A 115343-nucleotide genomic window follows, 5' to 3' on the forward strand; every position below is an offset into this window, starting at 1 on the left:
GTGGCGTCCCTGGCCTGCCAGTCTAGGCGGCCGTACAGTCATCCGAATCAGCACACGGAGGCCGAACGGAAGCTCATCCGCGACATGCGCCGCAGGAACCCGACCCTGGGCATGATCGAACTTTGGCACCGCCTGCGGCAGCGCGGCTATACACGCTGTCCGGAAAGTCTGTTCCGTGTCATGCGAAAAATGGGCCTGTTTCCCGCCGAAAAGCCCAAAAAGACATACAAGCCCAAGCCGTATGAGCAGATGACCTATCCCGGTGAGCGCGTTCAGGTCGGCGTGAAGGTCGTTCCGCGCAGCTGTATCGCAGATCCGAACCTTCGGCTGTTCCAGTACACCGCCATTGACGAGTTCACGCGCCTGCATTTCCTCGCAGCCTATCCGGAGCAGTCTACCTATTCCTCGGCGGATTTCCTGCGCAGACTGAAAGTGTGGTATATGCGCGCCGCGGCATCAAGGTGGAGTGTGTCCAGACAGACAACGGCTTTGAGTTTACGAACCGCTTTTCTGGCAGTAATCGCGACTTACCGACGCTGTTTGAAAAGACTGCTGCTGAGCTGGGCGTTCGCCACAAGCGCATTCGCCCGTATACCCCGCGCCACAACGGCAAGGTCGAGCGCAGCCACCGCGAGGATCAGAAACGTTTTTACTCCTGCCACGCTTTCTATTCTCTGGATGATTTCGCAAAGCAGCTTGCCGTTCACAATCGTCGCTCTAACAACTTACCCATAAGACCCCTCCGCTGGCTCTCTCCCTCCGAGTTCGCTGTCTAATTTGTTTGACAAATCTACATATTCCGCAAAAGCGCCGGGAAAAGGTCCCGGACAGAAATGCAGCCTTAAATGGAAACGCGCTTTTCCGCACCGTGACCGCCGAAAATATGCCATTCTCCTTCTGACAGGAGCGTATACAGAAATCGCCGTTCTTCGGCGCAGAGTTTTGGGTCGGTGTCGACAGAGGTCATCAAAATCGGTGCATAGCGGTTATACTGTGCCTGCGCAGGCGTCATGTCTTTGATATTGATCAAAATATCACCGCTGAAAACAAGATGATGGATTTCGTCAATCAATACGGTTTCGCCCTTCAGATGGCCGCCTTTTCCTTCGTAGATTTTGAAAAAAAGGTCGCCAAATGAAAAGGTGCCGGTGCAGGAAAGCGGTGCTCTGAAATCCGAATCACCGCCGATGGGTTCAATCCGGTCGCTCGGTGTGGCACGATACATCGTCAGTTCCTTGCAGATGGTGATGTAAGGTTTGTGAAGGTCATTTTGTTCCCGGAATCCATCCTGGTGTTCGAATTCCAGCCGCAGGCATTCCGCGCTCCGTTTTGACGCATAGACTTTATCAAAATTCGGAGCAAGACCGCAGTGATCCACATCGGCGTGGGTCAGGAAGAGCTTCTTTTCAGTGGTATCAAAGTCGGGAATCAGCTTTCTGAAAATTTCGTACATTTCCTGCGCATAACAGGCGTAGCCCGAATCGACAAAGAGGTATTCGTTTCCGCTTTTGATGATCGCCGTATTACTTCCGCATGGAGGTTCAAGGAGGGTGATTTCTGTTTTCTCGGTGATGCGGGTTTTCGAGATTCTCGGCGAAAAATGGCTTCCCTTTGCCTGCGCAAGAAGCCCCGTAAATCGGCTGATACTGTCGAAGGTGTAGTAGGGGGAAACACCGGATTCGTCCAGCCGCTGCATCGCGAGATTGACATTGATCAGCAGCGTTTCCTCGCTTTGCTTTGGAAGCTTCATCAGACTGGAAAGTTCCGAGACAAAATTGTTGTAAAAAATACTGTTGTCATAGACTTTATCGGCGCGGTTGTATTCGATTGCACGGACCTCGCAAAGCGTCCGGGCTTTCTCGATAAACCGACTGATTGCTTCGGCATCGTCGGTAATCAGACCCATTTTAAAAAGCTGGTACGCGGTGCCGTTTTCCTGAGAACTGATATAGGAAATATTCAGATGAAACGAAGCGATCAATTCCAGAAGCGGGGTCACGCTGCCCGGAATGTCCCGCAACCGAAACTCAAGGAGAATGACGCTCTTTTCATCAGAGCCGTTTTGCAGGTAACCGATTTTTTCCAAAAGAGTTTGGGCTTTTGCAAGCTGCTCCTTGGAGCCCTCTGCGTCAATAAACAGGCAGTGGGAGTCAACCGCTTTGTTGTAACTGACGCGGGTAATGTTGACGCCGAGATCCGAAAAACACCGGCTGGCTTTTAAAAATGCGCCAATATGGTTTGGCATCACCGTAACAAAGGTTCGTTTCATAGAGTTTTCCTCAGATAAAAAAATTTTTGTGTGCAGAACATGACGGATGTGGACGAAGTGACCCTTTCGCAAAAAAAGGCTCCAAATGTCGGAATATCTCTGCTTTGCGCAAACAGGAAGGAAAACGACGTGGCGCCGATTTACAAAAGCTGCCATACAGGACTTGAGCGGGCAGCGGAGCCTTTGCCTTAGGGTGCCCTGGAAGGCGCCTTTCTTCCTGGATGCTTTTATCATACATCCTGAAAAGCCGGTTCGCAAGAGTGGTGCTGTAAGGTGTGCGGTGTTTTTGTGCGGCAAAATGTTTGGTACACAAAAACACCGCCGCGCATTCCGGGCTCAAAGGAACACGCAGCGGGAATTCTTGTTTGTTATGGATTGACGGATCATATCAGAATTCGGCTTAGTAGTGGAAGTGTTTCCTTTTTACAATCAGGAAAACCGTGCCGAGTATGACGGCCATAAATTCTGCCACGACAATGGAAATCCAAACACCGTTGATGCCCAGAAGTTTCGGCAGAAGCAAAACGGCGGCGCTCTGAAATACCAGGGTGCGCAGGAAGGAAATAATCGCAGAGGTAACGCCGTCGTTCAGCGCAGTGAAGAAGCCGGAAGCAAAGATTGCAAATCCCATAAACGCAAAAGATAATGCGAAAATTCGGAATCCGGCGACCGTCAGCTCCATCAGTTCTGCGTCATATCCGACGAAGATTTTGGCGAGCGGAACAGCTAGTAGTTCGGCCAGTACGATCATGCCGGCGCCGAACAGGCCGATCAAAATCAGGCTTTTGCGGAGCAGACCTTTGAGTTCGGTGTGGTTTTGCGCGCCGTCGTGATACCCGATAATCGGCGCAGTTCCAATAGAATATCCGATAAAGGCGGCTGCGAAAATGAAGCTTACGTACATCATGACGCCGTAAGCGGCGACGCCGTTTTCTCCAGCATATGCCAAAAGCTGAATGTTATAAAGCATGCCGACGAGACTCATGGATACATTGCTCATGAATTCAGAAGACCCGTTGGTGCAGGCTTTAAAAATGGCTTTTCCATCCATTCTGGCTTTTCTGAGCCGGAGAAGGCTGCTGTTTTTTCGAAGAAAGTAGAACAGGGGAAATCCGCCGCCGACAACCTGGCTTGCGGCAGTGGCGATGGCGGCGCCGGCAAGCTTCCATTCCTCCGGAAGCAGAATAACCAGAACCGCGTCCAAAATCATATTGGTAACGCCGGCTGCAATCGTTGCGATAAGTCCCAAGTGCGGTTTTTCTGCGGTTACAAAAAAGCTTTGAAAGAGCAGCTGCAAAATATAAAACGGCAGTGCGGCAAGAATGATTCGTGCATAAACAACGCAATTTTCAAGCAGCGCACCCTCTGCGCCCAGTAAAGAAGCGATCGGACGAATCCACAAAATGCCGAGTACAGCCAATAAAATTCCAATTCCGGCAGCGACGTAAACAAACAGAGAGAAATATTCGTTTGCCTTTTCTTTGTCCCCTTCCCCGAACTTTTTTGCGACAATCGCAGTGCCGCCGGTTCCAAACATAAAGCCGACGGTGGCAACAATCATTAAGAACGGCATAATCAGATTGACCGCCGCAAAAGGTGTTTTTCCGGCAAAATTTGAGACGAAAAATCCATCTACAACGCCGTAGATCGATGTAAAAATCATCATGGCGATGGAGGGAAAAGTAAATTTGATCAGTTTTCGGTAGCTGAAGTGATCGGAGAGTTGAATGCGCATACTGTCCTCCCAAACCAGCAGTTTGCAAACTGGGCAACTGCCGGTATGATATCTTTGATATTCCAGTTACTGGTGTTGATGGTGATGTGATATGCATCGCGCTGACCCCATGGGGAGCCGGAAAGAATGGCTCTGGTTTGCGCGCGCATTTTGTCAATTTGCCGCATCTTATGGATCAGTTCTCGTTCGGTCAGCTTTTCCTCTGCAGAAGCGCGTTCCAGACAGCGCTTGATCTTTGCTTCCGGTTCTGCACAGACAAAAAGATTGAACGGATGTTCCTGCTGCAAAATAACATCAGCGTTTCTGCCGATAATGACGCAGTCTTTGCCCATAGCCGCAATTTTTTCGATGGCTTCTTTCTGTTTGAGCAAAAGTTCTACCCGGCTCGATTGCAGATATCCGGTGGAACCGATGGTTCCGTGAAAAGTAAGGGGGAATGCCTGCCATCCGTGGTCGCTCAGCTGATCTTCCACATAATGCTGATCCAGACCGCTGTTTTGGGCAACAGCGGTCAGAATTTCGCTGTCATAATAATCAAATTTCAAATAATCGGCGAGACGCTTCCCGAGTTCACGTCCGCCGGAGCCGAATTCCCGGCTTACGGTAATGATTTTCATAGTTCCTCCTTTATAGCTGTTCGATCTGCCGGCGAAGGCAGTCGTGATATTTTTTCATGAGATGGATATAGCTGCTGATTTCATCTTCAGACCATGTATCGAAGGCCTGGATTTCCGCCTGGTAAATTTTTGCGGCGGTTTTCTGAACAAACGCATTGCCCTTTTCCGTCAGAATAATCTTTTTTGTCCGGCCGATATGCTGTTCCAAATGAAGAATTCCGGCAGCCTCCAAAGAACGGATGGCGGAGTTAATGGTCTGTTTTCGGACACCGCTTTTTTTGTAAATGTCGCGAAGTAAACAGCCGTCTCCGATATCGTAGATTGTATAGAGTACGCGGGAAACGCTGTCGGTGATGCCGAGCTTGAGGGATGCCTGATGATAGATTGCGTCCATTTCCGAGGCAAGATAGTTAATTTGATGCACGCTGTTTTTTCGCGTCTGATCCATTTCATTCCTCCAAAGTACGAAATCATACTTGCGTATTATAGGATGATTTTGCGCGATTGTCAACGAGGTTTGCAATTTTTTCAGAAAAACCCCGCAGGAAAACGCCTGCGGGGTTTGGATAGAGACAGCTTGTTTTTTAGGAAAGAAAGGCATTTGAGAGGTATTATGTGGAAAAACCATCCGCTTTCGACAGCAATACGACGCACTCGACATGATGTGTGAACGGAAACATATCCACCGGCTGGATGGCCGTTACGCGGTACGGATCCTTTGCCAGAACGGCGAGGTCACGCGCAAGGGTTTCGGGATTGCAGGAAATATAGACGATCCGGTTCGGCAGAAGCGTTCGCAGCGCATTTAGAAATGCGTTGCTGCTGCCGGCACGGGGTGGGTCTAGAAATACGACGTCGGCCCGTTCTCCGGCTTCGGCCATTGCACAGAGAAATTCTCCGGCGTCTCCCGGATAAAATCGGGCGTTGCGGATATTCATGCGCCTTGCGTTGGAGATGGCATCCCGGACGGCGTCGCGGTTGAGCTCTACGCCGATGACCGATTTTGCGTGACGGGAGGCGATCAGACCGATCGTCCCGATGCCGCAGTAGGCATCGACAACCGTTTCTTTGCCGGTGAGTCCGGCGAAGGAGACCGCGGTGCGGTAGAGAACCTCTGTTTGAACGGGATTGATCTGATAAAAAGACTTTGCGGAAATCCGGAAGGTGCAGCCGCAGAGGGTGTCTTCGATATAACCGGGTCCGTAAAGAATTTTTTCCTGTTCGCCGAGAACGAGACTGGTGTGGCCGGGATTGATGTTCTGCAGAATGGTCGTGATTTCCGGGTGCGCATTGCGCAGCGCTTTCACAAAGTTGTTTCGCGAAGGAAAAACGGGGGAGGCGGTTACCAGCACGACCATCACTTCACCGCTGGTAAATCCGCGTTTGACCAGAACGTGACGCAGCAGGCCGTAGCCGCTGTCTTCCTGGTAGGGAAGAATTTTGAACGATGGCAGCATCGAACGGATGGTGACGATAATGGCGTCCGCGCAGGCGTCTTCAATCATGCAATGATCGATCGGCACAATCCGATGGGAACTGGATTGATAGACGCCGGAAATAATCTGTTTTTTATGATTGACGCCGAACGCCGCCTGCACTTTGTTGCGGTAATGAAGTGGATTTTCCATGCCGAGGATGGGCATGGGTTTCCCATATGGACGCAGGAGACGGTCGCAAAGCCGCTGTTTCCAGAGAAGCTGTTCTGCATAAGGAAGATTTTGCATCTGACAGCCGCCGCATTTGCGGTAATGCGGACAAGCGGGCTGAAAGGTTGTTGCCATCAGTGATCGATCCTTTCGTTTTGGAAAGTGGAAAAGCAATTTGCTTTATGATACAATGATACAATAAATAAAATGCAAAGTTTTTTGAGTGTGCCTCTGCAAACGAACCGATAGACCAGACTGCTTTTTTCAGGTGTTGCGCACAGACGAAAAGGGAGGGAATATATGGAAGTTTTTTGGAATATGGCGCTTTCCATACTCATCCTGGGCTTTGGCGGTGTGCTGATAGTTCGCGTCCTGACCGAGAGCGGCCTATCCATCCGAAAGACGGCAGAACATGCAGTTTCGGCAGGTGCGCTCAGGGAGATTCCCTCTCGAAAAGAGCTGTGGTGCGTTTTTGGCGCCGCTTTGGCGTTTCGGCTGTTGGTGTTTTTTGCAGCCGGTTTTATTTTGCAAAAGGCAAACCCGGAGGCCGCCGCGACGCTGTGCGATCCCTGGATTCGGTGGGATGCAAGGCATTATATCGGGCTTTCCCGGCATGGCTATGCCGGCTATCTGGAGGAAGGCACGCCGCTGTTTCTGGTGTTTTTTCCGCTCTATGTCTGGCTGATGCGCGCGGTCAGTTTTTTGGGGCTTTCTTCGGCGGAAGCGGGGCTTATCGTTTCGTTTCTGTGCTTTGCCTTCGGGTGCCGCAGATTTTATGCGCTGGCGTCGGCGGAATATGGAAGAAAAACGGCAAAATGGAGCGTAGTGTTCCTCTCGGTGTTTCCGTTTTCGTTTTTTTTCGGCGGTGTGATGACGGAAAGCCTGTTCTTTTTGACCACAGTTTTTGCGCTGGATGAGATCCGGCGCCATCGGTTTTATGCCGCGGGAATTTGGGGCTTTCTTGCTGCTTTGACGCGGATGCAGGGCGTTTTGCTGATCGTTGCCGCAGGCGTGGAGTTGTTTGCTGCGGAAAAGCCGTTCTCCCGGGAACTCAAAAATGAAAAACCGCAAACGATGCGGTGGAAAATGCTTTTTAAGCAATTGCCCGCAATCCTTTTGCCGCTATTGGGCACGGGGGGCTATTGCCTGCTTAATTGGTGGGTGGCGGGAGACGCGCTGGCGTTTTTGAATATGCAGTCCCACTGGAACCAGGGAATGTACCCGACCTCCGGTACGCTTTGGTATGTTTTGCAGAATGCGATCCAGACAGCAGGAGAAGCTATTTCAGCGGAAATCTGGTGGCCGCAATTTGTGCTGTTTTTTGCGTTTTTTGCAATTCTGCTGCTGAGCGTTCGGCGCGGCAGGACGTCGTTTCTGTGCTATGGCTATGGATATCTTCTCACCAGCTATTCGCTTTCCTGGCTGCTCAGCGGCGGACGGTATCTTTCCTGTGACGTGCCGGTGTTCCTCTTTTTAGGAATGCTGACCCGGAAGCGCCCGGCTGCAGCAATCCTGTTGGCGGCCGGCATGGCGGCGCTGTTTTCGGGATATCTTTCCGCCTATTTAACCGGCGGAGCCGTCATGTAGCGGGCGGGGCGCATCTGTCCGGCCCAAAGTCCGAATTTGCAGATAATAGGAGACAATCAGAAGGACTGTCGCACCGGCCCAAGCGGCGGGCTCCGCGTAGAAAATGCCGGTTTCCCCCAGATAGAGCGGAAGCAGCGCGGCACAGAGCAACCGGAAAAACAATTCCGCAAAACCGGATATCAGCGGAATTACCATGTTGCCGAGCCCCTGCAGGGCAGAACGGTAGACGTGCAAAAGATACAGCACGGAGAGCGGGACACACAGCACAGTCAGGTAGGTATATGCGGTTTGCAATACCATATCATATTGCGGTTCTGTTTTAGATACGAAAAGCCCGATGAGACTGTGCCCGAAAAACAGCGTAACCGCGGAAACAACCAGGGAAGTACAGAAGGCCATCAGACAGGCAACCCGAACCCCGCGCCGAATGCGCGCATACTGGCGTGCACCGAGATTTTGTCCGACATAGGTGGCGGCGGCAAATCCGAAGGAAACGGCCGCAAGTTCCACTAGGCCGTAAAGCTTGTTGGCTGCGGTGAAGCCAGCGATGAAGAGATACCCGAACCCGTTGATGATTGACTGGACACCTAATCCGCCGACCGAGATAATGATATTTTGCAGCGCAAGCGGCATGCCGAGGCGGAGCAGCTTCTTGAGATAGGCGCCGTCTGGTTTCCAACTTTCTGCATCCATTTGCAGAAGGGAAATCCGCCGGACTGCCCGCAGACAGACGCCGGCAGAGCAGCACTGTGCGATGACGGTGGCAACCGCCGCGCCTGCAATGCCCCAGTGAAATCCGACAACAAACAGAAAGTCAAGACCGATATTGAGCACAGCAGCAATCACCATGGCGTAGAGCGGCGTTTTGCCGTCTCCGAGTGCACGCAGAATGGCGGCAAGAAGGTTGTATGCCATGATGATGACGATGCCGCCGTAACAGATGTGCAGATACATCGCGGCGTCTGCAAAAATGTTGTCCGGCGTCTGAATCAGCCGCAAGGCAGGACGCAGAGCAAGCTGGCTGATGCCGGAGAGAAGAATCGCGATCCCGGCGCAGAGCCAGACCGACATGGTGACGGACTTCCAAAGCCCGGGGATATCATTGGCGCCGAAGCGCTGGGCGATCAAAATGGAAAACCCCTGCGTCAGACCCTGAATCAGGCTTAAAACAAGCCAGCTGAGCCAATCGACTGCCCCCAGAGCGGCAAGCGCCTCAACACCGACATAGCGTCCGACGACGGCGGTGTCCACAACGGTATAAAGCTGCTGAAAAATGCTGCCGAGCATCAGCGGCAGTGCGAAGGAGAGAATCAGCCGAACCGGATTTCCGGCGGTCATATCCCGAACCCGTTGTTCCATAGACGCAGTCCTTTCGTATTCCAAAATCGGAAAGCCTTTAAAAAGCTTTTTCGTCAAATGCAAAGTCCGGCGGTTTGCAGCTGGAAGTCAATTCGCCGGAGAGGTGCTTTCTGGCGCCCAAAGTCCTTGCGCACCGATTCAGAGGAAATCGCTGTCCGCTTGCAATTCTTCAAAGAACGGTGTAGGAAAGCGTAGAAAAGTCGTAAAGCAGACGGATTCCCTCATCGGTTTCTTCGGGCAGAAGCGCACGGGCGACCAGAATCGTGTCAGAGGTTCCTTCGCGAAGCAGGACGGCATAGTCGCCGTCAATTTTGGAGACAAGGTAGGAAATCGGTTCCATAGTCGGACCTCCTGTTCAAGATATCGATTACAGAAAATTGGAAAAGACAGAAGCGAAAATGACGGTCAGCAATCCGGAGATGGCGACGGACAGGCTGCTCATGGCGCCCTCGATTTCGCCGAGCTCCAGCGCTTTGGCGGTGCCGAGCGCATGAGAGGCGGTTCCGATCGCCAGCCCGACCGCAATGGGATCCCGGATGCGCAAGAGGCGGCAGAACCCTTTTGCAGTTACATTTCCGAGAATTCCGGTTAAAATAATCACGGCGGAGGCAATGGCCGGAATGCCGCCGAGTTCCTCTGTGATGCCGATGCCGATTGCGGTTGTGACGGATTTCGGCAGCAGCGTGACATAGTGCTCATGGGACAATCCAAAAAGAAATGCAAAGAGCAGGACGCTTCCAACGCTTGCAAGCACGCCGGAGACAATTCCGAGGAGAACCGCCTTCCAATGTTTTCGCAGCAGAGAAAGCTGCTGGTAAAGCGGAACAGCAAGGCAAACCGTCGCGGGTGTAAGCAGATAGCTCAGATACTGTGCACCGGCGTTATAATCTTCATAGGAAATTCCGGTAAGCAGAAGGAAGGCAATCACAAAAAGAACGGCGATGAGCAGCGGATTGCACAGATCGCTTTTTACCTTTTTGCGAAGAAACATGCCGAGAAAATACCCTGCCAAGCTCAGAACAACGCCGAAATAGACCGAGTGGATAAAAAAGTCACGCATCTCTTTTCCTCCGTTCCAAACGCAGTGCGGCTTCTGTGGTTTTTCCGGTAACCGCCATGACGATATAGGTCGTTGCAGCCAGAATAACGAGAAGCGGGATCAGGATGTCGAGCAATTGCGCGCGAACCGCAAGCAGGCCGACAATGGCCGGAAGAAAGAGAACCGGCATAATTTTGAGCAAAAAGGAGGCGGTTTCCGCAATTTGATGCAGCTTTAAAACTCCGGTGCACAGGCATAGGAGCATCAGCAGCAGGCCGTAGATACTGGCCGGAACCGGAAGCGGGATCAGTGTATGCAAGGCTTCTCCGAGAAACGACAGCAGCAAAATGATGGCGGCTTGAAGCAGGTATTTCATGGAATGGCGGCGCACCTCTCTTTTCGTTTGTCTAATTTTTAAGTATAGCATAGGATGCAGGGAAAAGGAAGACGGGAAATCGTGCCGCGCTTGCTTTTCAGAAAGTTTTATAGTATGCTAGGGGCAGTGTTTGAATTACGGAGGTCTTTCGGATATGACGCAAAAAACAAAATCGCTTGTCCTGGGCGCGGCAATTGCAGCGCTGTATACGCTATTAACCTACCTAGCGTCGCTTCTCAATCTGGCATATGGGCCGGTGCAGTTTCGAATTTCTGAAGCGATGACGCTGCTTCCGGTTTTGACGCCTGCAGCTGTGCCGGGACTGATAATCGGCTGTTTCCTTTCCAATTTGTGGAGTCCGCTGGGGGTTGTGGACCTGTTGTTCGGGACACTAGCAACCGGACTTTCGGCCATTTGGAGCCGTTCGCTCCGGCGCTATCGTCTGAAGGGCCTTCCGGTGCTGTCTGCGCTTCCGCCGGTCGTCTGTAATGCTGTGATTGTCGGACTGGAGATTGCGTGCCTGTCGGATGCCGGGTTTTCTCTGCAGTCGTTTTCCTGGGTCGCATTTTTCTCTTCGGCGGCAAGTGTCGGACTCGGGGAACTTGTAATTTGTCTGGTGCTTGGCGTGCCGCTGGTGACGGTATTGGAACGCTCCGGTGCAGCAAAGCGAATTTTTGAAGGATAAAAGGAGGATCTGAAAAATGTTACGGCATGTTGTGATGTTTCAGTTCAAAGAGGAAGCAGGCGGCAGAACCAAGGCGGAGAATGTCGCGATTACCAAAGCTATGCTGGAAGCGCTTCCGCAGAAAATTGACTGGATCCGCGCGTCCACGGTGGCAGTAAATGCGCCGGATGCCGACGGAAAAAATTATGATCTCATTTTAATTTCGGACTTTGATTCTATGGAAGATTATCTGCGCTATAAGGTGCATCCGGATCATGTGGCGGTCGGAACCTTTATGCGCCCGGTTCGGATTTCCCGCGCTAGCGTGGATTTTTATTTCGAGTAAAGCTTGATTTTGAAAGGAGACGCCGAGTGGAATGGAACACAGTAAAAAATTTGCATGGACATGGACGGTCAAGAAAGAGTGTCTGGAAGAATATGTGAACATGCATCTGAATCCGTGGCCGGAAATTCTGGAGGAACACCGCAAAGCCGGATATCGGAACTATTCCATTTTCCAAAACGGCAACCAGTTCTTCTACTGCTTCGAGTGCGACGATATTGATGCGGCGAATGCCTATATTGCCGCAAGCGAGGCCTGCGGACGCTGGAATGCCATTACCTCCAAGATGGTGGAAGGTTCTTTTGATTTTCACGAGGAAGAGCCGATTCACTTTATGCCGGAGGTCTTTTACCTGAAATAATCCTCATAAAGAACCATGATTTGAAAAGCCGCACAGAACTGTGCGGCTTTTCGCTGCTTTTGTGCAAGAGTTCCGGAACCGCTGGAACAGCCGGCCCTTCTTCGGCATATAGTATGGTAGACCGCAGTTTTAAAACTATATTCAGATATGGGAAGGGAACAGCTATGCCTACAAATCTCAATAATCAAGCGAACATTACCTATTCCTTTGCGGGCAGCGGAACAGGAGCGGCAAACTCCAATATGACCACGACGACGCTTCTGGACGAGTACAGCCTGACCGCAACCAAAACAAGCCTGACAGAAACATTCCGTCCGGGGCAGAATCTGACGTATATTTTCCGTCTGGAAAATAACGGAACCGGGCCTCTGTACACGGTCACGGTGGCGGACGATCTGGGCGCGGCAGAGGGCGCGGATCCGCTTTCTTATGTGAGCGGAAGCGCACGGGTTATTTTGGATAACGTGTACTATACGATTACGCCGACCGTCAATGCGGATTCCATTACCTTTGTGCTGCCGGTTCCGCTGCAGCCGCAGTCGGTTGCGTTTGTGCTCTATATGGCGGCGGTAAGCGGCGCACTGGGCGCAGAGGTGGAGACCATTACCAATACGGCCGCTGTAACCGCGCGGGAAGGCTCTGCCGAGGGTGCGGTTTTGCTTGTAACACCGGATCCGGCTGAAACGGTAACGGCAGAATCCTATGCGGAGGTTTCTATTTATAAAGAAGCCAGCAAAGCGACCATCAGCAGCGGGGAAACCTTGATCTACACATTTACACTGACCAACACCGGAAACGAACCGGCAGAGAGTGTTGTCCTGCGCGATGTCTTGCCGGAGGGCTTTACCGTCAGCAGTATTCAGTCTATCACGAACGGTGTCACGACCACTTATTCGGCGTCCGATTACGATCTGGATGCCGCAACGAATACGCTGACACTGCCCGGTGCGGCAAGCGCGGCTACAATTCGTGTCCCGGCGGCGACAAGTGCCGGAGCGGGTGTCACCACGATCCTTGTGGCTGGAACCGTATAACAGGGAACCAGTTTTTGCGGCGCATGTGCTTCGGGAAGATCCGGCGCGCATGCGCCGCTGTTGCGTGAAAATCAAAATACAATTTCACAAATTTTTTACAAATTATACGTGGAGATACTACCATATCAAACGAAAATATGGTATGATAACAATAGAAAAGAGAAAAGGAAAAATTCCTTTTTCCGTGCTAAAAATAACCGATAAGGGGGATATCGCGGTGATGGTCTCCAAAACACCGTGTGTGCTGGTTTGTGTAACCGGCCAGAAAGATTGCGTACGCCTGATCGAAACAGGCGTTCAGATTGCTGGACAGCTCCAGAAAATTCCGGTTCGGGTGCTCAATGTCCAGCCTGCATGCGCAGGATATGAAACAGATGGGGAAGAGCTCGAATACCTTAGGCAAAAGGCACGGTCCGTCTCTGCGGATATGACCGTATTCTTCAACGACGATCCGGCGCTGATTACCGCTGGTTTTGTCAAACAGACCGGTGCGGTTCAGATCGTCACCGGAATGGCGGGAACGCCGACAAACGGGTTCATCGACCTTTTGCATAAGCTGGTTCCGGAAATTACGATTTCCATGGTTTCAAAAGAAGGAAATATTTACCACATCTATCCGGAAAGCGTTCCGAATGGGGTAAGACTTCTTCAGAAAACCGCAGCGGAAGCGACCTGAAGTTCTTTTGGCCGGGGTTTGCAGCCCCGGCTTTTTTGCGGAATTTGGGAAATGCAGTTTGTAGTTTTTGAAAACTTGTGGTACTATGAAGTATCGGGTGCGGCGATGTTCGCCGATCCTGTTTGGAAGTTTTAAAATCCGCATGCAACGGTATGCTGCGGATGTGGATTTACGGAGGGATCCATTGTGTCAGATGTTTTGCTTTTTGACGGTGCGTTCGGAACCTATTATCATGCGCTGCACGGCTCCGCCATGGCGCCGGAGCTCGCCAACCTTCACCGGAAAAATGCGGTCTATGAAATTCATCGGGAATATCTGGCTGCCGGTGCACAGGCCATCAAAACCAATACATTTGCGGCAAACAGCGCACTCAGCACAGATTCTTCCCTTTTAGGGGAGATTATCAAAAACGGCTATGAAACCGCTGTGCTTGCTGCTGGGGGGAGCGAACGGGTCTTTGCAGATGTCGGCCCGATCCGTTCGGAAAACGCTGCATATGAATACGGACGGATTACAGAGCAGTTTTTATCGCTCGGCGCATCGAATTTTCTGTTTGAAACGCAGCAGGAACTGGAACCGCTCAAGGCATCAATCCGTCGGATTCAAGCCGTCCGGCGCAATGCCAGAATCTTTGTTTCGTTTGCCGTGTCGCTGGATGGATACACCAAGGCGGGCGGCTTTTACAAAACGCTGATTGCAGAGGCTCTTGCTGCCGGTGCAGATTATGCGGGAATGAACTGCATTTGCGGGCCGGCACATATGCTGGAGCTAATCCAGGATTTGGATGCGGAAGATCAGCCGCTGCTCGCAATGCCGAATTCCAGCTATCCGTCCATGGTGAACGGACGTACGGCCTATATCGATAATCCGGACTATTTTTCAGACTATCTGGTGAGGCTGTATCAGTGCGGTGTGAATGTGCTTGGCGGATGCTGTGGAACCACGCCGAATCACATTCGTGCTGCGGCGGAAAAGCTGCGCGCCGCGTCCGGAATCAAACGGCTGCCGGTCAGAAAAAAGGCAGAGCCGCTCAAAACGGCAGAGCCGAAAGGCTTTTTGATAGAAGACCGAAAAATGATTGCCGCAGAGCTTTCCCCGCCGATCGATACAGATATGACCTATCTTCTGGGTGCCGCGGAGCGTCTGAAGGCCTGCGGCGCAGATTATATCACCGTGCCGGATTCTCCGCTTGCCAAACCGCGTGCGTCCAGCGTGATGACGGCGGCGCGGATCCAGCGGGAAATCGGCATCGAAACCATTCCGCATGTAGCCTGCCGGGACCGAAACCGTATTGCGCTTCAGGGAGAGTTGCTTTCCGGAAATATGGAAGGTCTTCGGAATATTTTGGCTTTGACCGGCGATCCGATCCCCGATACCGCGCGCGATGGAAACCCGAGCGTGTTCGGATTTAATTCCTTCCGTCTGATGGAGTTTGTCCGGGCGCTCAACAGTGATTTGTTTGCGGACTCGCCTTATCGAATCTGCGGCGTTCTGAATCTGAATGCGCGAAATTTTGATGTGGAACTCCGGCGTGCGGAGGAAAAAATTCGGAACGGTGCGACGGTTCTGTTTACCCAGCCGGTTTTTACCCGCCAAAATGCCGAGAATTTGACTGCCGCACGGCAATCACTTTCCTGCATGCTAATGGCAGGCATTATGCCGGTTGCCAGCTACCGGAACGCGCTTTTTCTAAACAATGAGGTCGCAGGCATTGAGGTGCCCGCACGGATTCTTACGTTGCTGAAGGATAAAAACGCGGAAGAGACAAAAGAAATTTCGGTCGGTTTCTGCAGACAGCTGATCGATCGAGTTTACGATTCCTGCGACGGATTTTATCTCATTACGCCGCTGAAGAAATTAGAATTTACAGAAATGCTCATAGAGTATATCAGGGGGAAAGAACAATGATTACCATTGGTGAAAAGTTAAACAGTTCCATTCCGAAGACGCTGGAAGCGATTTCCGCGCACGATGAAGCGTATCTGATCGAGATGATCCGTCTGCAGGCACAGTGCGGCGCGGATTATCTGGACTTGAATACCGCGGTGGCCGGAAATGAAGCGGCGGACATGGAGTGGTTAATCGGACTTGTGAAAGACCACTGTGAATGCGGAATTATGATTGACAGCCAGAATCCGGAAGTCGTGCGCACGGCGCTTCCGCTGTGTACAGGACGTCCGGTGATTTTGAATTCTGTCACGCCGAGTCCGGTGTTTGAGCCGCTTTTTTCATATTTGGCTGAGTGTGGTACCGGGGTTGTCTGTATGCCGGCCGGAGAATTCGGCCTTACCCAGAGCGCGGAGGAGCGGACAAAAACGGCGCAGGCGCTCTGTGAAAACTTAGTGCTTGCCGGAGTCCGGCGGGAAAATCTGTATGTCGATGTGATGGTAGAGGCGCTTGCAACAGCGGATCAGGCAGCGGTTACGGCGCTTGCCACGCTGCGGGCGGTTCGCGCACGGATTTCCGGTGTCCATACGGTTTGCGGACTTTCCAACATTTCCTTCGGGCTGCCCCGGCGCGGACTGCTGAACCGGGCGTTCCTTGCGATGGCGATGGCGGAAGGGCTGGACAGCGCAATTCTGGACGTCACATCGCCTTCGATCCGGGAAACGCTGGCAGCTTGCAAGTCTCTGTTCGGACAGGATGAATTTTGCATGGACTATATCGGATTTGTCCGGGAAACAGCCCAATAAAGCTGTCTGTATTCGGTAGGGTTTCCTAAAATGAGCACGTGTAAAATTTTAGGCTCCGGATTCATTGACAAAGAAAATTTGCTGTGCTATCATGAAGCAGAACCATAACAGGAAAGGGATGTTTCGCATGGCAGAAGTTTGGATTATGGGAGAAATGCTCGTCGAAATCATGCGCCCCGAAGCGGATATGCAGCTTTATGAAGCGGGTGTGTTCCGCGGTCCGTTCCCGAGTGGCGCGCCGGCTATTTGTATTGATACGGTTGCCCGTCTGGGACACTCTGCCGGCATCATCGGCGGCGTCGGAAAAGACGATTTCGGAAAATGTTTGCTCGATCGCCTGAAAAGAGACGGCGTGGACTGTTCCCATGTGCTCGAGAGCGACGAGAATTCGACCGGCTGCGCATTTGTCACGTATTTTAAGGACGGTTCCCGGAAGTTTATCTACCATATCGGCAATACGCCTGCCGCACAGGCGAAAGCGCCGAAGATGGACGGCATGCAGGATGCAAAATATTTCCATATCATGGGATGTTCCCTCATGGCACAGGATGCATTCGGCAAGGAAATCGTCAAAACCATGAAAGCGTTTTACAAACAGGGAACCAAGATTTCGTTCGATCCGAATATCCGTCCGGAGCTTTTAAAAAGCAAGGAAAGCCTCAAGCTCGTACAGGAAGTCCTGGAGCATACCAGCGTGTTCCTGCCGGGTGTTCCGGAAATCTTACAACTGACCGGAAAAGATACGGTAGAGGATGCGGTGAAAGCCTGCTTTGAAAATCCGAACATGGAGATTATCGCGCTGAAAAACGGCTCCAAGGGCTGCATCATCTATACGCGCGAGGAGTCCTTCTCCATGGGTGTATATCCGGTGCAGGTTGCAGATTCGACCGGCGCAGGCGATAGCTTTGACGGTGCGTTCCTCTGCGGTTTGATTGAAGGCCGGAGCCTGAAAGATACGACCTGTCTGGCAACGGCTGCTGCTTCCCTCAATACGGCGGCATTCGGCCCGATGGAAGGAAAGATTTCCAAGGAGACCGTTGCAGAAATGATTGCAAACGGTAATCTGTAAAAGAATTTGTAAAAAATGGATTTCGCGCACCCTCTATACAGGGTGCGCGATTTGTTTTATAATAGAGATATTCCGGTTGAAACCGCAGACAGGTTTTGCCGGATCCGGATTTCCAAAACAGTCTGTAACGGAGAAATGGGGGACGGCATTGAAACAGGGATATCGGCTGATCTGCATGGCTTTGGGACTTTTTCTGCTGCTGGCAGGGACAGGCTGTTCGGCTGCACCGGAAGCGGTGGAGGCCGGCGGTATTTTATGGTTTTGCCAGCCTGCTTCCGGCGGGACGCTCTGTGTGGAACCCGCGTATGATTCATTGGGAGATACCGGGCGGATTTTTCGTTCAGATTTAAGCGGAAAAGTCATTGTGCCGGAGGAAATCGATGGAAAGCCGGTCACGGAACTTGCCGACCGCGCCTTTTTCGAGAGCGAGGAGACAACCGAAATTGTGCTCGGTGAGGAAATCCGTACCATCGGAAAAGAGTGTTTTTATGGCTGCACGGCGCTCCGAACGGCGGAACTGCCGGCGTCTGTGCGCGAACTGGGAGAAAATGCCTTTTCGAAAAGCGGAATTGAGCGGCTCTCTTTTCCGGAAAGTTTGCGTACGATCGGCCGGGAGGATTCCCTGCCGTTTTATGGATGTCAGTCGCTTAAGGAAATTCTGGTAGATCCGGAAAATCTGTATTATTTTTCAGAGGGCGGCGTATTGTTTTCCAAAAAGAAAAAGACGCTTTTGTGTTATCCTGCGGCAAAGCAGGGGAGCTCCTATGTGATTCCGGATACGGTGGAAAAATTGGCGCCGGGATCCTTTTGGATGTGTACGAATTTGGAGACGCTGACGATTCCTGCAAGCGTTCGAAAGATGGAATGCCGGTTTGCGGATTGCCATGCGCTAAAGATGCTCATGGTTCCGGAGGATCGGCTGGAGGATGACCAGGAGCATCCAGCGTTGGAAGGTTTTACCGGAAAGCTGGAGGGGTACACCCGTTAGGAAAACAGGCGGCTTGGTAGTGGAGATGGAGTAGGTGGAAATCATGCAGGAAGAACAGCGCGCAGAGACCGAGGCCAGTGTGGCCGATGAACGCTCTGTGTCGGTTGCACCGGTCGGGATTTGGACGCCGGTATTGGAAGCAGGAAGTCTGCGCGGAGAGGCGGCGCAGACAAAGGGTGTCTGGAGATTGGCGGCTCCGACCGGCATGTCTGCGCCGGAAGCAGCTGCTGCGGTTTTGTCGGAGGCGATTGCTTCCGGGAAACAGGTGTTGTTCCTTCCGCAGCAGGAAGAAACAGCAGCTGCAGTAAAACAATGTTTGCGGGAGGAAGAGCTCAATCTGTTTTGTGTTTGCCTGGGTTCCGATTCGGCGCAGACCGTTTTGGAAAAGCAGGAAACACTGAAAAAAGAGATCGATCAGGCGCTTCCGGGTCTGCAAAAAACCTGCGCAGAGGAACGGGCAAAGCAGGCCGATTGGATTCGGATTTTATATGGAAAGCGGAACGGCGGGTGGCCGCTGTGGGAGCTTGCCATACGATATGAGACTTACCGGGATGCACCAGGCGGTATGGCATTTTCCCTCAAAGAAATTTCAGGCGTGAGCGCAAAGACGGTGAATGACTGGAACGGGCTGCTGCTCCGGCTGGTTTCAGCAGCACAGGCAGTCGGCCATCCTTGCGGCCATGTGCTCTCCGGAATCGGACAGACACAGGATTCCCGTCAGCTGCGGGTATATGCGCCGCAGTCCCTGGTGCTTTACCGGGAAGCGCTGGAACAGGTCAAGCAGCGTGCGGCTGCGCTGTGTGATTCGCTGCAGGAACCGGCGCCCACGACCAAAGAGGCGTTGCTGCAGCTCTATACCTTCAGCACGATTCTTTCGGAGATGAAGAGCCTGCCGGCGTCCTGGATGGGGATGACCGATTTCACAGGTTTTTTACGGAAGCTGCGCGAAATGACCGTACACGGGAAACGCGAGCGGGCGCTTTTCTCTGAACTTTCCAAGGACTGGCTGCAGGATTTACTGCGTCAGGACGGCACGATGCTTTTGGAGGATTGGGAAAAATCCTGTGGAAAATGGTCTGTTTCGCGAAATATGGAGCAAAAACGGATTTTAAAGCACTTGGCGCCGTATGCCCGGCACCCGATTGGCAAGGAGACCATCGGACCGGCCATGGAAAAGCTGCGTTCTTATCAGAAAGAAAATGATGCGGTTGCAAAGCTGCTCTCCGGATGCAGAGGCGCGCTTTCCGGGCTGTATCAGGAACAATATACGGATTGGAATGCAATCGAACGCCTGTGTGCGATTGCAGAGTCCTGCGACCAAAAACTCCGCAATACGGGCTGTATGGCGCTCTTTCAAAAAAGTGCGCGTGTGGACTGGAAGGCGGCGCAGGCATTCGCCGGAACCTGGCGGACTTTTTCAGAGATGCAGGCGGGTGTGTACCGGCTCTTCCGGATTACGGACCAGCCTGCGCGGGAAGGCGAAACGTATCTCGAAGCGCAGCAGCGCGCCTGCGAGATTTGGCGGACAGGACTGCCGATGCTTTCGGCGTGGGTGCAGTGGCAGGCAGTTCGGGAAGAGGCAATCGCGGCGGGGCTTCAAACCGTCGTGACCGCTTATGAAGCAGGGATGGCGCATGAAGAGATTGTGCCTGCGTATGAAAAGGCGCTTTTTGGCGCGCTTATGGAAGAGGCGGTTTCCGGAGAACCGGCAGCGGGTTCTCTTTCCGAAAAACCGGCGGATGTCCTTGCTGCAGAACTGCGGAAAAAAGATCTTGCATGCAGAGCGCTTACCCGAAAAGAATGGCGTTCCCGTGCGCTTTGCCGGGCGTCGGAGATTTTCCGAAAGGCTTCTGCAGGCAAACAAACGGAGCCCACGCCGGATGCAGAAAGTTCAGAGCAGGCAAATCCTGTTCAAGGCGCGCAAATGCCGGTCTGCGTGCTGGCGCAGCCGGGAAAGCTGCCCGATATCCGCGATGTTGCGCAGAGCAGGTTTTCCTGTGTGCTTGCAGAGTGCGATGCATCGGAGACGCCGAAATCGAGCCTTTCTGCATGGGCAGATACCGTGCTGTTGCTTTGATTTAAAAAGGAAGATAGACGAAAAAATCGGCATTCTGGCGATAGCGTCAGGATGCCGATTGCGTTTTGTTTTTTTATTTTATAAAGATGCTTTCTGTTCCGGGTTGCTGATCCGGTAGCATAGGGTCATCAGGCTGTCGTTGAGATGGACGTTTTCTACAATGGCATCGCTGTATTCCATGGCAATGTCATAGTGCGTAAAATTCCAGAAGCTTCTGACGCCGCAGGAATAGAGCGTGTCGGCAATCCTGCCCGCAGCGCTTAGCGGGACACAGATTGCTGCCATGACCGGTTTTTCCCGCTTGCAGAACGCTTCCAGTTCTGCGACATCAAAGACCGGGACATCGTGGATAAACGTCCCGATTTTTTGCGGGGAATTATCGAAAATTCCAGCGAGAAAAAATCCGTGCCGTTCAAAGGAAATATGCGAGGTGATTGCCCGGCCGAGGTTTCCGGCGCCGACGACGACCGCTTTATAAGCGTTGTGAAGGCCCAGGATTTCACCGGTTGTTTCCCGGAGACGGCTGACCATATACCCGTATCCCTGTTGCCCGAATTCGCCGAAGCAGTTAAAGTCCTGCCGGATCTGAGAGGCATTTACGCCCATGCGTGCGGCAAGATCTTTGGAAGAGATCCGAACGATCCCGTGGGATTCCAGCAACCCTAAAAACCGATAATAACGCGGAAGCCGCCGAATAACGGACATGGAAATTTTTTCGCGTTTTGCCATATACTGCGGCGCACAACACTGTTTGTGCTGCCGGTTCCCTCCTCTTTGCAAGATAAGCCCGGACAAACAGGCAAAATTATGAGAAAAAAATAACAGTTCTATTATCGGCGAAAATGAAGAAAAAGTCAATGCTTCTGCAAAATGTGACGGCGGATGTTGCGGCGTGCAGAAGAATCGGATTTTTTGCGAACGTTTGTACCGGATTTTCCTTGATGAAATGGAAAATGAATGCTATAATAAAATGGATTTCCGTTCATGTATGAAAGCGGCCGATTCCGGAACACTATGTTTCAGGAGGTGGCTTTGAGAATGGATACGAAGAATCAATATGAAGAAGAACAGACCGGCACAGAGGACGCGAAAAATGAGGGCAGTCCTGCTGATCGGATCAAAGAATCCGGTATGGTCGTTACCGACAACGGCGGACACCGGATTCAGTGTCTGACCATTATCGGGCAGATTGAAGGGCATTATATCCTGCCTTCTCAGAACAAAACGACAAAGTATGAACATGTCATTCCGCAGCTTGTGGCCATTGAGGAGGATCCTGAGACCGAGGGCCTTCTGATGATCCTCAATACTGTTGGCGGCGATGTGGAGGCAGGACTTGCGCTGGCAGAGCTGATTTCCGGAATGCGGAAGCCGACGGTGTCGCTTGTTCTGGGCGGCGGACACTCGATCGGCGTGCCGCTTGCCGTTGCGGCAAAACGTTCGTTTATTGCGCCTTCTGCGACGATGACCATTCATCCGGTTCGGATGAATGGAATGATGATCGGTGTGCCGCAGACGTTCGAATATTTTCAGCGGATGCAGGATCGAATTACACAGTTTGTGACGCAGAATTCCCGAATTTCCCCCAGACGGTTTTATGAGCTTTCGATGAATACAGAGGAACTCGTGATGGATGTTGGGTCGGTTCTGGATGGGGAAAATGCCGTGCGGGAAGGGCTGATTGACGAATTGGGAAGCCTTTCCGATGCGATCAGTTGCCTTTACGGTATGATTGAAAAACGGCGGCAGCCCAAAAATGCGCAGGTGCGTCCGGAGCGGCGGTCCTTCCGGAAAAACGGATCGCAATAAAAAGGTTCTACCCAGGCGGGAATTTTCCCGCCAATTACATAATCGGAGGCAGATAACAGTGACGGTAGTAGAAGCGATTATTGAAGGAATTATTCAGGGAGCGACGGAGTTTTTGCCGGTTTCCAGCAGCGGCCATCTTTCCTTGAGCAAACATTTTTTGGGAATTTCCGTAGACGGCCTGCTGTTTGACGTCATGCTGCATGTCGGTACGCTGGTTGCGGTACTGGCGGTTTATTATAAGGTGGTTCTGCGCCTGATTGTGGCGTTTGGACTTTTGGTAAAAGATTTGGTGACCGGGCAATTTCGGTGGAGCCGGATGAACGAAGACCGCCGGCTGCTGATCATGCTGATCATTGCGCTTGTTCCACTGTTCTTGCTGTTTTTGCCGGTGCCCGGAACCGGTATGAAAGTCAAAGATTTTGCGGATGTCTTTGCCACGGATAACGACATCGTTCTGGAAGGCTGCGCGTTGATTGTAACCAGCATTCTGCTGACGCTTGGAATCCTTGCCAGCCGCAGATCCCAGGGAGCGCATCTTGTCATGCGGAAAAAATATGAACATAATGGCCGAGAAGCGTTTCGGGTCAGCGATGCGATTGCAGTCGGCGTGACACAGTGTATTGCAGCGGTATTTCCTGGCGTTTCCCGTTCCGGTTCGACGCTTTCTGTTGGACTGATGCGCGGCGTCGACCGGCAGGCAGCGCTGGATTTCTCCTTTGTTTTGGGAATTCCCTCTATTCTGGCGGCTTCTGTTTTGACCGTGAAAGATGCAATTCACGAAAATGTTGCAGTCGAAGCTGCGCCGCTGATTGCCGGAATGGTTACGGCGGCAGTGGTTGGGTTCCTCGCGATCAAACTGCTTCGCTGGATGGTAACCACCAATAAGCTGCATGTATTCGCATGGTATACGCTGATCCTCGGTATTGTATCGGTTGTGGTCGGCGTGATTGAGCATACGACCGGCGTCAATGTATTTACCGGTGCGGCAATTACGTTTTCATGAGGAAAACGCGTAACAAAAAGCGCGTTTAGAAGGGAGGCCCCGGAGAGGTATGGCCGAAAAGAAAAAATCGGCAGCAGGAAAAAAGACGGCAGAAAAAAAGAAATCTGCACCCCGAAAAAATGCGTCGGCCAAACAGCGGAAACGCCAGCCTGCGGCAGAAACGCGCAAGACTGCGGCCAAAAACCAGGCTGTGCGGGAAAAGCCGCAGCGGACCCCGGAGCAGATTCGCCAGAGAGAGCAGCGAATGGCAATCGTGCTGTTTGCGTGCGCGCTGCTGACAGGATTTTTGGTGTTCGTAGAGGGCGAGTCTGTATGGCGCTTTTTACATAACCTGATTCTCGGATTGTTTGGCGCCTGCGCAATTCTGTGGCCGATCTTCCTTTTGTATATTGCGGTTGTCACGACGCTGGAGCGCCGCGGAAGCCGGTTGCGTACCAAAATGTGGCTGACCGTGGCTGTGATTTTGATGTTTTGCTCGGCGCTTTATATTTTCCGTTCCGGACAGATGCCGCAGAATGTTTCCTACTGGGAAATGTTGGGGCTTCTCTATCAAAAAGGCGTGGATCATGAAAGTGTCGGACTTGTCAGCGGGATCATCGGATTCCATATGGTTGCAGCTTTTGGGGATATCGGTTCGAAAATCGTTGTGGTTTTGCTCCTGTTTGTGGCGGTGATGTTCCTGACGGGAACCAGTTTGATTCAGCTGTTTCGAACGGTGACGAAACCGGTCAATAAAGTGGCGGAAAATATTACCACGACGGTCCGGCACCATAACAGGAGCCGGGACCCGCTTGCTTCGGATATTGATATTCCGCTTGGTCCGGATCCTGAGACGGATTCGGAACCGCCGCGTACAGCCGAAGCGCTTTTGCGTCCGGCGCGGAACGAAAAGCTGGAGCGTCTGCAAAAGGTGTTTGGAATCCCGGATCCGGAATTTGAGGAAGAACCAGAGCCGGAGGAGCCGCTTGCCGCGATGCCGAAGCCGGCAGCGCCGCCACCGATTGTTTCCGATACAACCGTTGAGGATATTCAGGCGGCCCTGCACGGCCGTGCAGCAGGCAAAAAGCAACCGGAGCATTCTGTAAAACCGGAACCGCCTCCCAAAGCGGTCATGCTTTCCAAGCCGGAGCTGCCCCCAAAAAAGGACATCCCCGAGCCGCCGGTCAGCGTGCCGGTGCAGACGACGATTTTTCCGGATCATCCGCCGCAGGATGGTCAGTATCATTTTCCGCCGCTTTCCATGCTGGAGGTCAGCAAAAAGCAGGATGCTGCGCTGGAGACCGAAGAATTGCAAACCAATGCAAAGCTTTTGGTCGATACCTTGAAAAGCTTTGGCGTACAGACCAAAATTCTGGATATCTGCCGCGGCCCGTCGGTTACCCGCTATGAGCTGCAGCCTGCGGCTGGAGTGAAAATCAGTAAAATTACCAATCTTGCGGACGATCTGGCTATGAACCTGGCAGCTTCCGGCATCCGGATTGAAGCGCCGATTCCAGGGAAAGCGGCTGTTGGAATTGAGGTTCCGAATAAACACCGGAGTGTTGTACGGATGCGGGATTTGATTGTATCCAACAGCTTTGCCTCTGCAAAAAGCCGGCTGACCGTAGTACTCGGGCGTGATATTGCCGGGCAGGTGGTTGTGGCGGATCTTGCCAAAATGCCGCATCTTCTGATTGCCGGAACGACCGGCTCCGGAAAATCGGTGTGCGTCAATTCTTTTATCATCAGCATTTTGTATAAGGCAACGCCCGATGAGGTCAAATTCGTTATGATTGACCCCAAAATGGTAGAACTTCCGGTTTATAACGGCATTCCGCACTTGCTCATCCCGGTTGTGACGGATCCGCGAAAAGCAGCCGGCGCTTTGAATTGGGCGGTCGGCGAAATGATGAAACGGTATCAGCTTTTTGCGCAAAACAATGTCCGCGATTTGACCGGATATAATAAACTGGCCGCAACGGGACAGATTCACGATGAAAACGGGAACCCCGCGGAAAAAATGACGCAGATCGTGATTATTATCGACGAGCTTGCGGATTTGATGATGGTTGCGCCGAACGAGGTCGAGGATGCAATCTGCCGGCTGGCACAGCTTGCACGTGCAGCGGGCATCCATCTGGTTGTGGCAACACAGCGGCCTTCGGTTGACGTCATCACGGGTCTGATTAAGGCAAATATCCCGAGCCGTATTGCGCTGACGGTGGCGTCGCCGGTGGACTCCCGAACCATTTTGGATGTCGGCGGCGCAGAAAAGCTTTTGGGCTACGGTGATATGCTTTTCGCACCGGTCGGATCGATGAAACCGCTCCGTGTGCAGGGGTGTTTTGTCAGCGACGAGGAGCGGGAGTCCGTGATCAATTTCATCAAAGAAGTGCAGACACACGAGTATGATGAAACAATCATGGAGGAAATCGAAAAAGGCGCAGTGGCAGATCCGGAACAATCGGCGTCTGACGGCGAAGACAGCTTTGAGGATCCGATGATGCCGGAAGCCATTAAATGTGTGGTTGAGGCCGGGCAGGCTTCTACCTCGCTTTTGCAGCGCAGGCTGCGTTTGGGATATGCACGCGCTGGAAGACTGATCGATCAAATGGAACAGGTCGGCATTGTCGGGCCGCATGAAGGTTCCAAACCGCGTCAGGTGCTGATCACATATCAGCAGTGGCTGGAAATGAATATGCAGAAGGCGGATCAGTCGGAATAAAAACGAGACTTCGATTACGGATTATGGATCAGACGGAAGGTTGGAAAAAATGAGAACATTAACGGTGGAGCGTTTGGACAGCGTCTATGTGTTCTGCTCAGATGCGGAAAAGAAACTCTATGCGATTGAGCAGAGCGAACTTCCTGCCGGCGTTGCGGTCGGAAACCTGCTGACAATTGACGATGAGGGAACCATTACCATTAGTAAGGATAAGCCGGCAGTTCGCCGAAAAGAACGATAGGGAGGAATCTGTTGTGTTAAAAGGGATCCCCAGCATTTTGTCGCCGGAGCTACTGAAGATTTTGATGGAAATGGGTCATGGCGACGAATTGGTAATTGCAGATGGGAATTTTCCCAGCGCCTCACATGCTCAACGCCTGATTCGGTTGGACGGCCATGGCGTACCGGAGATTCTGGAGGCGGTTTTGCAGCTGTTTCCCTTGGACACCTATGTGGAACAGCCTGTGGCGCTCATGGAAGTTGTCCCGGGAGACGCAGTCGGAACACCGGTTGTGTGGAGCGAATATGAGAAGATCATTCGCGCTGCCAAGGAGCCGATGGAAAACGGGTTTGCCTTCTTGCCGCGGTTTGATTTTTATGATCGTGCAAAGACTGCATACGCGGTAATCGCTACCGGGGAAACGGTACTGTACGCAAATATCATTTTGAAAAAAGGCGTTGTGGCAGACTGATTTTCAGCCTTTGAATCCAAACAAAAAAGAGAGCCCTTGACCTGCATCGAACCGAGCAGGCCAAGGGCTTTTTTGCGGAATCTTATATAAAGAAATTACTGATCTTCTTCCGGAAGGGCGATTTTTTGACTGACAGAGACTTTTTCGCTGTAGCAGGAGAAAACTTTCTCGATGCGTTCCGAATCCGGCTTTTTACTCAAAAGGCTGACGACCGGCACTAGAACCAGTCCGGCAAGCATGGCAAACGCACCGGCATTGATCGGAGACTGCAGCAGCGGCGGGAAGGCTCCGCGGAACAGCATATTGGCCAGCATAATCACAGAACCGCAGAGGAAGCTGACCCAAACGGCTGCTTTTGAGGTCCGTTTCCAGTAGAGCCCATAGAGGAACGGCGCCAGAAACGCACCGGCAAGCGCCCCCCAGGAAATGCCCATCAGCTGGGCGATGAAGGTGACAGAGGAGTGATACTGAACAAGTGCGATTACAACGGAAATCGCAATGAAAAAGACAATGAGAATCCGCATGATGAGCAGCTGCTTTTTCTCGCTGAGGTTTTTGACCAGAAATCCGCGGATAAAATCGAGCGTCAACGTAGAACTGGAAGTCAGAACCAGAGAGGACAGCGTGGACATGGAGGCGGAGAGCACCAAAATTACGACAATGCCGATTAAGATGTCAGAAAGGCCGGAAAGCATGGTGGGAATAATGGCGTCGTAGCCGTCAGCGGCAATATCAATTCGGTCGGAGAAGAGACGGCCGAATCCACCGAGGAAATAGCAGCCGCCCGCAACAATGATGGCGAAAACCGTGGAAACCACCGCACCGGTGTTGATGGCTTTTTCGCTCTTGATGGCGTAAAATTTGTGAACCATCTGCGGAAGCCCCCAGGTCCCCAGAGAGGTCAGCACAACGACGCCGAAAAGTCCAAGTGGATCGGGTCCGAAAAAGGAAGCGAAAGCGCCCGGCTGCGTGGTAACGGAGGAATCCTCAATTTCCGCAAGGCCCTGCAGTGCTGCCAGAAAGCCGCCATGGCCCTTTAAAACGGCGGCAATCACCGCAACAATGCCAAACAGCATGACGATTCCCTGAATGAAATCGTTGATTGCCGTCGCCATATAGCCGCCTGCGATAACATAGATGCCGGTTAATACAGCCATGACGATGACGCAGACAGAATAGTCAATATGAAATGCCATCCCGAACAGGCGGGAAAGACCGTTATAAAGCGAAGCGGTATAAGGAATCAGGAAAAGGAAGACAATCACAGAGGCAGCAATTTTGAGCGCTTTGCTGTCATAGCGCTTTCCGAAAAATTCCGGCATAGTGGAGCTGTCGAGATGATGGGTCATGATCCGTGTCCGGCGGCCAAGAACGACCCAGGCCAGCAAAGACCCGATCAGCGCGTTCCCGATGCCGATCCAGGTGGAGGCGATTCCGTATTTCCAGCCAAATTGCCCGGCATAACCGACGAAAATAACAGCCGAAAAATAAGAGGTTCCATACGCAAACGCGGTCAGCCACGGCCCGACGGAACGGCCGCCCAGGACGAATCCGTTGACATCCGTTGCGTGTTTGCGCGTGTAGAATCCGACGCCGATCATGACGCCGAAAAAGACCGCCAACAGAAGAAGTTTGATCCACATAATCCGAAGCCCCTTTGTTTTGCTTGTTTTATCGCATTTATGTATTGATGGTTTTTGTCATCGATGCTTTAAAGCGATAAACAATGGTATTATAGCGCGGTTTGCGTGTTCTGTCAAGCCATGCGAAAGGCCCCGGCAAAAAATTGCCGGGGCCCGAGAGGGGTCATGCTTGAGCAAAAGGATCAGTGGCGGGGCTTGCGTGTTTTCCGATCGCAAACGTGTGGGATTTATAAAAGATTGCTCAGAAAACCGTGGAGATCTGTTTGGGGCAACCGTCCGGGGAATAGCGGAACGCATCCATGTGCCGCCCCTCGAAATAGTATTTTGGCGGAATCGGCTTGTAATGATAGCTGAAGGTGTCAATAATGACAAGTTTGATTTTCATGCGCGCCGGCAGGATGCTTTTGATATAGACGCTTGCCTGCTGCCCGGGAAAAACGCCGGGACGGGCTTCAGCTAGCCCCGCAAGATTCGGCGTCAGCTCAATAAAAATTCCATAAGGCTCTACGGATCGGACGATGCCTGCAACGGTTGCACCGACGGAAAACAAGGCGGCGTTTTCTTCCCAGGTGCCCAAAAGTTCTTTGTGGGACAGGGTGATTTTTCTGTTTTCTTTGCTTTTGATGATGGCACGGATGTCCATGTCCGGAAAAAACCGTTCACGCGGATGTTCAATTCTGGAGATTGAAATGCCGTCAATGGGAAGCAGAGAAATCAGGCCGCAGCCGATGTCCGCAAACGCGCCGAAGGGTTCGAGGTGGGTAATTCTTGCATCCACAACATCTCCGGGGATCAGGGATTCGATGAAATCGTGCAGACAGCGCTCCTGCGCTTTCCGGCGGGAGAGGGTTGCGCAAATTTGACCGCCGCTTTTTTCAATATCTGTAATCACGAAACAGACCGGACGGTTGACGCGGGAAATCAGTGCAATATCCCGTACCGTTCCCTCACGGATGCCGATTGCGCCCTCTTCACGCGGAATGATGCCCCGGATGCCGTTTAAATCGACAAGCAGGTTGTGCGCACTGTCACAGACCAGTGCGCGTCCTTCTAAAATACGGCCCTCACGCATGGCGTCCGAGAGCGCGGAAACGTTTGCCGTTGCAGCGCGGTTTTGAAAGGTATTGATAAGCCATCCTTCGGGATAATATGCCATTGTGTTTTCCTCCTTATCCGTCCACAATGCCATCTATATGCGCATAGAAGGGCGCTTAACACACGAGGAAGGAAACTTTTTCTTGCGCATGGGGCGAGAATGCGTTAGAATAGAGGCATTACAGAAATAGAGAGGAATATACCATGAAAAAATGGATCGCCGGCTTGTTCGGCATACTGACAGTGTTCTCGATTTGTACCGCCTGTTCCGGCAGCGGGGAAGACAATGTGACGTCTGCCGCATCGGATGGTTTTACGACCATCGTTGCACAGGAAGATGTCAAGGCAGGAAAAAGTGACAAGAAAAAAGCGGTTGGATATCAGCTGGATCTGCCCGAAGCAGGTGAGGAGATTGCGGTGATGACTACAAATATGGGCGTCATCAAGATGCGTTTTTTCCCAAATGCCGCGCCGAAAACCGTTTATAATTTTAAAGCGCTGGCCGCTTCCGGTTACTATGATGGGCTGACTTTTCACCGTGTGATTAACGATTTTATGATTCAGGGCGGAGATCCCAAGGGGAACGGAACCGGCGGAGAGAGCATTTGGGGCGAAGCGTTTGCGGACGAATTCAATGCGAATTTGCTCAATCTTCGCGGCGCGGTCGCGATGGCCAATTCCGGCCCGAACACAAACGGCAGCCAGTTCTTTATCAACCAGGCGGCTGCGTCGAGTTTTGGCGGATGGGATCTTTATCAGCAGTATTACGAGGCCTATCAGCAGAATGCTGCTGCCTATGATGCAGCCGGTTACAGCTTTATTGATATGGATAAAATCACAAAGCAGGTAAAAAAAGCGTACGAAGAGAACGGAGGAAATCCGAATCTCGACGGCGCCTATTCCACGTCCGGAAAGGGACACACGGTGTTTGCGCAGGTGTTTGAGGGCATGGAAGTGGTAGATGCCATTGCGGCAGTTGCAACGGACGAAAATGACAAACCGACGACAGATGTCGTAATGGAGCGCGTGGAGATTGTCCCGTACGAGGGATAAGCTGCATGTTTGCGTGTGAAATCCGGAAGGGCACGCAGACGCCGGTTTCGACATTCATCGCGAAGCGGCGCGGTATCAGCGCATGTTGCGCGGCAGCAGTTTTTTGCGAAGAATTGCGGAAAAATGAGAAATTTTAAAACGGCCTGAATCCTGGATTACCACAGGGTTCAGGCCGTTTTTTGTCGTTGAAAACAGCGCGTTCTGCTGGAGGAGATGCCGCACAAAAAGCAGGAGGCGCCATATTAGATGCGCAAACGCGAGATATACAGGTAAACTGGGGATACATCGGTTTGACGAGTTCGCCGCAAGAAGCTGTTTGCGGGCGGCCGCGTATTCGGGTACTGTCAAGATTTATGCGCAAAAAGGTTTGCAGTTTACACAGAATTTGGGATTGACCCAGTAAAAACGAAATCGTTCACTGCTCTATATCTCTTTACATCGTTCGGCAGACAAAACAAATGCTCCTGCTATGACAATTCAAAGCAGGAGCATAAATAAAATAGTCGCTAAAAACAGGGCCTAAAACTAAAAATCTATTTCATCAGGATTCTCCGCGAATCCGACACAACCCTTCAAATCTGCAATCAGCTTTACATCTTCCTCTTCCAATTCAAAGTCAAACACATTTAAATTATCTTGAATACGGGATGGTGTGACGGATTTCGGCAGCGGCAGATAACCTCTCTGCAAGCTCCAGCGGATACAGATTTGCGCAATACTGCGTCCATATTTTTCCGCAAGCCGTTTCATTTCAGCTACATCAAAAATCTTTCCAATTCCCAGTGGGCTGTATGCTTCCAAAACCATGTCGTGGGCACGGCTGTAAGCAACGACCGGATCCTGTGTATCGCCGGGGCAAAGCCGGATCTGGTTGACCATCGGCGCAATGGTGGCGGTCTTCAGAAGCTCCTCAATGTGATGCGGCCAAAAATTGCTCAGTCCAATCGCGCGTATTTTTCCTGCCTTGTATAATTCTTCAAAAGCTTTCCAGGTTTCAGCGTTTGCCGTTTTCCAGTTGTCCCGGAATGCAATTGGATTTGGCCAGTGAATGAGATACAGATCAAGATATTCCGTTTGCAGTTTTTTCAGGGTCTGTTCAAACGAAACCATCGTTCTGTCATAACCATGTTCTGGGTTTGCAAGTTTTGAAGTAATAAACAGTTCTTCTCTTTTAACGCCGCTTTCCCGTACAGCGTCTCCGACGCTCTCTTCATTTCCATAAGCTTGAGCGGTGTCAATATGACGGTATCCAGCCAAAATTGCAGCTTTTACAGATGCAGCTTTTACAGACGAAACGGCAACATCCCCATCAGGCGTCTGCCAGGTTCCGAACCCGATGCATGGAATTTCAACGCCGTTACTCAATTTGTAGCAATCTGTAGCTTTTTTCATGATAGACCCTCCTTATTTTAAGTTTGATATCATTATAAAGGTTAAAGTGCCCTTTAAGTCAAGTCCAATTTAAAAAATAATGATGCTGGAATTTTACAAACGTATACAAAACACAGCCACCGGCTGTGCCGGGGTATTTCATATGCGGGCATAGCCCTCTATTCCTCGCTTACGCGTAAAACGCGTAAGTACGATCTGCCAGCCGCGTAGGATTGTTACTTGCGACCCGTAAACGGGCTATACGACGGGATTCTTAACTGTTCGCCCATCTTGTATTCCTTTAGCTGGTCCTCGACATACTCTTTAATTCGGCTTTCATTCTTTCCGACCGTGTCTACATAATAGCCCCGGCACCAAAATTCCCGGTTCCGGAATTTATACTTTAGTTCGCCGAATTGCTTGTATAGCATTGTGCTGCTCTTGCCTTTGAGGTTCCCCATAAAGCTCGATACTGCTATCTTTGGTGGGATTTCGACGAATAGATGGATGTGTTTCGGGCATGCTTCCGCTGCAATCACGTTTACTCCCTTCCATTCGCATAACTGCCGCAGAATTTTCCCTACTGCTGCTCTCTTTTCGTAATAGAATACCTTTCGACGGTACTTTGGTGCAAACACAAAATGGTATTTGCAATTCCATTTTGTATGTGATAAACTGTTGATGTCATTCATTCCCATATTGAATGCCTCCCTGTTATTTTTATTGTGCAGTTGGCAGACCGCTCAATAATTTTAGCAGGGATTTTTCCTTATCGCCATAGGCTTTTTTGAACCTCTCGCTTAGCGAGTGGTTTTCGTTATACAACAAAGGCGGGAGTATCATTCTCCCGCCTTATATACATCGGTTTGACGAGTTCGCCGCAAGAAGCTGTTTGCGGGTGGCCGCGTATTCGATGGCGATCGGAGAGAATTCACCCTGCAATTTTCATCGTATAATTTGCCGGGAAACCCTTCCGAAAGCGGGTGGAACGGTTTGCTTTGCGGGGAATTATCGCAAGCAAAAAAATAGGAAAACAATCACAGCGCTGTTCGGAGTCTTGCCGCTAAAAATGAGAAAAACGCAGAAAGAATACAGCGTTTATCCGGCAGGTTCCGGAAAAAGCTGCGCGTTTCCGAGAGACTGAAATTCCGTCATGCATCCCCGATACCGCAGGGGGAGATGCCCGCGCTGACATCCGGGATTGCGGCGCGGCTTGATTTCAATCGTTTCATGAAACTGCCGCCAAAGTGCGCGCCAAGTCTCCTCTTCTCTTGACGCTTCCGGCAGTTCAATGGCTTCTGCCGCAGCAAACCGGCACGTATAAGGCCGGTAGAGCAATGCAACTTTGTGCGTCCGATCGTGAATGAAAAAGTGTTCTTCCGGAAAGCGTTCGCAAAAATGCTGTGCCAGAAGCGGAAGCACAAAGTTTTTGGGTTCGATTTCTGCGACCAGTGAGCCGTCATAATCGGAAAATCGAACGAATCCGCTTAAAAGATGCGCTTCTTGATTGAGATGCAGAACGGCTTTGGAGAGAACGGAGACGGTATCATTTGTCAGCATCTGCAAAACGGACGGGCCGTGCGTAAAACCCAGGCGCAGAAAATTCAGAATCAGCAGCGCCCGGCCGGGGAGACAGGTCAAAAAGGCGCGGCGCACGAAGTCAAGTGTTTCAGTCCCTAGTTTTCGTACGATTGCCTGGAGAACCCGCTGCGATTTTTCAGGATCCGTCCGGATTTCTTTTTGGCGGAACAGTGTTGCCTGCGGTTCGTCGAATGGCACGACCGCGGTGGGATATTCTTTTTTTAAGAAGCTTTCAAAAACACAGCAGAAGATCCCGTCCAGGCTGCCATCGAAAAGATAAATGAGTTCCGCGCTCATATGGCGCCTCCTTTTAAAAAGCGAATTTGTTGTGGATCCTGAAACAGGCTGAGCTGTTGCGGGACTTCCTGCAGACGTGCATTTTCAACACCGGCTTCAGAAAGCATCGCGCGCAGGACGGCGCTTTCGGTGATTTTCAGGCCAGCCGGCGGTTTTCCGCGGCAGGTGACAAAATACTGCGCGCGTTTTAAGACCACGCCGAGTTTTTTGAGCGCCGGAAAATCCAAAACAGCTGTCCGGCGCGCAGCCAGGATGCGGCGCGCGCTTTTGACGCCGATTCCCGGAACCCGCAGCAGGGTTTCGTATGGTGCACGGTTGACTTCCACCGGGAAAAAAGCGGGATGATGCAGCGCCCAATTGCATTTTGGATCTAAAAGCGGATTAAAGCTCGGGTTTGTTTCATCGAGCAGTTCACCGGCGTGAAACCCATAAAACCGCAGGAGCCAGTCCGCCTGATACAGCCGGTGTTCCCGCAGCAGCGGCGGTTTGCTGTCCAAAGCGGGCAGAAGTGCATTTTCCGCTACCGGAATATAAGCGGAAAAGAAGACCCGCTTTAGCTGATAGCGCTTGTAAAGCCCTTCTGTCAGCTTTAAAATCTCATAGTCGCTTTCCGGTGTGGCGCCGACAATCATCTGGGTGCTTTGTCCGGCCGGCGCAAACTGCGGCGCGTTTCGATAGAGCGCAAGTTCTGTGGAAGCTTCGGAAATGCGATCCCGAATGAGTCCCATCGGCTGCAGGATGGACTGCTTTGATTTCTGCGGCGCGAGCATCTGCAGACTTTTTTGGGAGGGCAGCTCAATGTTGACGCTCATTCGGTCGCTGCATGCGCCAAGTTTGGCAATCAGTCGGCTGTCGGCGCCGGGAATCGCCTTTGTGTGGATGTATCCGGAAAAGCGGTATTCTTCCCGTAAAAGACGGAGAACTTCCGCCATTCGTTCGCAGGTATAATCCGGGTTTCGAATGACGCCGGAGCTGAGGAACAGCCCTTCGATATAATTGCGCCTGTAAAAATTCATGGTCAATTCTGCAAGTTCACGCGGCGTGAAGGTGGCGCGTGCCGTTTCGTTTGAGCACCGGTTGACGCAATAGCTGCAGTCATAAACGCAGGCATTGCTCATGAGAACTTTGAGCAGAGAAATGCACCTTCCGTCTCCGGAAAAACTGTGACAGATTCCGCATGCAGTCGCATTTCCAATTCCGCCGCGTGAAGCTTTGCGGTCGGTACCGCTTGATGTACAGGCGACATCATATTTGGCAGCATCGGTTAAAATTCGCAGCTTTTCAAAGAGGTCCACTTGGCATCACTCCTTTCGCGATCTCTATTGTATCACGGAACATATGTTCTTGTAAATAGAAAAACGAATAAACGTTCGACTTTTATTTTCTGGTATTCCGGCCTTATTTTTGGTATCATACAAAATGGAGTCCGGACACATCGTGTCCTTTGCAATCAGCGTATCACAAAATGAATTAAAAAATTGTCAAATGAAGGAGAATCCGACATGTTACACATTGGTTTTCATCTTTCCTCTGCAAAAGGGTATCTCCATATGGGGCAGGAAGCTCTGGCGGCCGGTGCGGATACTTTTCAGTTTTTTACACGCAATCCGCGCGGCGGGCGCGCGAAACAGGTGGATCCGGCAGACGCGGAAGCATTGCAGCAGTTCCTTCAGGAACATGCATTTGCACCGCCGCTTGCACACGCACCGTATACGCTCAATCCCTGTTCTGCGGACGACCGCGTAACGAAATTCGCAAAGCTGGCCTTTTCAGAAGACCTTGCCACCCTAGCGCTTTTGCCGCAAGTTCCCTATAATTTTCACCCGGGCAGTCATGTTGGACAAGGCATCGAAATTGGAATTTCCAAAATTGCGGATCTGCTCAATCAGGTTTTAACGCCGGAGCAGCCGAACCTGGTGCTTTTGGAGACAATGGCCGGCAAGGGAAGCGAGGTCGGCGGATGTTTTGAAGAGTTGCGCGAAATTCTCGATCGTGTGGAGCTGTCAGAGAAAATGGGCGTTTGTCTCGACACCTGCCATGTGTTTGATGCAGGATATGATCTCGAAAAGAATCTCGATGGCGTGCTCTGTGAATTTGACCGGGTGGTTGGGCTTTCGCGCTTGCGGGCGGTTCACCTGAACGACAGCCTGTATGGAAAGGGCAGCAAAAAAGACCGGCATGCCAAAATCGGGGAAGGAAAACTCGGTCTGGAGGCGATTGTCCGCCTAATTTGCCATCCGGCGCTGCGCGGACTGCCGTTCTATCTTGAGACGCCGAACGATTTTTCCGGTTATGCAGCGGAAATTGCCCTCTTGCGGGAAAAAGCAGCGCGTTCTGTTTGACGGGCGATGCGAAAAGAAGCCGCATAAATGCGGATTATACCGAAAAGACGAAAAATGCCCGGCGAAGAAAAAAGCGCTTCGCCGGGCGTCTTTGTGAATTTGTAACATATAGAAAGTTACAGAATTTTTTCCATTCCGATTTTTTGGATCTGCATTCCGATCTTTTCGTAGAATTTTACAGCGTTCGGGTTGCTGGCCCACACATTGAGCGTTACATTATAGCATCCACACGTTTTGGCATAGTCCAGAACAAATTCATAAAGCGTTTTGCCGATATGGGCGCCGCGTGCATGCTCATCAACGCAGAGATCGTCAATATAGAGCGTTTTGATGTCGGTCCGATTCAGATCATTTGCAAATTGTTTGTGGATGCAGAATGCATAGCCCAAAATGTTGCCGTTTTTTTCTGCTACAAAAACCGGCGTTTGATCGTCTGTCAGAATTTCAGTCAGTTCTCCGTCGGTATATTTTTTTGTGCCAGGCCGAAATAAGTCCGGACGGGCATCGCTGTGTACTTTGTGAACTTGGTAGAGCAGTTTGTCAATTTCCGGGATATCGCCTTGTTTGGCGCGCCGAATGTTGAGTTTTTCCATAAATGATAGAATTCCTTTTTATTTGGATTGATAAATTATCCGACCACGCCTCTCAAGGCGTAATCCTTCCGGAGCATGGTCCGTTCACCGCCGTTTGGACGGTGCATATAGACGTTCTGGACAAATCCAAGTCCGAAATAGAGGCACATTGCAGAGGAACCGCCTGCACTGAAAAATGGAAGCGTGACGCCCATAACGGGCAGCAGCGCCAGACACATGCCGATGTTGAAAAACGCCTGTGAGGCAACAAGGCCGAAAAACCCGAAACAGATGCAGGTGCCGCTGGCATCGCGGGCTTGTTTGGAGCAATACAGGATGGTAATCAAAAGCGCAAGCAAGAGCGCAATCAAAAGGCAGCACCCAACAAACCCGAGCTCTTCTCCTGCAACAGAGAAGATATAGTCGCTGTGCTGGAACGGGACAATGCCGGAAGAAACGCGTGGTCCGTGGAAAAGACCGCGGCCGAAGAATTGTCCGGAACCGATGGAGGTCCGACCCTGCACCTGCTGATAAATGATGTCAGGGTCAAAATTCGGATCGTCCAGATGGAACATAGCGGTGAAGCGAATTTTTTGATACTCTGCAAGAAGATCCAATTTCCAGGCAAGCGGAACGGCGACGACAATGGTGAGGATTACCCCGGCAAAATACCGCAGCTGTACGCCGGCGCCGAAAGACATCGCAAGGAACATGCAGAAAAAGATCATTGCAGCGCCGTCGTCTCCCTGTGCATGACACAGCAACACGGGAATCAGCGCGTGTACGCCGAGCAGCGCAACCTGCAGAAAGGATTCAAGCTTTTCATAGCGCTTCAGGACTTCAATATGTTTGGCAAACGTAATCATAAAGCCGATTTTAACAAGCTCTGACGGCTGGAAGGAGCGTCCGCCGATGGTAATCCAGGCGCGGGCATTGACGCCGCCTGCGCTTTGAACGGCATCCGCGAACAAAAGGGTATAAATCATGAGAAATACACAGAAGCCTGCAATGAGATACCAGAAGTTGGTGAACTCCCGGTAATCAATCAGCGTAATCAAAAAGGCAACCCCATAGCCTAAGATCATGGCGACCAGCTGTGTCTTGAAATAACTGCTGTTATAAGCGCGTTCTGCACTTTTTAAAAGAATCAGGCTGTAACAAGAAATGGCGAATGCAATGATCCATAAAACCTTGTTGGTGCGGCGGAAATAATTCCGGCACCGATCCAATAAAGTTGGCATGATGAAAATCCTCAGTAAATTGAATTTTGTGCGAGACAGCGCGCCGAAAGGCGGGCCAAATGTCCGTTTATAAAGATGAAAGAACGTCGTGCGAAACGAAAAACGGAAGAAGGACAGCGCGCACAGCGGCTTTTGTGAGCATGGCCATCTTTTGCGGCGATTATACGAAAACCGATTGTCTTTCGAAAGCAAGCTTTGCAAAGACGGCGGAAACCGTCAGCATGCGGTAGCATGCTCCTTTGCAGGTTATTATACCGAAGGTACAATGTTCTCAAAGGCAAAGCGAAGCTTTGCAAAGACGGCAGAAGCCGTCAGCATGCGAGAGCAAGGGCCTTTGCAGGTTATTATACCGAAGGTACAATGTTCTCAAAGGCAAAGCGAAGCTTTGCAAAGACGGCGGAGACCGTCAGCATGCGACAGCTAGCTCCTTTGCAGGTTATTATACCGAAGGTACAATGTTCTCAAAGGCAAAGCGAAGCTTTGCAAAGACGGCGGAAGCCGTCAGCATGCGACAGCATGCTCCTTTGAGGTTATTATAACACGCTTCCCCCTTGCGGGCAATGCATTTTTCTGCAAAGAAACGCCCAAACGGCGGCTTCTGCGCATACGGACCGGTGGCCAGAGAAGCGGCGGCCGGTGTTTTGGCTTATGGGGTCGGATATTGCGATCAAGCGAATTGTTCGAAAGTATGTACATGAAATGGAGTTTAAGAAATTTTCCGATCTATGCAGAGTATGACGAACCTGCCCAACCAAAAACGCAGGCTGACCGAATGACCCCGGTCTGCCTGCGTTTCTTTAGAAATTATTTCTGGATGTCAATGCGCAGAATGATGAACCTTTAAAGCACGGACTGCATTTAAAACAGCCAGGATCATGACGCCGACGTCGGCAAAAATGGCTGCCCACATGTTCGCAATGCCAACAGCGGTCAAAGCAAGGCATGCAAATTTTACAATCAGCGAAAAGACGATGTTTTCTTTGACAATGCCGATGCATTTTCTGGAAATCTGAATGGCTTTTGCAATCTGCAGAGGATCGTCATCCATCAAAACGACATCAGCGGCCTCAATTGCGGCATCGCTGCCCATAGCACCCATCGCAATTCCGATGTCAGCACGCGTCAAAACCGGCGCATCGTTAATGCCGTCTCCGACAAAGGCCAGCTTGGCGCTTGCGCGTTTCTGCGAAAGCAGTTTTTCCACTTCTTTGACTTTGTCTTCCGGAAGCAGCTCACTGCGCACTTCGTCAATGCCGAGGTCTGCAGCGACTTGATCCGCCACCCGCTTGCTGTCTCCGGTCAGCATGACCGCTTTTTCCACGCCGGCCTTTTTCAGCGCGGCGATGGCCTCTTTTGCGTGCGGCTTGACGACATCGGAAATCACAATGTGGCCGGCGTATTCGCCGTCAATTGCCATATGGATGATGGTCCCGACATGATGGCAGTCCAGATACGGAATCTCTAGCTGCTTCATCAGCTTGGCGTTTCCGGCGGCAATCTGGCGTCCGTCTACCTTGGCGAGAATTCCGTGACCGCTGATTTCTTCGATGTCGGTCACACGGTTGCGATCAAGCGATTTGCCATATGCTTTTTGCAGGCTTTTGCTGATCGGATGGGACGAGGCGCATTCGGCAAGTGCGGCGTATTGCAGAATTTTTGCCCGTTCCAGCTCGTTGTGGTGGACGCCTGTGACCTCGAACACGCCCTGCGTCAAGGTACCGGTTTTGTCAAAGACCACATATTCTGCACTGGAAAGCGCTTCCAAATAGTTGGAACCTTTGATGAGAATGCCCTCTTTGCTTGCGCCGCCGATGCCGGCAAAAAAGCTGAGCGGAATGCTGATGACCAGTGCACAGGGGCAGCTGACAACCAGGAAGGTCAGCGCGCGGTAAATCCAGCTCATCCATTCGGCCGATAGGCCGGCCGCCATCCGAACAAGCGGAACCGCAATGCCCAGAATCAATGCTGCAATGCAGACAGCGGGCGTGTAAATCTTGGCAAACCGGGAGATAAATGCTTCGGATTTGGATTTTCGGGAACTGGCGTTTTCGACCAGATCCAAAATTTTAGAGACGGTCGATTCTCCAAACGCTTTGGTTGTCTGAATCTTCAGGACGCCGTTTAAATCAATACAGCCGCTGATAATGGCTTCGCCTTCCTTGATATCGCGGGGCAGGCTTTCTCCGGTCAGCGCGCTTGTGTTCAGGCTGGCGCTCCCGTTTACGACGACGCCGTCCAGCGGGACTTTTTCGCCGGGCTGCACCACAATGATGCTGCCGACGCTGACTTCATCGGGGCTGACCTGCAGAAGCTGGCCGTCTTTTTCAATGTTTGCGTAATCCGGACGGATATCCATCAGCGCACTGATGTTTCTGCGGCTTTTTCCGACCGCGTAGCTCTGAAACAATTCACCGATCTGGTAAAAAAGCATTACGGCAATGCCTTCCACATAATCGCCGCTTTTGGTCCAGATCACAACCGCAAACGCGCCGATTGTCGCCACGGCCATTAGGAAGTTTTCGTCAAAAGGTCTTCCGTGGAGGATGCCCCATCCTGCCTTTTTTAAAATATCATATCCGATCAGCAGATAGACAACCAGATAAGCGGCCAACTGCGGAATACCGGTCAGAGGCAGAAAATAGAGCCCGATTAAAAGAACAGCGGTAAGCAGAATACGAATCAGCATTCTTTTTTGCTTTTTTGTCATAACCACAATCTCCGATCTGTCAGATTTTGCTTGGCGTCAGTTGGCATTTTGATTTCGATGGTTTCCTTGCTGTTACAGTTCGATTTCACAGTCCGGCTCCACCTTTTTGCAGGCCTTTTTAACTTGCTTCATGACTTTGGCTTCATCCTGCCCGTCTTCAAATTCGACGATCATTTTCTGGGTCATAAAGTTTACGGTCGCAGCGGCGACACCGGCAGTTTTCCGGGCGGCTTCTTCCATCAGGTTGGCACAGTTCGCACAGTCGACTTCGATTGGATACGTTTTTTTCATGTTGAATTCCTCCGTTTGCGTTTCGTTTATAATTAAACACTTGCTTAATCGTTCTGACTGTAGTATACTGGCAGCAAGGCAAAAAATCAAGATTCTTTTCAGACATGTTTCTAAAAAGGCGAATAGAATTTCCAAAACGGATAATAGGAGAGAACAAGGATGTTTGAATTACCGCACCATCACAGCGATCACGGAAATGTGGAAAGCCTGCACCGGATTCTGCAGAATGCAGAGTTGTTCTCTGCGGTTTCGGATGTATTCCGGCAGCTGAGCGATCCGACCCGGGTTCGGATCTTTTGGCTGCTGAGCCATCAGGAAGCGTGTGTGATCAATATTGCCGCCATGCTGGAAATGTCCAGCCCGGCGGTCTCGCACCATCTGCGTTCGCTCACAGAAAGCGGTCTCTTAGTCAGCAGGCGTGAGGGAAAAGAGGTCTACTATAAAGCGGCCGATACCGAGCAAATTCACTTGCTGCATGAGATTGTCGAAGTGGTGATGGAAATTGCCTGTCCGGAACAAGACGTGGATTTTCAGGCAGCGCAGGAGGCGATTATCCGCAACGTGCACCACTATCTGGTCGAACATCTTTCGGAACGTATTACCATCGAGGAGCTTTCCAAAAAATTTTTGATGAACACGACAACCCTAAAACGGGTCTTTAAAAAGGTTTATGGAACGACCATTGCAATGCATATGAAAAAACACCGTCTGGAACAGGCGGCGACGCTGCTGTTAAAGACGCAGGATGAGATTGCGGCCATTGCGCAGGCAGTAGGCTATGAGAGCCAAAGTCGGTTTACAAGCGCATTTAAAGAAGTATACGGAGAGCTTCCGACCGAATACAGAAAGCATCATGCCGGTTAGGGGGGCTTCCGCACTTTGCATCTGTAAAGCACCGCAGCAAAATCGCGCAGAGATTCCGCGCAGGCGGCCGCATATTTTCAGCGGCTTTGAAAAGAATTTTCAGATGGCGAAGTGAATCCCCCAAAGACGGCTGTTTTGCGCATTTTTTGCGGAAAAACCGGCAAAAAATCTTGACAGAATCGGACCTGTATGGTATAGTGAAAAAGCCGCTTGCAGCCGGGTCTTTTAAGCGGGTTTCGCACCCGGAGCAGCGAGTCTGAAAAAAAGGTAGGAATCCTGAATGTTTGCAATTATTGAAACAGGCGGCAAGCAGTACAAGGTACAGTATGGCGATGTCATTTTTGTCGAGAAGCTTGCAGCAGAAGAGAATGAGACGGTAACGTTCCCGGTGATCGCAGTGTGCGGCGATGACGGCGCGCTGAAAATTGGAACACCTTCTGTAGAAGGCGCTTCTGTGAGCGGTAAGGTTTTGAAAAATGGAAAGGCCAAGAAAATCACCGTCATGACCTATAAGCCGAAAAAAGGCGAGAAGAGAAAGATGGGTCACAGACAGCCTTACACGAAGGTACAGATCGAAGCAGTTAACGCGTAATGATCCGCGCAGAGTTTCTTACGGCGGGCGGTGCGCTTGCAGGGTTCCGGATTTCGGGACATTCTGATTACGGCGAAGAAGGCAGCGACATTGTATGCGCGGCAGTTTCTTCGGCAGCCTATTTGGTGGCGAACACCGTTACGGATGTCCTACACGCGGAAGCCCGAATCGAAGTAGCGGACGGCGATATGCTTCTGCTTTTAGAAAAAAAGGCGTACGCATCCTGCCAAATCCTTCTTGAGGGTCTGAAACTGCATTTGCAGGGCCTGGAAGAACAATATCCGGATGATATTCATGTATTTTATTTGGAGGTGTCACCATGCTGAAAATTCAAATTCAGTTGTTTGCGCATAAAAAAGGAATGGGTTCCACAAAGAACGGCCGTGATTCCGAGTCGAAGCGTCTCGGCGTCAAGCGTGCAGACGGACAGTTTGTCCTCGCAGGCAATATTCTGGTCAAACAGCGCGGAACGCATATCCATCCCGGCGAGAATGTGGGCAGAGGTTCGGATGATTCCCTGTTTGCACTGATCGATGGCCACGTAAAATTTGAGCGCCTTGGCCGCGACCGCAAAAAGGTCAGCGTATACAGCGCCCAGCAGTAATTACTGGCGATAATGAACTGGAAAGTCCCGGGCAAGTTGGATTGCCCGGGCTTTTTTCTGTAGCGTTTCGATTTTTATAATTTTGCGTCCGGCGCCTTGTCCGGATGTTTCTCAAAATAAAATCAGGAGATCGAAAATTGCTGCGATCAGGCGTTTGATCGCACAGGAAAAAGCCAAAATAATTCTGCACAAAGTGAGGTGTAGCGGATGTTTGTAGATGTTGCGGAAATTCAAATTAAAGCCGGAAACGGCGGGAACGGTGCAGTTTCATTTCACCGGGAAAAATATGTGGCGTCCGGCGGGCCGGACGGCGGAGACGGCGGGCGCGGCGGCAACGTGGTTTTTCAGGCGGACGATAACCTTTCCACGTTGGCTGACTTCCGGTATAAGCGCAAATATGCTGCTCAAAGCGGAGAAAATGGGCGTGGAAACCGTTGTTACGGAAAGAGTGCGCCGGATCTGATCATTCGGGTTCCGCGCGGAACGCTTGTCCGGGAAAAGGAAACCGGTCGGATTTTGGCGGATATTTCGTCTGAAGAGCCGCAAATTGTTGCAAAAGGCGGACGCGGCGGCTGGGGGAATAGCCACTTTGCAACGCCGACTCGGCAGACGCCGCGGTTTGCAAAGCCCGGTACGCCCGGAGAACAGTTCGCGGTGCGCCTGGAGCTCAAGCTTTTGGCGGATGTCGGGCTGGTCGGATTTCCGAATGTCGGGAAATCGACGCTGATTTCTGTGGTCAGCGAGGCAAAACCCAATATTGCGAACTATCATTTTACAACGTTGACGCCGGTACTCGGCGTTGTCCGCATGCGCGAAGGCAGCTCGTTTGTTATGGCGGATATTCCGGGGCTGATTGAGGGAGCCTGGGAAGGCGCCGGCCTGGGTCATCAGTTTTTGCGGCACGTAGAGCGTTGCCGGATGCTGATTCATGTCGTGGATGTTTCCGGCAGTGAGGGACGGAATCCCAAAGAAGATTTCCGGGTCATCAATGAAGAGCTGCAGAAATTCAATCCGGAATTGGCGCAGCGCCCCATGGTGGTTGCGGGCAATAAGTGCGACCTGACAGATGACGAGACTGTTGCGGATTTTCGCCGTTTCGTCGAGGCGCAGGGGTATGCCTTCTTTCCGATTATGGCGGCAATCCGCTATGAGGTGGATCCGCTTCTGAAAAAGGTAGAAGAAATGCTGCAGGGGCTTCCTCCGGTTGCGCGATACGAGCCGGAACCGGCTCCGGTTGTCAGCGCGGAACAGATGGAGCGCAAAGAAGTCAAAATTTCGCAGGAAGACGGCGTGTATTTCGTGGAAGCAGATTGGCTGCTGCAAATTTTGCGAACCGTGGATTTTGATGACTATGAATCCCTGCAATATTTCCAGCGTGTCCTGATTCATACAGGCGTTATAGACGCCTTGCGGGAAGCGGGTGTACAGGAAGGCGATACGGTCAGCCTGTATGATGTGGAATTTGATTTCGTGGAATAAGGAGGACGTCGGGTTTTGGATCGGTTTTATGATACGCCCTGCGAACCAAAGCGGATGAATGCGCTCAACCTTGCGTTTGTCGGGGATTGTGTGTTCGATCTGTTTGTGCGGGAACGCCTGACCTGCATGCTGGATGCACCGGTCAACACGCTGCACCGGCGGGCAGTCGAGCAGGTCTGTTGCGGTTCACAGGCAAAGGCGGCGCAGAGACTGCTCCCGAATTTTACAGAAGAAGAAAAGGCCATTTATTTACGCGGCCGCAATGCGCACACAGCGCATCTTCCCAAGAATTCGACGCCGGCAGACTACCATGCCGCTACGGCATTGGAAGCGGTTTTTGGGTATTTATATCTTCAGGGGAATCTTTCCCGTTTGCGAGAACTATTTTCTATGATTTGTGAAATGGAATAAAAGAATCACATAAGAACATCCTGCGTGGAACCGTTCCTGAGCGAGAGCGGATCGGCGCAGGATGTTTTTCTGTGAAGAAGCACAACATCATTATGAAAGCTGCCGGATAGATACTTGATTTTTTGAAAAAACGTGCATATAATGAAAATAGATCGACGGAAAAATATGTAATTCGAGGCTGAATTTTATATTTTTACTTTGGCTTTTACAAACAAGAAACAGAGCGGGATTCGTTGCGCCGTAGAAAACAAGATGTTGCGGAATTCCGGCTTTTTGTCTGTCAATCCTATGGCACAGCGCAAAACCAGGAGGTGATAGAGGCAGCTGCAATCGGGTTTGTGAAACCCGTGCAGATTTTGCGGATCCATTCAAACGTCTGATTGCATTTTTGGTATGGCGGATGGTATTTTGAAAATAGGGAGGAATTTAAATGAAAACTGCTTTACGGAAAATGACGAGCGTACTGCTGGCCATTTTGCTTGTTGCCAGCGTATTCGGAATAGAGGCGTTTGCAGCCGGTTCCGATGGATTTCAGGATTATGGGGAATGCGGAGAAGATCTTTTGTGGGAACTGAACGAGGACGGTTCCCTGGTTTTGACAGGCTCCGGGGATATGAATGTAGATGGGGACATTCCGTGGGAAAAATACAAATCCGAGATTACGTCGCTGGTGTTGCCGGAAGGATTGACCGGAATTGCCTGGAATGCTTTTGAAAACTGTACGCATCTGACGGAAGTCACGATTCCAGACGGTGTGGAGGAAATTCGGGGCAGCGCATTTCGCGGGTGCACGGGTTTGACTTCCGTTACGCTTCCGGACGGCCTGATTTCCATCGGAAATTGGGCGTTTTCCGGTTGTTCCAATTTGCAGACGCTTCAAATTCCGGATACGGTTTCCTGTATCGAACAGGGTGCATTCAGCGAATGCGCTGCGCTTTCAGAAATCACGGCGCCGAAAGACCTGTCGATCATCTGTCGAGATGTATTTGACGAAACGGCCTGGTATTACGCGCAGCCGGACGGATTTTTATATTGGGGAAAGGCGCTGCTCGGCTATAAGGGCACTGCGCCGGAGAATACGGAATTATCTGTGCCGACTGGAACCATTCTTGCAATTGCGGCATTTGAAGATTGCAGCGGACTGACCTCTGTGACGGTTCAAAGCGGTGTGCCGGTTTCGTACAGTGCGTTTCGAAACTGCGCATCGCTGACATCGGCAGTCCTGGAAGATGGGGTACCGGTCGTAGAGGCGGAAGCATTTTCGGGCTGCACCAATCTAACGTCGATCAAACTCTCCGGTTCTTTGCATGTGCTTGGAAACAAAGCGTTGGCAGATACCGGTTGGTATCACGCGCAGAAAGACGGGTGTTTATATCTGGACGGCGTGCTGATCGGTTACAAGGGAACCATACCAGCCAATACAACCCTGAAGGTCAAAAATGGAACCCGGCTGATTGCGGATTATGCATTTGCCGATGAAACGGCGCTGACTGGTCTTGTGCTTCCGGATAGTGTAGAAAAGGTTGGAGCATATGCGTTTTATGGCTGCAGCGGGATCCGCAATCTGACAGTTTCTACAGAGACAAACACCGGCTGTGCGCTCGATTCCTTTGGGGAATGTACGGGAATCGAAACCGTGACCATTACCGGAAACGGCGTTTTGGAGGCGGCATATCAGGCGGGATATGACGAATATGGAGAGCCCTGTTTGTGGATTTGTACCCCTTGGGGAGAAAGCACCGTGTTGCATCGCGTTGTGATTCAGGATGGCGTAACCGGAATTGGAGAAGACGCGTTCTATGAATGCAATACGCTTTCAGAAATCATTCTTCCGAAAAGCGTCAAGACCTTCGGCGAAGATGCATTTTATGACTGCTATGAGATGCAGATTTTCTGTTACAAAAACAGCGCTGCAGAAACTTATGCGAATGAAAACTTTCTGTGGGCTTTTTATCTCGATGCCCCGCGTGTTTCGATTTCCAATGCTTCGACGGGCATGAAGATCAGCTGGGAAAGTGTGGATTGGGCAAATCGGTATTTTGTTTATCGAAAAACGGGCAATGGCAAATGGGAGCTCCTGAAAAAGACAACGGCAAGGAGCTATACCGATACGACCGTTAAGTCCGGAACGACATATGCCTACACGGTGCGCGGAGAAGCGGACGGAATTCGTACGGATTATGTCGGCAGCAAGGCGCTGAAATATCTTGCGCAGCCAAAGGTGGCCGTCTCCAATACCTCCAAAGGCGCGAAAGTCAGCTGGGGAAAAGTAAAGGGTGCAGCGGGATATTACGTGTACCGCAAAACCGGAAATGGAAGCTGGAAACGCCTCAAGGACACGAAAGGAACCAGTTATACCGACACGACTGCCAAATCCGGTACAACATATTCCTACTCGGTAAAAGCGTATTCCGGCTCTATAAAGAGTACGTCGACCAACAGTCGGAAAATCAAGTGCCTGAGCCAACCGAGTGTGAAACTTTCCAATACCTCGAAAGGTGTGAAAATCAGCTGGGGCAAAGTGAAGGGCGCCGCGGGATATTACGTATATCGCAAAACGCCAGGCGGTAAATGGACGAAGCTTAAGACGTCAACCGGAACGAGTTATACGGATAAAACCACCAAAAAAGGAAAGACCTATTATTATACCGTAAAGGCGTATTCCGGAAAGACTTACAGCAGTTATGTGACAACTAAAAAAATAAAACGCAAGTAAAAAAATGGATCGGCGCATATTGTGCCGATCCATTTTTTAGGTACTGCGGAGCAAACCGGGCCGCAGAAAAATTGCGGCAAAAAGAGTTTTTGCCGTCTGCGGCCCGCTTTTTCTGCCGGGAAATTTCGGTGGTGTCAGAAGACAAATCCCGAAGTTTTTATTAAAGGCCGTGTAAACAGTTAGTTGTTGTAAGCGTCTGTGCTGCGGTTCGTAGAATTATTTGCCTTGTTATTCGCCTTGTTGTTTGCAGAGTTGGTAGAAGACTGGTTTTTCTTTTGGGAAGCGTTTTGGTTGTTGCGGTTTGTGCCGTTGCAGTTGTTAGCCTGATTGGTGCTCTGATTGTTGTAGTTCTTATTTTCCAAAGGTATCACCTCCTTCGAGAAATATTGTTTGCTTTGGGGCAAAAAATATACAAGAAAAATTTTCGGCAGATTCCAATCCTTGCACGCTCCGCTTCTTGTCAAGCGCAAAAAGGGGTGCTATAATAACCTCAAGACCACGCTGTGCAGCACACAGCGCGGACGGCTGCCGCCGTCAGGCAAAGCCGCAGGCTTTGCTCTCTTGAGAACATTGAACTTGCGTAAAATAACCTCAAGACCACGCTGTGCAGCACACAGCGCGGACGGCTGCCGCCGTCAGGCAAAGCCGCAGGCTTTGCTCTCTTGAGAACATTGAACTTGCGTAAAATAACCTCAAGACCACGCTGTGCAGCACACAGCGCGGACGGCTGCCGCTGTCAGGCAAAGCCGCAGGCTTTGCTTTCTTGAGAACATTGAACTGGCGTAAAATAACCTCAAGAATACAAGTTTGAGTACGCATGGCAGCCTTATGCATGCGTCATCGCGGCGAGGGCCGCACAAAAGGCTGCGGTGACATTTTGACAGCAAAAAAGGGAAAATGCCTATGGCATTTTTGGCGGCTACGCCGCTCGAGAGCTTGTGCTTTTGCCTTTTAGATAAGCGAATACAGTTTGAATACTGAGAAGGCGAGGAATGTATCATGCAGGAAATTCGAGTGGAACTGACCAAAACGCCGAAAGCAAAACCGGCGGATGAAACAAAGCTGGGCTTTGGCAAAATTTTTACAGATCACATGTTTGTGATGAATTATGATGCGGGAGAAGGCTGGCACGATCCGCGCATTGTTCCGTATGGCCCGATTGAAATGGAGCCTTCCGCGATGTGCCTGCACTACGGCCAGTCCGTATTTGAGGGCATGAAGGCTTACCGGACAGCGGATGACCGAATCCTGTTGTTCCGGCCGGAAAAAAATATGGCGCGTCTGAATGTCTCCAACGAGCGACTTTGCATCCCGCAGATTGACGAAGAATTTGCCAAAAATGCGATTGCCAAGCTGGTTGCAATTGAAAAAGATTGGGTGCCGCATGCGGAAGGCACTTCCCTTTACATTCGCCCCTTTATCTTTGGAATTGACCCGCAGGTTGGTGTGCATCCGGCGTCCCATCTGCTCTTTATCGTGATCTGCTCTCCGGTGGGCGCTTATTATCCGGAAGGCCTGAATCCGGTGAAAATTTACGTGGAAAAGAACTATGTCCGCGCGGTTCGCGGCGGTATGGGATATACAAAAACTGCCGGCAACTATGCGGCTTCTCTCAAGGCGCAGGACGAGGCTGAGAAGCAGCACTACACGCAAGTACTTTGGCTTGACGGCGTAGAGCGGAAATACATCGAAGAAGTCGGTACGATGAACGTCTTTTTCAAAATTGATGATGAAATCGTGACGCCGGCGCTGCAGGGTTCCATCCTTTCTGGTATTACCAGAATGTCCTGCATTGAGATTTTGCGCTCCTGGGGCATGAAGGTTACAGAGCGTCCGATTGCGATTGACGAATTGGCAGAAGCAGCCCGGACCGGCCACCTCAAAGAGGCGTTCGGAAGCGGCACGGCTGCTGTAATCTCCCCGATCGGCGAACTTAAATGGGGCGACGAAATCATGTCGATCAACAACGGCGAGATCGGCCCGGTTTCTCAGAAATTGTATGACACTCTGACTGGAATTCAGTGGGGGAAAATTGCAGATCCGTTTGGCTGGACCTGCGAGGCAAAATAAAAAACAAAATTTTAGGGGACGCATTCCAAACGAAAGCGTCCCTTTTTGTTTATATTTTGTCCTGCGAAAAATCCGAGTCAGGAGAAACGGAAGATACCAGTCCGCGCAGCCTTGTAACCCGCAAAGTATAAAAAAGAGAAATCAATGCCGTGCAGATGCGCGGCGCGTATTTTCTCGAATAAAATTTTGTCCGACAAGATCGTTCCTTATACCAAAATGCAGTTTTGTTTTAAAATTTGCGGATATATTCCTTTTTTAGAATTAAATTTCAATGGAATTGTGATATAAAAAGTACGTACAACTTTTATTATAAAAAGAGTATTAAATTTTTTATTCCTAAAATTCAGAAAAGAATTGACAGAAAAACCGTATAGATATACTATTAAATCATATTCGTTTTATAAAACCGATTTCAATAATGAGAGGAGATTTTTTTCAAAATGAGCACATTGCCAAAAACCATGAAGGCTCTGGTCGCATACGGAGCAGGAGATTATCGTTTGGAAACTGCTTACCCGACACCGGAATGCGGTCCGGATGATATCATCATCAAGACCGAGGCCTGCGGAATCTGCGCGGGAGATCTCAAATGCCAGCACGGCGCCGCGATGTTCTGGGGAGATGCCATGCAGCCGGCGTATGTTCGGCCGCCGGTGATTCCGGGCCATGAGTTCCTCGGGACGATTGTGGAAATGGGCGCGAATGTAACAGGTTTTGCGTTGGGAGACCGCATCACCGCCGATCAGATCGTTCCCTGCGGCGAATGCAAATTCTGCAAATCCGGCCGCTACTGGATGTGTCAGCCGCATGATATTTTTGGATTCCAGAAAGAAAACAATGGCGGCATGGCGGAATATGTCCGCTATCCGAAAAACAGCGTGATCCACAGAGTTCCGGATAGCATGAAGCTTGAAGATGCGCTGCTCATTGAGCCGTACGCCTGCTCCAAGCATGCTGTAGACCGCGCGCAGATTGGATGCGAAGACGTTGTGGTGCTTTCCGGCGCAGGAACGCTTGGTCTGGGAATGCTGACATATGCGCGGATGAAGAACCCGGCAAAGCTGATTGTACTGGATATGCTGGATAACCGTCTGGAAAAGGCAAAAGCCTTTGGCGCAGATATCGTGATGAACCCCGGCAAGGTCGATGTGATTTCGGAAGTGCTCAAGCTGACCGAGGGATATGGCTGTGACATTTATATTGAGGCGACCGGTCATCCGTCCAGCGTAACACAGGGCCTTTCCATGATCCGCAAACTGGGCCGTTTTGTGGAATTCAGCGTGTTCGGTGCGCCGACAACGGTGGACTGGTCGATTATCGGGGACCGCAAGGAACTGGATATTTGCGGCGCACACCTGTCGCCGTACTGCTTCCCGTTTGTGATTGAAAATATCGCGAACGGAAACTTGAAAACGGACGGCGTGGTTTCCAGCATGTTCCCCATTGAAGAATGGGAAAAAGCGTTTGAATACGCAACCGGAAAATATGGAGATTTTAAGGTTGCGATTACATTTTAAAAAAGTATTGTTTTAGAAACGGAGGAGTATCATGAACTATCTAATCGGAACGGACATTGGAACTTCCGGGACAAAATCCATTCTCATGGACACGGAGGGCAATTTAATCGCGCAGGATTTACAGGAATATGACGTCCTGACACCAAAGCCGCTTTGGGCGGAGCAGTGGCCGGATGTTTGGGTGGAAGCGACAAAGACTTCGATCCGGAACGCGCGGGAGAAGGCCGGGGTTTCTCCGGAAGATATCAAGGGAATTGCTATCAGCGGCCTATATGGCGGATCGGGAATCCCGGTGGATGAACATATGAAGCCTGTGCGTCCGTGTCTGATTTGGATGGACCGCCGCGCGACGGAACAGGAAAAATGGGTCAAAGAAACCATCGGCGAAGAAAAAATGCGCGCCATTACGCACAACGGCATCGATCCCTACTACGGCTATTTGAAGATCCTTTGGGTGAAGGATAATGAGCCGGAAAATTGGGCCAAAACAAAGCTGTTCCTTCCGCCGAATGCGTATACCATTTATGAACTGACCGGTGCGGTGACGATTGACTACTCTTCTGCCGGCAATATCGGCGGTATTTTTGATATGAACACCAAAACCTGGTCGTACGAGCTGATGGATGAAATGGGAATTCCGCGCAGCATGATGCCGGAACGTCTGGTGGAATGCACAGAAGTTGTAGGAACTCTGACAGCGCAGGCAGCAGCAGAGATGGGCCTTAAAGAAGGAACGCCGGTTATCTCCGGCGGCGTTGACTGCGGTGCGGCTTCTCTGGGCCTTGGCGTGTTCGAACCCGGTGTGTATGCAGCGGCAATCGGAACTTCCATGTGTGCGGCTCTGGTGCATGCAGACACGATCAAAGGAAAGAATTTGACAGAATGGCCGTATGTGATTGAGCCGAAGCGGCTTTCCTATCTGTTCGGCGGAAGCGCTACAGCCGGCGCGCTGATCAAATGGTTCCGCGATAACTTTGCGGAGCTGGAGAAAGAGGCGGAGTTGGCGGGCGGCGAAAATGCCTATGCTGTACTGGATCGGAAGGCTGCGCAGATTGCGCCGGGCTCCGAGGGCCTCATTGTTCTGCCGTATTTTATGGGAGAGCGCGGACCGGTTTGGGATACGGATGCCAAGGGAACCATTTTTGGTCTTTCTCTGACACATACCAAAGCGCATGTTTACCGCGCGTTTTTGGAAACCGTCGCGTATTCGCTGCGCCACACGATGGAGTGCACGAGTGACGATTTGGGCGAATACATTCTGATTGCCGGTGGCGTTGCCAAGTCGAAGGTTTGGCGTCAGATCTTTGCGGACGTGACCGGATATCCGGTTGTGTGCCCGATTCATGATGTTGAGGCAAATTTGGGCGACGTTATGCTTGCCGGAATTGCAACCGGCCTTTTGACCTTCGACGATGTGAAAAAGTGGCAGGTGCTCGGCGACCGGATTCAGCCGAACCCGGAGGCGCACGAGAAATACAACCGATACTATGCACTGTACCGGAAACTTTATCAGGATTTAAAAGAGGATATGCGGACATTGTCCGAAATCCGATAAGGAAAAAGTGCGGTTGCGGGCACGCAGCAATTGCTGCGTGCCCGCAATTTGGAAAGGAGGGAGTTCCTTGCCGGAAAAAACCTTGAATCAAAAACTGAAACAGTTTAACCGGCAGAAAATCTTCCATTGCCTGATGCAGGAAGGCCCTTGCACCAAGCAGGAGCTCGTGAGCCGTTTAGGGCTGAGTCTGCCGACGATCAATCAAAATTTATCAGAACTTGCCGGTCTGATTCGGGAATCCGGAAGTGTCGGCAATACCGGCGGACGCCGGGCAAAGCTGTATGAGATCGACGACCAGTCCAGGCTGGCGGTTGGTTTGGATATTACAAAAAACTGTATTACAGCGGTTCTGGTTGATTTAAGCGGTACAGTCGTTCACACGGAACGCCTTCCGTATCCGTTTGTGCTGGGGGAAGCCTATGCACGTGCGCTTGCAGACCTGGTTGCTTCCAGCCTTTCTGCAGTAGGCGCTGTGCCGGAGCAGATCCTTGGTGTAGGAATTGCGGTGCCCGGCCTTGTGACCGAAGATCGAAAACGAATTTACTATGGGAAAATTTTAAACTTTACGGGACGGACGGTCGAGGACTTCAGCCGGTTTCTGCCGTATCCCGTGACGCTGGAAAACGACGCCAACGCCGCCGGATTTGCAGAGGTATGGAGCTGCAAGAACCTCGGGAACGCGTTTTATATTTCTCTTTGCAACAACATCGGCGGGTCGGTGTTGATTCAAAATGAAATCTACACCGGCATCCATCAGCGCGCCGGAGAAATCGGGCACATGACCATTGTTCCGGACGGACGCGTGTGCTACTGCGGTAAGCGCGGATGCTTTGAGACTTACTGCGCTGCGACCATTCTTTCCGATTTGGCAGGCGGAAGCCTTTCCGGCTTTTTTTCGCTGCTCAAATCCGGGAACTTGCGTGCATCCGCTGTCTGGCAGGAATATCTGCAGGCGCTAGCTATTGCGGTCAACAATATTCACATGCTGTTTGACTGCGATGTCATTCTAGGAGGATATGTTGGCGCCTACATGGAACCGTATCTGCCGGAGCTTCAGAAGCTGGCTGCAGATCGCAATACATTCGCATCAGACGCCGCGTATATCCGCGTTTGCCGCTATCAGACAGAAGCGCCTGCGGCCGGTGCGGCGCTGCCGTATATTGACCGATTCCGAAAAAGTTTGCGATAATCGGCGGGCCGAGACGGTTCGTTCTGGAAAGAGAACCGTTCGTAAAACTGTGAAATAATGAAGAAGGCCTCTCTGAACATTCTGTCCAGAGAGGCCTTCTTTACGTGGTGCGCCTTCTTTTACGCCGAACCCGCTCTTCCGGCGCAAATCCATTGTGCGCAATTCTGCGGCGAAGCCAGCCGCCGTGCAAGTAATAGAAAATATACAGAAGTGAAGTAACGGCCCAGGAAATCGGATAACTGAGCACAATGGTTTCCATGGTGTTCCAGACCGGCAGCGCGGCGTAGACCCAAACAATTCGCAAAACGCAGATGCCAAGGCAGGTAATGAGCGTCGGCAAAAGGGAATCTCCGGTTCCGCGCACTGCGCCGGAAAGAATTTCGACGCAGACATATGTAAAATAAAGCGGCGCTAAAGTCCGGATAACCGCTTCGCCTTGTGCAATAACTGCGGGATCGTCCGAAAAAATCGAGAGAATCGGTTTGCCTGCGAGCAGCATCAAAGCGCTCATTCCGGCTGCGGCAAGGAAGGCCATCACCATACAGACCCGGACGCTTTTTCGAATGCGTGCATATTGCTGCGCGCCAAAGTTCTGTCCGACAAAGGTCGTCACAGAAACGCCGAACGCGCCCATAACCATCCAGAAGATGGCGTCAATCTTTCCGTTTGCGGCCCAGGCCGCAATGACATCTGTGCCGAAATGATTGACAGAGGACTGGATGAGAATATTGGAAAGATTATACATAGCAGACTGCAAGCCGGCGGGAAATCCAATTTGAATAATATTAATCAGAATATGGCGGGTGAACCGAATTTCTTTCCATTCCATGTGGTACGCTTCTTTTGTCCGCACAAGAACCAGGAGAACCAAAATGGCGCTGACCACCTGGGAAAGGACGGTTGCAATCGCTGCGCCGGTTACGCCAAGCTTGAAAACTACGACAAACAATAAATCGAGCACAAGATTGGTCAGGCAGCAGATGATGAGAAAATAGAGCGGGCGCCGGGAATCTCCAACTGCACGCAGAATGCCGGAGCCGATGTTGTAGATCATTGAAGGAATCATGCCGACAAAATAGATCCGGATGTAGGTGCTGGCATACGGCAGAACATCTTCTGGCGTATCCATCAGCCGCAGGGCAAGCGGAGATCCGAAAATGCCGATGACCATGAAAATGGCGCCGCCGGCAATTGCGAGCGCAATGGAGGTATGGACGGCAAGGCCGACTTCCCGGTCGCGCCGCGCGCCATAATACTGGGAAATGATCACGGTTGCGCCCGAAGAAAGGCCGACAAAAAAGCCGACCAGAAGATTGATCAGCGTGCCGGTTGTTCCGCCGACTGCGGCAAGCGCTTCTTTTCCGACAAATTTTCCGACAATGATCGCATCGACTGTATTGTATAACTGCTGAAAAAACGTTCCGAGCAGGATCGGAAAAAAGAACAGAAGCAGTTGTTTCCAAATGACGCCTTCTGTGATCCCGCGCGTGTTTTTTTGAGCTTGCTGCATGTAAAAACCTTCTTTTGCTAAATAATCAGAGTTCTATAGAAATCCCGGGCGTCAGACGCTTGCCGGCGAGGTTCTCCGAAGTATCGCCGCGATGAAAATCCGCACAAAATAGGGAATCCGGGAAGAAAAACGCAAAACGGACAAATTTCGCCGTCGGGTTGCCAGCAGAAGTTTAGAAAAAGGCTTAAGCGTCTACCAGAATGCCGAGTTCCCGCAAGGAAGCCTCGATCCGGGCAAAATCTTCTGCATGTTCCGTGCGGATCCGATGTGTGTGAAAGCCCTCCGTCAGGGCGCTCAGCGGTTTGGCCGTGGAGGCGCCAAGCTGCTCGAGAAACAGATTGGCGTCATAGCGGGAACGGATATTGAGCGAGGCAGAGAGCAGACCGTAAATCGGATGGTCAATCGAAACATCGAGGACAACCCCGCCGTTGTCGACGATCCGATAAAACTCTTCCCGAATAGCTTCGCTGCCGTGCTGGCACAGGATGATGCCGGTGTAGCCGTCCGGCTCCTGCTTTTCTAAAAGATATCCGCGCGGCGTCGAGAGAATGTTATGCCCCTGCGCGCGCAAGAGTGCAATATCAGAGACAATAATCTGCCGGCTGACTTCCAATTTTTCCGCCATTTGAGATGCATTTAAAGATTCCATGCGGCCTTCAAGCATAGAAAGAATCGTTTTCCGCCGTTTTTCGGTGTTCATCTTTGCTTTCCCCCCTGTCAAACAAGACGAACGAATTTTAGGTTCTAATTCTTATCATAACAAAAAACAATCTTCTTTTCTACAGGAAGATTGGAAATTTTTCTATTGCAATTTTTTGGGAAACAAGGTATCATATGCAATGACAGGTGTCAAGACAATAAAAAGGAGGCTCTTTGCATGGAAAAGACAAAAACAGCAATTTTGGTTGTCGATATGCTCAACGATTTCGTGACCGGAGCGCTTAAATGCGACCGCGGACTGGCGATTGTGCCCAAAACAGCGGAATTGCTGAAATCTGCGCGGGAGAACGGCGTGCCGGTGATTTTCTGCAATGACGCACACTTAAAAGGAATTGACCACGAGCTGAAGCTTTGGGGAGATCACGCAATTGCCGGAACGGAAGGCGCACAGGTGATTCCGGAACTGGGTCTGTGCGAGAAAGATTATGTGGTTCCCAAACGCCGCTACAGCGGATTTTTCCGGACAGATCTCGAGCTGCTGTTAAAAGAATTGGGCGTAGAGACCGTTGTGATGACCGGCCTGCATACGCATATGTGTGTGCGGCATACGAGCGCGGATGCATATTGCCTGGGATTTGAAGTGGCAGTTGCAAGCGATGCAACGGATGCGTTTACCGAGGCGGATTATCAAAACGGGATGGAATATCTCAAGGCCGTCTACGGCGCAAAAGTCTACACAGTGGACGAATTAAAGGAGATCTTTTCTGCCTGAGGTGGACTGAAACATGAGGAGAGGGAAAACAAATGAAAAAGAACGGGATTCTGTACATGGTTATCTCGGCGCTATTGTGTGCTTTGGGAATTTTGATTCCCATAGTGATGCCGAAAATTGAAATTGGGCCGATGTCCTTTACGCTTGCGAGTCACGTGCCGATTTTTATCGCGATGTTTATTTCGTTGCCCGTGGCAATTGCAGTGTCTCTTGTTACAACGGTCGGCTTTTTCTTCGCCGGATTTCCTATGGTGGTCGTACTCCGGGCGCTGAGCCAGATTGTATTTGTTTTGGTTGGGACCCTGATGCTGAAGAAAAAGGGGACTTTGATTGCGTCTTGGAAGACCGGCGTTCCGTTTGGCCTGTTTCTCGCGGTGATTCATGCAGCCTTTGAAGTGATCGTGGTGGCAGGATTCTATTTTGGCGGTTCTTTAGGCGAACAATTCTATCAGAACGGGTTTATCATGTCGGTTCTACTGCTGGTCGGCGTGGGGACAATCGCACACAGCATGGTGGATTATGCGATTTCCGTTTTGATCTGGAAACCGTGTCAGCATGTGATCCGGATTCCGGTTTACGCCAAGGTATCGTGAATCCCCAAAAATGAAAAAAGAAAGCGCATCGGGTTTTCGCTGGAAAACGCGGTGCGTTTTTGTGATGCCGGAAAAAAGATGGGGAATAGTAAATGCGGGAGGTGAGCTGGTGCAGGGGGAAAACTATGAATTCGATGTCGACATCCGGAAAATCCCGGATCTGGACGGCGCATATGTGGAAATTCCGTTTGATGTAAAGGCTGCGTTTGGAAGACGGCACGTGAAAGTGCACGCGACATTTGACGGCGTTGCCTACGATGGACAAATTGTCCGATGGGGGATGCCCCGTCCGATTTTGCGGGTGCGCAAAGAGATTCGCAAGCAAATTCGGAAGCAGCCGGGCGATCTCGTTCATGTGACGATAACCGCGCGGCAGGATCCCAGAAAATGAAAAGATTCGCAGAAAAATACCAAAGAGCCGGGCAGCAAAACGAAGGTTGTTTTGCTGCCCGGCTCTCAAAATATAAGAGTTCTATTTTGAAAATTGGCTGTTGTATAATTTCGCATAGAATCCGTTTTGGGCAAGGAGAGCCGCATGATTGCCCTGTTCGACGATGTGTCCGTCGCGCATCACAAGAATGCTGTCGGCATTTTGTATGGTCGAGAGCCGGTGTGCAACCAGAAAGCTGGTTCTGCCTTCCATCATCCGCTGAAACGCCTGCTGGATTTTTAGCTCGGTTCGGGTGTCGATCGACGAAGTCGCTTCGTCGAGGATCAGCATCGGCGGAAGCGAAAGCATGACGCGCGCAATGCAGAGCAGCTGTTTTTGCCCTTGCGAGAGCGTTCCGCCATCCTCGGAAAGCGGCGTGTCATACCCCTGCGGCAGTTTCCGGATAAACCCGTCTGCGTAGGCTGCTTTGGCAGCGGCGATGATTTCTGCTTCAGAAGCATCGGGCTTTCCGTAAGCGATATTTTCCCGGACGGTTCCGCTGCTAAGCCAGGTTTCCTGCAGAACCATGCCGTAAGATCCCCGCAGACTGTCGCGGGTGATGGAATCAACCGGATATCCGCTGACAAGAATTTTTCCGGCAGTGACATCATAAAACCGCATCAGCAGGTTTATCATGGTCGTTTTTCCGCATCCGGTCGGCCCGACAATGGCAATGCGCTGCCCGCTTGCTACAGAAAGGTTGAAATCCTCAATCAGCGGGACTTCCGGCCGGTACGAAAAATAGACATGGCGAAGGTCGACGGTGCCGTCGGGAGAGGAGAGAACCGGTGCGTCCGGTGCGTCCGGCGTTTGTCTGGGCTCTTCAATCAGGTGGAAAACCCGTTCCGCAGAGGCCAGCGCATTTTGCAGCTCTGTAATTACACCGGAAATCTCATTAAACGGTTTGGTGTACTGGTTGGCATAGGTCAGAAAGCAGGAAAGCTGCCCGACAGAAATGCCGCCGCTGATTGCAAACAGCGCGCCGACAATTCCGACGCCGGTATAGACAAGACCGTTGACGAAGCGGGTACAGGGGTTGGTCAGAGAGGAGAAGAAAACGGCTTTGCGGCCGCAGATTTCCAGCCGTTCATTGATGGCGTCAAATTGCGTCTGGGCGTGGCTCTCGTATCCGAACGCCTTCACGACCTGCGCATTTCCGACAAGCTCTTCCACGAGGGCGGTCATTTCTCCGCGCGCCTGGGACTGCTTGTAAAACTGGTCATAGGTGTGTTTGGCGATGAAGGCGGCCACAAACAGGGAAAGCGGTGTGATCAGAGCGACGACAAGAGAGATGGGAAGGTTGATCGAGATCATAAAGCCGAGCGTTCCGGCGATCGTGATGACACCGGTGAAAAGCTGCGAAAACCCCATCAGAAGGCCGTCGGAAAACTGGTCGACGTCGGTTGTGATCCGGCTGATCGTTTCACCGTATTGTTTGGTGTCGAGATATCGCAGCGGAAGTTCCGATACGGTTTCAAATGCGCGCGTCCGTAAATCCTGTACAACGCGAAAGGTCACGTGGTTGTGGCAGAGATTCATCAGCCATTGTGAGAATGCGGTGCCTACGGTTACAAGAGCAAGCTTTCCTAAAATCGGCAGAAGCGCACGGAAGTCGACCTGCCCGGGTCCGATGAGCGCGTCGACACCGTTTCCGATCAAAAGCGGTGCGTAGAGCGTCAGCGCAACACTGCAGATTGCGAACAGGATCGAAAGAGACAGGATATGCCAGTATGGACGCAGCAGGTGCAGAATTTTTCGAAAGAGCGCAGGATTATGCTTCACCGCGGGCCACCTCCTCGTTTGAAAGCTGAGAAAGACAAATTTCCCGATATACATCGCAGCTTTGAAGCAGTTCACGGTGCGTTCCGGCGCCTGTAAGGCGTCCGTCATCCAGGACAAGAATCTGCTCCGCGTTCTGAAGGGATGCGGATCGTTGGGAGATCAGAAAAACGGTCGTTTTTTGGGTTTCCGCCCGAATGGCGCGCCGTAAGGCGGCGTCGGTTGCGAAATCCAAAGCAGAGGCGCTGTCGTCCAGAATGAGGATTTCCGGTTCTCCGACGAGCGCCCGGGCGATCGTCAGCCGTTGCCGCTGGCCGCCGGAGAAGTTTTTGCCCTCCTGCAGCACGGCGGTATCCAGCCCCTCCGGCTTTGCACGGACAAATTCTTCGGCCTGCGCAATTCGAAGGGCTTTCCAGATTTCTTCGTCCGTTGCATCCTGTTTGCGCCAACGCATATTTTCCCGGATGGTTCCGCGAAACAGGACAGCCCGCTGCGGCACAATCCCGATTTTTTGCCGGAGCGCGGAGAACGGATACGCGCGCACCGAAACCCCGTCAATTTGAACGGAACCCGCTGTTGCGTCATAAAACCGGCAAATCAGGTGAACAAGCGTCGATTTTCCGGCGCCGGTTCCGCCGATGACGCCGATGGTTTCCCCCGGTTTTGCGGTAAAGGAAATTTGGTGCAGGGCATCTTCCTCGGCGTTGCCATAGCGGAAAGAGACATTTGAGAAAGAGATGCGCGGCGCACCCGGAACGGCGTCGGGCGTGATGCCGCCGGGATCCTGTACAGAAGGCGTGTAAGCCAGAACAGAGCGAATCCGTGCGGCCGAGGCGGTAGCTTTTGCAAAGGCGACAATGAGATTCGCCAGCGTGATGAGGGAGAGCAGAATCTGCGTCATATAGTTGACCAGCGCAATGACTTCGCCCTGTGTTAAGGTGCCGGAAGAGACTTCTTTTCCGCCGTACCACAGAATGGCGACAATGGAAAGATTTACAAGGACGTAGGTTGCGGGGTTGAGCAGAGCGGAAATTTTTCCGGCAAGAAGCTGTGCTTTGCGTAAAAGAGCAGTTTCATCTGCGAAGCGTTTTTTTTCTGTTTCCTGCCGCGAAAAAGCCCGAATTACCCGGACGCCCGCCAAGTTTTCGCGCGTAATGCGTGCGATCCGGTCGAGGTGCTGCTGGACATGCCGGTAAACAGGAATGTTCAGGCGAATAATCAGATAAATGACACCGGAAATCAGCGGGATTGCCAACAGAAAAATCAGCGCAATCCGGGGGTGAATCAGAAAAGCGGCGATCAGCGCGCCGAGAACAATAAACGGAGAGCGCAGAAAGAGGCGAAGGACAAGATTGACGCCGGACTGTACCTGGTTGATGTCGCCGGTGATCCGGGTGATGAGCGCGGAGGTGCCGATTTTATCAAGTTCTGCAAAAGAAAGCCGGTTGACATGACGAAAAAAATCTTTCCGCAGCGCAGTCCCAAATCCGTAAGCGGCTTTTGCAGCAAAATATTGTGCGGTGGCAGAGCAAAGAAGCCCGACAAGTCCGAACAAAATAAGAAGCAATCCCATGCGCAGAATGTAAGCGGTGTCGCCGTTTTGAATTCCGATGTCGATGATCTTGGCCATAACAGCGGGAACAATCAGCTCGAAACAGGCCTCAAGCAGTTTAAACAGCGGCGCGACCATACTCTCTTTGCGATAGTTTTTGAGATAAATCAGCAAGTCTTTCACGATGGCGCTCCCTTCTATATCGCTTTCGGCGGTATTATAGCATTTGTATGACTGCTTTGCAATATACCGCGACGTTCAAAATGGGAAGGCAAAATCCTACCAAAAACAAAACCCTCTTTTAGCCGTATCAGAGAACGGCAAAAGAGGGCTGAAAGAATGTTTAAAGGGAACTAGTCACGAAATTCGAAAAAGCGCTGTACCGGAATTTCCAAAAGTTCAGAAATGGCAAACAGGAGGTCAAGAGATACGCCGGAAACCGCCAATTCAATTTTGCTGATGGTTGTGCGGTCAACATCCAGTTTTTCTGCCAGCAGTTCCTGTGTGTAGCCTTTGGATTTTCGATAATACGCAAGGTTTAATCCTAATTTTTTGTACATCTCATGATATCTTTTATCCATGTTAATCACCTCTTAGCCATTGTATCGTTGATTTTAATAAAATGAAATAGATTTTAACACATAAAATGATGCCTAAAAATCTTCTTTTTATGCACATCAATGCGTTTGGATTTGGAAAAGTTCAGTTTCTGTGCGTAAATAAACTGAAAACGGCGTTAAAGTCTTGTTAATTTTTTTTGCGCACATGCAAACATCCAAGCACGAATCAAGGTTTCCACTGCCGCAGAGAGTGTCTCTGTCGGCATTCCGGAATACCCAATTACCAGCGTCGGAGAAAGATCGTCGGGCGCAGATGAGCGGTAGTATTCGGAAATTCCGCGAATGCGGACGCCGCACGCAGATGCCGCAGAAACGAGCTCCTGTTCGTGGAGCCCAATCTGAACACGCAGAAGCAAATGGAGCCCCGCGTTGCTTTCTGCGATTTCAATATGGGAGGAAAGAGGACTTCCCTGAATGGCGGCAATCAGCAGATCCCGCTTTTTTCGATAGAGCTTGCACATGCGGTTTAAATGACGCTCAAACATTCCGTTGTGCAGAAATTCACAGAGAATCGCTTGCTCAAAGCTGGGGACGGTACATGCATATCGCAGATACCGGTTGCGATAAAGCGTCAGAAGCTCCGGCGGAAGAACCATGTAGCTGATGCGCAAAGAAGGCGCAAGGCTTTTGGTAAAAGTATTGAGATAAATGACCCGGCCGCTGCCCTCCAGAGAACGGCAGGCAGGGAGCGGGTTTCCGCAAAACCGAAATTCGCTGTCGTAGTCGGATTCGATAATATACCGGCCGGGTGCTTCTCCTGCCCACTTTAAAAGTGCGAGCCGACGGCTGACCGGCATGACAATTCCGGTTGGAAACTGGTGGGAAGGGGAGATATGCGCGACAGAAGCACCGCTCTTTCGGAGTTCGGAAAGCTGCATCCCATCGGCGTCAAGCGGAATCGGGACGGAAGAAACGTTATGATCCTCCAAAATTTGCCCGATTTTTCTGTATCCGGGATCCTCAAGCGCAAAAATGCTGGTTCTGCCCAGAAGGGGGATGAGAATGGCAAATAGAGCTTCTGATCCTGCACCGAGGACGATCTGTTCCGGCGATGTGCGAATCCCCCGGAAGCGATACAGATACCGCACAATTTCTTCCCGCAGCGCCGGGAGCCCCTGCGGATGCGAGGCGTTCAGAATGCCAGCATGTTCACGCAAAACCTGTCGGGCAATATGGGCCCAGGTTGCAAATGGGAAGGCATCGGGATCTACTGCATTGGTCGCGAAATCATACTGGCAACAGGGAAAATCGGTGGGTCGATCCGAAAAGGTAGAGAGCGGCTCTTCCTGAACGGCAGGAACGGGCTCAATCGCTTCCGCATAATAACCACTTTTGGGAATGGCATACACATAGCCTTCTGCAACAAGCTGCGTATAGGTGTTTTGTACGGTTAGCTGGCTGATTCCAAGATGTTGGGCCAGCTTTCGTTTGGAAGGAAGTTTTTCCCCGGCCTTGAATTCACCGCTTTCGATGCGGGTTCGGATTTCTCGGTAAAGCTGTTCATAAAGCGGGACAGAAGAGGATTTGTCCAAAATCGCCGTAATCACGGCAAAGATTCCTCCTTTTTATAAACTGGTATTATTAATATAACATGTTTTGAGTATTTACACAAGACCAGTTTGCGAAGATAATGAAATAAATTCGGGAGGCCTCCGAAAGAATGGAAACGAAAGGGGATTGTATCCATGCAAAACGATCGCTACACACTCAATAAAGAATTGGCTCAGATGCTCAAAGGCGGCGTCATTATGGACGTAACCACGCCGGAACAGGCAAAGATCGCAGAGGAGGCCGGCGCGTGCGCGGTGATGGCGCTCGAGAGGATCCCTGCAGATATCCGCGCAGCGGGCGGTGTTTCCCGAATGAGCGACCCACAGATGATTGCCGGAATTCAAGCGGCGGTTTCGATCCCGGTTATGGCGAAGGTACGGATTGGACATTTCGTCGAAGCACAGATTCTCGAAGCCATTGAGATTGACTATATTGATGAGAGCGAAGTGCTCTCTCCGGCAGATGACCGGCTGCATATTGATAAGACAAAGTTTCGGGTACCATTTGTTTGCGGCGCAAAAGATCTCGGCGAAGCGCTTCGCCGGATCCAGGAAGGCGCATCCATGATTCGGACGAAGGGCGAGCCGGGTACCGGGGATATCATTCAGGCTGTCCGACATCTGCGGAAAATGAACAATGAAATCCGCCGGCTGGTTTCGCTGTCGGAGGATGAGCTGTATCACACTGCGAAGGAATTGGAGGTTCCGTATGAACTCGTGCAGCAGGTGCACGAAACCGGACGGCTTCCGGTGGTGAATTTTGCTGCGGGCGGCATTGCGACCCCTGCGGACGCTGCTTTGATGATGCAGTTGGGCGCAGAAGGCGTTTTTGTCGGATCCGGAATTTTCAAGTCCGGAAATCCGCAAAAACGTGCGGCGGCAATTGTTCAGGCAGTGACCAACTATACGGATGCCAAACGGCTTGCGGAGCTTTCTGCGGGTCTTGGGGAAGCTATGGTCGGTATCAATGAACAGGAAATCAGCCTGCTCATGGCAGAGAGAGGCGTTTAACATGCGAATTGGAATCCTTGCGCTGCAGGGGGCATTTGCAGAGCATGGCGCGATGCTGGATCGTCTGCAGGTGCCGCATTTCGAGATCCGGCAGGTAAACGATTTTTTGCAGGCGCCGCCGGATGGGCTGATCCTCCCCGGCGGGGAAAGCACAACTATGGGAAAGCTGCTCCGGGAACTTTCGTTGCTCGAGCCGATTCGGCAGGCGATTTTGGCGGGAATGCCGGTGTTTGGAACTTGTGCGGGGCTGCTTCTATTGGCCAAAAAGCTGGAAAACGATGACCGACGTCACCTGGCGACGATGGATCTGTGCGCACAGCGCAATGCCTACGGCAGACAGCTGGGCAGCTATGAGACAGAAGGCGCTTTTGCAGATTGCGGTACCGTGCCGATGGTATTTATCCGTGCGCCGCATATCGTCGGTGCGCTTTCAGAGGAAGTCGAGACGCTCGCGCAGGTAAACGGCCGAATTGTTGCGGCACGGCAAAAAAATCAACTGGCAGTTTGTTTTCATCCGGAATTGACAAGAGATCCTTCTATCCATCGCTATTTTCTGCAAATGGTACAGTCTCGGTGACGCTGAGATAGAGAAATCGATCCAAAGCGAAAAGGAACTTCAGCATGTGCTCCGAAAACAGAATAAAAAAGGGCCCGCTCTTTCTGAACTGCTTTAGAGAGAGCGGGCCTTTTCAGGCAATGGATGCCTTATGAGCGGTTTGTGGGATTAAAAAGCACCATTCATCAGCACAAACAATGTGGTCATAATGAAAATGGAGAGCGCAATGGAGAGCGAGTTGAAGGTTCCCGCACAAGCGACATCCCCATCAATATGTTTGGTAAAGACAGGACAAAGTACAGAAACAGGTGCAAAGACGATAATTGCCAGTGTCTGCCGGACGGAGAACGAAAACGGAAGTAAATAGAAAAATGCGACGGATAAGGCGGCAGAAATTGCAAGCCGAATGCCGGTGAGTTTTAAAATGGAAAAAAGCTGCGACTTTTCAAAATGCAAGTCAATGCTGATTCCAATTGCCAGCATGGCAAGAAATCCGTTTGCAGGACTGATGAGCCCTGCAAAAGTCAAAATGGGAGCAGGCAGCTGAAGATGGAACGCGGTGAGAGTCAGCATGATAAGATAGGTCCAGATGGGAACCGAGCGCAGAAGAGCCTTCATAGAGGAAAGAAAGCCGCCCCGCTTTTCGTGGTTCAACATACCGGAGACAATGGCGTAGGTCCCTCCGGTGCAGAGCAGCGCATTTCCAACATCAAACAGACAGGTGCAGACCACGCCTTCAGCACCGAGAAAATTTTGCGCATAGGGCATGGTAAAGGTGCCGATATTATACCCGGAAAGGTTAATCATGTTAAAGGCTTTTTCCTGCATTCGGCGTTTTGGCGCGCTGAGATAGCCGACGCCGGCTGTAATGAGGTTGCAGAGAACTCCGATTCCGATAATCGCCAGCAGAGAGGCCTTCAGTTCCATCGGACTAAAATTCACAATTACGGCGCAAGGCAGTGTAATGTTCATCACAATGCGGGAAATCAGGCCAAAATGTTCCGCAGAAAAGAAATGAATGCGCCGCAGAATATAGCCCAAAACAATGATTGCAACAAATGACAACGCCCGGGTGAGAATATCAGCCAAAAAATCAACTCCGATCGGATTGGTTCCCAACGGTGGAAATTGTAGGATGCTAGCCCGCATATGAAACTTTGAAAAGGCGCAAAGCGGCGCAGGCATGCGCAGCATGGCGATTCGAGGTTATTATAACACACCCCATAAAAAAAGAAAACATGGATTTTTATGCGTAATTTTTTTAGAAGCGGCAAAAAATAAAATCATGGTTAAATGAAAAAAGGGGGATGTCATGAAACGGATGCGGTTATTTTTGGCTGGCGGAATCTTGTGGCTCTGCTTGCAGGGTGCCGTGTTTGCGGAATCGGTAGAGATTCAAATTGCCGATGTTCCGCCGGAAGCAGAGGCGGTCCAGCTGCTCTTTTCCGAAGAGGAGGCAGCCGCCTGCGTGCATCAGGGCGCGTATTGGAATGCGCAGTCTGTACCGGATGAAACGGAAATCAGCGGCCTTTCCATACACTGGGGAGAAGGATATGTTACCAAAATTCCACGATCTGTTTTGGTATTTGGTGCAGAGGAACAGGAACCGGTGCAGCGGCTGTTTGTGCCCAAAACATTGCAATTGGTGACTTGTACGGTTCATCACCGGTATTTTTTACAGACAGAAAATGAAAAACTCCCAGAGGGAGAGGTCTTGGAAACGCTGGGCACGTATGTTGGCGCTTCGGCTTCCGACGTTGTTGTGCGGCGGCGGGAGTATGCGGATAATGTGTATACAGGCGGCGAATTGCGTGCGGATGAGGAGATCGAAACGGCAACTGTCATTACGCTGGACTATGTTCGAACGCTGAACGCCCTTACGCCGGTAACGCCGGCGCCTTCTGCGTCGGAGCCGACGCCGGAACCCTTGCCGGAAGAAGCACCGCCGGAACCGGCGCCGGCCAGTGCGCCGCCTTCCATTTCGGCCGAAGAACCGCAAGGGAGCGTTTCTTTCAATTCGGCGCAGTCGGATGTGCAATCGGAGCCTCCGTACCGAACGCCGCGTCCGGCGCCTGCTACAGAATCGGGGGAAGAATCGGATCCCGGGACCGGGGACACGCAGGTTCTGACAGGCTACTGGGTTGCAGCGGCTTTTGCGGCGGTGCTGCTTGCGGGGCTGTGGATGCTTCGCCAGAGAAAGAAAAGGTTCGCTGGGGAAAACACAGAAAATCCAGCGCAAAAAACAGATGACGCAGAGAACAAAGAAAATTAGGAGCACGGATCGCAAATACACGTAAAAAAACGCCCCTCTGAAAGCAGAAGGGCGCAAGACGTTAGCGATCAGGATAAATGCGGTGTCTGGCGGTGACAGGCGACGCTGTCGAAGCGCGAAGACGGAGACTGCCCGGTACCAAAATGTTTCGGGAATCCAGCTGCTGATGTTCTTTGGATTTGATTCGGTCCACAAGTGTGCTGGTTGCAATATACGCCATGGAGTCTACGTCGCAGTGGACAGAAGTGACCGGCGGCGTCATGATTTCTGTAAGCGGAATGTCATCGTATCCGGCGACGGAAATATCGCGTCCGACCTGCAGGCCGCGTTTATGGCATTCCGTGTAGATGCCAAGCGCATAGTAGTCGTTGACCGCCATAATGGCAGTCGGCGGATTGGGCAGATCCAGCAGACGGGAAGCAAGCACATTGGCCGGTGCGTGATTGCCGTCGCGAAGGTTCTGGATCGGCCGCATGGTGACATCCGTCCCCTGCAGATACTCCTCACGGATGGGCAGGTGGTGCTTCATCATAGCGTCCTGAAATCCACGCAGACGTTCCAGCGTCGGCGGGGAAGTATGATTAAATCCCATGTAGGCAATGTCGCGGTGCCCGAGCGAAATCAGGTGCTCGGTAAGCTCAAATGTGGTTTGCCAGTCTGCACAGTTGATGCAGTCGACCTTCTCCATAATGGTGTTGATGCAGACGATGGAGAGTTTTTCCCGGATCATTTCCAGATAGTCGCGGTCGTCCAGCTTCGTTGCAATCATGAACAGCCCGCGGACACGGTACTGCAGCAGCCGGTCAATAAATTTTTTGGTTTTTTCCGCGCTGTACAGATTGTTGCACAGCATGACGGAGTAATTTTCAAGATTCAAATACTTTTCAATATAGGAAACAAGGTAGGAGAGAAAGGGGTTGGTGATTTCCGGTACAATGACTCCAACGACCGGCGCCTGATGTTCCGACGCGGTCTGCGCGTTGATGTTCGGAATAAACTGCGTCTCAGTGATGGCTTCTAAAACCTTTTGCCGAGTGGGTTCCGAAATATAGCCCTTGTTGTGGATTACCCGCGAAACCGTTCCGATCGACACGCCGGCAAGCGCCGCGACGTCTTTGATTGTGGTGTTTCCGGGGCCTCTGTTATACATGCGGATCCCTCGTTTCCTGATGACATTTCAAAACGTAAAAACGACATAAAAACTTTTTTATGTTTTCACAACAACTATATCATGCAGCAAGAGGATGTGTCAAGCGTCATTTTTAGGGAAATGACGGATTTTCCGGATTTTTTGCGCTGTCAGAAAAAACAGAAGCGGTATGAAAAAGCCGCCCCTGACAGATGTCTTTTTTCAGAAGATTTTGCTGGATTGCGTTTAGCACAACTTTTTTCTGTGCGCTCCAGAGCGGTGCAATCAGAAGGCGTTTCGGCCCGTCTCCGGTCAGTCGGTGCAGAACCATTTTAGGCGGAAGCAGTTCGATCAGATCCGTGACGAAATCGGCGTATTCCTCCAGCTCCATGACCGGAACCCGGCCTGCCAGGTACTCTGCTTCCAGATCTGTTCCGCGCAGAACATGCAGAAGCTGCAATTTGATTCCACCGGCACCGCTTTTTGCGACATAGCGAACGGTTCCTTCCTGATCGGCATGCGATTCGCCGGGAAGACCCAAAATCACATGAACAACGGTATGCAGGCCCTGCAAAAGACGCATGGCTTCTTCAAAATCAGAGAGCGGATATCCGCGGCGGATATAGGCGGCGGTGCGCGGATGGATTGTTTGCAGACCGAGTTCGACCCAAACGGGCTTTTCAGTGTTCAGACGATGCAGTAAAGCGGCGTTTTCGGGCGTAATGCAGTCCGGCCGGGTCGCAATAGAGAGCGCCGCAATATTCGGATGGCTGATTGCAGCGGAAAAAAGCGAAGCGAGCCGTTCTACCGGCGCATAGGTATTGGTATAGTTTTGAAAGTAGGCGATAAAACGGGTGGCTTTGGTTTTCGCAGAAACGCGCCGTTTTGCACGTTCGATTTGTTCCCAGATCGTTTCACGGAGGCTGAGATCCGGCTGTTCCGGGAAAGGCTCTGCAAAATCCCCGGAGCCGCCCGCGCTGCAAAAAATACATCCGCGTGTCCCGCATCGGCCGTCGCGGTTCGGGCAGGTCATCCCGCCGTCCAGCGCAAGCTTATAAATCGGTTCTCCGAAGGTTTCCTGCAAATATGTGCGAAGCGGATAGGTGTACATGCCGGACTCTCCTTTGGACTTCTAAAATGATAGTTCTATTATATCGCAAAATATCGCGAACGGATACGACTGGAAAAGCCAATTTTGGAATCGGGCAGATGATCCGGAAAAGACTGGAAACCTTCACAATTTGTTTCTTGATTTTTTGGGCTTTCTGCGCTACAATTATTTTTTCCAAGGCGCGGATGCCATCTGAAAAATGTGGCCTCTGTTCCGGATTTATACGTTTATTTTATATGAATTCAGTCATAGAAACGAGGGATCTGAATGATCAAACAACTCCTTTCCTGTGTGGGGGAATACCGTAAGCCGGCAATTTTGACCCCGCTGTTTGTTGTGGGAGAGGTTGCGATGGAACTTCTGATGCCGCTGGTAATGGCGTCGATTATCGATACCGGTATCCAGGGAGACGGCGGGATCCGGTATACGATCCTGATGGGCCTTCTGATGGCGGTAATGGCGGCAGCTTCCCTGTGCTTCGGCGCGCTTGCCGGAAAATTTTGTGCGGTTGCAAGTACGGGCTTTGCCAAAAATGTGCGGAACCGGCTGTTCGACCGGGTTCAGGATTTTTCATTTTCCAATGTGGACCGGTATTCGACTGCATCGCTGGTGACGCGCCTGACGACAGATGTCACGAACACGCAGAATGCCTTTATGATGTCGCTGCGTCTGGCGGTGCGCGCACCGGTAATGTTTATCGGTGCACTTTTTATGGCGATTCTGATCAGTCCGGATTTGTCCAGTATTTTCCTCTTCGTTTTGCCGGTGCTGGTAATTGCGGTTGCGCTGCTGGGATCTGTCGCGTTTCCGCGGTTCCGGGAAATGCTGCGGCAGTATGACGCCATGAATGCTTCTGTACAGGAGAACTTAATCGGAATCCGGGTCGTCAAAGCATTTGTCCGTGAACGGCATGAAACCGAAAAATTCCGCGAGAGAGCGGATGCCGTACGGCGCGCGCAGATTGCGGCGGAAAAAATCATGGTGCTTGGCATGCCGATTATGCAGCTATGTATGTACGGATGTATTGTTGCCGTGCTTTGGCTCGGCGGAAAAGACGTCATCGGCGGAGAATTGGAGCTGGGGCAGCTATCGAGCTTTTTACAGTACATTATGCAAATCTTGATGTCTCTGATGATGGTTTGCATGATCTTTATCATGCTTGTTCTTTCCCGTGCATCGGTTTCCCGAATTGCAGAAATTTTCTCTGAAACACCGGATATCCGCGATGATGCGGCGGATGCGGCGTGCACGCTGGCGGACGGCTCGGTTTCTTTTGAAGATGTATCGTTCCGCTATGACACCGGTGCAGGCGGAGAGGACGTCCTTTCGCATATCTCTCTGCAGATTGCCTCCGGCCAGACCGTCGGAATCATCGGCGGGACCGGTTCTGCCAAAACAACGCTGGTTCAGCTGATTCCGCGGCTTTATGAAGTGACTTCCGGTACGCTGAAGGTTGGCGGAAGGCCGGTTGCCGAATATCCGCTGCAGACGCTCCGCAATGCAGTTGCAATGGTTTTGCAGAAAAATGTTTTGTTCTCCGGAACCATTCGGGAAAATCTCAGATGGGGCAACGAACATGCGACAGACGCCGAACTCGAAGAGGCCTGCCGCGCAGCGCAGGCGCATGAATTTATCAGTTCCTTTCCGGACGGTTATGATACGGAGCTGGGACAGGGCGGCGTCAATGTTTCCGGCGGACAGAAACAACGCCTCTGTATTGCCAGAGCGCTTCTGAAAAAACCGAAAATTCTGATTTTAGACGACTCGACCAGCGCGGTAGACACTGCAACGGACAGTAAAATTCGTACGGCATTTCGCGACGATCTCCACGGAACGACTGTAATCATGATTGCGCAGCGGATTACATCCGTCATGGACGCCGACCAGATTGTCGTGCTGGACGACGGGAAAATCAGTGCCTGCGGAACCCACGAAACGCTGATGCAGACAAGTGAAATCTATCGTGAAGTGTATGAATCGCAGCAAAGGGGGGAGGCATAACATGGCGCACGGAAGAGGCCCGGGCAAAGGCGCCCCGATGGAGCGGCCCAAGCATCCTGGTAAAACGATCGCACGGATCTTTGGGTATATGGGCGAATATAAAGTTGTGCTGATCTTTGTTGTGCTTGCGATTTTTGCCAGTGTGTTCGGAATGCTGGCCGGCACGGCGATGCTGCAAAGCATCATTGACGATTATATCACGCCGCTTCTGCAGGAATATTCTGCGCAGCGAATGGCAGGATTTGTGCGAACACTGATTACGATGGGCGTGATTTTCCTGTTTGCCGCAGCTTGCACCTATTTTTATAACCGTGTGATGCTGATGGTTTCGACAAGAGCGCTTTACCGGATCCGCACGGAACTGTTTGAGAAAATGGAACGCCTGCCGATTCGCTATTTCGACCGGCACACGCACGGAGAGCTGATGAGCCGGTATACGAACGATACCGACACCATTCGGGAGATGCTTTCCAACAGTGTGACGAACTTTATTTCTTCCGGCATCACGATCATCGGCGTTTTTGCGCTGATGGTGTATTATAGCTGGCAGCTGACGCTTCTGGTCTTGCTGATGCTGGTTGTCATGCTTTCTGTGATCAAAAAAATCGGCGGAAAAAGCGGCGCGTATTTTATGCGTCAGCAGGCAGAACTCGGGAAGGTCAACGGATATATTGAGGAAATGATCGAAGGACAGAAGGTGGTAAAGGTCTTCTGTCATGAGGACGCTGCAAAAGCGGAATTCCACAAGCGGAACGAGGCGCTTTGCGAGGCGGCGTGCAACGCCAATACGTTTGCGAATATTCTGATGCCGATCATGATGAATCTTTCGAATATTCATTACGCGGTAACAGCGGTGGTGGGCGGCGTGCTGGCGATTGTCAATGTGCTGACAGTTGGAACTGTAGTGGCCTTTTTACAGCTGACCCGAAGCTTTGCCCAGCCGGTCACACAGATTTCCCAGCAGTTTAATACGGTTTTGACCGCACTTGCCGGTGCGGAGCGAATCTTTAACCTGATTGACGAGCAGCCGGAAACAGACGACGGCTATGTGACCCTTGTCCGCGGAATCAGCCACGCAGACGGTACGTTTACAGAGCAGCCGCGTGGCGGCGACTGGTTTTGGCGGCATCCGCACAAGGCGGACGGAAGTGTGACCTATCAGAAGGTCGAGGGCGCAGTAGAGTTTGATGACGTATATTTTGGGTACGAAGAAAATAAGACCGTACTCAATGGGATTTCCCTCTACGCCAATCCGGGTCAAAAAATTGCGTTTGTCGGTTCGACCGGCGCCGGAAAAACCACCATTACCAACTTGATCAACCGATTCTATGACGTCCCGGATGGGAAAATCCGGTATGATGGGATCAATATCAACAAAATCCGGAAAGACGATCTGCGCCGGTCGCTCTCCATGGTCTTGCAGGATACCCATCTGTTCACAGGAACGGTTCTGGAGAATATTCGCTACGGACGCTTGGAGGCAACGGACGAAGAGGTAAAGCGGGCGGCTGTGCTTGCCAATGCAGATGCATTTATTCGCCATTTGCCGCATGGATATGAGACCATGCTCACCGCAGACGGCGCCAACCTCTCCCAGGGGCAGCGGCAGCTTTTGGCGATTGCACGTGCGGCGGTTGCGGATCCGCCGGTGCTGATTTTGGACGAAGCAACCTCTTCGATTGATACGCGCACAGAACGACTGATTGAAAAAGGAATGGACAGCCTGATGGAAGGCCGGACGGTCTTCGTTATTGCGCACCGGCTCTCCACGGTCCGGAATGCGGATGCGATTTTGGTGCTCGAGAACGGACAGATCATTGAGCGCGGCAATCACGAGGAATTGATTGCCCAGAAAGGAAAATACTATCAGCTTTACACGGGTATGTTCGAATTGTCCTGAGCAAACGTCCGGTTTTCCATGCGGAGGCCGGACGTTTTTTGAAAAACAGTGGCGTCAAAGTTGATAAAAAGGCGCCTATGCGATATAATACCTTTATAAAATGGTGATGGTATAAACAATACAGAGACCGGAAAACGCGCCGCAAGGCAGAGCGGATCGGCTCTGGATGTCTTGACGAAAACAGGAGTGTTTTTATGCATAGTTTAAAAAAGCAGATGATTTCAGTGGGTCTGGCTTTGATTTTGTTATTTTCCTTCTCGGCCTGTGCGGCTTCCGGCGGAGGGCCCGGAGAGTCAAGTGAGGCTTCTTCGCAGGCAGAATCCGGGGAGTCTACGGCGTCTACCGGAGAGGAAAATTCAGATCAGCCGGAGCAGCCGCAGGAACCGGTCGTTTCTTACGCGGTTTCTACATTTCCAGATTCTCTGGATTCAGCGGTTACGCTCAGTCTGTTTGATGCGGAAATTTTGTACCATACGTCAGAAGGGCTGGTGCGCCTGTATCAGAATACCGTACAGCCTGGAATTGCACAGCGTTGGGAAGTGGACGGCGCACAGTATACGTTCCATCTCCGGGATGCTGTCTGGGAGGACGGGCAGCCGGTAACCGCGGACGATTTTGTGTATGCGTTCCGGCGGGCGTTGGATCCGCAGGTGAATCCTTCCCTGATCGGCGGGCTGCTTTCCATTAAAAATGCACTTGCATACCGTTCCGGAAATGCGGATGCCTCTGCGCTTGGAATGGAAGCGCCGGATGATCAGACCCTTGTTTTGACGCTAGAATCGGAATCGCCGTATTTTTTGAATATGCTGGCGTCAGACTCTCATGCATATCCGGTGCGGCAAGACGCAGTAGAAACCTATGGCTCGGATTATGCAAAGAGCGCAGCAGCGTATCTTTCCTGCGGGCCGTTCCGGCTGCAGTCCTGGGACGAGGAGACCATCACGATGGTACGCAATGATACGTACTGGGATGCGGATAAAATTCATCTGGAAAAACTGGTTTGCAAACTTGTCCCGGATGGTGCGACCCGTGCGCTCATGTATGAGTCCGGGGAACTGAATGCATATATCGAGTTTCTGAAAAGCAACAGCACGTATTATACAGATGCAAAATCTGCCTGCGGGAACACGCTGATTTCGCTGCAGGTCAATATGGAAACGGAAGCGCTTGCGAATGATGACTTCCGCAAGGCGCTGAGCCAGGCGATTGACCGTCAGACTTTGGTCAGCGGCGCTGCAACCGGCGGTTCAGAGGCGACCAATCGGTTCGTTTCCTCGATTGTTTCCGGAAGCAGCGGAGCCTATACTGCGGCGTATCCCATGCAGGGCACTGCATTGTCCGGTGATCTAACCGCGGCAAAAGCAAGCCTACAAACGGCACTGCAGGCGCTTGCGCTGGACAAAGCTCCCACACTTCGTTTTGTCTGCCATGATACTGCAGCAGCCGTTCCGGTTGCGGAAGCACTTGTGGATTATTGGAAACAGCTTGGTCTAACCGATGTGCAGCTTGAATGCCTTCCGGCCGAAGAAGCGATCACACGTTGCCGGGAAAAGGACTATGATCTCTATCTTCAGGTGAACAATGCAGCCTATTTGGATCCGTATGCACACCTTTCCCAGTGGACCTCCAACGCGGCATACAACTGGACAGGCTGGGCGGATGAGACGTATGACACAATGCTGGAGGAGACAAATCATCTGCAAAATGAAACGGAGCGATTCCAAAAACTCGGCGAATGTGAGCAATACCTGATTGATCACGGCCCGCAAATCCCGCTTTATTTCCGCGGGTATCTGTATGGTGCAAAAGAGAATGTAACGGGAATTTCCGCGTCCGGCGTAGGCGTTGGTCTGGAGATGCTTTATGCGGAGGTTTCGTAAAAGCAGGGAATATCGCGAAGGGCGGACTTTGCAGAGCGCAGAGTCCGCTTTTTTGAAATAGAAAGCACACTGAATTAATGCACAAAAATAAAATCTCACAATTACATAAAATACACATGACGCTGAAATTGTTGGTTTGCGAAAAAAAGGATTGCATTTCTGAAATCTGTGTTGTATAATAATAAAGCACTTTTGAAAGAGGTAAATATCGCGGAGTGGAGCAGTCCGGTAGCTCGTCGGGCTCATAACCCGAAGGTCGTAGGTTCAAATCCTGCCTCCGCAACCAAGATCACCCAAGACCGTATTCAGCGTACTGTGTATGCTGAATGCGGCCTTTTCTTTTTCTGTGCTGTTTATCACGTCGATGCGCGCAATTAACAGGCGTACAGCGTCCCGATCCGGTGCGGCTTTAACGGTGTCTAACCATGCTTTGATTTGCTCCACGGTGTAATCTTTGGGCGGTTCTGCGGCTTTCAGCACGTCAATTTGCGCCTTGATTTCCTGCATGTGGTTTCCGATATCTTCTAAAACGGCAGGAGGAAGCGCCCCGCTGGAAAGATTTTGCAGCAGGTTGTTGTATTCGTCCTGTTTCTCTTTGATCTTCCGGCGCAGAATGGTGTTGAAGTCTTTCAGGCGTTCGCCCTCTGCGCCCTTGTAAGCCCGCATTGCGTCTGCAATCTTCTTTTGATTTTTAGCAGAAAGAAGATCATGCAAATAGTCCATAGCGGCCTTGTCTATTTCTTCCATGTGTACAACTGGTGCGCCGCATTTCCGCCGTTCATCTTGACCGTTGACAGGCTCGGCTGGGTTTGCTATCTGCTCACGGCAATTCACTCTCATTGATAGGAATTGCTTCAAGTTCCGTATTCAAATTGTTCCAATAAGAGCCAATATCCGCACTTGTGAAATACTTAAAACCGCCTGCTTCTGACTTCAATTCGCCGTTTTTAACTCCATAGCAGGCGTAAATCAAATCGTAGCTTGTTCCATCTGAGAGGTTAAATCTAAAGCTGGTCACATCTGCTCCGGCAGTTTCCTCAGTTGTTTTGTCTTTTAAGGATAAGCCCTTGAACTTATCATACAGGGTCTTTATATCATTTTCAGCAACAACTACTTTCTTTTCTGCTGATGCAGGCACTCCGTCATAGTGGTACATTTCAACGCTTTCGACATCTTCAACCTCAAATGGGAAGTCGATTTTGACAGGCTCATAAGCAATGTTTATAGGTAACAGAAAGAGAGCTGTAAAAATTGCAATGATACAAAGAGCGATGGAAACGAGAACAGCAATCGTTATCTTTTTTCTGCCTCTCTGCTTTTCTTTTGCCTCATGGCGCATAATAACGCTTTCGCTTTCTTCGTGAAGAACATCTTCGTTCGTGTGAGAAAGCAATTTCTGATAAATTGCGTTACAGTCAGCACAGGCGTTCAAATGCTCTTTTACCATCTCTGCGCTTGCTTCGCTGCAAGCACCGTCAACATACAGCGGAAGAATATCTCGAACAATATCGCATTGTTTACTCATGCTTTTCATCCATCCTTTCTTGAATTTTTAGCTTTGCACGATGATAAGTAACTCTCGCCCATGATTCTGTTTTTCCAAAAATTGCAGCGATTTGTGAAAAAGATAGTTCCCCGAATACGCGAAGCTGAAAGACTTCTTTGTATGGTTCTTCCAAACGGTGAAGAACGAGGTGTATGCGGAACGCCATGTCAGAATCTGCAACTGCGTTCTCAACATTTTCATTTGATGGCAAGTCATTGATTTCACTCACATCAGCTACTCGCTGACGGCTTCGCATTTCATCATGGTAAAGATTTTTTGCTATGGAGCAGAGCCATGTCAATTCATCTGACTTACCTTTGAATTGTGATGTTGTAGAAACAGCCTTATAGAATGTGTTCTGCGTGATTTCCTCTGCTATCTCACGATTTTTGGCAAGAGAAATAGTATACGAGTATACCTGTAAATAGTAGGCTTTATAGAGCTTTTCATAGTCCATACTTGTCATCACCTCCTTCAGCTTCATAGGTTAGACGGAGAAATCGGAATTTCGTTACAAAGAAGTTTGAAATTTTTATACCTTTACGCTACTCTTGCTTTCTGCGGACTATTGGTAGACGCGCATTAACGGCAAGCAAAGAGATTGCTGTGTCAGCTTGATATGTTCAAATGCTAATTAAGTATAGCATACAGCTATGAATTTTTCTATTGCGTTCCCCTGACTTCGGAATAGTGGCAGGGCTGGCTGTCTTTGTTTTGCTTTGTGCTTCTCTACCGTACATGAGCATTCGCGCCGCATTTGCAATATACAAGCCCGCTGCACAAATATCCGACTTTCTTTCCTGTTTGCTTCCGTTCCGTCATAATCCGCTGCACCTCCATAAACTGCGCCTTGCCGATGATTACCGGCAGGGCGTTTTCAATTTTAATCGCATTCGGCTTTTCCCGCCTGTCTGCGCGCTTCTTTTCCTCTTGCGGGCTGTAAGGATATAGCCCGGTGTATTTCTCATTGCGGAGCATTTCATAAACCTGTGGGTATTGTATCGGCTTTCCGCGTTTGCCCCGGATGCCGAGCGCATCCATTTCCTTGATGATTTCCGTAAATCCTTTTTGGTTTTGAGCGGCATCGAACAGCTTGCGCCTATAAACTGCTTCCAGTATTACAGAAGAAAGGATGCGGGCTGACGGAAAAAGATTGACAAAACTTTCCAAATATGATAAATTTAAGACAAAATATGACGGGCTTATGAAAAATATTTAAACAGAATATAAAAACGGACGGAAATGGAGGGGAGTCCCTTGCAGCAGGCCGCAGCAATCCGGAAAGAAAAGAGATGAGAGAAAAAAGAAAGGCGGCAAACAATGAAAAAATGGCTGAAAGTCATCGCCCTGATTCTGAGCATCGCATTGTTCATACAGCTGCCGGTGTATGCAGTGGAACAAAGTGAAATCGAGCCCCAGACAGAACCCGTTGCGTCGGAAGAGGAAGAAACGCCTGACGAAGAGATCGAACCGGCGGCGCCGGCGGAAGGGGAGCTCCCCAGCGAGCCGGAACCGGAAGAATCTCTGCCCCCGGAGGAAAGCGAAAGTTCGCCGGAACCAGAGACGCCGGAGGAGAGAGAAACCGGTCCGCCGTCAGAAGCGCCCGTATCTGACGAGCCGGAACCGGAAGATCCGGTCACGCTGGTTGAAGGAGACGTCGGCGGAACTGTGGCCGAAAATGAGACGGCCATGCCCCGAGACGAAGAAGCTGCAGCCGAAATCATCGGAGAAGATGAAAGCCGGCGCGAAGAAAACGTCAAGCACTTTCTTCGGTCGGACGGCAGCTACACGGCTGTACAGTACCGCAAACCGGTACACTACCGGGAGACGGACGAAGACGCGTGGCAGGATATCGACAATACGCTGGTGCCGGATGTGCAGCTTCCGGCGTCTGTGTCCGAAGAAGAAACCGGGAGCCTGTCCGGTGAAACGGGAGACGATCCGGCTGCGTCGGAGGACCCCGTTGCGCCGTCCGCCGAAGCGGTCTGGTATGTGCCGGCTTCGTCGCCGGTAGACGTGGCGTTTGCGCAGGACAGCGCCTGTGAAAGCCTGGTGCGTTACCAGTCCGGGGAATACACGCTTGCGTGGCGGTATGCGCGCACAGCGGCGTCTGTCGTAACCGGCGAGCAGGAAAGCTTTGCGCCGGAAGAATCTGCAGAGAGCGGCGCGGAATTTTACCTCGAAGCGCTGAGCGGCGGGATTGTGTACCGCAATCTGCTGCCGAATATCGACGTGGAATATGTGGTAACGTCGAATCTTTTAAAAGAAAACCTCATCCTGAAAAGCCGTGCGGTGCAGAGCGCGATTGTCGCGGTGTATGAAATCGGCAATTTGCAGGCTGAGCAAAAAAGTGCGACGGAAATTGCCCTGAAAGATGGAGATAAAACCGTCTTTACCATCGTGGCGCCGGTGATGATGGATGCGTCGGAAGCGCAGAGCACCGCGCTGACAATGACGATTCTTTCAGAAGCAAACGGCGAGCTGCGTCTCCGTCTGAACGCCGACCGTGCGTGGCTGGATGCGCCGGAAAGGGTTTACCCGGTCACCATCGACCCGTATATTCACGAAGGCATCGTGGACTACGCCGATGATGAGAGCGCGCTGTATTCGACGCCGTCGAGCGGCCGCCCGTACGGGACGCTGGTCGTCGGAAAGAATTCCGATTACGGCAAATGCCGGTCTTACATGAAGTTTGACCTGCCGACGCTGGAGGCCGGCGATATGGTGATCGGCGGGACGCTGAATGTCGCACAGTACAGCGGTTCTTACGGCTTTTCCGCCGTGGGAAAAACCAGCATGCAGATCAACGCATATCAGGTGCTGAGCAGCTGGACGGAAAGCAGCATCCAGAACTCGAGCGCGTTTTCGGGACTGCCGCAGTGCGATACCGCGGTGATGGACTATGTAAAGGTCGGGGAAAAGAGCGAAATGGGCTGGGTGAGCCTCGATGTCACGCAGGCGGTCAGAGACTGGTACGGCGGCGTGTCGCCGAACTACGGCCTGTGTCTGCAGTCAGAAGCCGAAAGCGACTATGCGGTAGCGTGCTTTGTTGCGTCGAATAACTACTCGTACCCGACGGCAACGCCGACGCTGACGGTGTCATATCTGAACAACAAAGGTCTGGAGGACCGGTGGACGTACCACGCGCAGAGTGTCGGAGAGAAATGCACGACCTACGTCAACGACTATACGGGAAACCTGGTCACCATTGCGGATATCGCCTCATCGAGCGGCAGCATCGCGCCGTTTACCATTCAGGCGGTATATAACGGCTACCAGAAAGGCAAATACGCCGAAACACCGACCAAAATCGGCAAAGGGTTCCGGCTGAGCATTTCACAGACCATGGTGCAAATCACAGACGGCCCGGATGCACTGTCCAAGGCGCTCTACAAGGCCGGATTCCGGTACAAATATACGGACGGCGACGGAACGGTGCATTACTTCAAGGCCAAAAAGGACACCACCGACCAGTTTGAGGACGAAGAGGGCCTCGGCCTGACGCTCAAGGTGCTCGGCGATGCCAATCTCGTGGAAGGGCAGAAATATGAGCTGGCGTCCGATAAAGGCGGGAAGATCACCTTCCTGAAATCCGGAAAGCTGCGCGCCGTCTACGATACGGACGGCAACCGGTACCGCTTGACCTACAACGAGTCGGGCACCGTGTTCCGCGTGTACGACAGCGCCGAGCGGCATTTCTCCTTTACGTATGACGCGAACAACAACGTGACCAAAATCACAGACCCGGCGGGTCGGGAAATCACGTTCACATACGATGAGAGCGTGCGGATCAAGACGCTGACCTATCCGGACGGCACGACGAACAACTTCCGCTGGAGCAACAGCCGGATGCGCCTGGCGCGCGGAACAGACGGCCGGATGATCGCGTTCGGATATCCGGAGAGCGGCGACGAGGCGACGATTTCGCGGGTCACGAAGATCACCGAATACGACAAAAGCGGAACGCAGGAAACGGCGAACGAGGGCGGCCATATCGAAATCGACTACGGCCGCAACCGGTATACCAAATTCACCGACCATAAGGGCCGGACGGAAAAATACCTGTTCGACCGCGTGGGACGGACCGTGAATGTCGTAGCGGCGGACGGCAGCATCACGACAGCGGGATATACCGGGACGTCTGGCAAAACTGCAAACCGGATCAAAAAGCTGACCACCGGCACAAAACACGTGAATAACCTGCTGAAAAACCATAGCTTCGAGTCGGGCGGCGCAAGCTGGAACCTGACGGACGCCGCAGTGGCAACCGACAAGGCGTACCTCGGGAACAAGGCGGCGAAGGTGACGCAGGCAGGGCGGATTTCACAGCCGTGCTACAATGTGGCGTCCGGCACCTACACCGCATCGGCGTGGATCAAAACCGGCGCGGCAACGACAAACGCGGTGGTGCGGATGTGCGCGTATGACGCGAACAGCAGCTATCTGGGAGAAGCGATGTCGGAGCCGATCACCTATGTGACGGATTGGGAACGGCGGCACGTGACGTGGACGCTGCCGGAAAATACGGCGCATATCCGGGTGGAAGTGGTGACAAGCGGCGCGGGGACGGCGTGGGCGGACTGCTTCCAGCTGGAGAGCGGGTATACGATGAACGAGTATAACCTGCTGGAAAACAGCGACTTTGCAAACGGCAGCACCTGCTGGAGCGCCTCCAATACGACGAGCGCGGACGGCGTGGCAAATTACAATGACAGTACAGGAGACGCCTACCGGCTGTACGGATCAGCGGACTTAAACAAGCTGGCGTACCAGAAGGTGTTCGTGAACAAAAAGGCTGGAGACATCGTATTCCGAATCAGCGGAAATGCGCGAGGAAACGCAGTGCCGCTGAAAGGGGACCGGCATTTTGCGATCGGGCTGCACACGAAATACAGCGACGGAACGAACACGTATAACTGGAAGGAATTCAATACCGACGTCACAGAGTGGCAGTTCACGACGGAGGCATATCCGTACAGCAGCGAGAACGCGTCGAAAACCATCGCATATGTGTACTACCGTCTGATCTATTACGGCCAGGAAAACCGCGCGTGGTTCGACAACGTGCAGCTGAGCATCGACCAGACCGGTACGACCTATACCTACGACGCAAACGGGAACGTGATTTCCGCGAAGGATAACGCAAAGCGGAAGCAGTCGTATACCTACAGCAGCGCCAACGAGCTGACCAGCGCAACGACCGAGGATAACAAGGAATATACGTACACCTATGGCAGCGGCGAAAAAGCGCACCAGCTCAAGAGTGCAGTGTCAAAATCGTCGAATCTGAAATTCAGCTTCTGGTATGACGAGAAGGGCAATGTGACCAAAACACGCACCACGGCGGTGGACAGCGACGGCAACCAGAAGACGGGCACAAAGAGAATCGAGACGAGCGCGACCTATACCGACGACGGCAATTACAAGCTGAAGGATGTCGACGCGCGGGGCAAAGCCACGACCTACAGCTACAATACGGTAAAGGGCACGCTGACGAGCGTGACGGACCCGGCAGGAAACCAGGTGCAGTACACGTACGACGCGAACAACGACCGCCTGCTGACGGTGGCGTCGGGCGCAACGACGAACCAGTACACCTACCACGCAAAGGGCATCCTGACGGAGATCGAAAGCCCGACCGCTACGTACACGTTCGGGTACGATGCGTTTTGGAATCCGACAACGGTCAAGGTCGGCAGCCGGACGCTGGTGACGAATGCGTATGAGGCGAAGAACGGAAATCTGATCACGTCGACGTACGGCAACGGGTTTGAAGTGGGATATGGCTACGATACGCTTGACAGGCTGACGTCGAAAACCTACAATGGAGTCAGAAAGTTCGCGTGGAGCTACAACCGGGACGGCCAGATCGGCCGGCACCGGGACTATATCAACAGCATCATCTATGAATACCAGTACGATTTTCTGGGACGGATCACGCGGATTGACGGAAGCGACGGGTCGTATCTGGCGAACAGCTACAACACGGTGGATCTGTCGACAAAGCTGCAGTACCGGTACGCGGGGACGAACAAGACGGTGGCGTTTACCTATGACAGCCGTGACAACCTGCCAAAGACAGTGGCGCTGCCGGGCGAGCGTGTGGTGACGAACACGTACGACGCTTTGGGCCGACTGACGAAAAAGGACGCGTCGGGCATCAAGACGAACTACGCCTACCTTGATGTCAACGACACGAAAACGACCGGGATTGTCAGCGGCCTGACGTATACGGGAATCACAGCGGGCGATTTGCGCGTTGGGAATCTGACGTATACGTATGACAATCTCGGGAACATCAAGACGGTAAAAGAGGGAACGGCGCTCAAAGAGTCGTATGTTTACGATGCACTCAACCAGTTAACCCGCCACGATTCGGTTACCCAAAACAAAACGATCGTATATGCGTATGATGCAGGCGGGAATATTTTAAACCGCAAGGAATATGCCTATACGACAGATGCGGATTTGAGTGCTGCAACACCGACCAGTACGGTTGTATACACGTACGGGGACAGCACCTGGAAGGATAAGCTGACAGCCTACGACGGCCAGTCCATTGCCTACGATGCAATCGGTAACCCGATCACCTATCGCGGCTGGTCGAACACATGGCAGGGCCGGCAGCTGGCCAGCACATCGCAGGGCGGCATGACGCTGTCGTTTAAGTACAATGTAGACGGCATCCGGACGCAGAAAACAGTCAACGGAACCGCAACAAACTATTTCCTCAACGGAAGCAAAATCCTTGCGCAAAAGACGGGCAGCACGGTGACGTGGTTCTATTACGACCAACAGGGAACAAGGGTTGCGATGGAACACGGCGGAAAGCTGTACTACTACCTTTACAATCTGCAAGGAGACGTGATTGCACTGTGTGATGCGTCCTCAAAACAGATCGTAGCAAAGTATTCTTACGATGCGTGGGGAAAATTACTCACAAAAGAAAACCTCGGCACAGGCACCATCGCCGACGTAAACCCCTTCCGCTATCGCGGATACTACTATGATTCCGAGACCTCTCTTTACTATCTCAACGCGAGATATTATGATCCCGAAACTGGAAGATTCATCAATGCGGATGGAATCACTGATGGTGGAGCTGGAGTGCTTGGCAATAATATATTTATTTATGTTGCTAATAATCCAATTAATAATTCAGATCCTTCCGGAAGTTGGATCATAAAAAAAGCTATAAAATGGTTTGCAAAGAAATTTGTGAGACCAATAGTAAAAACAATTAAAAAGAGTTTGTCGAAAGTAAATGCTACTTATTCGCACGGAATAAATCTAAGTGCATCTCCAAGTGCATTTAGTATTAATTTCCAAGGAGGAGTGTCAATAGATACAAAGGGAAATGTTGCAGTTCAGGGAAGTTTTTCAGGCGGTGTTACAGGGGGCTCTCCAGGTGCATCAGTTACTAAATATAATACAGTCACAAATGCTCCTGACGTTGAAAAACTAGAAGATGTTTCATATCAAATTGGTGGATCTGCTGGAGCATCTGTGTATGGAGTCCCTCTTGCTGGTGGAGTGGATTTTAACATTATTCCAGACCCTGAACTTAATAAAACGTATTTTGGTGCCACATCAACAGTGGGTTTTGGAACTCCAGGTGCTGAAATTCATGCCGAATGGGGGACTACAGCAACATTAAAAGGAACAGAGTTCAACGTTTTTGATGCTGCAAAATCAATTTATGTAAAAATTATGGAGTGGTAAATATGAAAAGAAGAACGATTTTTATAGTGTTGCTCGTTGTTTCTTTATTTGTATGGATAAGTGGCAGAAAGATTTTTGCGATGCATACAGGTTTTTCAACAAAAGAAATGGATGATAATATGCAAAAGACTTTCTTATCGAACATCAATCTTACACGGATGACAGAGGAACCTCCCCAAAACACAATTCAGTGTTTTGATGTAAACGAATATGAAATGATTGCAATCGGTACAAAGAATTCGCAAAATAAATATGTATCTGTTTATGATGAAAGAGGAGAATTTCAATATGGATATCGGTTCGTTTGTAATCAGAGCTTTGGTATTCAATGGGATGGTGATCATCTCATAATCTATTTTGTCAGGAGCAATGTAGCAGCGCTGTTTGATTCAGATGGAAATGCCATAGAGCTAAAGACGATAGAGGATACGTCTGAAAATAATTCCTATTGGAACCATACGGTGTTTGCAAATGAAAAAAGGGTCCATCAAAATAGGTATATCTTAAAAAATAATATGGGTTTATTTAATGCCTTCGCGTTTTCCTATTCGCAGTTAATAAGATTAGAGCCAAGTGGAAATGGGACAGTGCTATACGATGTTAGTGAACGCCAAATGACCCAGACGATTGTAGGCTTGATAGCTGTCGTGCTCTTTGTAATTCTTGTCCTAACAGTGGTAATGCGCCAGCTTTTCAAAGTACGGAAGTGATTTTTGGTATGTTAAAGCCCCAAATATAGGATTTCTGAAATGTCCAAGTTATTTATACGGGGTTTGCAATTGCCCCCCAAAAATCGAGGGAAAGTAATCCTTTCCCTCGGTTTTGCTTTTGGAAAAATACTGTCCTCAAAGCGCATTTTCGAGAGAGATTGACAAAAGGTGCCGTACAGGGTAATTTATTAAAAATAAAATATGAATAATTTAAAAAAATATCTATGATGAAAATGGAAACATCATTATCGCAAAGGACAACGCGAAGCGGAACCAAAGCTTTACGTACAGCAGTGCAAACGAGCTGACAAGTGCGACAACAGAAGACAACAAACAGTATACGTATACGTACGGGAGCGGAGCAAAGGCGCACCAGCTCAAGAGTGCGGTGTCGAAATCGTCAAACCTGAAATTCAGCTTCTGGTATGACGAAAAGGGGAATGTGACCAAAACACGCACCACAGCGGTGGACAGCGACGGCAACCAGAAGACGGGCACAAAGAGAATCGAAACGAGCGCGGCGTATACCGACGACGGCAATTACAAGCTGAAGGATGTCGACGCGCGGGGAAAAGCCACGACCTACAGCTACAATACGACCAAAGGAACGCTGGCGAGCGTGACGGACCCGGCGGGGAATACGGTGCAGTATACGTACGACGCGAACAACGACCGCCTGCTGACGGTGGCGTCGGGCGCAACGACAAACCAATACACGTATCACGCGAAGGGGATTCTGACGGAGATCGAAAGCCCGACCGCCGCGTACACGTTCGGGTACGATGCGTTCTGGAACCCGACAACGGTGAAGGTCGGCAGCCGGACGCTGGTGACGAACGCGTATGAGGCGAAGAACGGAAATCTGACCACATCGACGTACGGCAACGGGTTTGAAGTGGGATATGGATACGATACGCTTGACAGGCTGACGTCAAAAACCTACAATGGAGTCAGAAAGTTCTCGTGGAGCTACAACCGCGACGGGCAGATCGGGCGGCACCGGGACTATGTAAACGGGATCATCTATGAGTACCAGTACGACTTCCTGGGCAGGATCACGCGGATTGACGGGAGCGACGGGTCGTATCTTGCGAACAGCTACAATACGGTGGATCTGTCGACAAAGCTGCAGTACCGGTATGCGGATACCAATAAGGCGGTCTCGTATACATACTCCTCAAAGGACAACCTTCCGGAGAGCGTGGCGCTGCCGGGCGAGCGTGTAATCACAAACACGTACGACGCTCTGGGGCGGCTGACGAAAAAGGACGCGTCGGGCATCAAGACGAACTACGCCTATCTCGATGTCAGCGACACGAAAACGACCGGGATCGTCAGCGGCCTGACGTATACGGGAATTACAGCGGGCGATTTGAGCGTCGGGAACCTGACGTACACGTATGACAACCTCGGGAACATCAAGACGGTAAAAGAGGGAACGGAACTCAAAGAGTCGTATGTTTACGATTCGCTCAATCAGCTTGTCCGTCACGATTCGGTCACGCAGAACAAAACGATCGTATATGCGTATGATGCCGGCGGGAATATTTTAAACCGCAAGGAATATGCATATACGACAGATGCAGATTTGAGTGCTGCAACACCGACCAGCACGGTTGTGTACACGTATGGGGACAGCACCTGGAAAGACAAACTGACGGCCTACGACGGGCAATCCATCGCCTATGACGCGATCGGCAACCCGATCACCTACCGCGGGTGGTCGAACACATGGCAGGGGCGGCAGCTTTCCAGCACGTCTCAGGGCGGCATGACACTGTCCTTCAAGTACAATGTCGACGGCATCCGGACGCAAAAGAAGGTAAACGGAACAGCAACAGATTTCTTCCTGAACGGCACGAAGATTTTAGCCCAGAAAACCGGAAATACCGTCACCTGGTTCTACTACGATCAGGAAGGCACCCGCGTCGCAATGGAACACGGCGGGAAGTTGTATTACTATCTCTACAATCTGCAAGGTGATGTCATCGCACTGTGTGATGCGTCTACCAAACAGATCGTAGCGAAATACAGCTATGACGCTTGGGGAAAGCTGTTGACCAAAGAGGGAACCCTTGCCGACGCGAACCCCTTCCGCTATCGTGGCTACTACTACGATTCCGAAACCGGGATGTATTATCTTAATTCCCGCTATTACGACCCGGAGACGGGGAGATTTATCAATGTGGATGCGGTAATCGCGCAGGACAGCATTTCTACAGGAAACAATTTGTTTGCATATTGCAGAAACAACCCGATTATTTATGCAGATCACATGGGATATTATGTCTGCAGCAATTGTGGTAAATATACGCCTCCCAGCAACAGACATTCCTGTACAGTGCATCCCCCGTGGGAAACGCAGTTGACAGAAGAAGAGCGTCGTATGATAGCGAACAGCAAACCGTCTAAACCTGGACCTCCAAGTTCAAAAGACGGATATGTTCCGCCCAAAAAGCCGCCCAAAAATGCAGATAAAAACGGACAAGTAAAATCCCCTAGCAGGAAAAAAGGATACCAAGATAAAAAAGGTAATGTTTGGGTTCCAGATTCTGGTATGGATGGTGGATCCGGCTGGGTTGTTGAGGCACCAAATGGAAAACATTGGCATGTATATCCTGGAGGAAAAGTTCGGACACATAAAGCCATTGTGATTTATGAAGGAGAGAGTGCATTGATGGAAACGGACGGATTTACATTTAATATGCCTTCTATCCCAGACATTAGTCCGGAAGCTGTTATGATTGTTGCAACAGTGGCCGGCGTGATCGTTTTTCTTGCAACAGGAAATCCTTCTGCGGTGCCGGCTCAATGAAAGGGAGAAGAAAATGAATTTTGATAATGCGGTATATACTATTATAAATGAGTTCGTTTTTACAAATGAGAAAATGACAGATGCAGCCACCGATGAGGAAACGGAGCCCAGTTGTTCCGTTATTGACTGCAGAAACCGTCTAGAACTGTGGATGTGGTATTTGAAAATGAAAGATCCCAGTTTTCCATGGAATACTTATGAAGAAGAGTTGCGCGGAGCATCTGGATTTTATTTTCATAGTATAAAAGGCACCTATCCGTATGACTGCGAAGACGAAGTAGAACGCTTCAACGCGAGATTGCAGAAAGAAATTGAAACATATGGAGACCGCAAGCTGCGGGAAGGGGATACCATGAACCAAATAGTGGAGTACTTTTGGCAGGATACGCGAAGCTTTATTGAAGAAGTCTTGCATGACAATATTGAAGATCCAGAACGTTCGGCGATTACCTGCCGGAATTATATCAACGCGTATCTGTTGTACCAGTACCGGGAAAATCCGAACAGTAGGATGAAAACTTACAGCGAACAGTTAAGTGATATCGGCTATTCGGAGCAACAGATTGCGCTGTTCAATGAGATGCTGCGCAGCGAAATTGAACGCTGGGGCGATCGATCAACGTTTAACTATTCCACTTCTGATTAAATTAAGTGGATCGGTAGACGGAATGGAAGGATTTGTTGCTGTCTCGTTAAATGAAGCACCAATGACGCAAAAATTCCCGTATACGTCAGGCTGCTGACGTATACGGGAATCATAGCGGGTGATTTGCGCGTTGGGAATCTGACGTACACGTACGACAACCTCGGGAACATCAAGACCGTAAAAGAGGGAACGGAACTCAAAGAATCCTACACCTATGACAGTCTGAACCAGCTAACCCGTCACGATTCCGTTACCCAAAACAAAACGATCGTATATACGTATGATGCCGGCGGGAATATTTTAAACCGCAAGGAATATGCATATACGACAGATGCAGATCTGAGTGCTGCAACACCGACCAGTACGGTTGTATACACGTACGGGGACAGTACCTGGAAGGATAAGCTGACAGCGTACGACGGCCAGTCCATTGCCTACGATGCAATCGGCAACCCGATTACCTACCGCGGCTGGTCGAACACGTGGCAGGGCAGGCAGCTGGCCAGCACATCGCAGGGCGGCATGACGCTGTCGTTTAAGTACAACGTCGACGGCATCCGGACGCAGAAAACGGTCAACGGAACTGCAACAAACTATTTCCTCAACGGAAACAAAATCCTTGCGCAAAAGACCGGCAGCACGGTGACCTGGTTCTATTACGACCAGGAAGGCACCCGCGTTGCGATGGAGCACGGCGGAAAGCTGTACTACTACCTGTACAACTTGCAGGGAGACGTGATTGCATTATGTGATGCGTCAAGTAAGCAAATTGTGGCGAAGTACAGCTATGACGCATGGGGAAAATTACTCACAAAAGAAAACCTCGGCACAGGCACTATCGCCGACGTGAACCCCTTCCGCTATCGTGGGTATTACTACGATTCCGAAACCGGGATGTATTATCTCAATTCCCGGTACTACGATCCGGAAGTGGGAAGATTTCCTAATATTGATGCGGTGATTGCGCAGGACAGCGTTTCTACAGGAAATAATTTGTTTGCATATTGCAGAAATAATCCGATTATTTATGCAGATCATATGGGATATTATGTCTGCAGCAATTGCGGTAAGTATACGCCTCCAAGTAATAGACACTCTTGTACGGTACATCCGCCAGAGGAAATACAGTTGACAGAAAGTGAAAAATTAAAGATTGCAGCATATAGAGAGCATAAAAAGAAAGGAACCACAAATCCTGCAAATCAAAAAAAGCATGAAGAAGGCGAGACTAGACGTAAAAGAGATCAAAGAGGTGAAAAGGGCGATGCTCGAAGAAAACCAAATCCAAACAAGAGAAAACCAAATCTATTGGCTCCAGAACAACCCGAATATGAGTATCAAAATGACATTGGGAATGATGTTTTAAACGGAGTAATCGTTGTAGGTGGGACAATTGCAATCGTATGCTTATTTATTGATGATGGAACGGGAGTGGGTATTTTGGATGATGCTGCCATTCCTCCACTTTTGGCTGCAGTTTTAGAAGCATTGCAGGGAATGTAAGTCTAATTATGAAAGGAGAAAATTAAAATGTTTCATATTTTAGAAATGTTATGGCACGAAAATAAGAGAGTTTGTCTGTATACGAATCATGAAGAAACATCTAATTTTATATACGGTTATATTTTATCTATAAATGAGGAAACGGTTACGCTGTATCTTATTACATCAGACGGCAAGTATGATGGAGTTTTGGTCAAGCAATTATCGGAGATTTTCCGGATAGAAATCGACACGCAATATGTTGAAAAAATGAAAAAACTGGAATCTCTCTCTGAATTGCCGGAGTTTCCAGATTCACTCGATTCCGAGCGTCCCATAGAATCCCTACTATTGATTGCACAGTCATCCCAAAAGATGGTGGAGCTTGTGGGATATGGCGGAGACGCGATCACGGGTTTTATCGAGAACATGGAGGACAATGTTTGTAGAGTCCGTCAAGTAGATGTGTATGGATATGAAGATGGAATTACGTTTATCAAAACAAGTGACATTACGCAAGTGTGTTTAGATTCCGAAGACGAAAGAAGAATATGGAATCTTTGGAATCTGAATCAAAAAAACGATCAACAGAATAAGTAGAGGAAAGTCTGACGTGTTCGATGCCGGGGCGGAAACTCGTTCCGCTCTGGCATCGAAACGACCGGGATTGTCAGCGGCCTGACGTATACGGGAATTACAGCGGGAGATTTGCGCGTCGGAAATCTGACGTATACGTATGACAACCTCGGGAACATCAAGACGGTAAAAGAGGGAACGGAACTTAAAGAATCCTACACCTATGACAGTCTGAATCAGCTAACCCGTCACGATTCGGTTACCCAAAACAAAACGATCGTATATACGTACGATGCCGGCGGGAATATTTTAAACCGCAAGGAATATGCCTATACGACAGATGCAGATTTGAGTGCTGCAACACCGACCAGTACGGTCTCGTATACTTACGGCGACAGCAGCTGGAAAGACAAACTGACAGAATATAACGGTCAGGCAATTGCCTATGACGCCATCGGCAACCCGATTACCTACCGCGGCTGGTCGAACACGTGGCAGGGGCGGCAGCTTTCCAGCACGTCGCAGGGCGGCATGACGCTGTCGTTTAAGTACAACGTCGACGGCATCCGGACGCAGAAAACAGTCAACGGAACTGCAACAAACTATTTCCTCAACGGAAACAAAATCCTTGCGCAAAAGACCGGCAGCACGGTGACGTGGTTCTACTATGATCAGAACGGCACCCGTGTTGCGATGGAGCACGGCGGGAAGCTGTACTATTACCTGTATAACTTGCAGGGAGACGTTATTGCGCTGTGTGATGCGTCAAGTAAGCAAATTGTAGCGAAATACAGCTATGACGCTTGGGGAAAATTACTCACAAAAGAAAACCTCGGAACAGGCACCATCGCCGACGCGAACCCCTTCCGCTATCGCGGGTACTACTACGATTCCGAGACCGGGCTGTATTATCTTAATGCGAGGTATTATGATCCGGAAACCGGAAGGTTTTTGAATGCGGACAATACAATTTCTGGCATAAATGAAACAACCCATGGGCTAAACTTATTTGTTTATTGTTTTAATAATCCTATAAATCTCTCTGATGAAGACGGCAATTGGCCAAGCTGGGCAAAGAAATTAGTAGCAGCGGTGGCAATTGTTGCAGTCGTTGCGGTTGCAGCCGTGGTGACGGTCGCGACAGCCGGTGCAGGGACAGCAATTGCGGCAGCGGCGGTTGGTGCGGCGGTTGGCGCAACGATGGGATTTGCAACGCAAGGAATGATTGGTTTAGGAGTGGGCGCAGTAAGCCATCGCATAAGGACGGGCGGTTGGAAAGGCGCGTCCAGTGCTGCGGTTGAAACAAGCGCAGATTACGCACTTTCCGGTGCAGTAACTGGCGCAGTGACTGGAGGAATGGGTGGATATTCGGGATATACGCCGAAAAGCACATCGTCTGTATCATTGGGAGAGTGTTTTATTGCTGGTACAGTAGTGCTTGCCGCGTCAGGATATGTAGCAATTGAGAAGATTTGCAAAGGTGATGAGGTTTGGTCAGAAAATCCTGAAACTGGAGAAAAAGAGCGAAAAGAAGTCGTACGCACGTTTGTAAACGAAACTGATGAATTGGTTCATGTGTATGCAAACGGTGAGGAAATAGTCACAACTCCAGAGCATCCGTTCTATGTGCCAAACAAAGGTTGGACCAGTGCAATTCAACTCCGAATTGGTGACATGCTTTTACGGCATAACGAGCAATATGTTGTTGTAGAAAAAGTTCAGCATGAGATATTGGAATCACCAGTAAGGGTTTATAATTTAGAGGTTAAGGATTTTCATACCTACTTTGTTGGAAATACCTCTGTGCTTGTGCACAATATGTGTGGGGGGACTCCACTACCGCAGAATGGTCAAACACTTAATTCATTAGATGCTTTAGATTTGGCAGAAGATTTTCTTGGAAGTGGATATTCAGAGATGTCTCCAGGAAGATTTGTATCATCAGATGGATTGCGTCAGGTTAGAATGACAGCTTCAGATTTGGCCACAACTGGTAATCATGCAGGAGCACCACATTTGAATTTTGAAATACTTGCACCAAATCCATTTAAACCAGGTAAATTTCAAATAACAGGCAACTCACATATTTTTATATTTGATTAAATGAGGTGATTGGAAATGAACCTATATGTGCCAATGTACAGCGAAAAGGGATTTTCATTTGTTTGGGAAGAAGGTTTTGCTATAAAATGTTCAACTGATGGCTCTATTGTACAAATTGAAGCAAATAAAGAAGGTTTGATTTCACTAGCACGACATATGTTGGAGCTATCACAAGAAAATGTACCAGAGTTTGAGCATATTCATCTTGATGAATATAATTCTTTGGAGAACAATTCTGTAGAACTCATAATTGTAAAAAAGGAGTTATAGATACTTGTGCAGTGTGTATTCTGATGCGTTTTTTGACTCTTTTGAAAAAGGTGATCTATATTTCAATGTGGTTTATAAAATTATCAGGGTGAGTTCTTGTTAGGTTAAGGATATAGCCGGGGTGGTTTATCACCCCGGCTATGAATTTAACTGAGGACACCTATACCTATGGCCAGCGCGGGCTGCTGGGAAGCATCGAAAGTCCGACAACAACGTATCAGTTCGGGTACGACGCATTCTGGAACCCGACAAGCGTAAAGGTGGGGACGCAGGCGCTGGTGACGAACGCTTACGAAGCAAACAACGGGAATCTGACGTCTTCCACCTATGGCAACGGCTTTGTGGTAGGCTATGGGTATGATACGCTTGACAGGGTAACATCAAAAACATACAATGGAGTCAGAAAGTTCTCGTGGAGCTACAACCGCGACGGGCAGATCGGGCGGCACCGGGACTATGTGAACGGGAATAAAATCCTTGCGCAGAAAACCGGAAATACCGTCACCTGGTTCTATTACGACCAGGAAGGTACCCGCGTTGCGATGGAGCACGGCGGAAAGCTGTATTACTATCTCTACAATCTGCAAGGTGATGTCATTGCATTGTGTGATGCTTCCTCGAAACAGATCGTAGCAAAGTATTCTTACGATGCGTGGAGAAAACTACTCACAAAGGAAAACCTCGGCACAGGCACCATCGCTGATGTGAACCCCTTCCGCTATCGTGGCTACTACTACGATTCCGAAACCTCTCTGTATTATCTCAACGCGAGATATTATGATCCGGAAACCGGGAGATTTCTGAATGCAGATGCCATTATTGGTGGAAATGTTGGCGCTGCGGGTTACAATCTTTTTGCGTATGCAGGAAACAATCCGATTAGCATGCGGGATTCTGATGGAACGATTGCTGGTGTTGACGATGCAATTATTGTTACAGCAGTTATTCTATTCATGGTTTGCGTTTGGATTTCTACAGGCAGCGTAGCAACGACGCTGCCTGTGATACAAGAGTCATGGAATAATTTCTGTAATACGGTAATTGACGGCATAAGCGATGGGCTGGAGACTATATTTGGTCAAACGAGCGACGCTGCATCTAGCACGGATGCAGTTACAGTTGCACCGCCCCAATCAACACCGCAGGAAAAACCGAAAGAACAGGCGAAGCCGCGAAAAGCTGATCCAAATCAAATTCATCTCCATCATATGGTTGCGAAAAAGTCACCATATGCTAATTATGCTCAAAGCCGACTTAAGCTGGCACATATATCGGTGCATAATCCAATGAATTTAATATATTTACCCGCTTGGTATCATTGGTATCTTCACAACTATTTGTACTATCAATATGTGGATTCTGTGCTTGAAAAATATACCGGGTATTGGGATCGTGCTCAAGTGCCGCTATATCAAAAACAACATGACGTAAGTTTAGCATTGCTCGAGATTCGTTTAAAAATCACTTCAAATCTTTTGTTTGGAATTTATTATTATTAGGAGGAAACAGATGTTGTTTTATCATAAAAAGTCGTCGTTTTTTATGAACGCAAACGCAAAGTATATTCTGACCACTTCCCAAAATATTCTGTATCTCTATTCGCGTGAAACGGGTCAATTGATTCAAAAATTAGGGAAAGGGCAATTTGATACGCCGAATTATGCGGGCTTTCTGGATGAAGAGCATCTGCTGATCCGAACGCTCTTTGCAAATTATTATCTCTATAGCATTCCGGAAAACCGGTTGCAACGATTGTTTCGGTTTCGAAAAATGGGTGCAGAGGGTTCGGAACCTGTAATTTGTTCAAAAGACCGCTTTATAGAGTATTGTTACTGTTTTCCGGATGGGATCATCACGGATAAGCAGGAGCTGTTTTTGGCGGACATCCATTCGGAACCCACTTTGCAGTCTCTGGACATACAAGACCCGATGTTGGAAGACGGAGTTGTAAGAAAACTTTCAAGAGAGGGAAATGAATTGTGGGTAATGGAACAATATGCGGTGTATTGTTATTCTCTGGAAACCGGAGAATTTTTACGGAGAGTGCCGAGCAAAATGGAAGCGTCCCTTTTTAATTGCTATCTCGATGGAGACGAAATAATGGGTGCTTTTATTGATGAATATGAACATCCATATATTCAAAGTATAAACGGAGAAAGAAAGATTCTATGCCAAAAAAGAACATCCGAGACAGATAAAGGAGTGTTTCTTGACATTCGTTTTTCTAAGAATCGGAAATATTTCGTGGCAGTTTGTCGCGAATTGGTAACGGTTTATTCATTAGAGACGGGTGAGAGAATTTATGAATTTACAGCGCGATACAATCATTTTGCTGATTTTTGCGATGATGATACGTCTCTATTGCTGGGAACTTGGGAAGATGGACGGATGGTATCTTTTTTGAAGTGAAAATAGGAATTGGAATGAAGGCATGTAAGAGGAAAGTCTAACGTGTTCGGTGCTAGGGCGGGAACTGGTTCCGCTCTGGCACCGAAACGACCGGGATTGTCAGCGGCCTGACGTATACGGGAATCACAGCGGGCGATTTGCGCGTCGGAAATCTGACGTATACGTACGATAACCTCGGGAACATCAAGACGGTAAAAGAGGGAACGGAACTTAAAGAGTCCTACACCTATGATAGTCTGAACCAGCTTGTCCGTCACGATTCCGTTACCCAAAACAAAACGATCGTATATACGTATGATGCCGGCGGGAATATTTTAAACCGCAAGGAATATGCTTATATGACAGAAGCTGACCTGAGTGCTGCAACACCGACCAGCACGGTTGTGTACACGTACGGGGACAGCACCTGGAAAGACAAACTGACGGCCTACGACGGGCAATCCATCGCCTATGACGCGATCGGCAACCCGATCACCTACCGCGGGTGGTCGAACACGTGGCAGGGGCGGCAGCTTTCCAGTACGTCGCAGGGCGGCATGACGCTTTCCTTCAAGTACAATGTGGACGGCATCCGGACGCAGAAAACAGTCAACGGTACAGCGACGGATTTCTTCCTGAACGGCACGAAGATTTTAGCCCAGAAAACCGGAAATACCGTCACCTGGTTCTACTACGATCAGGAAGGCACCCGCGTCGCAATGGAACACGGCGGGAAGTTGTATTACTATCTCTACAATCTGCAAGGTGATGTCATCGCACTGTGTGATGCGTCTACCAAACAGATCGTAGCGAAATACAGCTATGACGCTTGGGGAAAGCTGTTGACCAAAGAGGGAACCCTTGCCGACGCGAACCCCTTCCGCTATCGTGGCTACTACTACGATTCCGAGACCGGGATGTATTATCTCAATTCCCGGTATTATGATCCGGAAGTGGGAAGATTTCTGAATTTGGATGCAATTATGGTGCCGGGCGATATTCCGACCGGAGGAAATCTGTTCTCCTATTGCAGAAACAATCCAATTATCCATGCAGATCATACAGGCTATTATGTATGTTCGCTGTGTCGTATTTATACTCCGCCGAGTGAAACGCATATTTGTCCTGCAAATTATCCAATACCTGATCTGGCTCCTCCTCCTCGTCCTTATAGAGAAGATGATACGCCATATAAGGAGCATATAAATTATGACTATATAGATTCTAATGAGGATGTCTTTTCTTATTATGCGTCAATATCAGCACCCAATTACGCAGCTCAAAACAAGGTTTTAGACGAATTATCCATGTTTTATGGAAGTGGTAGTACTGCATTTGATATGAAAGCTTTGGCTGAGGCAGTAATTCCAAATGGTATTGCAACAGATGACGAAGGAAGAACACTATACATTGAAAAAGGATATACAGTTGTAACTGTTACGCGTATTTACTTGGAAGTTGGGCCATGCGGATATTCAGAATGCGATGCCCAGTACGTACTATATGACCAAAATGGCAATTTGGCCTTTAATAAAACAGTTGGAATATCCTATTTCAATTAAGAAAGCAGGGAAATAAATTGTATAGTTCTCTTTTTGCAATTTTTTTGGTAATGGCGTGTGCGATTGATATCATAGTGAAAAAAAGAAGAGACTATGTAATCTGCGCGGCGATTTTGGCGCATGCAGCGCTGTGTATCGCGAGTTGGGTATTCAAGCTGATGAATCCACTAAAGAATGATTTTTTTCTTTTTGATTACCTGAATGAACCAGTTTTTCTGATGCCGTTTGTTGTCCTAATCTATATTTTTGAAAGGAAAAAGAGAAATGCTTCGTGAACAGGTGTGGATGATTCTATCACTGGCGGTACATATTTTACTTTTGATCCTGTTTTTTGTAAGATACCGGGAAAAGAGCGCCTTTTTCGGCTTGGCGATCGGAATGATCGTTGTATGCTTGCTTGCAGATCTTCTTGGAATCAGCATGCAGATGGACTGGGATTGGCTGCGTTCTATCGACCGTGGCAAAATGTTAAACGGCATCAGAGTTCTTTCTTCTTTGAGTTGGTTTCTCTATGTTTATATGCTGTGTTGTTTCGAAGACATGGATAAATTAGTGGGAAAGAAGAAAAAACCAGAAAATTTGCAATAAACGACAAGTTGTTTGCTGGGTGGTTCTTTTTTTACGAGAGAGAACCACCTAGCTTCCATTAAACTGAAGACGGTGGCGCTGCCGGGCGAGCGTGTGGTGACGAACACGTACGATGCTTTGGGACGTCTGACGAAAAAGGACGCGTCGGGCATCAAGACGAACTACGCCTACCTTGATGTCAACGACACGAAAACGACCGGGATTGTCAGCGGCCTGACGTATACGGGAATCACAGCGGGCGACTTGCGTGTCGGGAATCTGACGTATACGTATGACAATCTCGGCAACATCAAGACGGTAAAAGAGGGAACGGAACTTAAAGAGTCGTATGTTTACGATTCGCTCAACCAGCTTGTCCGCCACAACTCGGTCACCCAAAACAAAACGATCGTATATACGTATGATGCCGGCGGGAATATTTTAAACCGCAAGGAATATGCCTATACGACAGATGCGGATTTGAGTGCGCTGACGCCGGAGACAACCGTGCCGTATACCTACGGCGATACCACTTGAAAGGATAAGCTGACGGCCTACGACGGCCAGTCCATTGCCTACGATGCAATCGGCAACCCGATTACCTACCGCGGATGGTCGAACACGTGGCAGGGCCGACAGCTTGCCAGTACGTCGCAGGGCGGCATGACGCTGTCGTTTAAGTACAACGTCGACGGCATCCGGACGCAGAAAACAGTCAACGGAACCGCAACAAACTATTTCCTCAACGGAAATAAAATTCTTGCGCAAAAGACCGGCAGTACGGTAACTTGGTTCTACTATGATCAGAACGGCACCCGCGTCGCCATGGAGCACGGCGGGAAGCTGTACTACTATCTCTACAATCTGCAAGGAGACGTTATTGCGCTGTGTGATGCTTCAAGTAAGCAAATTGTAGCGAAATACAGCTATGACGCGTGGGGAAAATTACTCACAAAAGAAAATCTCGGCACAGGCACGATCGCTGATGTGAACCCCTTCCGCTACCGCGGCTACTACTACGATTCCGAAACCGGAATGTATTATCTCAACTCTCGGTACTACGATCCGGAAGTGGGAAGGTTTTTGAATGCGGATGTGATTATGATTCTCGAAAACAAACCGACAGTGGGGAATTTGTTTGCTTATTGTAAGAATACCCCCCATAATTTATGCGGATTATTCAGGCTTTTATCCTTGTTCTAAATGTGGTGTGTATACACCTCCGAGTGAAGTCCATATGAACTGTGGGAAACCAAAACCGAAACCGAAGCCGAATCCTCAGGAACCTTCAGATGGGTTTACAATTGGTATTGGCTGTGGAGGAAGTGCTGCGGCTGGTGCGAAAGTTGACGGGAATGTAGGTTGCGTTGTCGATTCACAAGGGAATTTTGGAGATTTTGCCTCCGGGGGAATAGGCGGAGGTACTCCTAGCGCATCAGTATCTGGATATATCCAAATTACAAATGCTCCTTCTGTAGATAAGCTTGCAGGGCAGGCTTATCAAGTTGGTGGTTCCGCATGGATTATTGGTTTGGAAATTTTAGTCATTCCAGATAAAGATACTGGAGAAGTATATTATGGTGTTAACTTGGGAGTTAGTTTTGGTCCATTGCCAGAGGTTCATGGCGAGACATCATTTACAGCTATGTCAAATGTTATCAACATACCCGATTGTATCGACCAGATTTTGGAAAATTATTAGAAGGAATGATAAATGTGAATCGCCAAAAGATTTTATCGGTTATGATACCTGTTGGAATAATTGCATTTATTATGATTTTTCTGCGCATAACGAACGTTCTTCCGGTATTTTACGGATTTGCGATTGATGCTCATGGGAATCTTTATATTGGGCAAGAAGAAAGGATTGTGGTTCTGAACGGAAAGACAATAGTTAGAACAATACAGATCCCTTTGCATAGTGGGAATTCATTTTCTATTGTCGATGGAAATACAATTGGGATTCAAAAAGAAGATCAGGTTTTCTTTTATAATTTAAATGGAGAACCACTGTGGACAAAATACCAAAAAGAGTCCATTCGTCCGTATCAAAACATTTTTGAGGATAGCAACGGTAAAAAATATGTTTTAAAATCCACGCTAGGATATCGTCAGATTTTCCAAGAAACAGGAGAAGTTAGAAAACAAGTATATGCAACATCTGTATGGGAGTATTTAGGATATATCTTATTGTATTGCAGTGTGTTTGTAACTGTAATATTAGTTTTTATATTTGTTTTAAGCTGTTTGTTGGATCCAAATGTGGAGACGCAGTATGATTGGTTTGCAAAAAGAACCCCTTCTTACAGTTCAAAAGATAGTAAATAAAATGGATCAATTTTTGCCTTTTCTATGTATGATAGCGGCACCTTAAGCTAAGTATTTGATGAATTGAGCAGAGAAAGTTTTATCGTGTTCGGTGCCAGGGCGGGAACTCGTTCCGCTCTGGCACCGAAACGACCGGGATTGTCAGCGGCCTGACGTATACGGGAATCACAGCGGGCGATTTGCGTGTTGGGAATCTGACGTATACGTACGATAACCTCGGGAACATCAAGACGGTAAAAGAGGGAACGGCGCTCAAAGAGTCGTATGTTTACGATGCACTCAACCAGTTAACCCGCCACAATTCGGTTACCCAAAACAAAACGATTGTCTATACGTACGATGCGGGTGGCAATATTCTGAATCGTAAGGAATATGCTTATACGACAGATGCAGATTTGAGTGCTGCAACACCGACCAGTACGGTTGTATACACGTACGGGGACAGCACCTGGAAAGACAAACTGACGGCCTACGACGGTCAGGCCATTGCCTACGATGCAATCGGCAACCCGATCACCTACCGCGGCTGGTCGAACACGTGGCAGGGCCGGCAGCTTGCCAGCACGTCGCAGGGCGGGATGACGTTGTCGTTTAAGTACAATGTAGACGGCATCCGGACGCAAAAGAAGGTAAACGGAACCGCAACAAACTATTTCCTCAACGGAAACAAAATCCTGGCGCAAAAGACCGGAAGTACGGTGACGTGGTTCTATTACGACCAACAGGGAACATGGGTTGCGATGGAACACGGCGGGAAGCTGTACTACTACCTGTACAACTTACAGGGAGACGTTATCGCGCTGTGTGAGGCTTCCTCGAAACAGATCGTAACAAAGTATTCTTACGATGCTTGGGGAAAATTACTCACAAAAGAAAACCTCGGCACAGGCACGATCGCTGACGTGAACCCCTTCCGCTATCGTGGGTACTACTACGATTCCGAAACCGGGATGTATTATCTTAACGCGAGATATTATGACCCGGAGACGGGGAGATTTATCAATGTGGATGCGGTACTTGCGCAGGACAGCATTTCTACAGGAAATAATTTGTTTGCATATTGCAGAAATAATCCGATTATTTATGCAGATCATATGGGATATTATGTCTGCAGCAATTGCGGTAAGTATACGCCTCCAAGTAATAGACACTCTTGTACGGTACATCCGCCAGAGGAAATACAGTTGACAGAAGAAGAGCGTCGTATGATAGCGAACAGCAAACCGTCTAAACCTGGACCTCCAAGTTCAAAAGACGGATATGTCCCGCCCAAAAAGCCGCCAAAAAATGTTGGGAAAGATGGAAAAGTAAAATCGCCAAGTGGCAAGAGAGGGTATCAAGATAAAAAAGGAAATGTCTGGGTTCCAGATTCGAGTATGGATGGTGGATCTGGTTGGGTTGTTGAAGCACCAAATGGAAAACATTGGCACGTATATCCAGGAGGAAAAGTTCGAGCACATAAAGCCATTGTGATTTATGAAGAAGAGAGCACATGGGTGGAAACGGACGGATTTACATTTGATACGTCACCTCTTCCAGACATTAGTCCGGAAGCTGTTATGATTGTTGCAACAGTGGCCGGCGTGATCGTTTTTCTTGCAACAGGAAATCCTTCTGCAGTGCCGGCTCAATGAAAAGGAGAAGAAAATGAAATTTGATAATGCGATATATACCATTATAAGTGAATTTGCTTTTACAAATGAGGAAATGACAGATGAGCTTCTTTACGAGGGAAGGGGATTAAACCTTTCTCTAATTGACTGCAGAAACCGTCTAGAACTGTGGCTACGGTATTTGAAAATGAAAGATCCCAGTTTTCCATGGAGTACTTATGAAGAAGAGTTGCGCGGAGCATCAAATTTCTATTTTCATAAAGAAAAAGGAACTGATCTATGGGATCTTAAAGACGAGATACAGCGATTTAATGAAAAATTACAGAAAGAAATTGAAACATATGGAGACCGCAAGCTGCGGGAAGGGGATACCATGAACCAGATTGTGGAGTACTTTTGGCAGGATACGCGAAGCTTTATTGAAGAAGTCTTGCATGATAATATTGAAGAACCAGAACGTTCGGCGATTACCTGCCGGAATTATATCAACGCGTATTTGTTGTACCAGTACCGGGAAAATCCGAACAGTAGGATGAAAACTTACAGCGAACAGTTAAGTGATATCGGCTATTCGGAGCAACAGATTGCGCTGTTCAATGAGATGCTGCGCAGCGAAATTGAACGCTGGGGCGATCGATCAACGTTTAACTATTCTACTTCTGATTAAATTAAGTGGATCGGTAGACGGAATGGAAGGATTTAAGGGATCACTTATATTAAAATACGATATAGTAAATGTGCAATTGGAGCATAATGGATTTAGAATTGGTGCCGAATACAAGAATGGTGCCTCAATTGGAATTGAGGGGCAAGAGTGTATTTCTTGGGATGCTGAGACTGGATATTTCAAGCCGTATATATGCTTTGATGGTAATATGAATAGAATGCCTAATGATATTCAGCCGTATGATTCTTTTGGACAGAATTTCCCCCTGGCAAGTTTCGGCGGATATTTCATTGTGGGCGCTTCGTTTGACTGGGGATTTGATCAAGATTACTTTATTGAGAATTATTGGAGGATTTGGTATGGATAATAAACATGAATTAAGAAAGAAAACATTAGGGGTGGATTTAGTTTGCGTCTTTGGCGGAGTGTTTGTCGCAATTATTGGTTTTTTGTTTATAAATTATTTTATCAACGCTGGTACGCAAAAGCAATTATATTATATTTTAGCTTGGTTAATTCCAGCAAACGCAATTCTGTTTAGTTTTTGGTTTCTAATAAATATTATTGCAAAACATTCTGCTATTACAAAAAAAATATTACATGGATTTATTATATTAGGTGAAATAACGTTGATGATAAGAATAGCAGTGTATTTGATTACCGGAATTACATTTGGTGAATACATGGCAACTATAGCAGGAATGGGCAATATTTAATTTTGTTTCAGTTCGATGCCGGGGCGGGAACTGGTTCCGCTCTGGCATCGAAACGACCGGGATTGCCAGCGGCCTGACGTATACGGGAATCACAGCGGGAGATTTGCGCGTCGGGAACCTGACGTATACGTATGACAACCTCGGGAACATCAAGACGGTAAAAGAGGGAACGGAACTCAAAGAATCCTACACCTATGACAGTCTGAACCAACTAACCCGTCACGATTCCATTACCCAAAACAAAACGATCGTATATACGTACGATGCAGGCGGGAATATTTTAAACCGCAAGGAATATGCCTATACGACAGATGCAGATTTAAGTGCTGCAACCCCGACCAGTACGGTTGTATACACGTACGGCGATACCACTTGGAAGGATAAGCTGACAGCGTACGACGGCCAATCCATTGCCTACGATGCAATCGGCAACCCGATCACCTACCGCGGCTGGTCAAACACATGGCAGGGGCGGCAGCTTGCCAGCACATCGCAGGGCGGGATGACGCTGTCGTTTAAGTACAATGTCGACGGCATCCGGACGCAAAAAACAGTCAACGGAACCGCAACAAACTATTTCCTCAACGGAAACAAAATTCTTGCCCAAAAGACCGGAAGTACGGTGACGTGGTTCTATTACGACCAGGAAGGTACCCGTGTCGCAATGGAGCACGGCGGGAAGTTGTACTATTACCTGTACAACTTACAGGGAGACGTTATCGCGCTGTGTGAGGCTTCCTCGAAACAGATCGTAGCAAAGTATTCTTACGATGCGTGGGGGAAATTACTCACAAAAGAAAACCTCGGCACAGGCACCCTCGCTGATGTAAACCCGTTCCGCTATCGCGGGTACTATTACGATTCCGAAACCGGAATGTATTATCTCAACGCGAGATATTATGATCCGGAAGTGGGAAGGTTTTTGAATGCGGATAGCATTACCGATGGTGGTTCTAAACTTTTGGGAAATAATTTATATTTGTACTGTGCCAACAACCCGATTAATAATCAAGACGCTGGTGGACAATGGTTTTTTAAGGCAATCAAAGATTCTATAAAGAAAGTTGTCAAAAACGTAATACGTCCAATTGTTAAGAAGTTTCAGAAAACACTCTCCAAAAAAAGTTTTACGTTTACAACAGGAGCCAGTGCAAGTGTTACCCCAGGAGCCTTTAGTGCGAACTTTCAAATAGGAAGATCATTTGATTCTCAAGGTAATGTTGCAAGTCAAATTACAGTAGCGGGAGGTGTATCGGCAGCAAGCAGTCCAGCCGTTTCAGTAAGCTTCTATACGATGACAACAAATGCCCCTGAAGTCAGTAAATTGACTGGACCGGGATATCAGATCGGAGGTTCTGCAAATGTGCCAATTCCTGGTGCTCCGGCTTCAGTAGTCGCCGGAGGAGAAGTAAATATTATCCCGGGTCCTAAAAAGGATACAAATTATTGTGGTATAACAAAATTTGCGGGAGTAGGAATTCCGTCAGTACTTGGTGGAGAAGCTCATGCAGAATGGGGTGAAACCACAACGTTGTGTGAGTACAATGTTTTTGATATGGCAGATCACCTATATGTAAAAATAATGGAGTGGTAGAGATGAATATGAAATGGAATATTTTTAAAATTACACTCTGCTTTTTCCTATCGTTTTTTATTATGGGAACGTCAACTTTTGCTTCAGATTTTGGGATGGATACCATCCCTATGGAGGCGTCAGAGATAGAGAAAATCTGGAAAAACGTTCAAATGAGAAAAGTTGAACCTTCCGTAGAGATTCTCTCTCCGATTATAAGTTTCGACGTTTCGCCGAACGGAGACGTTGCCATTGGATTAAAGGAAAACGAGATTCGTATTTTTGACAGTAATAATGTATTGGTATCCTGTTTGAAATTTAATAATACAGGCAGTTATTATATTCGCTGGAATGAAGCAAATCTCGTGATCTTTTGTGTTAGAGGTTCCCTTCTGCTTGAAGTGACTTCCAGTGGCGATTTTGTCCGGATGTGCGAAATCGATGAACAGAGTCTTTCAACTGTAAAGGCGTGGTATCAAGTCCGTCAAAATCGGGAAAAAATGGTGAGTGGATGCACTTATAAGGTGAAAAATAATATGGGTGCTTTTTACAATACTTTTGCAGCTGGTTCTTATTCGCAGCTTGAAAAAACAGATGTGGATGGTAAAGCAATATTGCTTTATGATGTCAATACACAATTGCTCCAGAAGAGAATTGTTATAACAATTTTGATCTTGACAGGATTAGGAATTGTTATAGCGTCTTTTATCCGAAGTTTTATTGTGTATTACGTAAAACCTGTTGAGAAACAGGAGGCGATGCCTTTAGATAAAAAGTTTTAATGAATGATGTGTACTGACGTTCTCTCCTTTTCTTAAAAAGGAGAGAACGTCAAGATAAAAATATAGCTTTTGTTTTTGCCTTCAACAATAATACAGATGACATCCGGAGATGGCAACGGATTATTTCCTCAACGGCACCAAAATCCTTGCCCAAAAGACGGGCAGTACGGTAACCTGGTTCTATTACGACCAACAGGGAACAAGGGTTGCAATGGAACACGGCGGGAAGCTGTATTACTATCTCTACAATCTGCAAGGTGATGTCATTGCATTGTGTGATGCGTCGAGCAAGCAGATTGTAGCGAAATACAGCTATGACGCGTGGGGAAAATTACTCACAAAAGAAAACCTCGGCACAGGCACTATCGCTGATGTAAACCCCTTCCGCTATCGTGGGTACTACTACGATTCCGAAACCGAAATGTATTATCTCAATTCCCGGTACTACGATCCGGAAGTGGGAAGATTTCTGAATGCGGATGGGTTGCTTGGAGCGAATGAAAGTTCTTCTGGTTACAATCTATTCTCATATTGTGGAAATAATCCAGCAAACAGAAGCGATTCGAATGGTAAATTTGCCGCTGCAATTGGAGCTGCGGCTATGTTTGGATTAGGAATAATTGCTGCCGCAGCGGTTAGCGGTTTAGCATCTGTAGGGATTATCAGTAGGTCAACAGCTACTAAAGCGCAAAGGACAATAAAAAAGGCTATTACTAATTCAATTAATCAAACGCGGATTAAGGCAGCTTTCTGGTCATCTGCTATCACAATGGCGGCAAGTGCAGCTGTAGTTTATCCTGCAATGCGAAATTTGCAAAGGCAGGCCGAAAGAGATAAAGAAAAGTCAGCTACAAAAGCGCCTCCTCTGAATCCGGATACCCCAATTTATCGGTATGGTGGAACTAATCCAGGAAGTTTAACGCCAAGTCAGCACGATGTAGATATGTATCCATTAACCGGAAGAGGACTATCTTTTTCAACTGTTCCTCCTCTCCCGGGTCAAAAAGCTGCAGTAACAACTATAGAAAATTTAAATAAAACTGGTGTTGTATATGCAGTAAAAGATGGAGTTAATCATGTCAGTGTTCATCCAATTGGAGGAACACTTGAAGAGTGGCACAATGCTGGCTCATCTTCGGTTTGGACGACTGCGGTTAAATCTGTTGTTGTAAAATGGGATGGGGGAAATTAATATGCAAGATATAACCTCAATATATAAAATGCTTAATTGGGAAAATCCGGATGAAATTCAATTAGAAGGGTTAGAACTTGCAAAAAAAATTGACAATTTATCCTTGCTAATTCAACCGCCAGCACCTCCATCGGTTTGGGAACAGTGTGCAAACATTTTATCAGAAAAATCTGATATGCAATTAAAACCTTATTTGTCTCAATTATTAGAATGGTTGCAAGATATCAATTGGCCAGGAGCAATAACAATTGCAAAACGACTAAAAACCTATTCAGGCGAAGAATTGGCAATAGCGTTGGAAAATGCAGTTGAAAGCACAAAAAAAATGTCTAAGGATATCGGGTTAATGTGGTTGGATTATTTATCCGAACTACTTGATAATGATATGCTCATATCCAGTTTATCTTGCGATACTTTAACTTTACTGAAAGAACACTATCATAATTGGACAAATTGGGATAGTTAAGGAGCATCGTTTTTACGAAGAAAGGTGGAATTACAGTTGTAGGTGAGAAAATCGTAATAAAAAGTGAGCCTTTGGATTATGAGGAAAGAATTTCTTTAAAGACGGTAGGGAACAAAGTAAGAAAAGACTTGGCTTTGTAGACCAGTAAAAACCAAAAACGGAGACAAGTAAGAGGAAAGTCTAACGTGTTCGATGCCGGGGCGGAAACTCGTTCCGCTCTGGCATCGAAACGACCGGGATTGTCAGCGGCCTGACGTATACGGGAATTACAGCGGGTGATTTGCGCGTCGGGAATCTGACGTATACGTATGACAACCTCGGGAACATCAAGACGGTAAAAGAGGGAACGGAACTTAAAGAGTCGTATGTTTACGATTCGCTCAACCAGCTTGTCCGTCACAACTCGGTCACGCAGAACAAAACGATCGTATATACGTACGATGCCGGCGGGAATATTTTAAACCGCAAGGAATATGCCTATACGACAGATGCAGATTTGAGTGCGCTGACGCCGGAGACAACCGTAGTTTATACCTACGGCGATACTAGCTGGAAGGATAAGCTGACGGCCTACGACGGCCAATCCATTGCCTATGATGCAATCGGCAACCCGATTACCTACCGCGGCTGGTCGAACACGTGGCAGGGCCGGCAGCTGGCCAGCACGTCGCAGGGCGGGATGACGCTGTCGTTTAAGTACAATGTCGACGGCATCCGGACGCAGAAAACAGTCAACGGAACCGCAACAAACTATTTCCTCAACGGAAACAAAATCCTGGCGCAAAAGACCGGCAGCACGGTCACCTGGTTCTACTACGATCAGGAAGGCACCCGCGTTGCCATGGAGCACGGCGGGAAGCTGTACTACTATCTCTACAATCTGCAAGGAGACGTTATTGCGCTGTGTGATGCTTCCTCGAAACAGATCGTGGCCAAGTACAGCTATGACGCTTGGGGCAAGCTGTTGACCAAAGAGGGCACCCTCGCTGATGTAAACCCCTTCCGCTATCGCGGCTACTACTACGATGCCGAAACAGGAATGTATTATCTCAACGCGAGATATTATGATCCGGAAACCGGGAGATTTCTGAATGCAGATGCCATTATTGGTGGAAATGTTGGCGCTGCGGGTTACAATCTTTTTGCGTATGCAGGAAACAATCCGATTAGCATGCGGGATTCTGATGGAACGATTGCTGGTGTTGACGATGCAATTATTGTTACAGCAGTTATTCTATTCATGGTTTGCGTTTGGATTTCTACAGGCAGCGTAGCAACGACGCTGCCTGTGATACAAGAGTCATGGAATAATTTCTGTAATACGGTAATTGACGGCATAAGCGATGGGCTGGAGACTATATTTGGTCAAACGAGCGACGCTGCATCTAGCACGGATGCAGTTACAGTTGCACCGCCCCAATCAACACCGCAGGAAAAACCGAAAGAACAGGCGAAGCCGAAATCAATTCGCAAGCCTCGCAATCCTAATGACTTGCATCATATTGTTCCAAAGAATCATCCGGGAGCGAAGATAGCGCGGGATGTTTTGAAAAGTCATGGTATAGACGTTAATACAGATCCAAGAAATTTGGTCTCTATAAGTCGGAATTTTCATGTTCATTTAAATAATCATTATTACATTGAGTATGTAAACCGGGTTATGTGGCAGTATCGATTTAACCCGATACAAGGACTCAATATCATTCGAAATAAGATTTTAGTAAACGAAAAACTACATCAGTGGACCATTTGGTAGGAGGTATGATATGATGATTCCAGAATCCGAAATTTTATTCCGCTTTGAAAGGTGCACAAGACTGTTGCATAACCAGAAATTCATCTGTGCGCTGGAAGGAAACGATGTCCGAATTTATGATCGCAACGGAACGTTGCTTCACACATTTCAGGATTTAAAATGCGCTGCAAACGGAGCATTTGTAACAGATCGCCTTTTAATGCTGAAGAATACACTCGGGAAATATGTGCTGTTTGATCTGGAAAAAATGACTTGCGTCAGGAAGATAAAGTCTTTGCGTCCGCGTGTGATCACATTGGATACGTTTGTTTTAACGCCGGATCATAAAGCGTTTGTTGATCTTGTTGACGTGGAACCTGGCTTCTTTTTGCAGGATTTACAAACCGGTAAAGTGCAGACTTTTCCCATGGACGGAATTCTTCTTGCCCGGATTTTTTGCGATGAAGAAAAAAAGATCTTCTATTTTTTGGAAGATCTTTCTGATGAAAAAGAACTATTTGACTGGAATCTTTATGCATGGGAATATCCTTTTGCAAATACAAGTTTTTACAAGGTTGAGACCATACCGCTTCCTGAAATGTGCCGTTCATTAGAGGCAGAATATCGAAACGGGAAAATACTTTGCAGAAATTCTTCAAAGATCCTATTGTTCGATTTGCAGAAACATGATTTGGAATTTTTATATGCGACGGAGGAAGATCATGTGATTATCCAAACACGATGGTCTGATAATGGAAATTTTGTTGCAATATTGGAAAGTAGTAGAGAACAGGAATTCAACGAGTTTGCGATTTACGATGTCAACACCTACACGTGCGTGCGACGGGGATGCGAAAGATTTTTATTTGACATTGACTTTTGGGATCGAGATACCAAATTATTGTTGGATATGGGTGAGGAGACAGTTTGCGTTAGACTTGTTTAAGGTGAATTTTTCAGGATAGTAACCCTGAAAATTGGTAAATAGTCTATGTAAGAGGAAAGTCTAACGTGTTTGGTGTCAGAGCGGAACCGGTTTCCGCTCCGGCATCGAAACGACCGGGATTGTCAGCGGCCTGACGTATACGGGAATCACAGCGGGTGATTTGCGCGTTGGGAATCTGACGTATACGTATGACAACCTCGGGAACATCAAGACGGTAAAAGAGGGAACGGAACTTAAAGAGTCCTACACCTATGACAGCCTGAATCAGCTTGTCCGTCACGATTCGGTCACGCAGAACAAAACGATCGTCTATACGTACGATGCGGGCGGCAATATTCTGAATCGCAAGGAATATGCTTATACGACGGATGCGGATTTAAGTGCGCTGACGCCGGAAACAACCGTAGTTTATACCTACGGCGATACTAGCTGGAAGGATAAGCTGACAGCCTACGACGGCCAATCCATCGCCTACGACGCAATCGGCAACCCGATTACCTACCGCGGCTGGTCGAACACGTGGCAGGGCCGGCAGCTTGCCAGCACGTCGCAGGGCGGGATGACGCTGTCGTTTAAGTACAATGTCGACGGCATCCGGACGCAGAAAACAGTCAACGGAACAGCGACGGACTTTTTCCTCAACGAAAATAAAATCCTGGCGCAAAAGACCGGCAGCACGGTGACGTGGTTCTACTACGATCAGGAAGGCACCCGCGTTGCCATGGAGCACGGCGGGAAGCTGTACTACTATCTCTACAATCTGCAAGGAGACGTTATTGCGCTGTGCGATGCTTCAAGTAAGCAAATTGTAGCGAAATACAGCTATAACGCATGGGGCAAGCTGTTGACCAAAGAAGGAACGATCGCTGACGTGAACCCCTTCCGCTATCGTGGCTACTACTACGATTCCGAAACCGGAATGTATTATCTCAACGCGCGATATTATGATCCGGAGACGGGGAGATTTCTAAATGCGGATGCACTGCTTGGAGCAAATGTAGGAGCACCCTATAATTTATACTCCTATTGTGGCAATTGCCCAGTTAATAAAGCTGATCCTTCCGGAAATGCTGTAGCTTTGGCGGCAGCGTGTGTGTTTCTAAAAGCTGCTTTGGTTACTTTAGCGGTGCTTACAGTTTGCTTAGTGTTGTCTCATCCCACTGTACAACGAAGTATACAGAAGGCAGCCGAGCGGACAGCCAAAGCCGTAAAATCTGCAGTGGAAAATCAAAAGAAAAAATTGACCACGAAGAACCATAGTGTCTATGTGATGCGAAATAAGGATACTCGTGAAGTGGAATATGTAGGAAGAACCGTAAATCCCGTGAGACGGCAAAACGAACATCGAAGGGATCCGAACAAAGCCCATTTGGATGAGTTAGAAGTGAAATTTACGAATTTGACTTTGCCGGAAGCTCGTGCGGTTGAACAGACTTTAATTTCTGCATATACGCTGAAAAATTTGGATCATGCACGCAGAGAAATCGCCGCTGGAAATGTGGCAGGATTTCAAGAGAATATGGGTAGAGTCGTGCAAATTTTTCAAAATTCAACAGAGGATGAGCTATTGAATTTAATGGGAAGGTGAAAAAATATGGGTGCATGGGGAACCTCGTTATATGCAAATGATTCTGCAAGCGATATCCGTGGGGAATATGTCGATAAGCTGCGGCGCGGAAAGAGCAATGAAGAAGTAACAAAGGAGCTGATTGAGCAGAATCAGGACTATATGGGCGATGCGGAAGAAGAGCCGCTGTTCTGGTATGCGCTGGCAGATACCCAATGGAACTACGGTCGGCTTCTGCCTGCGGTCAAGGAGAAGGCGCTGCATTTTCTGGATCAGACAGCGGAGCTGGAACGTTGGCGGGAAGCCGGAGAGAAGAAATTGCGGGCGTGGCAAAATACGCTGGACAAGCTCCGGCAGAAGCTGCAGACGGAACCGCCGCCGCCGAAAAAGGTTTCAAAATACCGGTTCTATTTCTGTAAATGGCAGCTCGGGGACGTGTATGCTTACCGGTTCAGCAGTGAATTCAGCCGGGTGAAGGGGTTCTTTGGGCAGTACATTGCGTTCCGTAAAGTATCGGAAGCGAGCTGGTGGCCGGGCCATATTATCCCGGTGGTGGAAGTGTATAACTGGATCGGGTCTGAATTGCCATCGGTAGAACGCCTTCAAAGAACAGAACGGATGAAACAAGTTCGGCCTTCTGTTTTTCAATACCAGCCTAATTATGAAATAACAGAAGACGATTACAAAATTAAGTTAATTTCCACTTCAGCAAGAGTGATTCCGAGTAACAACCTGACGTTTTTGGGAAACCTTCCCGGGGATGACCTGACGCCATTTTTAGGACATGATGTCTGCTTAAGTTACATTAATGTGGCTTGGGAAGGCAGTGCATATAACAACCAATTTGAACATTATTTCATTGACATGTATCTGAGATGGCAAGAGGCAGAAAAGCGGTAATACAAAAAGAACGCTTGACAGGGTAAAGACTGAACGGCAAGACACTGGTGACGAATGGGTACAACTGAAAGGCGGTTAATCGCTATTGGATTAGGAGGGCATGGTGATGACACTAAAAAATCAAATGATAGCACTTTTCTGCCTCTTGTTTCTGTATTCTTTTTATATTAGAGGTTTTATTAGTGGCCTTGAAGTATACCAGTTGAATCATAGCGCATATAAAAAAAGGGTAAAGGGCCAAACTATAAAAGAATGGTTTTTTTACACTAGATTTAGAGATGTGATCCCCCCAATTTTTATTGCGATATATTTTGGGGTTATAATAGGCCATTTGCTTATCTTAGTAGTCTGTATCATACTATATTATATTACAGACCAATATCAAACAATTGGAAGAAAAATTGTAATAGGGGTATATATCTGGAATCTAGTGTGGGGCGTAACATTGTGGCTTCTTTTTTGGAAACCTGGAAAACGGGAATACAAATATGAGCGATGGATTGAAAAAAAGCGTGGACAAAAAAATAGGCGGAAAGCATGGAAACAAAAAGTTTGATAGTGTGAGGATTTTTCCTGTTCTATCAGACAAGTAAAAAACGGGACATGTAAGAGGAAAGTCTGACGTGTTCGGTGCCGGGGCGGAAACTCGTTCCGCTCTGGCACCGAAACGACCGGGATTGTCAGCGGTCTGACGTATTATGATCCGGAGACGGGGAGATTTCTCAATGCGGATCGCGCAATTGCCGGTGCGAACGAAAGAATACAAGGCTTAAACCTGTTTGCATATTGCTTTAACAATCCTGCCAATCTCTCTGATGAAGATGGAAATTGGCCAAGCTGGGCCAAAAAACTGGTAACAGCGGTAGCCATTGCTGCAGCGGTAGCAGTTGTAGCAGCCGCAAAATGTAATATTCCAAATTTCGAATGGCGTGGTTCTGGTACACCAGAATCCGGACGAGGGAATTTTGTGAATATGAAAACAGGAGAGTGGTTACACTCTAATTTAAATCATGGTCCACCAATTGGACCTCATTGGGATTATGGTGTTAGAGGAAGTCCACAAACATTTAGAATTTTTCCGGATAGTAATATCCTTCCTAAGTAAGAGAAGTGTTTAATAATGAATAATGATTGGCGTTTATTTAGAGAACAAGATAAATATTTACATGGAGTGACATTAATCAAACGGTCGTACAAATCGAATAATCCCCTGAATGATCATGATCATTGTGAGTTTTGTATGGCGAAGTTTGGAAAAGGAAACGACGAATTAAAACAGGGTTATTGTACAGAAGATGGTAGCATATGGATTTGTTCTCAATGCTATGAGGATTTTAAAGCGCAGTTTGAATGGAATGCAAAATATGAATAATATATCCCAGCAAGCATCGCGTTTGGTCACCCAAACGCAGACTTGTTGGGATAACCCCAATCCCTTACATAAAGATTAAGCCTTAACAGTTACAAAATTATCTTTTAGTGAGGAAACAGTTGGAGGGGCTTCTCTCCCTCTGACTGTTGCTCTCACAAAACTGCCGGGGATATCGTGTTCTGGATCAGCGGAAACGCGCGGGGCAACGCGGTGCTGGTGAAGGACGAAAAGCGCTACTTTGCCATCGGGCTGCACACGAAATACAGCGACGGAACGAACACGTATAACTGGAAGGAGTTCCATACCGTCCTTTGATTTGTAGTGAGATTGAGGGCAAATAAGCCGTGTTAAAAAAGGAGCGATACAATGGAAGATAACATTATATTTGAAAAAATATGGGAAGATGATGATTTAATAGCATTAAAAGTTGTGTGTTCTTCATCTGTGGCAACGATTACATCAAAAATATACGTTACAGATCCTTTGATTGATGAATTGATTGGCCAAATTAAGCAATTTCTAGATGGAACTAGCGAAGAAGGTATATGGGAAAATGAAAGTAGGGGAAATGAATCAACAGCGTGTCTGGCGTTGCGTTTTTTTAGAAAGGATAGGCTAGGACATATCGTGATAGAAGTATTTGCGGAACTAGATGACGGAGGAGACTATACCAAACACAATTGTTGCTTTTTTGTTCATACGGAATATGGCTTATTAATGAACTTTTTTCGCCGCTTCTTTTTCATCACGGTTTCCCAATCAGAATTGCCCAACTCGTTTAAGTTCCGTATAACGTGAACCTCATACAAATCGGCTTCTTTACACCCACATGCTGGTCAATCAGTTCTTGTCGTCTTGCCGCTTCATCAGCGGTATGGTCAATCCAATAAGACAGTCTTTTTAATTCTTTGCTTGCCGCATGATATTCCGGTGTCTGATACTTAATATTATACTAAAGTCTCAAGATGCTGCCGTATTCATTAAAATAGATGAACCTTTTTATCCCCCCTTTTAACAAAAACTATTTTCTCCAATCATATTTTTCATCTTTTGAAAGATCTAATTTTTTATTATTTATTACAACAACATCATCATTCATCCACTCTATTTCCGCTTTGCTTTCATGATAACAATTATAAATTAGTTTTTTAGATGTTCCATTTATCAGATAGGCTTTAATAGAAAAATCCACAGTTGCGTCAGGTTCTGTTCTATATATTTCAAGAGTATACATTCCATTAGGTGAGGTAGAAACCTCTAAAAGTGTTTCTTCTACATTCATTGATATACAACCACTAAAAAAGCAACAAATATTGATCATTACCACAACTAAGAAACACCTAAATGGAACGGCAGTTCTAATGTCTTGCATTTATTATCCTCCTCATAAAGCATAATTCCATACATAATATTTAATTGATCTCGCAAATCGTCTCCATTTGAAACCAAAACACCTGGTATGGTAGATGTTCCAGCTTTTATTTTGCAGACCTCGGCTTATAAAAGCGTTCTGCGATTTCCCGAAACTTCTTGTCCAGCTCATTCAGATAGATATTTGCAAGTATTGGAGAACAGATACCACCCTGCGGGGAACCGCTGTAAGTGGCGTTGTATTTCCAATTCTCGATATACCCAGCTTTCAAAAACTGGCGAATGATGTTCAGAAAACGACTGTCCTTGATTTTCCTGCTCAAAATCTCAATCAATTTTTCGTGATTGATGTTATCAAAACAACCTTGTATATCGCCCTCGATAAACCAGACCACGCCTGTGAAGTCAGAAGAAATCTGACGGAGTGCGGTATGACAGCTTTTGCCCGGTCTGAAACCGTGGGAGTGGCTG

107 protein-coding genes, 1 tRNA gene and 2 pseudogenes (1 of these 110 running past the window's edge) are annotated in these 115343 nt (G+C 49.3%); 72 read left to right on the forward strand and 38 right to left on the reverse strand.

Going from position 1 to position 115343, the window contains the following annotated elements:
- A partial coding sequence (locus IAG03_RS14530) for a hypothetical protein (RefSeq protein ID WP_430472442.1) occupies positions 1-369 on the reverse strand: 369 nt, incomplete at its 3' end.
- A 191-nt stretch (positions 370-560) separates the two neighbouring features.
- Between IAG03_RS14530 and IAG03_RS14535 the strand changes: the two are divergent.
- A pseudogene (locus tag IAG03_RS14535) lies at positions 561-776 on the forward strand (integrase core domain-containing protein); the annotation flags it as partial.
- A 65-nt stretch (positions 777-841) separates the two neighbouring features.
- Here IAG03_RS14535 and IAG03_RS05735 read toward each other — a convergent pair.
- From IAG03_RS05735 to rlmD, 5 genes are all read right to left on the reverse strand, one after another.
- Positions 842-2269 (reverse strand): MBL fold metallo-hydrolase, encoded by a 1428-nt coding sequence (locus IAG03_RS05735; protein ID WP_249318942.1) that lies wholly within the window; start codon positions 2267-2269, stop codon positions 842-844.
- A 400-nt stretch (positions 2270-2669) separates the two neighbouring features.
- Positions 2670-4004, reverse strand: coding sequence for an MATE family efflux transporter (locus tag IAG03_RS05740; RefSeq protein ID WP_249318944.1), 1335 nt, complete (start codon positions 4002-4004; stop codon positions 2670-2672).
- A complete protein-coding gene (locus tag IAG03_RS05745) occupies positions 3962-4621 on the reverse strand; it encodes a cytidylate kinase-like family protein (RefSeq protein ID WP_249318946.1) in 660 nt (219 codons plus the stop codon). The genes IAG03_RS05740 and IAG03_RS05745 overlap by 43 nt, the downstream gene beginning before the upstream one ends.
- Positions 4622-4631: 10 nt before the next feature.
- Entirely contained in the window at positions 4632-5069 is a 438-nt protein-coding gene (locus IAG03_RS05750) for a MarR family winged helix-turn-helix transcriptional regulator (RefSeq protein ID WP_249318947.1), read from the reverse strand.
- A 163-nt stretch (positions 5070-5232) separates the two neighbouring features.
- A complete protein-coding gene (rlmD, locus tag IAG03_RS05755; RefSeq protein ID WP_249318955.1) occupies positions 5233-6402 on the reverse strand; it encodes a 23S rRNA (uracil(1939)-C(5))-methyltransferase RlmD in 1170 nt (389 codons plus the stop codon).
- Between the two features lie 165 nt (positions 6403-6567).
- On the opposite strand from rlmD, the gene IAG03_RS05760 reads away from it, so the two are divergent.
- Positions 6568-7854 (forward strand): glycosyltransferase family 39 protein, encoded by a 1287-nt coding sequence (locus IAG03_RS05760; protein ID WP_249318957.1) that lies wholly within the window; start codon positions 6568-6570, stop codon positions 7852-7854.
- On the opposite strand, the gene IAG03_RS05765 is transcribed toward IAG03_RS05760, so the two are convergent.
- The 4 genes from IAG03_RS05765 to IAG03_RS05780 form a co-directional block, all read right to left on the reverse strand.
- Positions 7831-9213 carry an MATE family efflux transporter gene (locus IAG03_RS05765; protein WP_249318958.1) on the reverse strand — a complete coding sequence of 461 codons (1383 nt, stop codon included), beginning with the start codon at positions 9211-9213 and terminating at the stop codon, positions 7831-7833. The genes IAG03_RS05760 and IAG03_RS05765 overlap by 24 nt on opposite strands.
- 169 nt (positions 9214-9382) lie before the next feature.
- Positions 9383-9553, reverse strand: a complete 171-nt coding sequence (locus tag IAG03_RS05770) for a DUF3006 domain-containing protein (RefSeq protein WP_249318959.1) — start codon at positions 9551-9553, stop codon at positions 9383-9385.
- A gap of 27 nt (positions 9554-9580) precedes the next feature.
- Positions 9581-10273, reverse strand: a complete 693-nt coding sequence (locus tag IAG03_RS05775; protein ID WP_249318960.1) for an LrgB family protein — start codon at positions 10271-10273, stop codon at positions 9581-9583.
- Positions 10266-10628 (reverse strand): CidA/LrgA family protein, encoded by a 363-nt coding sequence (locus tag IAG03_RS05780; RefSeq protein ID WP_249318961.1) that lies wholly within the window; start codon positions 10626-10628, stop codon positions 10266-10268. The genes IAG03_RS05775 and IAG03_RS05780 overlap by 8 nt, the downstream gene beginning before the upstream one ends.
- 154 nt (positions 10629-10782) lie before the next feature.
- Between IAG03_RS05780 and IAG03_RS05785 the strand changes: the two genes are divergently transcribed.
- The 10 genes from IAG03_RS05785 (at position 10783) to IAG03_RS05830 (ending at position 20533) form a co-directional block, all read left to right on the forward strand.
- Positions 10783-11313, forward strand: a complete 531-nt coding sequence (locus IAG03_RS05785) for a QueT transporter family protein (RefSeq protein WP_249318962.1) — start codon at positions 10783-10785, stop codon at positions 11311-11313.
- Between the two features lie 16 nt (positions 11314-11329).
- Positions 11330-11638, forward strand: a complete 309-nt coding sequence (locus IAG03_RS05790; RefSeq protein ID WP_249318963.1) for a Dabb family protein — start codon at positions 11330-11332, stop codon at positions 11636-11638.
- 31 nt (positions 11639-11669) lie between these two features.
- Positions 11670-11996: an L-rhamnose mutarotase gene (locus tag IAG03_RS05795; RefSeq protein WP_249318965.1), complete on the forward strand. Its 327-nt coding sequence runs from the start codon at positions 11670-11672 to the stop codon at positions 11994-11996.
- Between the two features lie 164 nt (positions 11997-12160).
- Complete coding sequence (locus IAG03_RS05800) at positions 12161-13030, forward strand: DUF11 domain-containing protein (protein ID WP_249318966.1); 870 nt, start codon at positions 12161-12163, stop codon at positions 13028-13030.
- A 220-nt stretch (positions 13031-13250) separates the two neighbouring features.
- Complete coding sequence (locus IAG03_RS05805; RefSeq protein WP_249319204.1) at positions 13251-13706, forward strand: adenine nucleotide alpha hydrolase family protein; 456 nt, start codon at positions 13251-13253, stop codon at positions 13704-13706.
- A 186-nt stretch (positions 13707-13892) separates the two neighbouring features.
- A complete protein-coding gene (locus tag IAG03_RS05810) occupies positions 13893-15614 on the forward strand; it encodes a bifunctional homocysteine S-methyltransferase/methylenetetrahydrofolate reductase (protein WP_249318968.1) in 1722 nt (573 codons plus the stop codon).
- Positions 15611-16399 (forward strand): dihydropteroate synthase, encoded by a 789-nt coding sequence (locus IAG03_RS05815; protein ID WP_249318973.1) that lies wholly within the window; start codon positions 15611-15613, stop codon positions 16397-16399. The genes IAG03_RS05810 and IAG03_RS05815 overlap by 4 nt, the downstream gene beginning before the upstream one ends.
- 127 nt (positions 16400-16526) lie before the next feature.
- Positions 16527-17468, forward strand: a complete 942-nt coding sequence (locus IAG03_RS05820) for a sugar kinase (protein ID WP_249318975.1) — start codon at positions 16527-16529, stop codon at positions 17466-17468.
- A 148-nt stretch (positions 17469-17616) separates the two neighbouring features.
- Positions 17617-18456: a leucine-rich repeat domain-containing protein gene (locus tag IAG03_RS05825; protein ID WP_249318977.1), complete on the forward strand. Its 840-nt coding sequence runs from the start codon at positions 17617-17619 to the stop codon at positions 18454-18456.
- A gap of 34 nt (positions 18457-18490) precedes the next feature.
- Positions 18491-20533 carry a hypothetical protein gene (locus IAG03_RS05830; protein WP_249318979.1) on the forward strand — a complete coding sequence of 681 codons (2043 nt, stop codon included), beginning with the start codon at positions 18491-18493 and terminating at the stop codon, positions 20531-20533.
- A 78-nt stretch (positions 20534-20611) separates the two neighbouring features.
- Here the strand turns inward: IAG03_RS05830 and IAG03_RS05835 are convergent, their stop codons facing one another.
- Positions 20612-21262 (reverse strand): redox-sensing transcriptional repressor Rex, encoded by a 651-nt coding sequence (locus tag IAG03_RS05835; RefSeq protein ID WP_249318981.1) that lies wholly within the window; start codon positions 21260-21262, stop codon positions 20612-20614.
- A gap of 309 nt (positions 21263-21571) precedes the next feature.
- Between IAG03_RS05835 and IAG03_RS05840 the strand changes: the two genes are divergently transcribed.
- The 5 genes from IAG03_RS05840 to IAG03_RS05860 are packed head-to-tail and all read left to right on the forward strand — an operon-like array spanning position 21572 to position 26741.
- Entirely contained in the window at positions 21572-22342 is a 771-nt protein-coding gene (locus IAG03_RS05840) for a ClpP family protease (protein WP_249318982.1), read from the forward strand.
- 58 nt (positions 22343-22400) lie between these two features.
- A complete protein-coding gene (locus tag IAG03_RS05845; protein ID WP_249318985.1) occupies positions 22401-23345 on the forward strand; it encodes an undecaprenyl-diphosphate phosphatase in 945 nt (314 codons plus the stop codon).
- 49 nt (positions 23346-23394) lie between these two features.
- The gene (locus IAG03_RS05850) at positions 23395-26049 is read left to right on the forward strand and encodes an FtsK/SpoIIIE family DNA translocase (RefSeq protein WP_249318987.1); all 2655 of its coding nucleotides are present in this window, start codon (positions 23395-23397) and stop codon (positions 26047-26049) included.
- A 49-nt stretch (positions 26050-26098) separates the two neighbouring features.
- On the forward strand, positions 26099-26290 hold the full coding sequence (locus tag IAG03_RS05855) for a DUF3006 domain-containing protein (protein WP_249318989.1): 192 nt from the start codon (positions 26099-26101) through the stop codon (positions 26288-26290).
- Between the two features lie 13 nt (positions 26291-26303).
- Positions 26304-26741, forward strand: coding sequence for an RbsD/FucU domain-containing protein (locus IAG03_RS05860; RefSeq protein ID WP_249318991.1), 438 nt, complete (start codon positions 26304-26306; stop codon positions 26739-26741).
- Positions 26742-26836: 95 nt separating this feature from the next.
- On the opposite strand, the gene IAG03_RS05865 is transcribed toward IAG03_RS05860, so the two are convergent.
- Together IAG03_RS05865 and IAG03_RS05870 are read right to left on the reverse strand one after the other, a co-directional pair.
- Complete coding sequence (locus IAG03_RS05865) at positions 26837-28384, reverse strand: sodium:solute symporter family protein (RefSeq protein WP_249318993.1); 1548 nt, start codon at positions 28382-28384, stop codon at positions 26837-26839.
- A 241-nt stretch (positions 28385-28625) separates the two neighbouring features.
- Complete coding sequence (locus IAG03_RS05870; protein ID WP_249318994.1) at positions 28626-29540, reverse strand: S1 RNA-binding domain-containing protein; 915 nt, start codon at positions 29538-29540, stop codon at positions 28626-28628.
- A 143-nt stretch (positions 29541-29683) separates the two neighbouring features.
- Here IAG03_RS05870 and IAG03_RS05875 point away from each other — a divergent pair, with 143 nt between their 5' ends.
- Positions 29684-30532, forward strand: coding sequence for a peptidylprolyl isomerase (locus tag IAG03_RS05875; protein WP_283243027.1), 849 nt, complete (start codon positions 29684-29686; stop codon positions 30530-30532).
- 525 nt (positions 30533-31057) lie between these two features.
- On the opposite strand, the gene IAG03_RS05880 is transcribed toward IAG03_RS05875, so the two are convergent.
- The 4 genes from IAG03_RS05880 to IAG03_RS05895 form a co-directional block, all read right to left on the reverse strand.
- Positions 31058-31924: an aldo/keto reductase gene (locus IAG03_RS05880; RefSeq protein WP_249318996.1), complete on the reverse strand. Its 867-nt coding sequence runs from the start codon at positions 31922-31924 to the stop codon at positions 31058-31060.
- 215 nt (positions 31925-32139) lie between these two features.
- Positions 32140-32595, reverse strand: coding sequence for an IS200/IS605 family transposase (gene tnpA, locus IAG03_RS05885; RefSeq protein WP_249319208.1), 456 nt, complete (start codon positions 32593-32595; stop codon positions 32140-32142).
- 406 nt (positions 32596-33001) lie between these two features.
- Positions 33002-33781: a TIGR03915 family putative DNA repair protein gene (locus tag IAG03_RS05890; RefSeq protein WP_249319003.1), complete on the reverse strand. Its 780-nt coding sequence runs from the start codon at positions 33779-33781 to the stop codon at positions 33002-33004.
- The gene (locus tag IAG03_RS05895; RefSeq protein WP_249319005.1) at positions 33778-35076 is read right to left on the reverse strand and encodes a putative DNA modification/repair radical SAM protein; all 1299 of its coding nucleotides are present in this window, start codon (positions 35074-35076) and stop codon (positions 33778-33780) included. The genes IAG03_RS05890 and IAG03_RS05895 overlap by 4 nt, the downstream gene beginning before the upstream one ends.
- 207 nt (positions 35077-35283) lie before the next feature.
- Here IAG03_RS05895 and IAG03_RS05900 point away from each other — a divergent pair, with 207 nt between their 5' ends.
- Positions 35284-36123, forward strand: a complete 840-nt coding sequence (locus IAG03_RS05900) for a deoxyribonuclease IV (protein WP_249319007.1) — start codon at positions 35284-35286, stop codon at positions 36121-36123.
- A gap of 116 nt (positions 36124-36239) precedes the next feature.
- Here the strand turns inward: IAG03_RS05900 and IAG03_RS05905 are convergent, their stop codons facing one another.
- The 4 genes from IAG03_RS05905 to IAG03_RS05920 form a co-directional block, all read right to left on the reverse strand.
- Positions 36240-36716, reverse strand: coding sequence for a GNAT family N-acetyltransferase (locus tag IAG03_RS05905; protein ID WP_249319009.1), 477 nt, complete (start codon positions 36714-36716; stop codon positions 36240-36242).
- Positions 36717-36751: 35 nt separating this feature from the next.
- The gene (locus IAG03_RS05910) at positions 36752-37936 is read right to left on the reverse strand and encodes an FtsW/RodA/SpoVE family cell cycle protein (protein ID WP_249319011.1); all 1185 of its coding nucleotides are present in this window, start codon (positions 37934-37936) and stop codon (positions 36752-36754) included.
- A gap of 817 nt (positions 37937-38753) precedes the next feature.
- Positions 38754-40643 (reverse strand): heavy metal translocating P-type ATPase, encoded by a 1890-nt coding sequence (locus IAG03_RS05915; RefSeq protein ID WP_249319013.1) that lies wholly within the window; start codon positions 40641-40643, stop codon positions 38754-38756.
- Positions 40644-40715: 72 nt separating this feature from the next.
- Positions 40716-40934 (reverse strand): cation transporter, encoded by a 219-nt coding sequence (locus IAG03_RS05920; protein WP_249319014.1) that lies wholly within the window; start codon positions 40932-40934, stop codon positions 40716-40718.
- A 159-nt stretch (positions 40935-41093) separates the two neighbouring features.
- On the opposite strand from IAG03_RS05920, the gene IAG03_RS14400 reads away from it, so the two are divergent.
- From IAG03_RS14400 to IAG03_RS05960, 7 genes are all read left to right on the forward strand, one after another.
- Complete coding sequence (locus IAG03_RS14400) at positions 41094-41798, forward strand: metalloregulator ArsR/SmtB family transcription factor (protein ID WP_346726108.1); 705 nt, start codon at positions 41094-41096, stop codon at positions 41796-41798.
- 280 nt (positions 41799-42078) lie between these two features.
- A complete protein-coding gene (gene rplU / locus IAG03_RS05935; protein WP_249319016.1) occupies positions 42079-42390 on the forward strand; it encodes a 50S ribosomal protein L21 in 312 nt (103 codons plus the stop codon).
- Positions 42390-42716: a ribosomal-processing cysteine protease Prp gene (locus tag IAG03_RS05940; RefSeq protein WP_249319018.1), complete on the forward strand. Its 327-nt coding sequence runs from the start codon at positions 42390-42392 to the stop codon at positions 42714-42716. The genes rplU and IAG03_RS05940 overlap by 1 nt, the downstream gene beginning before the upstream one ends.
- Entirely contained in the window at positions 42710-42994 is a 285-nt protein-coding gene (rpmA, locus tag IAG03_RS05945) for a 50S ribosomal protein L27 (protein ID WP_249319027.1), read from the forward strand. Before IAG03_RS05940 ends, rpmA begins: the two co-directional genes overlap by 7 nt.
- Before the next feature lie 207 nt (positions 42995-43201).
- Positions 43202-44473, forward strand: a complete 1272-nt coding sequence (obgE, locus tag IAG03_RS05950; RefSeq protein WP_249319029.1) for a GTPase ObgE — start codon at positions 43202-43204, stop codon at positions 44471-44473.
- A gap of 15 nt (positions 44474-44488) precedes the next feature.
- Complete coding sequence (locus tag IAG03_RS05955) at positions 44489-44884, forward strand: Mini-ribonuclease 3 (RefSeq protein WP_249319031.1); 396 nt, start codon at positions 44489-44491, stop codon at positions 44882-44884.
- A 430-nt stretch (positions 44885-45314) separates the two neighbouring features.
- A complete protein-coding gene (locus IAG03_RS05960) occupies positions 45315-47600 on the forward strand; it encodes a leucine-rich repeat protein (RefSeq protein ID WP_249319033.1) in 2286 nt (761 codons plus the stop codon).
- A 179-nt stretch (positions 47601-47779) separates the two neighbouring features.
- On the opposite strand, the gene IAG03_RS05965 is transcribed toward IAG03_RS05960, so the two are convergent.
- A complete protein-coding gene (locus IAG03_RS05965) occupies positions 47780-47962 on the reverse strand; it encodes a hypothetical protein (protein WP_249319035.1) in 183 nt (60 codons plus the stop codon).
- A 637-nt stretch (positions 47963-48599) separates the two neighbouring features.
- Between IAG03_RS05965 and IAG03_RS05970 the strand changes: the two genes are divergently transcribed.
- From IAG03_RS05970 to IAG03_RS05985, 4 genes are all read left to right on the forward strand, one after another.
- The gene (locus IAG03_RS05970) at positions 48600-49670 is read left to right on the forward strand and encodes a branched-chain amino acid aminotransferase (protein WP_249319037.1); all 1071 of its coding nucleotides are present in this window, start codon (positions 48600-48602) and stop codon (positions 49668-49670) included.
- A gap of 440 nt (positions 49671-50110) precedes the next feature.
- Complete coding sequence (locus tag IAG03_RS05975) at positions 50111-51187, forward strand: alcohol dehydrogenase catalytic domain-containing protein (protein ID WP_249319039.1); 1077 nt, start codon at positions 50111-50113, stop codon at positions 51185-51187.
- Positions 51188-51218: 31 nt separating this feature from the next.
- Positions 51219-52742, forward strand: a complete 1524-nt coding sequence (locus tag IAG03_RS05980; protein WP_249319040.1) for an FGGY-family carbohydrate kinase — start codon at positions 51219-51221, stop codon at positions 52740-52742.
- 67 nt (positions 52743-52809) lie between these two features.
- Positions 52810-53931, forward strand: a complete 1122-nt coding sequence (locus tag IAG03_RS05985; RefSeq protein WP_249319042.1) for an ROK family transcriptional regulator — start codon at positions 52810-52812, stop codon at positions 53929-53931.
- Between the two features lie 100 nt (positions 53932-54031).
- Here IAG03_RS05985 and IAG03_RS05990 read toward each other — a convergent pair whose 3' ends face one another.
- Positions 54032-55441 carry an MATE family efflux transporter gene (locus IAG03_RS05990; RefSeq protein ID WP_249319044.1) on the reverse strand — a complete coding sequence of 470 codons (1410 nt, stop codon included), beginning with the start codon at positions 55439-55441 and terminating at the stop codon, positions 54032-54034.
- Positions 55442-55625: 184 nt separating this feature from the next.
- On the reverse strand, positions 55626-56141 hold the full coding sequence (locus IAG03_RS05995; RefSeq protein WP_249319046.1) for a transcription repressor NadR: 516 nt from the start codon (positions 56139-56141) through the stop codon (positions 55626-55628).
- Between the two features lie 177 nt (positions 56142-56318).
- Here IAG03_RS05995 and IAG03_RS06000 point away from each other — a divergent pair, with 177 nt between their 5' ends.
- The 3 genes from IAG03_RS06000 (at position 56319) to IAG03_RS06010 (ending at position 57857) form a co-directional block, all read left to right on the forward strand.
- The gene (locus IAG03_RS06000; RefSeq protein WP_249319048.1) at positions 56319-56873 is read left to right on the forward strand and encodes a cysteine hydrolase family protein; all 555 of its coding nucleotides are present in this window, start codon (positions 56319-56321) and stop codon (positions 56871-56873) included.
- Positions 56874-56905: 32 nt separating this feature from the next.
- Positions 56906-57466: a hypothetical protein gene (locus IAG03_RS06005; RefSeq protein ID WP_249319051.1), complete on the forward strand. Its 561-nt coding sequence runs from the start codon at positions 56906-56908 to the stop codon at positions 57464-57466.
- 64 nt (positions 57467-57530) lie between these two features.
- On the forward strand, positions 57531-57857 hold the full coding sequence (locus IAG03_RS06010; protein WP_249319053.1) for a DUF1905 domain-containing protein: 327 nt from the start codon (positions 57531-57533) through the stop codon (positions 57855-57857).
- 81 nt (positions 57858-57938) lie between these two features.
- On the opposite strand, the gene IAG03_RS06015 is transcribed toward IAG03_RS06010, so the two are convergent.
- From IAG03_RS06015 to pdxR, 4 genes are all read right to left on the reverse strand, one after another.
- The gene (locus IAG03_RS06015) at positions 57939-59732 is read right to left on the reverse strand and encodes an ABC transporter ATP-binding protein (RefSeq protein WP_430472443.1); all 1794 of its coding nucleotides are present in this window, start codon (positions 59730-59732) and stop codon (positions 57939-57941) included.
- Complete coding sequence (locus tag IAG03_RS06020) at positions 59668-61410, reverse strand: ABC transporter transmembrane domain-containing protein (protein WP_249319057.1); 1743 nt, start codon at positions 61408-61410, stop codon at positions 59668-59670. The genes IAG03_RS06015 and IAG03_RS06020 overlap by 65 nt, the downstream gene beginning before the upstream one ends.
- A 170-nt stretch (positions 61411-61580) precedes the next feature.
- A complete protein-coding gene (locus IAG03_RS06025) occupies positions 61581-61808 on the reverse strand; it encodes a helix-turn-helix transcriptional regulator (protein WP_249319059.1) in 228 nt (75 codons plus the stop codon).
- Positions 61809-61963: 155 nt separating this feature from the next.
- Positions 61964-63394, reverse strand: coding sequence for a MocR-like pyridoxine biosynthesis transcription factor PdxR (pdxR, locus tag IAG03_RS06030; protein ID WP_249319061.1), 1431 nt, complete (start codon positions 63392-63394; stop codon positions 61964-61966).
- Between the two features lie 138 nt (positions 63395-63532).
- Here pdxR and pdxS point away from each other — a divergent pair, with 138 nt between their 5' ends.
- Both pdxS and pdxT read left to right on the forward strand, forming a co-directional pair.
- Entirely contained in the window at positions 63533-64408 is an 876-nt protein-coding gene (pdxS, locus tag IAG03_RS06035; RefSeq protein WP_249319063.1) for a pyridoxal 5'-phosphate synthase lyase subunit PdxS, read from the forward strand.
- Between the two features lies 1 nt (position 64409).
- Positions 64410-64985, forward strand: a complete 576-nt coding sequence (gene pdxT, locus IAG03_RS06040) for a pyridoxal 5'-phosphate synthase glutaminase subunit PdxT (RefSeq protein WP_249319065.1) — start codon at positions 64410-64412, stop codon at positions 64983-64985.
- Between the two features lie 147 nt (positions 64986-65132).
- Here the strand turns inward: pdxT and IAG03_RS06045 are convergent, their stop codons facing one another.
- On the reverse strand, positions 65133-66053 hold the full coding sequence (locus tag IAG03_RS06045; RefSeq protein ID WP_249319067.1) for an AEC family transporter: 921 nt from the start codon (positions 66051-66053) through the stop codon (positions 65133-65135).
- Positions 66054-66276: 223 nt separating this feature from the next.
- On the opposite strand from IAG03_RS06045, the gene IAG03_RS06050 reads away from it, so the two are divergent.
- Entirely contained in the window at positions 66277-67236 is a 960-nt protein-coding gene (locus IAG03_RS06050; RefSeq protein WP_249319069.1) for a hypothetical protein, read from the forward strand.
- A gap of 61 nt (positions 67237-67297) precedes the next feature.
- Here the strand turns inward: IAG03_RS06050 and IAG03_RS06055 are convergent, their stop codons facing one another.
- Together IAG03_RS06055 and mnmL are read right to left on the reverse strand one after the other, a co-directional pair.
- On the reverse strand, positions 67298-68386 hold the full coding sequence (locus IAG03_RS06055; RefSeq protein ID WP_249319071.1) for a LacI family DNA-binding transcriptional regulator: 1089 nt from the start codon (positions 68384-68386) through the stop codon (positions 67298-67300).
- A 112-nt stretch (positions 68387-68498) separates the two neighbouring features.
- The gene (mnmL, locus tag IAG03_RS06060) at positions 68499-69476 is read right to left on the reverse strand and encodes a tRNA modification radical SAM protein MnmL/YtqA (RefSeq protein WP_249319072.1); all 978 of its coding nucleotides are present in this window, start codon (positions 69474-69476) and stop codon (positions 68499-68501) included.
- A 267-nt stretch (positions 69477-69743) separates the two neighbouring features.
- Between mnmL and IAG03_RS06065 the strand changes: the two genes are divergently transcribed.
- From IAG03_RS06065 to IAG03_RS06080, 4 genes are all read left to right on the forward strand, one after another.
- Positions 69744-71477 (forward strand): ABC transporter ATP-binding protein, encoded by a 1734-nt coding sequence (locus IAG03_RS06065; protein ID WP_249319074.1) that lies wholly within the window; start codon positions 69744-69746, stop codon positions 71475-71477.
- Between the two features lies 1 nt (position 71478).
- The gene (locus IAG03_RS06070; protein WP_249319076.1) at positions 71479-73377 is read left to right on the forward strand and encodes an ABC transporter ATP-binding protein; all 1899 of its coding nucleotides are present in this window, start codon (positions 71479-71481) and stop codon (positions 73375-73377) included.
- Positions 73378-73571: 194 nt separating this feature from the next.
- Complete coding sequence (locus tag IAG03_RS06075; RefSeq protein WP_249319078.1) at positions 73572-75257, forward strand: peptide ABC transporter substrate-binding protein; 1686 nt, start codon at positions 73572-73574, stop codon at positions 75255-75257.
- Positions 75258-75466: 209 nt separating this feature from the next.
- Positions 75467-75543: transfer RNA gene (locus IAG03_RS06080), tRNA-Met, on the forward strand.
- Here the strand turns inward: IAG03_RS06080 and IAG03_RS06085 are convergent.
- The 4 genes from IAG03_RS06085 to IAG03_RS06100 all read right to left on the reverse strand — a co-directional run bounded on the left by IAG03_RS06085 (position 75522) and on the right by IAG03_RS06100 (position 77973).
- On the reverse strand, positions 75522-76097 hold the full coding sequence (locus tag IAG03_RS06085) for a hypothetical protein (protein ID WP_249319080.1): 576 nt from the start codon (positions 76095-76097) through the stop codon (positions 75522-75524). The two genes, IAG03_RS06080 and IAG03_RS06085, sit on opposite strands and share 22 nt — an antisense overlap.
- Positions 76078-76782, reverse strand: a complete 705-nt coding sequence (locus tag IAG03_RS06090) for a zf-HC2 domain-containing protein (RefSeq protein WP_005932502.1) — start codon at positions 76780-76782, stop codon at positions 76078-76080. Before IAG03_RS06090 ends, IAG03_RS06085 begins: the two co-directional genes overlap by 20 nt.
- The gene (locus tag IAG03_RS06095) at positions 76775-77287 is read right to left on the reverse strand and encodes an RNA polymerase sigma factor (protein ID WP_249319082.1); all 513 of its coding nucleotides are present in this window, start codon (positions 77285-77287) and stop codon (positions 76775-76777) included. Before IAG03_RS06095 ends, IAG03_RS06090 begins: the two co-directional genes overlap by 8 nt.
- A 245-nt stretch (positions 77288-77532) precedes the next feature.
- Complete coding sequence (locus tag IAG03_RS06100) at positions 77533-77973, reverse strand: recombinase family protein (RefSeq protein WP_283243028.1); 441 nt, start codon at positions 77971-77973, stop codon at positions 77533-77535.
- 150 nt (positions 77974-78123) lie between these two features.
- Here IAG03_RS06100 and IAG03_RS06105 point away from each other — a divergent pair, with 150 nt between their 5' ends.
- The 32 genes from IAG03_RS06105 (at position 78124) to IAG03_RS06255 (ending at position 113816) form a co-directional block, all read left to right on the forward strand.
- Complete coding sequence (locus IAG03_RS06105) at positions 78124-84525, forward strand: DNRLRE domain-containing protein (RefSeq protein WP_249319089.1); 6402 nt, start codon at positions 78124-78126, stop codon at positions 84523-84525.
- Positions 84526-84527: 2 nt separating this feature from the next.
- Positions 84528-85235, forward strand: a complete 708-nt coding sequence (locus tag IAG03_RS06110) for a hypothetical protein (protein WP_249319091.1) — start codon at positions 84528-84530, stop codon at positions 85233-85235.
- Positions 85236-85623: 388 nt separating this feature from the next.
- Positions 85624-88050 (forward strand): RHS repeat-associated core domain-containing protein, encoded by a 2427-nt coding sequence (locus tag IAG03_RS06115; protein ID WP_249319093.1) that lies wholly within the window; start codon positions 85624-85626, stop codon positions 88048-88050.
- A gap of 13 nt (positions 88051-88063) precedes the next feature.
- Positions 88064-88696, forward strand: coding sequence for a hypothetical protein (locus IAG03_RS06120; protein ID WP_249319096.1), 633 nt, complete (start codon positions 88064-88066; stop codon positions 88694-88696).
- A gap of 93 nt (positions 88697-88789) precedes the next feature.
- Entirely contained in the window at positions 88790-90199 is a 1410-nt protein-coding gene (locus tag IAG03_RS06125; RefSeq protein WP_488169034.1) for an RHS repeat-associated core domain-containing protein, read from the forward strand.
- Between the two features lie 27 nt (positions 90200-90226).
- Positions 90227-90778 (forward strand): hypothetical protein, encoded by a 552-nt coding sequence (locus tag IAG03_RS06130; protein ID WP_249319100.1) that lies wholly within the window; start codon positions 90227-90229, stop codon positions 90776-90778.
- 108 nt (positions 90779-90886) lie between these two features.
- Complete coding sequence (locus tag IAG03_RS06135; protein WP_249319102.1) at positions 90887-92857, forward strand: polymorphic toxin-type HINT domain-containing protein; 1971 nt, start codon at positions 90887-90889, stop codon at positions 92855-92857.
- A gap of 15 nt (positions 92858-92872) precedes the next feature.
- Positions 92873-93127 (forward strand): Imm32 family immunity protein, encoded by a 255-nt coding sequence (locus tag IAG03_RS06140; protein ID WP_249319103.1) that lies wholly within the window; start codon positions 92873-92875, stop codon positions 93125-93127.
- A gap of 140 nt (positions 93128-93267) precedes the next feature.
- A complete protein-coding gene (locus tag IAG03_RS06145; RefSeq protein ID WP_249319106.1) occupies positions 93268-94626 on the forward strand; it encodes an RHS repeat-associated core domain-containing protein in 1359 nt (452 codons plus the stop codon).
- Between the two features lie 118 nt (positions 94627-94744).
- Complete coding sequence (locus IAG03_RS06150) at positions 94745-95536, forward strand: hypothetical protein (protein WP_249319108.1); 792 nt, start codon at positions 94745-94747, stop codon at positions 95534-95536.
- A 107-nt stretch (positions 95537-95643) separates the two neighbouring features.
- The gene (locus IAG03_RS06155; protein WP_488169035.1) at positions 95644-97077 is read left to right on the forward strand and encodes an RHS repeat-associated core domain-containing protein; all 1434 of its coding nucleotides are present in this window, start codon (positions 95644-95646) and stop codon (positions 97075-97077) included.
- A 264-nt stretch (positions 97078-97341) separates the two neighbouring features.
- Positions 97342-97665, forward strand: a complete 324-nt coding sequence (locus tag IAG03_RS06160) for a hypothetical protein (protein WP_249319112.1) — start codon at positions 97342-97344, stop codon at positions 97663-97665.
- Between the two features lie 96 nt (positions 97666-97761).
- The gene (locus tag IAG03_RS06165) at positions 97762-98181 is read left to right on the forward strand and encodes a hypothetical protein (protein ID WP_249319114.1); all 420 of its coding nucleotides are present in this window, start codon (positions 97762-97764) and stop codon (positions 98179-98181) included.
- A gap of 126 nt (positions 98182-98307) precedes the next feature.
- Positions 98308-98847: an RHS repeat-associated core domain-containing protein gene (locus IAG03_RS06170; protein WP_249319116.1), complete on the forward strand. Its 540-nt coding sequence runs from the start codon at positions 98308-98310 to the stop codon at positions 98845-98847.
- A gap of 34 nt (positions 98848-98881) precedes the next feature.
- Entirely contained in the window at positions 98882-99346 is a 465-nt protein-coding gene (locus tag IAG03_RS06175; protein ID WP_249319117.1) for a hypothetical protein, read from the forward strand.
- Between the two features lie 14 nt (positions 99347-99360).
- Positions 99361-99972, forward strand: coding sequence for a hypothetical protein (locus IAG03_RS06180; protein ID WP_249319119.1), 612 nt, complete (start codon positions 99361-99363; stop codon positions 99970-99972).
- 149 nt (positions 99973-100121) lie between these two features.
- Entirely contained in the window at positions 100122-101606 is a 1485-nt protein-coding gene (locus tag IAG03_RS06185; protein ID WP_488169036.1) for an RHS repeat-associated core domain-containing protein, read from the forward strand.
- A 13-nt stretch (positions 101607-101619) separates the two neighbouring features.
- Positions 101620-102252, forward strand: coding sequence for a hypothetical protein (locus tag IAG03_RS06190; RefSeq protein WP_249319122.1), 633 nt, complete (start codon positions 101620-101622; stop codon positions 102250-102252).
- Positions 102253-102274: 22 nt separating this feature from the next.
- The gene (locus tag IAG03_RS06195) at positions 102275-102619 is read left to right on the forward strand and encodes a hypothetical protein (RefSeq protein WP_249319124.1); all 345 of its coding nucleotides are present in this window, start codon (positions 102275-102277) and stop codon (positions 102617-102619) included.
- The gene (locus tag IAG03_RS06200; RefSeq protein ID WP_249319129.1) at positions 102612-102968 is read left to right on the forward strand and encodes a hypothetical protein; all 357 of its coding nucleotides are present in this window, start codon (positions 102612-102614) and stop codon (positions 102966-102968) included. The genes IAG03_RS06195 and IAG03_RS06200 overlap by 8 nt, the downstream gene beginning before the upstream one ends.
- 103 nt (positions 102969-103071) lie before the next feature.
- Positions 103072-104562 carry an RHS repeat-associated core domain-containing protein gene (locus tag IAG03_RS06205; RefSeq protein ID WP_249319130.1) on the forward strand — a complete coding sequence of 497 codons (1491 nt, stop codon included), beginning with the start codon at positions 103072-103074 and terminating at the stop codon, positions 104560-104562.
- Positions 104563-104564: 2 nt separating this feature from the next.
- A complete protein-coding gene (locus IAG03_RS06210) occupies positions 104565-105323 on the forward strand; it encodes a hypothetical protein (protein WP_249319131.1) in 759 nt (252 codons plus the stop codon).
- Positions 105324-105432: 109 nt separating this feature from the next.
- On the forward strand, positions 105433-106515 hold the full coding sequence (locus IAG03_RS06215; RefSeq protein ID WP_249319132.1) for an RHS repeat-associated core domain-containing protein: 1083 nt from the start codon (positions 105433-105435) through the stop codon (positions 106513-106515).
- Position 106516: 1 nt separating this feature from the next.
- Positions 106517-106981, forward strand: coding sequence for a DUF5071 domain-containing protein (locus IAG03_RS06220; RefSeq protein WP_249319133.1), 465 nt, complete (start codon positions 106517-106519; stop codon positions 106979-106981).
- Between the two features lie 250 nt (positions 106982-107231).
- Positions 107232-108737 (forward strand): RHS repeat-associated core domain-containing protein, encoded by a 1506-nt coding sequence (locus tag IAG03_RS06225; RefSeq protein ID WP_488169037.1) that lies wholly within the window; start codon positions 107232-107234, stop codon positions 108735-108737.
- A gap of 10 nt (positions 108738-108747) precedes the next feature.
- Complete coding sequence (locus IAG03_RS06230) at positions 108748-109662, forward strand: hypothetical protein (protein WP_249319135.1); 915 nt, start codon at positions 108748-108750, stop codon at positions 109660-109662.
- 130 nt (positions 109663-109792) lie between these two features.
- Complete coding sequence (locus tag IAG03_RS06235) at positions 109793-111250, forward strand: RHS repeat-associated core domain-containing protein (protein ID WP_488169038.1); 1458 nt, start codon at positions 109793-109795, stop codon at positions 111248-111250.
- Positions 111251-111256: 6 nt separating this feature from the next.
- On the forward strand, positions 111257-112129 hold the full coding sequence (locus IAG03_RS06240; protein ID WP_249319139.1) for a hypothetical protein: 873 nt from the start codon (positions 111257-111259) through the stop codon (positions 112127-112129).
- 106 nt (positions 112130-112235) lie between these two features.
- A complete protein-coding gene (locus IAG03_RS06245) occupies positions 112236-112685 on the forward strand; it encodes a hypothetical protein (RefSeq protein ID WP_249319140.1) in 450 nt (149 codons plus the stop codon).
- A 132-nt stretch (positions 112686-112817) separates the two neighbouring features.
- Complete coding sequence (locus IAG03_RS14540) at positions 112818-113234, forward strand: RHS repeat-associated core domain-containing protein (protein WP_430472444.1); 417 nt, start codon at positions 112818-112820, stop codon at positions 113232-113234.
- Between the two features lie 15 nt (positions 113235-113249).
- Positions 113250-113501 (forward strand): hypothetical protein, encoded by a 252-nt coding sequence (locus IAG03_RS06250; RefSeq protein ID WP_249319142.1) that lies wholly within the window; start codon positions 113250-113252, stop codon positions 113499-113501.
- A 174-nt stretch (positions 113502-113675) separates the two neighbouring features.
- Positions 113676-113816 carry a hypothetical protein gene (locus IAG03_RS06255; protein WP_249319149.1) on the forward strand — a complete coding sequence of 47 codons (141 nt, stop codon included), beginning with the start codon at positions 113676-113678 and terminating at the stop codon, positions 113814-113816.
- A gap of 380 nt (positions 113817-114196) precedes the next feature.
- On the opposite strand, the gene IAG03_RS14405 is transcribed toward IAG03_RS06255, so the two are convergent.
- The 3 genes and pseudogenes from IAG03_RS14405 to IAG03_RS06270 all read right to left on the reverse strand — a co-directional run.
- Positions 114197-114310, reverse strand: coding sequence for a hypothetical protein (locus IAG03_RS14405; RefSeq protein ID WP_346726109.1), 114 nt, complete (start codon positions 114308-114310; stop codon positions 114197-114199).
- Between the two features lie 212 nt (positions 114311-114522).
- Entirely contained in the window at positions 114523-114873 is a 351-nt protein-coding gene (locus IAG03_RS06265; RefSeq protein WP_249319153.1) for a DUF5412 family protein, read from the reverse strand.
- Positions 114874-114985: 112 nt separating this feature from the next.
- Positions 114986-115343 (reverse strand): annotated as a pseudogene (locus tag IAG03_RS06270) (reverse transcriptase domain-containing protein); its annotated part runs 377 nt beyond the window's last position; the annotation flags it as partial.

The sequence above is a fragment of the Yeguia hominis genome, from assembly GCF_014384705.1.
GTDB classification, from domain to species: Bacteria; Bacillota; Clostridia; order Oscillospirales; family Acutalibacteraceae; genus Yeguia; species Yeguia hominis.

What these genes read in the sequence shown, in the direction of transcription:
- IAG03_RS06090 (WP_005932502.1), bottom strand. Translation starts at nt 76,782, where the DNA reads ATGAGTAAACAATGCGATATTGTTCGAGATATTCTTCCGCTGTATGTT.
- IAG03_RS06065 (WP_249319074.1), top strand. Translation starts at nt 69,744, where the DNA reads ATGATCAAACAACTCCTTTCCTGTGTGGGGGAATACCGTAAGCCGGCA.
- obgE (WP_249319029.1), top strand. Translation starts at nt 43,202, where the DNA reads ATGTTTGTAGATGTTGCGGAAATTCAAATTAAAGCCGGAAACGGCGGG.
- IAG03_RS05780 (WP_249318961.1), bottom strand. Translation starts at nt 10,628, where the DNA reads ATGAAATACCTGCTTCAAGCCGCCATCATTTTGCTGCTGTCGTTTCTC.
- IAG03_RS06190 (WP_249319122.1), top strand. Translation starts at nt 101,620, where the DNA reads ATGAAATTTGATAATGCGATATATACCATTATAAGTGAATTTGCTTTT.
- IAG03_RS06140 (WP_249319103.1), top strand. Translation starts at nt 92,873, where the DNA reads ATGAACCTATATGTGCCAATGTACAGCGAAAAGGGATTTTCATTTGTT.
- IAG03_RS05905 (WP_249319009.1), bottom strand. Translation starts at nt 36,716, where the DNA reads ATGGAAAAACTCAACATTCGGCGCGCCAAACAAGGCGATATCCCGGAA.
- IAG03_RS05970 (WP_249319037.1), top strand. Translation starts at nt 48,600, where the DNA reads ATGCAGGAAATTCGAGTGGAACTGACCAAAACGCCGAAAGCAAAACCG.
- IAG03_RS06170 (WP_249319116.1), top strand. Translation starts at nt 98,308, where the DNA reads ATGACGCTGTCGTTTAAGTACAACGTCGACGGCATCCGGACGCAGAAA.
- IAG03_RS06050 (WP_249319069.1), top strand. Translation starts at nt 66,277, where the DNA reads ATGAAACGGATGCGGTTATTTTTGGCTGGCGGAATCTTGTGGCTCTGC.
- IAG03_RS06175 (WP_249319117.1), top strand. Translation starts at nt 98,882, where the DNA reads ATGAACTGTGGGAAACCAAAACCGAAACCGAAGCCGAATCCTCAGGAA.
- IAG03_RS05815 (WP_249318973.1), top strand. Translation starts at nt 15,611, where the DNA reads ATGATTACCATTGGTGAAAAGTTAAACAGTTCCATTCCGAAGACGCTG.
- IAG03_RS05775 (WP_249318960.1), bottom strand. Translation starts at nt 10,273, where the DNA reads ATGCGTGACTTTTTTATCCACTCGGTCTATTTCGGCGTTGTTCTGAGC.
- IAG03_RS06110 (WP_249319091.1), top strand. Translation starts at nt 84,528, where the DNA reads ATGAAAAGAAGAACGATTTTTATAGTGTTGCTCGTTGTTTCTTTATTT.
- IAG03_RS06250 (WP_249319142.1), top strand. Translation starts at nt 113,250, where the DNA reads ATGAATAATGATTGGCGTTTATTTAGAGAACAAGATAAATATTTACAT.
- IAG03_RS05890 (WP_249319003.1), bottom strand. Translation starts at nt 33,781, where the DNA reads ATGAGCGCGGAACTCATTTATCTTTTCGATGGCAGCCTGGACGGGATC.
- IAG03_RS05805 (WP_249319204.1), top strand. Translation starts at nt 13,251, where the DNA reads ATGGTCTCCAAAACACCGTGTGTGCTGGTTTGTGTAACCGGCCAGAAA.
- IAG03_RS06200 (WP_249319129.1), top strand. Translation starts at nt 102,612, where the DNA reads ATGGATAATAAACATGAATTAAGAAAGAAAACATTAGGGGTGGATTTA.
- IAG03_RS05835 (WP_249318981.1), bottom strand. Translation starts at nt 21,262, where the DNA reads ATGGCAAAACGCGAAAAAATTTCCATGTCCGTTATTCGGCGGCTTCCG.
- IAG03_RS05800 (WP_249318966.1), top strand. Translation starts at nt 12,161, where the DNA reads ATGCCTACAAATCTCAATAATCAAGCGAACATTACCTATTCCTTTGCG.
- pdxT (WP_249319065.1), top strand. Translation starts at nt 64,410, where the DNA reads ATGCGAATTGGAATCCTTGCGCTGCAGGGGGCATTTGCAGAGCATGGC.
- IAG03_RS05790 (WP_249318963.1), top strand. Translation starts at nt 11,330, where the DNA reads ATGTTACGGCATGTTGTGATGTTTCAGTTCAAAGAGGAAGCAGGCGGC.
- IAG03_RS06105 (WP_249319089.1), top strand. Translation starts at nt 78,124, where the DNA reads ATGAAAAAATGGCTGAAAGTCATCGCCCTGATTCTGAGCATCGCATTG.
- IAG03_RS06015 (WP_430472443.1), bottom strand. Translation starts at nt 59,732, where the DNA reads ATGTATATCGGGAAATTTGTCTTTCTCAGCTTTCAAACGAGGAGGTGG.
- IAG03_RS06120 (WP_249319096.1), top strand. Translation starts at nt 88,064, where the DNA reads ATGAATTTTGATAATGCGGTATATACTATTATAAATGAGTTCGTTTTT.
- IAG03_RS05840 (WP_249318982.1), top strand. Translation starts at nt 21,572, where the DNA reads ATGGATACGAAGAATCAATATGAAGAAGAACAGACCGGCACAGAGGAC.
- IAG03_RS05900 (WP_249319007.1), top strand. Translation starts at nt 35,284, where the DNA reads ATGTTACACATTGGTTTTCATCTTTCCTCTGCAAAAGGGTATCTCCAT.
- IAG03_RS05995 (WP_249319046.1), bottom strand. Translation starts at nt 56,141, where the DNA reads ATGAACACCGAAAAACGGCGGAAAACGATTCTTTCTATGCTTGAAGGC.
- IAG03_RS05910 (WP_249319011.1), bottom strand. Translation starts at nt 37,936, where the DNA reads ATGCCAACTTTATTGGATCGGTGCCGGAATTATTTCCGCCGCACCAAC.
- IAG03_RS05735 (WP_249318942.1), bottom strand. Translation starts at nt 2,269, where the DNA reads ATGAAACGAACCTTTGTTACGGTGATGCCAAACCATATTGGCGCATTT.
- IAG03_RS05870 (WP_249318994.1), bottom strand. Translation starts at nt 29,540, where the DNA reads ATGGCATATTATCCCGAAGGATGGCTTATCAATACCTTTCAAAACCGC.
- IAG03_RS06010 (WP_249319053.1), top strand. Translation starts at nt 57,531, where the DNA reads ATGCCGGAAAAAAGATGGGGAATAGTAAATGCGGGAGGTGAGCTGGTG.
- IAG03_RS06000 (WP_249319048.1), top strand. Translation starts at nt 56,319, where the DNA reads ATGGAAAAGACAAAAACAGCAATTTTGGTTGTCGATATGCTCAACGAT.
- IAG03_RS05865 (WP_249318993.1), bottom strand. Translation starts at nt 28,384, where the DNA reads ATGTGGATCAAACTTCTTCTGTTGGCGGTCTTTTTCGGCGTCATGATC.
- IAG03_RS05740 (WP_249318944.1), bottom strand. Translation starts at nt 4,004, where the DNA reads ATGCGCATTCAACTCTCCGATCACTTCAGCTACCGAAAACTGATCAAA.
- IAG03_RS05920 (WP_249319014.1), bottom strand. Translation starts at nt 40,934, where the DNA reads ATGAAAAAAACGTATCCAATCGAAGTCGACTGTGCGAACTGTGCCAAC.
- IAG03_RS06145 (WP_249319106.1), top strand. Translation starts at nt 93,268, where the DNA reads ATGAATTTAACTGAGGACACCTATACCTATGGCCAGCGCGGGCTGCTG.
- IAG03_RS05750 (WP_249318947.1), bottom strand. Translation starts at nt 5,069, where the DNA reads ATGGATCAGACGCGAAAAAACAGCGTGCATCAAATTAACTATCTTGCC.
- IAG03_RS06245 (WP_249319140.1), top strand. Translation starts at nt 112,236, where the DNA reads ATGACACTAAAAAATCAAATGATAGCACTTTTCTGCCTCTTGTTTCTG.
- mnmL (WP_249319072.1), bottom strand. Translation starts at nt 69,476, where the DNA reads ATGTACACCTATCCGCTTCGCACATATTTGCAGGAAACCTTCGGAGAA.
- IAG03_RS05770 (WP_249318959.1), bottom strand. Translation starts at nt 9,553, where the DNA reads ATGGAACCGATTTCCTACCTTGTCTCCAAAATTGACGGCGACTATGCC.
- IAG03_RS14400 (WP_346726108.1), top strand. Translation starts at nt 41,094, where the DNA reads ATGTTTGAATTACCGCACCATCACAGCGATCACGGAAATGTGGAAAGC.
- IAG03_RS05855 (WP_249318989.1), top strand. Translation starts at nt 26,099, where the DNA reads ATGAGAACATTAACGGTGGAGCGTTTGGACAGCGTCTATGTGTTCTGC.
- IAG03_RS06070 (WP_249319076.1), top strand. Translation starts at nt 71,479, where the DNA reads ATGGCGCACGGAAGAGGCCCGGGCAAAGGCGCCCCGATGGAGCGGCCC.
- rplU (WP_249319016.1), top strand. Translation starts at nt 42,079, where the DNA reads ATGTTTGCAATTATTGAAACAGGCGGCAAGCAGTACAAGGTACAGTAT.
- rpmA (WP_249319027.1), top strand. Translation starts at nt 42,710, where the DNA reads ATGCTGAAAATTCAAATTCAGTTGTTTGCGCATAAAAAAGGAATGGGT.
- IAG03_RS05940 (WP_249319018.1), top strand. Translation starts at nt 42,390, where the DNA reads ATGATCCGCGCAGAGTTTCTTACGGCGGGCGGTGCGCTTGCAGGGTTC.
- IAG03_RS06210 (WP_249319131.1), top strand. Translation starts at nt 104,565, where the DNA reads ATGAATATGAAATGGAATATTTTTAAAATTACACTCTGCTTTTTCCTA.
- IAG03_RS06085 (WP_249319080.1), bottom strand. Translation starts at nt 76,097, where the DNA reads ATGAGAGTGAATTGCCGTGAGCAGATAGCAAACCCAGCCGAGCCTGTC.
- IAG03_RS05880 (WP_249318996.1), bottom strand. Translation starts at nt 31,924, where the DNA reads ATGAAAAAAGCTACAGATTGCTACAAATTGAGTAACGGCGTTGAAATT.
- IAG03_RS06095 (WP_249319082.1), bottom strand. Translation starts at nt 77,287, where the DNA reads ATGAAGCTGAAGGAGGTGATGACAAGTATGGACTATGAAAAGCTCTAT.
- IAG03_RS05760 (WP_249318957.1), top strand. Translation starts at nt 6,568, where the DNA reads ATGGAAGTTTTTTGGAATATGGCGCTTTCCATACTCATCCTGGGCTTT.
- IAG03_RS05785 (WP_249318962.1), top strand. Translation starts at nt 10,783, where the DNA reads ATGACGCAAAAAACAAAATCGCTTGTCCTGGGCGCGGCAATTGCAGCG.
- IAG03_RS06130 (WP_249319100.1), top strand. Translation starts at nt 90,227, where the DNA reads ATGTTTCATATTTTAGAAATGTTATGGCACGAAAATAAGAGAGTTTGT.
- IAG03_RS06005 (WP_249319051.1), top strand. Translation starts at nt 56,906, where the DNA reads ATGAAAAAGAACGGGATTCTGTACATGGTTATCTCGGCGCTATTGTGT.
- IAG03_RS06220 (WP_249319133.1), top strand. Translation starts at nt 106,517, where the DNA reads ATGCAAGATATAACCTCAATATATAAAATGCTTAATTGGGAAAATCCG.
- IAG03_RS05990 (WP_249319044.1), bottom strand. Translation starts at nt 55,441, where the DNA reads ATGCAGCAAGCTCAAAAAAACACGCGCGGGATCACAGAAGGCGTCATT.
- pdxS (WP_249319063.1), top strand. Translation starts at nt 63,533, where the DNA reads ATGCAAAACGATCGCTACACACTCAATAAAGAATTGGCTCAGATGCTC.
- IAG03_RS06240 (WP_249319139.1), top strand. Translation starts at nt 111,257, where the DNA reads ATGGGTGCATGGGGAACCTCGTTATATGCAAATGATTCTGCAAGCGAT.
- IAG03_RS06230 (WP_249319135.1), top strand. Translation starts at nt 108,748, where the DNA reads ATGATGATTCCAGAATCCGAAATTTTATTCCGCTTTGAAAGGTGCACA.
- IAG03_RS06055 (WP_249319071.1), bottom strand. Translation starts at nt 68,386, where the DNA reads ATGTATAACAGAGGCCCCGGAAACACCACAATCAAAGACGTCGCGGCG.
- IAG03_RS05820 (WP_249318975.1), top strand. Translation starts at nt 16,527, where the DNA reads ATGGCAGAAGTTTGGATTATGGGAGAAATGCTCGTCGAAATCATGCGC.
- IAG03_RS06025 (WP_249319059.1), bottom strand. Translation starts at nt 61,808, where the DNA reads ATGGATAAAAGATATCATGAGATGTACAAAAAATTAGGATTAAACCTT.
- IAG03_RS05975 (WP_249319039.1), top strand. Translation starts at nt 50,111, where the DNA reads ATGAGCACATTGCCAAAAACCATGAAGGCTCTGGTCGCATACGGAGCA.
- IAG03_RS05765 (WP_249318958.1), bottom strand. Translation starts at nt 9,213, where the DNA reads ATGGAACAACGGGTTCGGGATATGACCGCCGGAAATCCGGTTCGGCTG.
- IAG03_RS06265 (WP_249319153.1), bottom strand. Translation starts at nt 114,873, where the DNA reads ATGCAAGACATTAGAACTGCCGTTCCATTTAGGTGTTTCTTAGTTGTG.
- rlmD (WP_249318955.1), bottom strand. Translation starts at nt 6,402, where the DNA reads ATGGCAACAACCTTTCAGCCCGCTTGTCCGCATTACCGCAAATGCGGC.
- IAG03_RS05745 (WP_249318946.1), bottom strand. Translation starts at nt 4,621, where the DNA reads ATGAAAATCATTACCGTAAGCCGGGAATTCGGCTCCGGCGGACGTGAA.
- IAG03_RS06075 (WP_249319078.1), top strand. Translation starts at nt 73,572, where the DNA reads ATGCATAGTTTAAAAAAGCAGATGATTTCAGTGGGTCTGGCTTTGATT.
- IAG03_RS05915 (WP_249319013.1), bottom strand. Translation starts at nt 40,643, where the DNA reads ATGACAAAAAAGCAAAAAAGAATGCTGATTCGTATTCTGCTTACCGCT.
- IAG03_RS05875 (WP_283243027.1), top strand. Translation starts at nt 29,684, where the DNA reads ATGAAAAAATGGATCGCCGGCTTGTTCGGCATACTGACAGTGTTCTCG.
- IAG03_RS06160 (WP_249319112.1), top strand. Translation starts at nt 97,342, where the DNA reads ATGCTTCGTGAACAGGTGTGGATGATTCTATCACTGGCGGTACATATT.
- tnpA (WP_249319208.1), bottom strand. Translation starts at nt 32,595, where the DNA reads ATGAATGACATCAACAGTTTATCACATACAAAATGGAATTGCAAATAC.
- IAG03_RS06215 (WP_249319132.1), top strand. Translation starts at nt 105,433, where the DNA reads ATGGCAACGGATTATTTCCTCAACGGCACCAAAATCCTTGCCCAAAAG.
- IAG03_RS05960 (WP_249319033.1), top strand. Translation starts at nt 45,315, where the DNA reads ATGAAAACTGCTTTACGGAAAATGACGAGCGTACTGCTGGCCATTTTG.
- IAG03_RS05980 (WP_249319040.1), top strand. Translation starts at nt 51,219, where the DNA reads ATGAACTATCTAATCGGAACGGACATTGGAACTTCCGGGACAAAATCC.
- IAG03_RS05850 (WP_249318987.1), top strand. Translation starts at nt 23,395, where the DNA reads ATGGCCGAAAAGAAAAAATCGGCAGCAGGAAAAAAGACGGCAGAAAAA.
- IAG03_RS05795 (WP_249318965.1), top strand. Translation starts at nt 11,670, where the DNA reads ATGGAACACAGTAAAAAATTTGCATGGACATGGACGGTCAAGAAAGAG.
- IAG03_RS06195 (WP_249319124.1), top strand. Translation starts at nt 102,275, where the DNA reads ATGGAAGGATTTAAGGGATCACTTATATTAAAATACGATATAGTAAAT.